The sequence below is a fragment of the Curtobacterium pomorum genome, assembly GCF_044497295.1.
GTDB lineage: Bacteria > Actinomycetota > Actinomycetes > Actinomycetales > Microbacteriaceae > Curtobacterium.
This window is the reverse complement of sequence record NZ_CP172409.1, coordinates 335,628-448,337: the sequence shown is the minus strand read 5'-3', so window position 1 is coordinate 448,337 and position 112,710 is coordinate 335,628. Positions and strand designations below refer to the sequence as shown.

At 71.5% G+C, this 112,710-nt stretch carries 111 protein-coding genes and 1 tRNA gene (2 of these 112 running past the window's edge); 50 read left to right on the top strand and 62 right to left on the bottom strand.

Annotated features, from left to right (window positions below; translation table 11 throughout):
* The 5 genes from ACGH48_RS02240 to ACGH48_RS02220 form a co-directional block, all read left to right on the top strand.
* A protein-coding gene (locus ACGH48_RS02240; protein WP_396290023.1) for a CshA/CshB family fibrillar adhesin-related protein crosses the window boundary here: on the top strand, positions 1–1,662 show its 3' portion. It extends 324 nt beyond the left edge of the window; 1,662 of the gene's 1,986 nt are visible here — the last part of the coding sequence; its start codon lies beyond the left edge, outside the window; its stop codon occupies positions 1,660–1,662.
* A 160-nt stretch (positions 1,663–1,822) separates the two neighbouring features.
* Entirely contained in the window at positions 1,823–2,842 is a 1,020-nt protein-coding gene (locus ACGH48_RS02235; RefSeq protein ID WP_396290022.1) for a LacI family DNA-binding transcriptional regulator, read from the top strand.
* 367 nt (positions 2,843–3,209) lie between these two features.
* Entirely contained in the window at positions 3,210–4,733 is a 1,524-nt protein-coding gene (gene mmsA, locus ACGH48_RS02230) for a multiple monosaccharide ABC transporter ATP-binding protein (RefSeq protein WP_396291149.1), read from the top strand.
* A complete protein-coding gene (gene mmsB, locus ACGH48_RS02225; protein ID WP_123310575.1) occupies positions 4,730–6,022 on the top strand; it encodes a multiple monosaccharide ABC transporter permease in 1,293 nt (430 codons plus the stop codon). Before mmsA ends, mmsB begins: the two co-directional genes overlap by 4 nt.
* Before the next feature lie 52 nt (positions 6,023–6,074).
* Complete coding sequence (locus ACGH48_RS02220; protein ID WP_123310577.1) at positions 6,075–7,178, top strand: sugar-binding protein; 1,104 nt, start codon at positions 6,075–6,077, stop codon at positions 7,176–7,178.
* Between the two features lie 162 nt (positions 7,179–7,340).
* On the opposite strand, the gene ACGH48_RS02215 is transcribed toward ACGH48_RS02220, so the two are convergent.
* The 3 genes from ACGH48_RS02215 to dcd form a co-directional block, all read right to left on the bottom strand.
* Positions 7,341–7,688, bottom strand: coding sequence for a DUF86 domain-containing protein (locus ACGH48_RS02215; protein WP_123310579.1), 348 nt, complete (start codon positions 7,686–7,688; stop codon positions 7,341–7,343).
* Positions 7,685–8,200 (bottom strand): helix-turn-helix domain-containing protein, encoded by a 516-nt coding sequence (locus ACGH48_RS02210; protein WP_185021238.1) that lies wholly within the window; start codon positions 8,198–8,200, stop codon positions 7,685–7,687. Before ACGH48_RS02210 ends, ACGH48_RS02215 begins: the two co-directional genes overlap by 4 nt.
* Before the next feature lie 121 nt (positions 8,201–8,321).
* The gene (gene dcd / locus ACGH48_RS02205) at positions 8,322–8,909 is read right to left on the bottom strand and encodes a dCTP deaminase (protein ID WP_111085408.1); all 588 of its coding nucleotides are present in this window, start codon (positions 8,907–8,909) and stop codon (positions 8,322–8,324) included.
* An 89-nt stretch (positions 8,910–8,998) separates the two neighbouring features.
* Here dcd and ACGH48_RS02200 point away from each other — a divergent pair, with 89 nt between their 5' ends.
* From ACGH48_RS02200 to ACGH48_RS02190, 3 genes are all read left to right on the top strand, one after another.
* Positions 8,999–10,093, top strand: a complete 1,095-nt coding sequence (locus ACGH48_RS02200) for a GNAT family N-acetyltransferase (protein WP_396290021.1) — start codon at positions 8,999–9,001, stop codon at positions 10,091–10,093.
* Positions 10,094–10,102: 9 nt separating this feature from the next.
* Positions 10,103–10,801, top strand: coding sequence for a DUF6882 domain-containing protein (locus ACGH48_RS02195; protein WP_396290020.1), 699 nt, complete (start codon positions 10,103–10,105; stop codon positions 10,799–10,801).
* A gap of 107 nt (positions 10,802–10,908) precedes the next feature.
* Positions 10,909–12,969 carry a cytochrome c oxidase assembly protein gene (locus tag ACGH48_RS02190; RefSeq protein ID WP_123310586.1) on the top strand — a complete coding sequence of 687 codons (2,061 nt, stop codon included), beginning with the start codon at positions 10,909–10,911 and terminating at the stop codon, positions 12,967–12,969.
* A gap of 80 nt (positions 12,970–13,049) precedes the next feature.
* Here the strand turns inward: ACGH48_RS02190 and ACGH48_RS02185 are convergent, their stop codons facing one another.
* The 3 genes from ACGH48_RS02185 to ACGH48_RS02175 all read right to left on the bottom strand — a co-directional run bounded on the left by ACGH48_RS02185 (position 13,050) and on the right by ACGH48_RS02175 (position 17,658).
* Positions 13,050–16,034, bottom strand: a complete 2,985-nt coding sequence (locus ACGH48_RS02185) for an Ig-like domain repeat protein (protein WP_396290019.1) — start codon at positions 16,032–16,034, stop codon at positions 13,050–13,052.
* Between the two features lie 168 nt (positions 16,035–16,202).
* The gene (locus ACGH48_RS02180; protein ID WP_396290018.1) at positions 16,203–16,550 is read right to left on the bottom strand and encodes a hypothetical protein; all 348 of its coding nucleotides are present in this window, start codon (positions 16,548–16,550) and stop codon (positions 16,203–16,205) included.
* A complete protein-coding gene (locus tag ACGH48_RS02175; protein ID WP_123310592.1) occupies positions 16,540–17,658 on the bottom strand; it encodes a DUF6177 family protein in 1,119 nt (372 codons plus the stop codon). Before ACGH48_RS02175 ends, ACGH48_RS02180 begins: the two co-directional genes overlap by 11 nt.
* 198 nt (positions 17,659–17,856) lie before the next feature.
* Here ACGH48_RS02175 and ACGH48_RS02170 point away from each other — a divergent pair.
* From ACGH48_RS02170 to ACGH48_RS02125, 10 genes are all read left to right on the top strand, one after another.
* Positions 17,857–17,930: transfer RNA gene (locus ACGH48_RS02170), tRNA-Gly, on the top strand.
* Positions 17,931–17,944: 14 nt separating this feature from the next.
* Positions 17,945–18,562 carry a GntR family transcriptional regulator gene (locus tag ACGH48_RS02165; RefSeq protein ID WP_123310594.1) on the top strand — a complete coding sequence of 206 codons (618 nt, stop codon included), beginning with the start codon at positions 17,945–17,947 and terminating at the stop codon, positions 18,560–18,562.
* Positions 18,563–18,678: 116 nt separating this feature from the next.
* Positions 18,679–20,127, top strand: a complete 1,449-nt coding sequence (locus ACGH48_RS02160) for an MFS transporter (protein ID WP_396290017.1) — start codon at positions 18,679–18,681, stop codon at positions 20,125–20,127.
* Between the two features lie 80 nt (positions 20,128–20,207).
* Positions 20,208–21,110, top strand: a complete 903-nt coding sequence (locus ACGH48_RS02155) for an ABC transporter substrate-binding protein (protein ID WP_396290016.1) — start codon at positions 20,208–20,210, stop codon at positions 21,108–21,110.
* The gene (locus tag ACGH48_RS02150; RefSeq protein ID WP_396290014.1) at positions 21,107–22,117 is read left to right on the top strand and encodes an ornithine cyclodeaminase family protein; all 1,011 of its coding nucleotides are present in this window, start codon (positions 21,107–21,109) and stop codon (positions 22,115–22,117) included. The genes ACGH48_RS02155 and ACGH48_RS02150 overlap by 4 nt, the downstream gene beginning before the upstream one ends.
* A gap of 26 nt (positions 22,118–22,143) precedes the next feature.
* Entirely contained in the window at positions 22,144–23,115 is a 972-nt protein-coding gene (bla, locus tag ACGH48_RS02145; RefSeq protein WP_396290013.1) for a class A beta-lactamase, read from the top strand.
* A 90-nt stretch (positions 23,116–23,205) separates the two neighbouring features.
* Positions 23,206–24,474, top strand: a complete 1,269-nt coding sequence (locus ACGH48_RS02140; RefSeq protein ID WP_396290012.1) for an NAD(P)/FAD-dependent oxidoreductase — start codon at positions 23,206–23,208, stop codon at positions 24,472–24,474.
* Entirely contained in the window at positions 24,471–25,607 is a 1,137-nt protein-coding gene (locus ACGH48_RS02135; RefSeq protein ID WP_396290011.1) for an FAD-dependent oxidoreductase, read from the top strand. The genes ACGH48_RS02140 and ACGH48_RS02135 overlap by 4 nt, the downstream gene beginning before the upstream one ends.
* Complete coding sequence (locus tag ACGH48_RS02130; protein ID WP_396290010.1) at positions 25,604–27,163, top strand: ABC transporter substrate-binding protein; 1,560 nt, start codon at positions 25,604–25,606, stop codon at positions 27,161–27,163. Before ACGH48_RS02135 ends, ACGH48_RS02130 begins: the two co-directional genes overlap by 4 nt.
* On the top strand, positions 27,160–28,554 hold the full coding sequence (locus ACGH48_RS02125; protein WP_396290009.1) for a M20/M25/M40 family metallo-hydrolase: 1,395 nt from the start codon (positions 27,160–27,162) through the stop codon (positions 28,552–28,554). Before ACGH48_RS02130 ends, ACGH48_RS02125 begins: the two co-directional genes overlap by 4 nt.
* A gap of 28 nt (positions 28,555–28,582) precedes the next feature.
* Here ACGH48_RS02125 and ACGH48_RS02120 read toward each other — a convergent pair whose 3' ends face one another.
* The 6 genes from ACGH48_RS02120 to ACGH48_RS02095 form a co-directional block, all read right to left on the bottom strand.
* Complete coding sequence (locus tag ACGH48_RS02120; protein ID WP_396290008.1) at positions 28,583–32,137, bottom strand: HtaA domain-containing protein; 3,555 nt, start codon at positions 32,135–32,137, stop codon at positions 28,583–28,585.
* A 70-nt stretch (positions 32,138–32,207) separates the two neighbouring features.
* Positions 32,208–32,783 carry a hypothetical protein gene (locus ACGH48_RS02115; RefSeq protein WP_396290007.1) on the bottom strand — a complete coding sequence of 192 codons (576 nt, stop codon included), beginning with the start codon at positions 32,781–32,783 and terminating at the stop codon, positions 32,208–32,210.
* A gap of 55 nt (positions 32,784–32,838) precedes the next feature.
* The gene (locus ACGH48_RS02110) at positions 32,839–33,843 is read right to left on the bottom strand and encodes a hypothetical protein (RefSeq protein ID WP_396290006.1); all 1,005 of its coding nucleotides are present in this window, start codon (positions 33,841–33,843) and stop codon (positions 32,839–32,841) included.
* Positions 33,840–34,643 carry a heme ABC transporter ATP-binding protein gene (locus ACGH48_RS02105; protein ID WP_396290005.1) on the bottom strand — a complete coding sequence of 268 codons (804 nt, stop codon included), beginning with the start codon at positions 34,641–34,643 and terminating at the stop codon, positions 33,840–33,842. Before ACGH48_RS02105 ends, ACGH48_RS02110 begins: the two co-directional genes overlap by 4 nt.
* Positions 34,640–35,743, bottom strand: coding sequence for a FecCD family ABC transporter permease (locus tag ACGH48_RS02100; RefSeq protein WP_396290003.1), 1,104 nt, complete (start codon positions 35,741–35,743; stop codon positions 34,640–34,642). Before ACGH48_RS02100 ends, ACGH48_RS02105 begins: the two co-directional genes overlap by 4 nt.
* Positions 35,740–36,867 (bottom strand): hemin ABC transporter substrate-binding protein, encoded by a 1,128-nt coding sequence (locus ACGH48_RS02095; protein WP_396290002.1) that lies wholly within the window; start codon positions 36,865–36,867, stop codon positions 35,740–35,742. Before ACGH48_RS02095 ends, ACGH48_RS02100 begins: the two co-directional genes overlap by 4 nt.
* Before the next feature lie 126 nt (positions 36,868–36,993).
* Here ACGH48_RS02095 and ACGH48_RS02090 point away from each other — a divergent pair, with 126 nt between their 5' ends.
* Together ACGH48_RS02090 and ACGH48_RS02085 are read left to right on the top strand one after the other, a co-directional pair.
* Complete coding sequence (locus ACGH48_RS02090; RefSeq protein WP_396290001.1) at positions 36,994–38,031, top strand: glycerate kinase; 1,038 nt, start codon at positions 36,994–36,996, stop codon at positions 38,029–38,031.
* A 117-nt stretch (positions 38,032–38,148) separates the two neighbouring features.
* Positions 38,149–39,195: an NAD(P)-dependent alcohol dehydrogenase gene (locus ACGH48_RS02085; protein ID WP_123310619.1), complete on the top strand. Its 1,047-nt coding sequence runs from the start codon at positions 38,149–38,151 to the stop codon at positions 39,193–39,195.
* Between the two features lie 86 nt (positions 39,196–39,281).
* Here ACGH48_RS02085 and ACGH48_RS02080 read toward each other — a convergent pair whose 3' ends face one another.
* The 4 genes from ACGH48_RS02080 to ACGH48_RS02065 form a co-directional block, all read right to left on the bottom strand.
* The gene (locus ACGH48_RS02080; protein WP_396290000.1) at positions 39,282–40,691 is read right to left on the bottom strand and encodes a hypothetical protein; all 1,410 of its coding nucleotides are present in this window, start codon (positions 40,689–40,691) and stop codon (positions 39,282–39,284) included.
* A complete protein-coding gene (locus tag ACGH48_RS02075; protein WP_396289999.1) occupies positions 40,681–41,508 on the bottom strand; it encodes a TIGR03943 family putative permease subunit in 828 nt (275 codons plus the stop codon). The genes ACGH48_RS02080 and ACGH48_RS02075 overlap by 11 nt, the downstream gene beginning before the upstream one ends.
* Positions 41,495–42,514 (bottom strand): permease, encoded by a 1,020-nt coding sequence (locus ACGH48_RS02070; protein ID WP_123310625.1) that lies wholly within the window; start codon positions 42,512–42,514, stop codon positions 41,495–41,497. The genes ACGH48_RS02075 and ACGH48_RS02070 overlap by 14 nt, the downstream gene beginning before the upstream one ends.
* Before the next feature lie 227 nt (positions 42,515–42,741).
* Positions 42,742–43,320, bottom strand: a complete 579-nt coding sequence (locus tag ACGH48_RS02065) for a TetR/AcrR family transcriptional regulator (RefSeq protein ID WP_396289998.1) — start codon at positions 43,318–43,320, stop codon at positions 42,742–42,744.
* Between the two features lie 97 nt (positions 43,321–43,417).
* Here ACGH48_RS02065 and ACGH48_RS02060 point away from each other — a divergent pair, with 97 nt between their 5' ends.
* Entirely contained in the window at positions 43,418–43,732 is a 315-nt protein-coding gene (locus ACGH48_RS02060) for a multidrug efflux SMR transporter (RefSeq protein ID WP_123310629.1), read from the top strand.
* A gap of 1 nt (position 43,733) precedes the next feature.
* Positions 43,734–44,105 (top strand): multidrug efflux SMR transporter, encoded by a 372-nt coding sequence (locus ACGH48_RS02055; protein WP_123310631.1) that lies wholly within the window; start codon positions 43,734–43,736, stop codon positions 44,103–44,105.
* A gap of 215 nt (positions 44,106–44,320) precedes the next feature.
* Here the strand turns inward: ACGH48_RS02055 and ACGH48_RS02050 are convergent, their stop codons facing one another.
* Positions 44,321–45,460, bottom strand: coding sequence for a CE1758 family FMN-dependent luciferase-like monooxygenase (locus ACGH48_RS02050; RefSeq protein ID WP_123310633.1), 1,140 nt, complete (start codon positions 45,458–45,460; stop codon positions 44,321–44,323).
* Between the two features lie 98 nt (positions 45,461–45,558).
* Entirely contained in the window at positions 45,559–46,458 is a 900-nt protein-coding gene (locus ACGH48_RS02045) for a phosphatase PAP2 family protein (RefSeq protein WP_148061693.1), read from the bottom strand.
* Between the two features lie 151 nt (positions 46,459–46,609).
* Between ACGH48_RS02045 and ACGH48_RS02040 the strand changes: the two genes are divergently transcribed.
* Complete coding sequence (locus tag ACGH48_RS02040; RefSeq protein WP_396289997.1) at positions 46,610–47,146, top strand: DUF4383 domain-containing protein; 537 nt, start codon at positions 46,610–46,612, stop codon at positions 47,144–47,146.
* A gap of 102 nt (positions 47,147–47,248) precedes the next feature.
* Here the strand turns inward: ACGH48_RS02040 and ACGH48_RS02035 are convergent, their stop codons facing one another.
* The 12 genes from ACGH48_RS02035 to ACGH48_RS01980 form a co-directional block, all read right to left on the bottom strand.
* Positions 47,249–48,580 (bottom strand): ATP-dependent RecD-like DNA helicase, encoded by a 1,332-nt coding sequence (locus tag ACGH48_RS02035; RefSeq protein WP_123310641.1) that lies wholly within the window; start codon positions 48,578–48,580, stop codon positions 47,249–47,251.
* A complete protein-coding gene (locus ACGH48_RS02030) occupies positions 48,577–50,535 on the bottom strand; it encodes a cytochrome c oxidase assembly protein (protein WP_396289996.1) in 1,959 nt (652 codons plus the stop codon). Before ACGH48_RS02030 ends, ACGH48_RS02035 begins: the two co-directional genes overlap by 4 nt.
* A gap of 231 nt (positions 50,536–50,766) precedes the next feature.
* Positions 50,767–51,054, bottom strand: coding sequence for an HU family DNA-binding protein (locus ACGH48_RS02025; RefSeq protein WP_111085379.1), 288 nt, complete (start codon positions 51,052–51,054; stop codon positions 50,767–50,769).
* A gap of 290 nt (positions 51,055–51,344) precedes the next feature.
* Positions 51,345–51,650: a 30S ribosomal protein S14 gene (rpsN, locus tag ACGH48_RS02020; protein WP_017886455.1), complete on the bottom strand. Its 306-nt coding sequence runs from the start codon at positions 51,648–51,650 to the stop codon at positions 51,345–51,347.
* A 2-nt stretch (positions 51,651–51,652) separates the two neighbouring features.
* The gene (rpmG, locus tag ACGH48_RS02015; protein ID WP_017886456.1) at positions 51,653–51,823 is read right to left on the bottom strand and encodes a 50S ribosomal protein L33; all 171 of its coding nucleotides are present in this window, start codon (positions 51,821–51,823) and stop codon (positions 51,653–51,655) included.
* Complete coding sequence (gene rpmB, locus ACGH48_RS02010; protein WP_111085377.1) at positions 51,823–52,059, bottom strand: 50S ribosomal protein L28; 237 nt, start codon at positions 52,057–52,059, stop codon at positions 51,823–51,825. Before rpmB ends, rpmG begins: the two co-directional genes overlap by 1 nt.
* A gap of 230 nt (positions 52,060–52,289) precedes the next feature.
* Positions 52,290–52,982 (bottom strand): alpha/beta fold hydrolase, encoded by a 693-nt coding sequence (locus tag ACGH48_RS02005; protein ID WP_123310645.1) that lies wholly within the window; start codon positions 52,980–52,982, stop codon positions 52,290–52,292.
* 10 nt (positions 52,983–52,992) lie between these two features.
* Positions 52,993–53,448, bottom strand: a complete 456-nt coding sequence (locus tag ACGH48_RS02000; protein ID WP_123310648.1) for a Fur family transcriptional regulator — start codon at positions 53,446–53,448, stop codon at positions 52,993–52,995.
* On the bottom strand, positions 53,445–54,437 hold the full coding sequence (locus tag ACGH48_RS01995) for a metal ABC transporter permease (protein WP_340197239.1): 993 nt from the start codon (positions 54,435–54,437) through the stop codon (positions 53,445–53,447). The genes ACGH48_RS02000 and ACGH48_RS01995 overlap by 4 nt, the downstream gene beginning before the upstream one ends.
* Positions 54,437–55,282, bottom strand: coding sequence for an ATP-binding cassette domain-containing protein (locus ACGH48_RS01990; protein ID WP_340197272.1), 846 nt, complete (start codon positions 55,280–55,282; stop codon positions 54,437–54,439). The genes ACGH48_RS01995 and ACGH48_RS01990 overlap by 1 nt, the downstream gene beginning before the upstream one ends.
* A gap of 50 nt (positions 55,283–55,332) precedes the next feature.
* On the bottom strand, positions 55,333–56,244 hold the full coding sequence (locus ACGH48_RS01985) for a metal ABC transporter solute-binding protein, Zn/Mn family (RefSeq protein WP_340197238.1): 912 nt from the start codon (positions 56,242–56,244) through the stop codon (positions 55,333–55,335).
* Between the two features lie 127 nt (positions 56,245–56,371).
* On the bottom strand, positions 56,372–57,640 hold the full coding sequence (locus ACGH48_RS01980; RefSeq protein WP_340197237.1) for a PTS transporter subunit EIIC: 1,269 nt from the start codon (positions 57,638–57,640) through the stop codon (positions 56,372–56,374).
* Positions 57,641–57,818: 178 nt separating this feature from the next.
* On the opposite strand from ACGH48_RS01980, the gene ACGH48_RS01975 reads away from it, so the two are divergent.
* Together ACGH48_RS01975 and ACGH48_RS01970 are read left to right on the top strand one after the other, a co-directional pair.
* The gene (locus ACGH48_RS01975) at positions 57,819–58,055 is read left to right on the top strand and encodes a PTS transporter subunit EIIB (RefSeq protein WP_071253138.1); all 237 of its coding nucleotides are present in this window, start codon (positions 57,819–57,821) and stop codon (positions 58,053–58,055) included.
* Positions 58,052–58,504 carry a glucose PTS transporter subunit IIA gene (locus ACGH48_RS01970; protein WP_123310654.1) on the top strand — a complete coding sequence of 151 codons (453 nt, stop codon included), beginning with the start codon at positions 58,052–58,054 and terminating at the stop codon, positions 58,502–58,504. The genes ACGH48_RS01975 and ACGH48_RS01970 overlap by 4 nt, the downstream gene beginning before the upstream one ends.
* 101 nt (positions 58,505–58,605) lie before the next feature.
* Here the strand turns inward: ACGH48_RS01970 and ACGH48_RS01965 are convergent, their stop codons facing one another.
* Positions 58,606–59,340, bottom strand: coding sequence for a GntR family transcriptional regulator (locus tag ACGH48_RS01965; RefSeq protein ID WP_123293453.1), 735 nt, complete (start codon positions 59,338–59,340; stop codon positions 58,606–58,608).
* Positions 59,341–59,559: 219 nt separating this feature from the next.
* Between ACGH48_RS01965 and ACGH48_RS01960 the strand changes: the two genes are divergently transcribed.
* Genes ACGH48_RS01960 through ACGH48_RS01950 form a run of 3 tightly spaced genes read left to right on the top strand, consistent with a single transcriptional unit; the run spans position 59,560 to position 62,664 of the window.
* Positions 59,560–59,952, top strand: a complete 393-nt coding sequence (locus ACGH48_RS01960) for a lactococcin 972 family bacteriocin (protein ID WP_340197236.1) — start codon at positions 59,560–59,562, stop codon at positions 59,950–59,952.
* Between the two features lie 55 nt (positions 59,953–60,007).
* Entirely contained in the window at positions 60,008–62,035 is a 2,028-nt protein-coding gene (locus tag ACGH48_RS01955; RefSeq protein ID WP_123310658.1) for a hypothetical protein, read from the top strand.
* Positions 62,032–62,664, top strand: coding sequence for an ATP-binding cassette domain-containing protein (locus tag ACGH48_RS01950; RefSeq protein WP_340197234.1), 633 nt, complete (start codon positions 62,032–62,034; stop codon positions 62,662–62,664). Before ACGH48_RS01955 ends, ACGH48_RS01950 begins: the two co-directional genes overlap by 4 nt.
* 6 nt (positions 62,665–62,670) lie before the next feature.
* Here ACGH48_RS01950 and ACGH48_RS01945 read toward each other — a convergent pair whose 3' ends face one another.
* The 5 genes from ACGH48_RS01945 to ACGH48_RS01925 all read right to left on the bottom strand — a co-directional run bounded on the left by ACGH48_RS01945 (position 62,671) and on the right by ACGH48_RS01925 (position 68,344).
* Positions 62,671–63,252, bottom strand: coding sequence for a GNAT family N-acetyltransferase (locus ACGH48_RS01945; protein WP_396289994.1), 582 nt, complete (start codon positions 63,250–63,252; stop codon positions 62,671–62,673).
* A gap of 158 nt (positions 63,253–63,410) precedes the next feature.
* A complete protein-coding gene (locus ACGH48_RS01940) occupies positions 63,411–65,012 on the bottom strand; it encodes a dihydrolipoamide acetyltransferase family protein (protein WP_396289993.1) in 1,602 nt (533 codons plus the stop codon).
* A gap of 46 nt (positions 65,013–65,058) precedes the next feature.
* Positions 65,059–66,018 carry an alpha-ketoacid dehydrogenase subunit beta gene (locus ACGH48_RS01935; protein ID WP_123312162.1) on the bottom strand — a complete coding sequence of 320 codons (960 nt, stop codon included), beginning with the start codon at positions 66,016–66,018 and terminating at the stop codon, positions 65,059–65,061.
* An 86-nt stretch (positions 66,019–66,104) separates the two neighbouring features.
* Positions 66,105–67,241, bottom strand: a complete 1,137-nt coding sequence (locus ACGH48_RS01930; protein WP_123310666.1) for a thiamine pyrophosphate-dependent dehydrogenase E1 component subunit alpha — start codon at positions 67,239–67,241, stop codon at positions 66,105–66,107.
* 23 nt (positions 67,242–67,264) lie between these two features.
* Positions 67,265–68,344 carry a histidinol-phosphate transaminase gene (locus ACGH48_RS01925; protein WP_396289992.1) on the bottom strand — a complete coding sequence of 360 codons (1,080 nt, stop codon included), beginning with the start codon at positions 68,342–68,344 and terminating at the stop codon, positions 67,265–67,267.
* Positions 68,345–68,394: 50 nt separating this feature from the next.
* Here ACGH48_RS01925 and ACGH48_RS01920 point away from each other — a divergent pair, with 50 nt between their 5' ends.
* The 5 genes from ACGH48_RS01920 to ACGH48_RS01900 all read left to right on the top strand — a co-directional run bounded on the left by ACGH48_RS01920 (position 68,395) and on the right by ACGH48_RS01900 (position 72,966).
* Entirely contained in the window at positions 68,395–68,793 is a 399-nt protein-coding gene (locus ACGH48_RS01920; protein ID WP_396289991.1) for a phage holin family protein, read from the top strand.
* A 47-nt stretch (positions 68,794–68,840) separates the two neighbouring features.
* On the top strand, positions 68,841–69,353 hold the full coding sequence (locus ACGH48_RS01915) for a low molecular weight protein-tyrosine-phosphatase (protein ID WP_123312163.1): 513 nt from the start codon (positions 68,841–68,843) through the stop codon (positions 69,351–69,353).
* The gene (gene purB / locus ACGH48_RS01910; protein ID WP_396289990.1) at positions 69,350–70,735 is read left to right on the top strand and encodes an adenylosuccinate lyase; all 1,386 of its coding nucleotides are present in this window, start codon (positions 69,350–69,352) and stop codon (positions 70,733–70,735) included. The genes ACGH48_RS01915 and purB overlap by 4 nt, the downstream gene beginning before the upstream one ends.
* A gap of 150 nt (positions 70,736–70,885) precedes the next feature.
* Positions 70,886–72,157 carry a hypothetical protein gene (locus tag ACGH48_RS01905; protein ID WP_396289989.1) on the top strand — a complete coding sequence of 424 codons (1,272 nt, stop codon included), beginning with the start codon at positions 70,886–70,888 and terminating at the stop codon, positions 72,155–72,157.
* Positions 72,158–72,159: 2 nt separating this feature from the next.
* Entirely contained in the window at positions 72,160–72,966 is an 807-nt protein-coding gene (locus ACGH48_RS01900; protein ID WP_396289988.1) for a L,D-transpeptidase family protein, read from the top strand.
* Between the two features lie 86 nt (positions 72,967–73,052).
* On the opposite strand, the gene ACGH48_RS01895 is transcribed toward ACGH48_RS01900, so the two are convergent.
* On the bottom strand, positions 73,053–73,967 hold the full coding sequence (locus ACGH48_RS01895) for a LysR family transcriptional regulator (protein WP_123310680.1): 915 nt from the start codon (positions 73,965–73,967) through the stop codon (positions 73,053–73,055).
* Positions 73,968–74,038: 71 nt separating this feature from the next.
* On the opposite strand from ACGH48_RS01895, the gene ACGH48_RS01890 reads away from it, so the two are divergent.
* A complete protein-coding gene (locus ACGH48_RS01890; protein ID WP_396289986.1) occupies positions 74,039–75,028 on the top strand; it encodes an EamA family transporter in 990 nt (329 codons plus the stop codon).
* Here the strand turns inward: ACGH48_RS01890 and ACGH48_RS01885 are convergent.
* From ACGH48_RS01885 to ACGH48_RS01875, 3 genes are read right to left on the bottom strand one after another with little or no spacing between them, the layout of a single operon-like run.
* Complete coding sequence (locus ACGH48_RS01885) at positions 74,997–75,974, bottom strand: epimerase (RefSeq protein ID WP_396289985.1); 978 nt, start codon at positions 75,972–75,974, stop codon at positions 74,997–74,999. The two genes, ACGH48_RS01890 and ACGH48_RS01885, sit on opposite strands and share 32 nt — an antisense overlap.
* Before the next feature lies 1 nt (position 75,975).
* Positions 75,976–76,158 carry a DUF4166 domain-containing protein gene (locus ACGH48_RS01880; RefSeq protein ID WP_396289984.1) on the bottom strand — a complete coding sequence of 61 codons (183 nt, stop codon included), beginning with the start codon at positions 76,156–76,158 and terminating at the stop codon, positions 75,976–75,978.
* Complete coding sequence (locus tag ACGH48_RS01875; RefSeq protein ID WP_396289983.1) at positions 76,149–76,706, bottom strand: DUF4166 domain-containing protein; 558 nt, start codon at positions 76,704–76,706, stop codon at positions 76,149–76,151. The genes ACGH48_RS01880 and ACGH48_RS01875 overlap by 10 nt, the downstream gene beginning before the upstream one ends.
* A gap of 47 nt (positions 76,707–76,753) precedes the next feature.
* Between ACGH48_RS01875 and ACGH48_RS01870 the strand changes: the two genes are divergently transcribed.
* Positions 76,754–77,668, top strand: a complete 915-nt coding sequence (locus ACGH48_RS01870) for a cation diffusion facilitator family transporter (protein ID WP_123310688.1) — start codon at positions 76,754–76,756, stop codon at positions 77,666–77,668.
* 174 nt (positions 77,669–77,842) lie between these two features.
* Here ACGH48_RS01870 and ACGH48_RS01865 read toward each other — a convergent pair whose 3' ends face one another.
* Both ACGH48_RS01865 and ACGH48_RS01860 read right to left on the bottom strand, forming a co-directional pair.
* Positions 77,843–78,448 (bottom strand): hypothetical protein, encoded by a 606-nt coding sequence (locus tag ACGH48_RS01865; protein WP_396289982.1) that lies wholly within the window; start codon positions 78,446–78,448, stop codon positions 77,843–77,845.
* A 132-nt stretch (positions 78,449–78,580) separates the two neighbouring features.
* Positions 78,581–79,870: an MFS transporter gene (locus ACGH48_RS01860; protein ID WP_396289981.1), complete on the bottom strand. Its 1,290-nt coding sequence runs from the start codon at positions 79,868–79,870 to the stop codon at positions 78,581–78,583.
* Between the two features lie 81 nt (positions 79,871–79,951).
* Between ACGH48_RS01860 and ACGH48_RS01855 the strand changes: the two genes are divergently transcribed.
* Positions 79,952–80,830, top strand: a complete 879-nt coding sequence (locus ACGH48_RS01855; protein WP_396289980.1) for a LysR family transcriptional regulator — start codon at positions 79,952–79,954, stop codon at positions 80,828–80,830.
* A 72-nt stretch (positions 80,831–80,902) separates the two neighbouring features.
* Here the strand turns inward: ACGH48_RS01855 and ACGH48_RS01850 are convergent, their stop codons facing one another.
* The 6 genes from ACGH48_RS01850 to ACGH48_RS01825 all read right to left on the bottom strand — a co-directional run bounded on the left by ACGH48_RS01850 (position 80,903) and on the right by ACGH48_RS01825 (position 87,110).
* A complete protein-coding gene (locus tag ACGH48_RS01850) occupies positions 80,903–81,670 on the bottom strand; it encodes a hypothetical protein (protein ID WP_396289979.1) in 768 nt (255 codons plus the stop codon).
* On the bottom strand, positions 81,660–82,199 hold the full coding sequence (locus ACGH48_RS01845) for an RNA polymerase sigma factor (protein WP_340195964.1): 540 nt from the start codon (positions 82,197–82,199) through the stop codon (positions 81,660–81,662). Before ACGH48_RS01845 ends, ACGH48_RS01850 begins: the two co-directional genes overlap by 11 nt.
* Positions 82,200–82,322: 123 nt before the next feature.
* Entirely contained in the window at positions 82,323–82,586 is a 264-nt protein-coding gene (locus ACGH48_RS01840; RefSeq protein ID WP_123310696.1) for a hypothetical protein, read from the bottom strand.
* On the bottom strand, positions 82,583–83,242 hold the full coding sequence (locus ACGH48_RS01835) for a DUF308 domain-containing protein (protein WP_396289978.1): 660 nt from the start codon (positions 83,240–83,242) through the stop codon (positions 82,583–82,585). The genes ACGH48_RS01840 and ACGH48_RS01835 overlap by 4 nt, the downstream gene beginning before the upstream one ends.
* A 146-nt stretch (positions 83,243–83,388) precedes the next feature.
* Positions 83,389–85,344 carry a hypothetical protein gene (locus ACGH48_RS01830; protein ID WP_396289977.1) on the bottom strand — a complete coding sequence of 652 codons (1,956 nt, stop codon included), beginning with the start codon at positions 85,342–85,344 and terminating at the stop codon, positions 83,389–83,391.
* A gap of 110 nt (positions 85,345–85,454) precedes the next feature.
* Complete coding sequence (locus tag ACGH48_RS01825; RefSeq protein ID WP_396289976.1) at positions 85,455–87,110, bottom strand: glycoside hydrolase family 13 protein; 1,656 nt, start codon at positions 87,108–87,110, stop codon at positions 85,455–85,457.
* A 124-nt stretch (positions 87,111–87,234) separates the two neighbouring features.
* On the opposite strand from ACGH48_RS01825, the gene ACGH48_RS01820 reads away from it, so the two are divergent.
* From ACGH48_RS01820 to ACGH48_RS01800, 5 genes are all read left to right on the top strand, one after another.
* Complete coding sequence (locus tag ACGH48_RS01820; protein WP_123310704.1) at positions 87,235–87,792, top strand: NADPH-dependent FMN reductase; 558 nt, start codon at positions 87,235–87,237, stop codon at positions 87,790–87,792.
* An 88-nt stretch (positions 87,793–87,880) separates the two neighbouring features.
* Positions 87,881–88,393 carry a MarR family winged helix-turn-helix transcriptional regulator gene (locus ACGH48_RS01815; RefSeq protein WP_340195968.1) on the top strand — a complete coding sequence of 171 codons (513 nt, stop codon included), beginning with the start codon at positions 87,881–87,883 and terminating at the stop codon, positions 88,391–88,393.
* A 102-nt stretch (positions 88,394–88,495) separates the two neighbouring features.
* Entirely contained in the window at positions 88,496–89,002 is a 507-nt protein-coding gene (locus tag ACGH48_RS01810) for a Dps family protein (protein WP_111086918.1), read from the top strand.
* A gap of 8 nt (positions 89,003–89,010) precedes the next feature.
* Complete coding sequence (locus ACGH48_RS01805) at positions 89,011–89,811, top strand: SDR family oxidoreductase (RefSeq protein WP_340195969.1); 801 nt, start codon at positions 89,011–89,013, stop codon at positions 89,809–89,811.
* A 13-nt stretch (positions 89,812–89,824) separates the two neighbouring features.
* Positions 89,825–91,018 carry an NAD(P)/FAD-dependent oxidoreductase gene (locus tag ACGH48_RS01800; protein ID WP_396289975.1) on the top strand — a complete coding sequence of 398 codons (1,194 nt, stop codon included), beginning with the start codon at positions 89,825–89,827 and terminating at the stop codon, positions 91,016–91,018.
* Positions 91,019–91,117: 99 nt separating this feature from the next.
* On the opposite strand, the gene ACGH48_RS01795 is transcribed toward ACGH48_RS01800, so the two are convergent.
* The 5 genes from ACGH48_RS01795 to ACGH48_RS01775 form a co-directional block, all read right to left on the bottom strand.
* Complete coding sequence (locus ACGH48_RS01795; RefSeq protein ID WP_185021245.1) at positions 91,118–92,197, bottom strand: alpha/beta fold hydrolase; 1,080 nt, start codon at positions 92,195–92,197, stop codon at positions 91,118–91,120.
* Between the two features lie 71 nt (positions 92,198–92,268).
* On the bottom strand, positions 92,269–93,144 hold the full coding sequence (locus ACGH48_RS01790; protein ID WP_396289973.1) for an SMP-30/gluconolactonase/LRE family protein: 876 nt from the start codon (positions 93,142–93,144) through the stop codon (positions 92,269–92,271).
* Positions 93,145–93,205: 61 nt separating this feature from the next.
* Positions 93,206–94,039: a DUF1206 domain-containing protein gene (locus tag ACGH48_RS01785; protein WP_123310716.1), complete on the bottom strand. Its 834-nt coding sequence runs from the start codon at positions 94,037–94,039 to the stop codon at positions 93,206–93,208.
* Positions 94,040–94,169: 130 nt separating this feature from the next.
* The gene (locus ACGH48_RS01780; protein WP_396291147.1) at positions 94,170–94,784 is read right to left on the bottom strand and encodes a DUF6226 family protein; all 615 of its coding nucleotides are present in this window, start codon (positions 94,782–94,784) and stop codon (positions 94,170–94,172) included.
* Positions 94,785–94,788: 4 nt separating this feature from the next.
* Positions 94,789–95,955, bottom strand: coding sequence for an RtcB family protein (locus ACGH48_RS01775; RefSeq protein ID WP_396289972.1), 1,167 nt, complete (start codon positions 95,953–95,955; stop codon positions 94,789–94,791).
* Positions 95,956–96,416: 461 nt separating this feature from the next.
* On the opposite strand from ACGH48_RS01775, the gene ACGH48_RS01770 reads away from it, so the two are divergent.
* Together ACGH48_RS01770 and ACGH48_RS01765 are read left to right on the top strand one after the other, a co-directional pair.
* The gene (locus ACGH48_RS01770; protein ID WP_123310720.1) at positions 96,417–98,246 is read left to right on the top strand and encodes a glycoside hydrolase family 15 protein; all 1,830 of its coding nucleotides are present in this window, start codon (positions 96,417–96,419) and stop codon (positions 98,244–98,246) included.
* 13 nt (positions 98,247–98,259) lie between these two features.
* The gene (locus tag ACGH48_RS01765) at positions 98,260–98,868 is read left to right on the top strand and encodes a DUF1992 domain-containing protein (RefSeq protein WP_396289971.1); all 609 of its coding nucleotides are present in this window, start codon (positions 98,260–98,262) and stop codon (positions 98,866–98,868) included.
* A gap of 59 nt (positions 98,869–98,927) precedes the next feature.
* On the opposite strand, the gene ACGH48_RS01760 is transcribed toward ACGH48_RS01765, so the two are convergent.
* Complete coding sequence (locus ACGH48_RS01760; protein WP_123310723.1) at positions 98,928–99,608, bottom strand: hypothetical protein; 681 nt, start codon at positions 99,606–99,608, stop codon at positions 98,928–98,930.
* 161 nt (positions 99,609–99,769) lie between these two features.
* Here ACGH48_RS01760 and ACGH48_RS01755 point away from each other — a divergent pair, with 161 nt between their 5' ends.
* The 5 genes from ACGH48_RS01755 (at position 99,770) to ACGH48_RS01735 (ending at position 104,736) form a co-directional block, all read left to right on the top strand.
* Positions 99,770–102,166 carry a phosphoketolase gene (locus tag ACGH48_RS01755; RefSeq protein WP_396289970.1) on the top strand — a complete coding sequence of 799 codons (2,397 nt, stop codon included), beginning with the start codon at positions 99,770–99,772 and terminating at the stop codon, positions 102,164–102,166.
* A 303-nt stretch (positions 102,167–102,469) separates the two neighbouring features.
* Positions 102,470–102,685 carry a hypothetical protein gene (locus ACGH48_RS01750; protein WP_111085822.1) on the top strand — a complete coding sequence of 72 codons (216 nt, stop codon included), beginning with the start codon at positions 102,470–102,472 and terminating at the stop codon, positions 102,683–102,685.
* 33 nt (positions 102,686–102,718) lie between these two features.
* On the top strand, positions 102,719–103,402 hold the full coding sequence (locus ACGH48_RS01745) for a fumarylacetoacetate hydrolase family protein (RefSeq protein WP_396289969.1): 684 nt from the start codon (positions 102,719–102,721) through the stop codon (positions 103,400–103,402).
* Positions 103,403–103,561: 159 nt separating this feature from the next.
* A complete protein-coding gene (locus ACGH48_RS01740) occupies positions 103,562–104,548 on the top strand; it encodes a sugar phosphate isomerase/epimerase (RefSeq protein WP_123310727.1) in 987 nt (328 codons plus the stop codon).
* 11 nt (positions 104,549–104,559) lie between these two features.
* Complete coding sequence (locus ACGH48_RS01735; protein ID WP_185021246.1) at positions 104,560–104,736, top strand: hypothetical protein; 177 nt, start codon at positions 104,560–104,562, stop codon at positions 104,734–104,736.
* A gap of 3 nt (positions 104,737–104,739) precedes the next feature.
* Here ACGH48_RS01735 and ACGH48_RS01730 read toward each other — a convergent pair whose 3' ends face one another.
* The 6 genes from ACGH48_RS01730 to ACGH48_RS01705 form a co-directional block, all read right to left on the bottom strand.
* Positions 104,740–105,069 (bottom strand): hypothetical protein, encoded by a 330-nt coding sequence (locus tag ACGH48_RS01730; protein WP_396289968.1) that lies wholly within the window; start codon positions 105,067–105,069, stop codon positions 104,740–104,742.
* A complete protein-coding gene (locus ACGH48_RS01725; RefSeq protein WP_148061695.1) occupies positions 105,066–105,635 on the bottom strand; it encodes a hypothetical protein in 570 nt (189 codons plus the stop codon). Before ACGH48_RS01725 ends, ACGH48_RS01730 begins: the two co-directional genes overlap by 4 nt.
* Complete coding sequence (locus ACGH48_RS01720) at positions 105,632–106,162, bottom strand: sigma-70 family RNA polymerase sigma factor (protein WP_340195976.1); 531 nt, start codon at positions 106,160–106,162, stop codon at positions 105,632–105,634. The genes ACGH48_RS01725 and ACGH48_RS01720 overlap by 4 nt, the downstream gene beginning before the upstream one ends.
* Positions 106,163–106,429: 267 nt before the next feature.
* The gene (locus tag ACGH48_RS01715; RefSeq protein ID WP_396289967.1) at positions 106,430–106,585 is read right to left on the bottom strand and encodes a hypothetical protein; all 156 of its coding nucleotides are present in this window, start codon (positions 106,583–106,585) and stop codon (positions 106,430–106,432) included.
* Positions 106,586–106,794: 209 nt separating this feature from the next.
* Positions 106,795–109,311 carry an ATP-dependent DNA ligase gene (locus ACGH48_RS01710; protein WP_396289966.1) on the bottom strand — a complete coding sequence of 839 codons (2,517 nt, stop codon included), beginning with the start codon at positions 109,309–109,311 and terminating at the stop codon, positions 106,795–106,797.
* Positions 109,308–110,198 carry an SDR family oxidoreductase gene (locus ACGH48_RS01705; protein ID WP_396289965.1) on the bottom strand — a complete coding sequence of 297 codons (891 nt, stop codon included), beginning with the start codon at positions 110,196–110,198 and terminating at the stop codon, positions 109,308–109,310. The genes ACGH48_RS01710 and ACGH48_RS01705 overlap by 4 nt, the downstream gene beginning before the upstream one ends.
* Before the next feature lie 106 nt (positions 110,199–110,304).
* Between ACGH48_RS01705 and ACGH48_RS01700 the strand changes: the two genes are divergently transcribed.
* Positions 110,305–111,312, top strand: a complete 1,008-nt coding sequence (locus tag ACGH48_RS01700; RefSeq protein WP_396289964.1) for a Ku protein — start codon at positions 110,305–110,307, stop codon at positions 111,310–111,312.
* 46 nt (positions 111,313–111,358) lie between these two features.
* A complete protein-coding gene (locus ACGH48_RS01695; protein WP_340195979.1) occupies positions 111,359–111,979 on the top strand; it encodes an antibiotic biosynthesis monooxygenase in 621 nt (206 codons plus the stop codon).
* Here the strand turns inward: ACGH48_RS01695 and ACGH48_RS01690 are convergent.
* The gene (locus tag ACGH48_RS01690) at positions 111,976–112,584 is read right to left on the bottom strand and encodes a TetR/AcrR family transcriptional regulator (protein WP_396289963.1); all 609 of its coding nucleotides are present in this window, start codon (positions 112,582–112,584) and stop codon (positions 111,976–111,978) included. The genes ACGH48_RS01695 and ACGH48_RS01690 overlap by 4 nt on opposite strands.
* Positions 112,581–112,710, bottom strand: the end of a protein-coding gene (locus ACGH48_RS01685; RefSeq protein ID WP_396289962.1) for a DUF998 domain-containing protein. Its footprint extends 581 nt past the window's final position; only the last 130 of its 711 coding nucleotides appear in the window; its start codon lies off the right edge, out of view — the gene reads right to left on this strand; its stop codon occupies positions 112,581–112,583. Before ACGH48_RS01685 ends, ACGH48_RS01690 begins: the two co-directional genes overlap by 4 nt.

Here is a 112,710-nt window from a genome sequence, read left to right as displayed (position 1 = left end):
AACCGCGGGCACTACACGGGCATCGACCCCGCCGTCCGGCCGGCGCTGTACCAGCAGGCCGCCGCCACCACCACCACGGCGACCCTGGCCGACGTCCGGGTGACCGACGCCACCGGCACCCCGGTCACCGGGTGGTCGCTCGTCGGCGCCGACGCCGAGGAGACGGCCGCACGCGAGTCGATCACGTGGACGTCGGATGCGCCGATCACGTCGTTGACGATGCGCCCGGACGGCGTCGACGAGCGCGGGACCGCGTGCGGCGGCGGCTTCACCGGCATCGGCACCACGACCGTGACCTGCACGGGGAACGGCGGAACCCCGACCGGCACGGCGATCGTGGCGACCCGCGAGCCGTCGACCTTCAGCCAGACGATGGCGAGCCGCGGCGGCCGCGAGGGCGTCGCCTTCGGCGTGCTCGTGTCCCGGGTCTCCCTGACGAAGCAGATCGTCGACGGGTTCGGCGGCGACGCCTTCCGCGCAGCGGTCGTCGACGCGGCCGGCCGGCCGGTCGCCGCAGCCGACACGACGGGCTCGAGCAGCGTCTCCACGGGCGAGGTCACGCTGCTCGTCCCCGCGGACGGCACGCCCCTGACCTTCTCCGAGACACCGCTCGGCACGACCGACGTCGCCCGCTACGGCGACCCGTCGTGGTCCTGCACCCGGAACGGTGCGGCGGCGGCGGACCTGCCGGCCGGCACCGGGGTCGGGGCATCCGTCTCCGTCGCGGTCGGCGTCGGCGACGCGGTGGCCTGCACGATCACGAACACGGCCCTGCCCACGGGGCTCACCCTGACGAAGCAGGGCACCGCCACGGACGTGGACGGCGACCGCCTCGTCGACGCCGGCGACCGGGTCGCGTGGATCCTCACGGCGGAGAACACCGGCCGCGTCCCGCTCTCCGACCTGTCCGTCGACGACCCGACCCTCGGCCCGATCACCTGTGCGGCCACCGCCCTGGCCCCCGGCGAGCGGACCACGTGCCGGAGCGGCGCGACGACCATCCTCACGGACGACGACGTCACCGCCGGGGTCGTCACGAACACCGCGACCGCCGATGCCGTGGTGACCGGCACGAGCACGACCGTCCCGTCCGTCACTGCGACCGCCGAGGTCGGCGTCGACCGACCGCAGGTCGCCGTCGTGGTCACGGACACGACCGTCGACGGCCCGGACGCACACGTCGTCGTCGAGGTCGACAACCCCGGGACCGTGCCCTTGACCGACGTCACGGTGACGGTCCCAGGTGCCGAGCCGGTCGCCGCGCCCGACCTCGAGCCGGGCGCCGACGCGGAGGTCACCGTCGACGTCCCCCTGCCGGACGCCGCCGGGACCGTTCCCGTGTCGGTCGTCGCGACGCCGACCACGGCGCTCGGCGAGGCACCGTCGGTCCGGGCCGCGGCCGAGGTGGCGCTGCCCGCAGCCGCACCGACACCGACTCCCGTGCCGAGCGCGTCTCCCACGGCGTCGCCGACCGCGCAACCCGCACCGCCCGCCGGTGCGGCCGTCCCGCCGGGGTCGGCCCCGTCGGACCCGGCCGGGCCGATCAGGTCGCTCGCCTTCACCGGGGCGTCCGGGGCGCTCCTGCCGCTCGGTGGCCTCGCCGTCCTGGCGGTCCTGCTCGGCGGTGCCCTGGTGGTCCGGCGCCGCACGGCTCGGGGCTGAGGCAACTGCTGCCGCTCCCCCGGCGCGCAGTCTGCACGCACCGGAGGCCACGGCCGACGGCGTCGGGCTGGCGTGCAGCGCACGGCAGTGCATAATGATCTGGCCCGGAATGTGAACGTGCACATCGATGTGCCACGGACCCGGGCGGAAACGAGCAGCAATGGCGTCATCGCGGGCACAGCAACCGCGTTCGCCCAGCATCCGTGACGTCGCACGGATCGCGGGCGTCTCCCACCAGACCGTCTCGCGGGTGCTGAACAACTCCGACGCCATCCGCGACGCCACGCGCGACAAGGTCCTGGCGGCGATGGAGCAGCTGCAGTACCGGCCGAACCGTGCGGCGCGGGCCCTGGTGACGAGCCGGACCCACACGATCGGCGTCCTCACCGCTCGCCGCGCCCACTACGGCCCGGCGGTCGCGCTGCAGGCGATCGAGGACGCGGCCATGCTCCGCGGGTACTCGGTGACGACGGCGAACATCGCCGAGGCGACCGACACCGCCGTGCGCGAGGGGCTCGGGCACCTGCTCGACCTCGACGTCGAGGGCATCGTCGTCATCGCACCCCAGCAGCGGGTGTTCGACCTGATCGAGGAACTCGGCATCCGCACGCCGTACGTCACGATGCGGGCCAGTGTCGGCGAGGACCCGACGGCCCTGTGGGTCGACCAGATGGAGGGCGCGCGACTCGCGACCGAGCACCTGCTCGACCTGGGCCACGAGTACATCCGGCACATCGCAGGCCCACAGGACTGGATCGAGGCCGACGCCCGCATGCAGGGCTTCCTGCGCGCCATGTCCGACCGCGACATGTCCGTCGTCCCGCCGATCCTGGGCGACTGGACGGCGGACTTCGGTTACCACGCCGGCCGTGAACTCCTGCGGTGGCGGGACTGCACCGCGGTCTTCTGCTCGAACGACCAGATGGCCCTGGGCGTCATGCACGCAGCGCGCTCCTACGGGCTCGACGTGCCGGGCGACCTGTCGGTGGTCGGCTACGACGACATCCCCGAGGCGAAGCACTACTGGCCGCCGCTCACCACGGTGCAGGTCGACTTCGCGGAGCTCGGACGCCGGTGCGTGGACCTGCTCCTGCCGGGCGACGACGAGCTGCTCCGCCCCATCGACATCGTCCCGCAGCTCGTCGTGCGTGCGTCCACGGGAGCCCCGCGCAGCCGCTGACCCGACGGGTGGAACGTGCGGGACTCCGCACGATCACCCCAACGCGGGGGACGTGATCGGCCTGCTTCCGCCAGATCACGCAGGCCGTTACGGAAACGCGACCAATCCGAATTGACAGCCGCACCGGGGCTGTGCGTAAATTACCTCCGTCCAGCCGATGTGACCGTTCACATGAGCGTCACACGAGCAGGACACCGGACGCGACAACGAAGTCCACGCAGGCCACCTGCGCCCATTCGCTGCCGCAGCAGAACCACCCGAAGAACTGCCGCATCGCAGCGGCAGAAGGAGATGCACTGTGGCGTCACACCCGATCGACACCGGACTCGAGACCCGGTCGATCACCGCACCCGAGACCATCCTCGAGATGCGCTCGATCACCAAGGAGTTCCCTGGTGTGAAGGCGCTCTCCGAGGTCTCCCTCAGCGTCCGCGCCGGCGAGATCCACGCGATCTGCGGCGAGAACGGCGCCGGCAAGTCGACCCTGATGAAGGTCCTCTCGGGCGTCTACCCCTACGGCACCTACAGCGGCGAGATCGTCTACGAGGGCGAAGAAGTCCGCTTCTCGAACATCAAGCAGTCCGAGCAGGCCGGCATCGTCATCATCCACCAGGAGCTGGCGCTCATCCCGGAGCTCTCGATCACCGAGAACCTGTTCCTCGGCAACGAGCCCGGCCGCTTCGGGCGCATCGACTGGACCGCCGCACAGCTCCGTGCGCAGGACCTGCTCGCCCGCGTCGGCCTGGCCGACGACCCGGACACGCAGATCAAGAACCTCGGTGTCGGCAAGCAGCAGCTCGTCGAGATCGCGAAGGCCCTGCACAAGGACGTCAAGCTCCTCATCCTCGACGAGCCGACCGCCGCGCTCAACGAGAACGACTCGCAGCACCTGCTCGACCTGATCGTCGGGCTGAAGGCCAAGGGCATCGCGAGCATCATCATCAGCCACAAGCTCAACGAGATCGAGCAGATCGCCGACGAGATCACGATCATCCGCGACGGCAAGGCCATCGAGACGCTCAACGTCAAGGCGGACGGCGTCAACGAGGACCGCATCATCCGCGGCATGGTCGGCCGCTCGCTCGAGAGCCGGTTCCCGGACCGCACTCCGAAGATCGGCGAGACCTTCTTCGAGGTCCGCAACTGGACCGTGCAGCACCCGCTCGACTCGTCACGTCTGGTCTGCAAGGGCTCGAACTTCCACGTCCGCCGCGGTGAGATCGTCGGCTTCGCCGGCCTGATGGGCGCCGGACGCACCGAGCTCGCGATGAGCCTGTTCGGTCGCTCGTACGGCACCTGGCTCGACGGCCAGATCATCAAGGACGGCCGTGAGATCAAGGTCACGAACGTCCAGCAGGCGATCGAGAACGGCCTCGGCTACGTCTCCGAGGACCGCAAGGCGCTCGGCCTGAACCTGCTCGACACGGTGAAGCGTTCGACGGTCGCCGCCGACCTGAAGAAGATCTCGAAGGTCGGCGTCGTCGACTCGCTCGAGGAGTACTCCGTCGCCGAGAAGTACCGCAAGATGCTCCGCACCAAGGTGCCGAGCGTCGAGGACAACGTCGGCAAGCTGTCCGGTGGCAACCAGCAGAAGGTCGTCCTGTCCAAGTGGATGTTCACCGACCCGGACATCCTGATCCTCGACGAACCCACCCGCGGCATCGACGTGGGCGCGAAGTTCGAGATCTACGGCATCATCCAGCAGCTCGCGGCCGAGGGGAAGGGCATCATCCTCATCTCGTCCGAGCTCCCCGAACTCCTCGGTCTCTCCGACCGGATCTACACCATCTTCGAGGGTCAGATCACCGCTGACCTCCCGGCCGACCAGGCCGATCCCGAATCGCTCATGCGCAGCATGACCTCCGCGCGGAAGGGCGCCACCGCCTCATGAACAACCTGAAACTGCTCTTCGGCAAGGGCAACAGCATCGGCCAGTACGGCATGATCATCGCCCTCATCGTGCTGTTGGTCTTCTTCTCGGTCACGACGAACGGGCTCATCCTCGAGCCGACCAACGTCATCAACCTGTTCCTGCAGTACTCGTACATCCTGATCCTGGCGCTCGGCATGGTCATGGTCATCATCGCGGGGCACATCGACCTGTCGGTGGGTTCGGTCGCAGCGGTCGTCGGCATCGTCGTGGCGCAGTCCATGGCCGTGTGGGACTTCCCGGTGTGGGCCGCCATCATCCTGGGTCTCGCGTGCGGTGCCCTGATCGGTGCGTGGCAGGGCTTCTGGGTCGCGTTCGTGAAGGTCCCGGCCTTCATCGTGACGCTGGCCGGTCAGCTCATCTTCCGTGGTGTGAACCAGATCATCGGCAACTCGACGTCGGTCCCCGTCCCGGACGCCTTCACCCCGATCGGTGCCGGCTTCCTCGGTGACTTCGGCCCCGACTTCGGCTTCAGCAACGGCACGCTCCTCATCGGCCTCGTCACGATCCTCGCGCTCATCATCATCGAGGCCCGAGGCCGTGCCCGCCGCCGGAAGATGCAGGCCGAGGTCCCGCCGCTGTGGGTCTCGATCGTCCGCACCGGCATCCTGGTCGCCGTCACGCTCGTCGCCACGTACCTGTTCGGCGCCGGCCCGGTCGGCACCTCGGTCCCGATCGTCGCGATCATCCTCGGTGTCCTGACCATCATCTACGGCTTCGTCACGAAGAACACGATCTTCGGTCGCCAGGTCTACGCCGTCGGTGGCAACGCCAACGCCGCCGTCCTGTCCGGTGTCTCGGCGCGACGGGTCAACTTCTTCGTCATGATGAACATGTCGATCCTCGCCGCGATCGCGGGCATGGTGTTCGTCGCCTACTCCGGCGCCTCGGGCCCCGCGGACGGCACCGGCTGGGAGCTCGACGCGATCGCCGCCGTGTTCGTCGGTGGTGCTGCGGTCGCCGGTGGCGTCGGCACGATCTCGGGCTCGATCATCGGTGGTCTCGTCATGGCGCTGCTGTCGAACGGTCTGCAGCTCATGGGCCTCGAGTCCAACCAGGTGCAGATCATCCGCGGTCTGGTCCTCCTCGTGGCCGTCGCCTTCGACGTCTACTCGAAGTCGCAGGGTCGTCCGTCCCTGATCGGCGGCATGCTGCGGCAGTTCCAGCGGAAGGACACCGAGCAGAACACGGTGGCCGCCCAGCAGCCGCGGTCCATCGAGGACCAGCCGGACAAGATCACCCTCCCCTAGTCCAACCCTTCCCCTCACAGCACCACCACCTCAACGAAGAGAAAGCAATCTCATGCGCAAGAAGCTCATCGCTGGCATCGGTCTGGCACTCGTCGCGGGCCTGGCCCTCAGCGGCTGCTCGGCACGCGGCTCGTCCGACGACGCCGGCAGCACCAGCAGCATCAAGAAGGGCGACCTCATCGGCGTCGCCCTGCCGGCCAAGACCTCGCAGAACTGGGTCCTCGCGGGTGCCGCGTTCAAGAAGTCCATCGAGGACGCCGGCTTCAAGGCCGACATCCAGTACGCCAACGCCGGCAACCCCGTTCCGGACCAGCAGTCGCAGATCTCGGGCATGATCACCAAGGGCGCCAAGGCCGTCATCATCGGTGCCGCCGATGGTTCGCAGCTGACCGCGCAGGTCAAGTCCGCCAAGGACCGCGGCGCCGTCGTCATCGCCTGGGACCGCAACATCCTGAACACGAAGAACGTCGACTACTACGTGGCGTTCAACAACTTCAAGGTCGGCCAGCTCCAGGCCGAGGCGCTGCTCAAGGGCCTCGAGGAGAAGAAGGGCGACAAGCCGTACAACGTCGAGCTCTTCGCCGGTTCGCCGGACGACGCCAACGCGACCGTGTTCTTCAACGGTGCGATGGACGTCCTGCAGCCGAAGATCGACGACGGCACGATCAAGGTCGTCTCCGGCCAGACCACGTTCCAGAAGGTCGTCACGCAGGGCTGGCTCGCGCAGAAGGCCCAGTCGCGCATGACCGACCTGCTCTCGCAGTACTACACGGGTGACACCGAGCTCGACGGCGTCCTGTCGCCGAACGACACCCTTGCCCGTGCGATCCTCACCGCGACCAAGGCCGCCGGCAAGGACAACCCCGTCGTGACGGGCCAGGACTCGGAGACCGCGTCCATCCCGCTCATCATGAAGGGCACGCAGTACTCGACGATCTTCAAGGACACGTCGAAGGAGGCCCAGGCGGCCGTCGACCTCGTCTCCACGCTGTCGAAGGGCGACAAGCCGGACACGAAGATGGACAAGACGAACAACTACAACGGCAAGAAGACGGTCCCCGCGATCGAGCTCACGCCGGTCCTGGTCACCAAGGACAACGCCGTCGAGGCCTACAAGGGCAACGACACCCTCGAGGAGCTCGCCAAGAAGGGCTGATCTCCCCAGCACCACGGACGGCCCCGTCTCGCTTCGGCGAGACGGGGCCGTCCTGCGTCGTCCTGGGGCCGGCCACGGTCGGACGGGAGGCCCGGGGCACGTCGGGATCCGTGCCTCCCGTCCGCCGTGCACGCACGTCCGGTGCCCGCGCGACCCGCCGGGTCAGGACCGGGTCGCGCGCAACCGACGCGCCGCCTCCGCCAGGTGCGGCACGTCGGTGTGGGCGGTGCCGAACACCACCGCGCGGGTGGTGTCGAAGTAGCGCCGGGTCAGGCGTTCGCCGAGGTCGGACACCCGCGACCACGGGATGTCCGGCTCGCTCGCGGTGACGGTGCTCGGCAGGACGCGGACCGCCTCGCCGATCTCGACCAGGCGCATCCGGACCGCGTCGTGCACCAGGTCCTCCGGCAGGCGCGCGTCCCCCACGTAGCGCCGGATCGCCTCGCACGCACCGATGACGTCGTCGAGTCGGTCCCGGACCAGGCGGTGCGTCGTCGGGTCCTGGCTCACAGCGGCACCGCGCGGCGGACGACCTCGGGGCTCATGCCGGCGGCGTCCACGACGTCGACGCGCACGCCGAGCAGCCGTTCGGCGGCGTCCTGGATCCGCATCAGCGCGAAGATGCCGAGCCCCGCGTCGACGTCGATCATCAGGTCGACATCGCTGCCCGGGCCGTCCTCACCACGGGCGACGCTGCCGAACAAGCGCGGGTTCCGACCGCCGAACCGCTCGACGACGGTGATCAGGTCCTGCCGTGCGGCGGCGACGCGTTCGCGCAGGGGTGGCGGGTCCTCGACCGGCAGCAGGTCGATCGACGTGGTGAAGCCCGCGGCCCGGAGCATGCGCTGGAGCGCGGCGAGCGAGGGTTCGCGCCGGCCGTTCTCGTACGTGCTGATGACGCTCTGCGTGACACCGGCCCGCCGGGCGAGCTGCACCTGCGTGAGTTCGGCGCGTTCTCGGGCATCGCGGATGAGCGCGGCCGCCGACACCGTCGGCGCCGAACGTGGAGGGACTGCGGACATGCTGCAACGATACACAGAATGCGACATTTCGTCCGCTGGATGACGCGAGTCCTCGACCCGGTTCGACGACATCGATGTCGTGCGACGTCCGTGGAGTCGTTCCGGGTCGGGCGAACCGCGGTCAGGGGCGCGCTGAGACGTCCGCGCGGTGGAAGTTCTGCGCCGAACGCGACGGCGTCGGGCCGCGCTGGCCCTGGTACCGCGACTGGTACTCGGCCGAGCCGTACGGCTTGTCGGCGGGACTGGACAGCTGGAAGAAGCAGAGCTGCCCGATCTTCATGCCGGGCCAGAGCTTGATCGGCAGCGTCGCGACGTTCGAGAGCTCGAGCGTGACGTGGCCGGAGAACCCGGGGTCGATGAACCCGGCGGTCGAGTGTGTCAGCAGCCCGAGGCGGCCGAGCGAGCTCTTGCCCTCGAGCCGCGCGGCGATGTCGTCGGGCAGCGTGACGACCTCGTACGTCGAGCCGAGCACGAACTCGCCGGGGTGCAGCACGAACGCTTCGTCCGGGTCGGTCTCGACCAGCCGGGTCAGGTCGGGCTGGTCGACCGCCGGGTCGATGTGCGGGTACTTGTGGTTGTCGAACAGCCGGAAGAACTTGTCGAGCCGGACGTCGATGCTCGACGGCTGGACGAGCGAGGCGTCGTGGGGGTCGAGACCGATCCGGCCCTCGGCGAGCTGGGCGGTGATGTCGCGATCGGAGAGCAGCACGCCGTGCAGCCTAGCGGCAGCGGACCCCCGCCGATATGCTGCGAGGCTGTCCGGGGCCGGGCGGCGTCGCACCGCCGGGAGGAACCGACATGACCGCGTACACCGTCCACGAACTCGTGGTCCCCGCCACGATGGACGACGACCCGGGGACCGTGCAGGCGTTCCGCGAGTGGGTCGACGTGCAGAACCGCGCCGAGGTGTCGATCACCGGACTACCGGAGCTGCTCTGGACCCCCGAGGAACAACTGCCGTACCTGATCGACCCCGACGCGCCCAGCCGACTGTTCCTGGTCCGTGACGACGAGGGAACCGCGGTCGGGGCCGGCTCGTACGACTCGAAGGCCACCGCGGACGCCCCGAACTGCTGGCTCGCGGTCAGCGTCGCGCCCGAGCACCGACGCCGGGGGATCGGCACGCTCCTGGCCGGGTACGTCGAGGACGTCGCCCGGCAGCAGGGTCGCACGCAGTGGAAGACGTACGCCGTCTCCCGGCACGTCGGGGCGGCATCCGGCCCCGGCTTCCTCCGTGCACCCACCGGGTACGGCGCCGTGCCCGAGGACGAGCCGGGAGTCCGGTTCCTGGCGGGCCGGGGTTGGCGGTTCGGCCAGGTGAACCGGATCAGCCGGCTGGAGCTGCCCGCCGACCCGGATGCCCTCGCCGGCATCCGCGCCGCGGCGACCCGGGCAGCGGGCGACCGGTACCGCGTGCACACGTGGGCCGGACCGACTCCGCTCCGGTGGCAGACCGACGTCGCGATCCTCCTGACCCGGATGAGCACCGACGCCCCGTCCGGTGACATGGCCGAGCCCGAGGACGCCTGGACGGTCGATCGGCTCCGGACGCACGAGCAGCACCTCGACGACGGCCCGCGCACGATGCGCACCGTCGCCGTGGAGGACATGCCGTCCGGATCGCTGGTCGGCTTCACCCAGCTCGCCGTCCCCGGGCCCGTGGTCCAGCCCGTGATGCAGGGCGACACTCTGGTGCTGCGCGAGCACCGGGGGCACCGGCTCGGTTGGCTGCTCAAGGTCGTCGGGATCGAGACGATCGAGCGCGACCACCCGGGGCACCCCTCGATCATCACGTTCAACGCGGAGGAGAACCGCCCGATGCTCGACGTGAACGAGGCCGTCGGGTTCGTCGGCGTCGGCAGCGAGGGGATCTGGGAACACCGCCCGGCGTAGGGTTCCCCCATGGCACGCTCACGGGGGTTGGACGATCTGGTCAGCGACGGGGTCTTCCTGGCCTGGGAGGCGCAGCTGCAGCTCGCCGACCGGTACGACGACCACGAACGCTGGAACGTCGACCTCGCCGCCGGCACCCTGCAGTTCGTCGGGCCGCACCCAGGTGAGTTCCGCATCCAGCTCCTGGGGTCGGCCGCACCGGGGCCGCGCACCTGGCTCTGGGGCTGGGCGAACCCGTCGCAGTACCCCGCGTCGGTGCTCGCCGCCGCGAACGCCACCCGCGCGCTGGGCGAACGGCTCGGTGTCCCGGAACTCGTGCAGGGCGAGGTCCCGTTCGGCGAGCACCGGCAGGCCGACGCCGCAGACGCCGGGTACGAGTTCGCGTGGGACATGTCGATCGCGGCACGGCTGGCGACCGGTTCGTGGTTCGGCTTCGGCGGCCACGTCGGTGGGGGTTCCCGGCTGTGGGTCCTGTTCGAGGACGTCCTGTTCGTGCCGCCGACGGTCCCCCGGATGGTGCGGGTCTTCAGTGAGGGCCTGCAGACGACCGAGGTGCGCGACCACCGCCGCGCCGTGGGGAGCTGGGCGTCGCTCCGCGGTGTCCCCTGGGACGGGCGCACGCTGACGTTGGCGGACGGGACCATCACGGTCGACTTCGACGAGCTGGGCCGGATCCGCGACCTGCAGGGGTCGTCGGCGAGAGCCTGAGGCGGGCCGCAGCGCGCGCTGCGGACTGACACCGCTCCTCCAGACCGACCCGCCTACCATGGAGGGTCCGCGGTCTCGCGGACGCACGCGTCCCTGGAACAAGGTTGATGACCGTCACGTCCCCCGCAACCCAGCCCGGAGGCCCGGCGCCGGAATCCGCGCCCGTCACCGCACGCACGTCCACCGTCGCGACCGTGCTGGTCGTCGCGATCCCGCTCGCCGTCGCGTGCTCGCTCCTCGGGCTGACGATCACCGGAGCGTTCACCGCGAACCAGCAGCTGGTGTCCGCCGGTGACGTCGTCGAGTACGGCCTGCCGATCGCCCGCGTGGTGCACGACACCATGGCGGCCCTGACGGTCGGCCTGCTCATCGTCGCCGCGTTCGCGCTGCCGGCGCAGAAGAAGGACCACCGGGCACTCTCGAGCGTGCAGCACCGCGCCACGCGCTGGGCGGCGGCGACGGGATCGGTCTGGTTCCTCGCGGCTGCCGTCACCGTCGTGCTGACCGGCGCCAACACCCTCGGCGTCCCGCTCACCAGTCCGGTGTTCGCCCGCAACTTCATGCTGTTCGCGTTCCAGGTCGAGATCGGTCAGGCGCTCGTGGTCTCGGCGGCGGCGATCCTCATCGCGACCGTGATCGCCGCGTTCGCCACCCGGGTCACGACGCTCGCCGTCGCCACGGTGTTCGGTCTCTTCGCACTGCTCCCCCTGGCGCTGTCCGGCCACGCCGCCGGCTCGCTCGAGCACGCCAACGCGGTGAACTCGCTCGCGATCCACCTGATCGGGGTGTGCGTCTGGGCCGGTGGGCTCGTCGCCGTGGTGCTGCTGCGCACCCGCACGAAGGGCGCGACCGGACGGGTGGTCTCCCGCTACTCGACGTTGGCCGGCTGGTCGTTCGGTGCCGTCGCGTTCTCCGGCATCGTCAACGCCTCGCTGCGGCTGACCGGTCCGCTCGACCTCGTCACCACCCCCTACGGCGCGCTCATCACGGTCAAGGCGACCATCCTCGTGCTGCTCGGGATCGCCGGCGTCGTGCAGCGCCGCAAGCTCGTGCCCGGGCTGCTCCGCGCGCCGCTCGACCGTCGCCGGTTCACCCGGTTCGCGCTGGCCGAGATCGTCTTCATGGCCGTCGCGATCGGCGTCTCGGTCGCCGTGTCCCGCTCGCAGCCGCCGATCCCCCAGACGCCCGAGACCGGTGAGGACACCCGCTCCGGACTGATCGGGTTCCCGTTCCCGCCGGCGCAGACGATGCAGACCTACCTGACGCAGTGGCACATCGACTGGGTGTGGCTCGGGCTCGCCGTCGTCGGGGCCGTCTGGTACCTGCTCGCCGTGCGGAAGCTCCGGAAGCGCGGCGACAAGTGGCCCGTCGGGCGCACCATCGCGTGGGTCATCGGCTGCGCCCTGTTCATCTGGACCACCTCGGCCGGCCCAGCCGTGTACGGCATGATCCACTTCTCGTCGCACATGGTCCAGCACATGCTGCTCATGATGTTCGTGCCGCTGCCGCTCGTGCTCGGTGGTCCGGTGCTCCTGGCCATGCGCACCCTGCCGGTCCGGAACGACGGCTCCCGCGGGGCCCGCGAGTGGCTCATGCTCTTCGTGCACTCGCGGTACATGCAGTTCATGGGCAAGCCCGCCGTCGCCGGTGTCATCTTCGCCGGGTCGCTCGTGGTGTTCTACTTCACGCCGGCGTACCAGGCGGCGATGCAGTCGCACGAGTGGCACGTGGCGATGGTCGTCCACTTCGTGTTGAGCGGCTACCTGTTCTTCTGGGTGTTCGTCGGCGTCGACCCGGGGCCGAAGCGTCCGCCGTACCCGATCCTGATCATCGCGCTGCTCGCGACGCTGGCCTTCCACGCGTTCTTCGGGGTCGCCGTGATGACCTCGCAGTCGGTGTTCGCGATCGACTGGTTCCACGCCCTCGGCCAGACGAACGACGCGGCGCTGCTCGACGACCAGCACACCGGCGGCGGCATCGCCTGGGGCGCCTCCGAGCTGCCCATGGTCTTCGTGGCGTTGCTCGTGGTGCGGAACTGGATCCGGACGGACAAGCGTGACGCGAAGCGGCTCGACCGCAAGGCCGAGCGCGACGGTGACGCCGACCTGAAGGCGTACAACGAACGCCTGGCGGCGATCAACGCGTCGGACAGCGCGCGCCGCGACTGACGGTCGCGCGACGCACCTTCCTCGAACGCGGACGGCGCCCCGGGCAGTTGCCCGGGGCGCCGTCCGCGTCGTGCAGTCCGTTACTCCGCGGTGGTGTCGGCGATCGCGCCGCGAGCGGTACGGGTGCGACGGACCATCAGAAGTGCCAGGCCCGCGATGAGCAGTGCCGCCGCCAGTGCCACGGCGGTGCCGACGGCGACCGGCGAGCCCGTGAACGCGAGCGCACCGGTGGTGGTCGGTGCGGGCGTGGCGGACGCGGTGGCCGATGCCGACGGGACGACCGGTGCCGCCGTCGCCGACGGATCAGCCGAGGCGGACGGTGCCGGAGCGGGCGCCGAGGACGACGGCGCGGTCGGCTCGTCCGTGGGCCCCGGCGTCGGCTCGACGACGGGGAGCGCCGCGACGACGATCACGAGCGCGCTGCTCGACGCCGCGAACGACGCGTCACCGCTGTAGGCGGCAGTGACCGTGTTCGTGCCGACCGACAGGGCGTCGGTCTCGCAGCTCGTGTCGGGCAGGGCGACGGAGCACAGGACGGTCCCGTCCGCGGCCGTGAAGGTCACGGTGCCGGTCGCGCCGGTGGGCAGGCCGGACGCGGTCAGGCGGACCTTCGAGCCGACGACCGGAGCCGTCGCGTCGGTGCTCGCCACGAGCTCCGTCGACTGCGCGGTCACGACCAGCTCGAACGGCGCACCGTCGGCGGCCTCGTAGTTGTCGTCGCCGTTGTAGCGGGGGTGCACGGTGTACGTGCCACCCGGCAGGTCGGACGGGATCGCGCACGTGGTGTCGGGCAGCGTCGCGGTGCACAGGACGGTGCCGTCGTCGGTGACGTACTCGATGGTGCCGGTGGCGTCCTCGGGCACGTTCGGGGTGTCGAGCGTGGTGGTCTCGCCGTGCGTGACCGTCACCGTGGTGTCGGGTGCGGTCGGCTCGCCGCCGTCGCTCGGGTCACCGCCGTCGCTCGGGTCGCCACCACCGGTACCGGGCTGGGTGCCGATGGTCGTCGATGCCTTGCGGACCGTCAGGTCCACTGCGACCGAGGTCGAGTCGGCGTGCAGCGCGTCGCCGGAGTAGACGGCGGTCACCGTGTGCGCGCCGGCGCCGAGACCCTCGGCCACGCAGCTCGTGTCGGGGAGCGTCGCCGTGCACAGGACGGTGGAGCCCTCGCGGTACTCGACCGTGCCGGTCGGCGCGGCGACCGTCTCCGAACCGGAGCCCAGGCCGGTCACGTCGAGCGTGATCCGTTCGCCGTAGGCGGCGGACGTCGGGGTCGACTGGACCGTGACCTCGGTGGGGACCTTGGTCACGGTGAGCGCCGCGGTGCCGGTGGCACCGGTGTGGTCGGCGTCTCCCCGGTACGAGGCGGTGACCCCGGTCGTACCGACCTTCGAGGTCGGGACGTCGCACGAGGCAGCGCCGTCGACGATCTTCGCCGTGCAGAGCTCGGCGCCGGACTCGGTGTCGGTGAAGACCACGGAGCCCGTGGGTGCGGTGGCGCCGGACTCCACGGAGGAGCCGACCTTCGCGGTCAGCGTGGCGGTGTCACCGACGGTCGCGGTGGCGTCGGCGACCGTGAGCGTCGTGCCCTGCTGCTCGACGGTCAGGGCGCGGGTCACGGTGACCGCCTCGGCGTCGGTCGACGCCAGGACGGTGGAGATCGTCGCGGTGCGCGCTGCGCCGGTGACCGAGTACGGGATGGAGAGGGTCGGCAGCTCGGTGCCAGCGGCCAGGGGGGACGCGGCGTCGACGGCCTGGTCGCACGTGACGACCTGCCCGACGGGCGGCTGGCAGGTCCAGCCCGCACCGGTCACGCCGGAGACGTCGGGCGTGACGCCCGCCGGGAACGTGGTGGTGGTACGCACGAGCTGCGACTCGGAGCCACCGTCGGCCGAGACGGTGGGGGTGACCGTGTACGCGCCGGAACCGGCGTGCGCGACGGTGGCCGTGCCTCCCGTGCTGGCGGTCAGCACCGGCACCGGACCGGCGGCCGTCGTGGTGCGGAGGTAGTTGACCTCGTGGATGTCGTTCTGTCCGCCGGTGCCCGCGACCCAGCCGTAGGTGAGCTTGTAGGGGTAGCCGGTGGCGGGGTCGACCCACGACGGATCGACGTTCGCGGCGTTGCCGGCGGTCAGCTTCGGCAGAGCGCCCCGGACGATCTGCTGCGTGCCGCCGATGGACGTGAAGACGACCGCGTACTGGCCGGCGGGGACGGACACCGCGGTGTTCTCCTGCGCCGCGAGCGTCGATGCCGTCGGGTTGATCACGATCTCGACGGGGACCTTGGCCTGGTCGCGGTTCGTGACGCCGGTCTTGTTGAGCGAGCCGTTGACCACGGTGCGGGACTGCACGCAGTAGCCGGTGCCGCCGTCGCCGGGGCCACGGACCGTGACGGCGTTCGGCGTGAGGGTGCCGTTCGTCGCCTGGTCGGACGCGCACCCCGTGCCGCCGAACTGGCGGTTGCCGAAGTTGCCGTAGCGGTCGAGGCCGATGCCGAGGTACGCGTGGGACAGGCCCTGCGCGGTGTTCGTGGTGCTCGCGCTGTACCCGAGCGAACCACCCAGGTAGCCGATCTTCGCCGGCACGGTCGGGTTGTACGGATCGGTGGCGGCGAGGTAGAAGACGATGCCGTCGGCCGAGGAGCCGTTGTACTGGTAGCTGTCGAAGACCGCGTCGATGCCCTTGGTGATCGGCACGGACTGCTTCGCGCCCAGGCCACCGGCCTGGTTGTTCACCGCACCGGTCAGGCGGAGCGCTCCGCTGCCGTCGGCGTCCGTGGCACCCGCGCAGGTCGGGACCGAGCCGGTGTTCGAGGAGCCGGCGGACGGCTTCGCCGTCAGGCACGCGACGTTCGCGGCACCGGACTGCGTCGACGGCAGGATGTAGGCGTTGCCGGCGCTCGCGCCGGTGAACCCCTCGTTCACGAAGGTGGTCTGCGCGGGGGCCGCGGCGGATGCGGTGGTCGCGCCGACCCCGACGAGCGCGATGCCCGCGAGTCCGGCGACGACGACGCCGGTGAGGATCTTGCGAGCGCGCGCGACGGCGCGCCCCTGGTGGTGTGTACGCACTGGAGCCCTGTTCAGTGAGAAGGGTGCCGACGAGGAGCGTGCTCGCCCGGCTCGTCGGCTCGGGTCCTCACACCGTAGAGCGGCCTTGGGTACCCGCGGGTCTCGAAACCTGAGTTCTCACCACAACTGGGGGCACGGCCTGGCCGATCCCCGCGACGACCCGCTCCGTCAGTCGCCGTGGACGATGCAGACCGCGTCGAGGTCCAGTGCGGCCTCGAGCGCCGCAGAGATCCCGGACTCGCCGTCGGAGCCAGCGGGGGTGACGGTGTCCACCCACCACAGCGGCGTCGCGAGCGTGGGGGCGTCCGGCAGGATCCGCTCGACCTCGTCGAACGAGTCGACCCGCCGCACCCCGAGCACCGTGATCACCGGGTGGGTGGCGTCGCGGCAGACCTGCAGCATCGGGCCGTCGTCGAGGGCGCGGACGCCCCAGGACTCGTCGTGCAGGAGCAGCGCCTCGGCGACCTCCCGTGTCTCGACCGGTCGACGGCAGAGGATGGTGACGTCACGGGGCACCGTGACCGCCCGTCACCCGGGCGTCCCGCACGTGCCCGTCGAGCGTGCCCTCGTCGTGGGCGGGATCGAGCGGTGCTCCGCCGACGAGCTGCAGGAAGCGGTCCTCGTCGATGCGGTCGAGGAAGGACTCGAGGGCCTCCCAGCCGTCCTCGAACCGGACGATCATGCCGCCGTCGGCGCTGTCCGTGTCGCCGTCCTCGCTCCGGTCGCCGTCGGCCCCGGACCGGGTGCCGAACGTCGCCGTCGTTGTGCGCGGCGGCGGCCAGACCCCGTCGCGGTCGAGGAACTCGGATGCTTCGGGCCCGACGACGACGGCGAGCGGCGACGGCTCGCCGTGCGACACCGCGCGGACCAGGTGGTCGGCGTCTCCGCGGCGCTGCATGACCACACCGAAGACCGGCACCACCTGGTCAGCGACCTGCTGGACGGCGTCGAACAGGCGGTTCGCGAGCTCCGGGTCGGTGTTCTCCTCGGGCACGGTGAGCACGGCGGACATCGTCTCGACGACGACGCCACCGACCAGGTGAGCGGTCATGGTGGCGGAGAAGCCCTCGCCCACGGCGTACGACGTCGACACCCCGGGCGCCTCGTGCTTGGCGTACTGCGTGACGACCCAGCGGTCCCACGGCACGGTGAGTGGTTCGGCGGTGCCCCAGCGGGTGGGGCAGGTCCCCACGGTGTGGCACAGGGCCTCGATCGCGGATCCCATGTCCACGGCGCGCTCGGCGTGGTGGCGGAGGGTCAGGTCGATGCTGATCTGGCGGACGGAGTCCGCCGAGACGGGGTGCTCGGGCGACGGTGTGCCGACGAGTTCGGGACCGCGGTGCACGAAGTCCTCGATGCCCGAGGCGGCGACGCCCGTCCGGCCGTCCCGGAGCGTGCCGTCGAAGTCCGCGACGGCCCACGCGGCTCCGTACGCCCCGAGCGCGTGCCGGAGGGCCGGGGTGATCGCGGATTCCCGTCCGGTCCGCAGCACGACCGTGCGGCCGGCGTCCGCCGATCGGCGGAGCAGTGAGGCGAGCGCGTCGGTCAGCCACACGACCGGCGAGGCGGACTCGACCACGATGGCGGGACCGACCACGTCGTCGATGAGGGGATGCCTGACCATCCGGTCCTCCTCGGGTTCTTCGGCGCTGGAACTCCCTGGACGGTACACACGAGGACGACACCTGTCCGTCAGGCTGGCGTGCTCACAGCGGAGACTCGGGAGGCACGACACACGCCCGGCAGGAGGCGTACGGTGCGCGGTCGGCTGGCTTCCAGGCGAGAATCCGCTAGGCTTGCCGAGTCCCGTTCTGCGGGGCGCGCGAGTGTAGTTCAATGGTAGAACTCCAGCTTCCCAAGCTGGTAGCGCGGGTTCGATTCCCGTCACTCGCTCCAACTAGCATCGTGCTGTGGAGTCCAAGCCGGCATCTGTCCTCAAGGCGATCAGGGCCGAGATCATCGCCGGCACGCTCGCACGTGGCTCCCGGTTGAAGGAAGACGTCCTCGCCGAGCGCTTCGGCGTCTCGCGGGTCCCGGTGCGCGAGGCCCTCCGGCAGCTGGAGACCGAGGGCTTCGTCGAGTCCGAGAAGTTCAAGGGCGTCCGGGTCGCCGACTCCTCGACCGAGGTGGTCATCGAGCTCATGCAGATCCGCCGCGGGCTCGAGGTACTGGCTGCCGAGCTCGCCGCTCGTCGCCAGGGTGGCGAGTGCGCCGACCTGCTCCGCGCCGTCGGCCACGAGGAACGGTCCGACCAAGAGGTCGAGGCCGCGCAGTCGCCGCGGTTCGCGTTCCACGGGCTGGTGGCGCGGGCCTCGGGGAACGGCCGGCTCGAGACGATGATCGACCACCTCATCCACCAGACGGCCTGGGCCTTCGAGCGCGTCACACAGGAGGAGGTCGCGTCGAGCAGCGACGACCACACCGCCGTCGCCGGTGCGATCCTCCGCGGCGCCTCGGTGCAAGCGGGACTGCTGATGGACGAGCACCTGCGCCGCGACGAGGCGATCTACCGGGCCCTGAACCCGTAGGAACGTATACAAAACGAGAACGTAGTCCGCCGGAAACCAGCCCGAAACAGCTTTTCGTATACAAAAGAGTGACCACACGGTGCACCCACCGCACTCTTCCCCCGCTGGAGTTACGAATGTCCGCTGTAACCCGCTCCACCGCACCAACCAGAACCGCGTCCATTGCCCGGCCCGAGGGCGGCATCGGATCCGCCCTCGACTCGATCGGCTTCACCCGGGCCCAGTTCTGGGTCCTCATGCTCATCCTCGCCGGGGAGTTCTTCGACACGCTCGAACAGAACTCCATCGGCGCGATGGCCACCAACATCAAGGCCTCGCTCGCCATCGGCGACGTCCAGCTCTCCACGATCAACACCGCCACCGTCCTGGGTGGCCTGGTCGGCCGGTTCCTGGCCGGCTGGCTCGCCGACAAGTACGGTCGGCGGTTCTCGCTCGGGCTCAACCTGCTCGTCTACACGCTCGGCGGCCTCCTCAGCGCCGTCTCCTTCAACTTCGACATGCTGCTCGTCAGCCGGTTCATCGTCGGGATCGGCGTCGGCGGCGAGTTCATGATCGGCATCGCGATGCTGTCCGAGATGGTGGCCACCAAGTACCGCGGCGGCCTCATCGCCACCATCAACGTCGGCGCCGGCGGCATCGGCAACTTCATCTCCTACGGCCTGTTCCTGCTGCTGCTCGGGCCACTTGCCGTCCCGCTCGGCGGCGACGACCACGTCTGGCGCTGGACGTTCGTGATCCTGGCGATCCCCGCCCTGTTCGTCGTCCTGTACCGCCGCAAGCTGCCCGAGACGCCTCGCTGGCTGCTGTCGAAGGGCCGGGTCGACGAAGCGAACCGTTCGCTCGCGATCCTCGCCTCGAACACGCTCACCCCGCCCGCCGACGCCGCTCCCCCGGTGCGCCTGACGCCGGCCGACCTGCCCCCGGTCGCCCTGCACTCGTCACCAGCAGCGGTGTTCCACAAGCTCGTGCTCCGCCGGACGATCGCGATCGGCGTCGCCTCGTGGATGGCCTTCGGCGTGCAGGTCACGCTGAACTTCCTGATGCCGACCCTGCTCGTCGAGCGCGGCTACACGGTGTCGCAGAGCCTGCTCTACACGATGATCATGAACATCGGATCGCTCCTCGGGTGCACGGCGGCGGCGCTCCTCGCCAACCGCGTCGGACGACGGCCCCTCATCGCCGTCGCGGGCATCCTCGGCTGCCTCACCGCCCTGGCGTTCGCGGCGTTCGGCAACGACACCGCCGCGATCCTGGCGCTCGGCGCCCTGTTCCAGTTCTTCACGATGTTGACGAACACCACCCTCGCGGCGTGGACCGCCGAGGTCTACCCGACCGCGATCCGTGCCTCCGGCGCCTCGATCGTCAACGGCATCGGCAACATCGCCGGAGCGGTCATGCCGTTCGCCGCGATCGCGCTGTACGGGTCGTGGGCCTTCGCCGGCGTCTTCGGACTCGCCGCCGTGATGTACGCGGTCCTGGTGATCGCCTCCCGCTTCGCCCCGGAGACCCGCGGCCGCTCGCTCGAGGACGTCAACGAGAACGCCCTGTCGACCACCACCGCCTGACCCACCTGACCACCCGTACCAACCGCACCACCCCGGTGGGCCGGACACCCCGGCCCACCACCCCACGATCGGAGCACACCATGGACACCCTGAAGATCTCGGCGACCGCGAACGGCCTCAACTACCTGCCCGAGTACGTCGCCGACGTCGGCGGTCTGTTCGCCGAGCGCGGCCTGTCCGTCACCGCGAAGGCCTGCGACCCGTGGACCGGCGTCCTCGACGACATCGACTCGCACGAGGCCGACCTCGCGCTCGGCGGTCTGTGGGTCCCCGCGATGTACGCCGGGACCCCGCGGAAGCTGTCCGTCGTGGGACAACTCAACCACGGGTTCCCGATGACCATCGTCGCCCGCGACGAGACGGCCCCGATCACGCTGGACTGGCTCGCCGGCAAGGTCGTCCTGGCGCCCGGCGCCGGCGGCAGCGCCCCGTACGAGTTCACGGCCGGACTCATCCGCGAGGCCGGGTTCGACGTCGCGGCGACCCGCTTCGTCCGCGACCTGTCGACCGCCATGCTCATCGAGCTGTACCAGGGCGGGCTCGGTGACGCGATCATCCTCGACCTCGTCTCCGCCCAGGAACTCGTCGCCGCCGGCGGGGGCACGATCGTCTTCCGGCACCTCGACGCCGGTGGCGTGATGCCGAACAGCGTCTACTACACGCGTACGGACCGCATCGACGAACTCGGCGACCGGGTCGACCGGTTCATGGACGGCATCGCCGCCGCGATGGCCAAGATCACCGCGGGCGACGCCGACGCCGAGATCGCGGCCGTGCTCGCCGCGCGGTGGCCGGAGAAGGACGCCGCCCTGCTGCGACGGGCCGCCGACGAGATGGCTGCCGGGGGCGTCTGGGACTCCGCGGTCGTCGACCGCGATGCCTCCGACCGCTGGATGCGCATCCTGTTCGACGGTGGCCTCACGACCCACACCCCGTCGCTCGAGGAACTGCTCGGCGCACCGACCGCCGTCCGCGCGTCGTGACCGTCGTCCTCGGCGCCGCCGACGTCGCCGGCCTCATCGATGCCGTCGACGTCGTCGGGGCCGTGGAGGCGATCCACGCCGACCTCGGGACCGGCGCGGTGCAGCAGCCGGCGCCGGTCGCACTGACCGGCGCCGACGACGCGCTCTTCCTGCCGATGGCCGTGCGCTCCGACCGGCTCGGCCTCGTCGCCGTCAAGCTGATGGCCGACGTCCCCGACAACGCTGCGCGGGGACTGCCGACGCAGCGGTCCACGATCCTGGTCTCCTCGTCGGTCACCGGCGAGTGCGTCGCCGTGCTCGACGGCATGACGATCACCCGGGCACGGACCGCGGCGACCACCGTCGTCGCGACGAAGCACCTCGCCCGCCCGGGCAGCCGGACCCTCGGGATCCTCGGCGCGGGCAACCTCGCCGTGGAGCACGTCCGTGCCTTCGAGGCGACGCGACCGTTCGAGCGGATCGTCCTGTGGTCCCGCTCGTCGGGCACGGTCACGCGGTTCCTCGAAGCCGTCGGACCGGACGTCGCCCGGCGGTGCGTGATCGTGCCGGAGGCCCGACGCGTGGTCGAGGAGGCCGACGTGCTCTGCACCCTGACGCCCTCGGTCGACCCCGTCGTCCGCGGTGCCTGGTTGCACGCCGGCCAGCACGTGAACGCGGTCGGGGCCCGTCCCCGCCCGACGCACCGGGAGCTCGACGGTGCGGCGATGGCACGCGGCACGGTCGTCGTCGACAGCCGGGCGACCGCCTGGACGAAGTCCGGGGACCTGCTCGAGGCCGTCGTCGAGGGGGCGCTCCCGCCGGACCTCCACCCCGCCGAACTCGGCGAGGTGGTCGCCGGGCGTGCACCCGGCCGGACCGCGGACGACGAGATCACCGTGTTCGACTCGGTCGGTCTCGGCGCGCAGGACCTCGCCGTCGCGGCCCGGCTGATCGACCTCGCACGCGAACGGGGCGTCGGCACTCCGGTCGCCGTGGCGAGGGCCGGGACGGTGGTTCCCGGCCGCTGACCAGGGTCGCGCGGCAGGGTGCTCCCATGCGCCGTGCTCTCCCCCTGGTCGTCGGCGGCACCGTCGCCGTGCTCGTCCTCGCCGGGTGCTCCGGTGGCGGCCCCGGTGCACCGACCGCCTCGGCCACGTCGACCGGACGGGCCACGAGCACGCCGACGAGCACCCCGGCGACGGGGACGGCGGCGCCCCGGGTGGACGCCGCGACCACCGCCGCGGTCCGCCGAGCACTGGCGGCCCTCGAGCGGGAGTACGACGCCACGGTCGGCGTCGTCGCGACCGACACCGTCACGGGTGCGACCGTCGCGTACAACGGCGACCGTCGGTTCGGCTACGCCTCCACGATCAAGGTGTTCGCCGCGGCACAGTTCCTGCGCTCCGTCCCCACGGACGCCCGCGACGAGGTCGTGCACTGGACGGCAGCGGACGTCGCGGCCGCGGGGTACTCGCCCGTCACCGAGCAGCACGTCGCCGACGGGCTGTCGTACGAGCAGCTCGCCGAGGCGGCCGTCCGGATGAGCGACAACACGGCCCTGAACCTCGTGCTCACGCGCATCGGCGGTCCGAGCGGCCTCGACGCCGCGCTGGCGGAGCTCGGCGACACCACGACCGAGGTGGTCCACGGCGAGCCGGACCTCAACACCATCGAGCCGGGCAGCACCGAGGACACCACCACCCCGGCGGCGTTCGCCGCGGCCCTGGCGACCGTGCTCGACGGCCGCACCCTGAGCAGTGCCGACACCGCGCTGCTGGTCGACTGGATGGGCGGCAACGCGACCGGCGACGCCCTGATCCGCGCCGGTGCGCCCGACGGCTGGGTCGTCGTGGACAAGTCCGGTGGCGCGGGCGGGATCCGGAACGACGTCGCACGGGTCACGCCGCCCGACGGCGACCCGATCGTGCTCTCCGTGTTGACCACGCGGAACGACCGCGACGCCGCCTACGACGACGCCCTGGTGGCGCGGTCGGCCGCAGCGGTGCTCGACGCGTTCGACCGCTGATCGACCGGGGCGACGGCCGCCGTTCTGCACCGCGTCACACGGCGTCATGAACGACACCTGTCGGCGACCTCGGGACACTACGCTCGCTCCATGTCCTCCCCCGAGTCCCCCGTGGTCGTCGTCGGCGCCGGCGTCATCGGGCTGAGCGCCGCATGGCACCTCGCCGGGCTCGGGCAGCGCGTCCTGCTCCTCGACAGCGGGACGGTCGCCGGCGGCACCACCACCGCGGGTGCCGGGTTCGTGGGCCAGTGGGCAGCCGGCTACGCCTGGTACTGGAACGAGTCCGAACGCGACGTCGAGCAGTACGGCATCGACTTCTACCGCGACCTCGCCGGCGCCGGTCACGGCCCGACCGGGTACCGGCAGAACGGCAACGTGTGGCTGACCGTCACCGAGCAGGGCCGGGCCGACCACCTGCCGCCGTTCGAGCAGCACCCGCTCCGACCGGCCGGGGCGCGCACCCTCACCCCCGCCGAGGCGGCCGACCTCGTGCCCGGGCTCGACCCGGCCGCGGTCACCGCCGGCTTCCTGCACCCCGACGGCATCCAGATCAGCGCGCCGGACACCGCGCGTGCCCTGACGGCATCGGCACGCGCACGCGGTGTCGAGATCCGCGAGCACACGCCGGTGGCCGGACTGGAGGCCCGTGACGGCTCCGTCACGGGCGTCCGGACCGCCGGTGGCGAGGTCATCAGCGCCGATCGGGTCGTGCTCGCCGCCGGCAGCTGGACGAACGCGCTGCTCGCACCCTTCGGGCGCGAGCTGCCGACGGTCCGGGTGGTCGCCAGCCGCCTCGTGACGACGCCGTTCGGGCTGCCGGGGTCCCTGCCGACCCTGATGCTGCCAGAGCTGCACGGCCTGTGGATCCGCGAGCACCGCGGCGGCCTGACGTACGGTGCCGGCCCCGGGTACGAGCCGCTGCACGTCGGTGGCGCGGACCGGCGCGACGAGCCCGCGCGCCGCCCCGTGCGCACGGACCTGCTCGACGCCATGCGCACGTACCTGCACCCGATCGTCGCCCGGCTGCTCCCCGCTGCCGCGAGCGTGCTCGGGGTGGACGAGACCCCCACGCAGGGCGTCGTCTCGATGACCGCCGACCGGAACTTCATCGTCGGCGCGGTCCCCGAGCTGCGCGGGCTCGTGGTGGCGGGCGGCGACAACGAGTCCGGCGTCACGCACGGTCCGGGGCTCGGGCGGATCGCGGCGGAACTGAGCGTCACGGGTACGACCACCCTCGGCGATGCGAGCCGCTACGCCCCGGCGCGGTTCCCGGCGGCGGCCCCGACCGAGGCCGAGGTGGTCGCGATGATGCCGGCGCGGCGCGAAGCCGACGCCCGACGTGCAGGAGCAGTGTCGTGAGCGACGCGCTGAGCGACCGGGCCCCGACGCACGTCGTGATCGGCGGCGGGGTCGTCGGTGCCGCCACCGCGTACGCCCTCACACTCCGCGGCGAGCGCGTCCTGCTCGTCGAACAGCACGAGCGCGGACACCACAACGGCTCGTCGCACGGCGCCACCCGGATCTTCCGGCAGGGCTACGCCGACCCCGAGTACGTCGACCTGACCTCCCGCGCCCTGGTGCTGTGGGAAGCGCTCGAGGGCGCTGCGGGCGAGGAGCTCATCGTCCGCACCGGAGCCGTCGACCACGGCCGCGCCGAGGTCGTCGACGCCATCGCCGCCGCGCTGACGGACGCCGGCATCCCCCACGAGACCCTGAGCCCGGACGACGCCGCCGCGCGCTGGCCGGGGATCGCCTTCGAGGGGCGCGTGCTCGCGCACGCCACGGCCGGTCGCATCCGGTCCGACCGCGCGATCGAGGCCTTCCTGACCCTGGCCGAGCGGACCGGGCTCGCCGACCTGCGCTTCGACACCCGGGTCACCGGGCTCGACGACCACGGCGACGACGTGACGGTGACGCTGTCCGACGGGTCCACCCACCGCAGCTCGTCCGTGGTGGCGGCCTTGGGGTCGTGGGCTCCCACGTTGGTCGGCGACCTGCTCGCCGGACGCGGGGCGGGCCTCCCGGCCCTCCGCGTCACCCAGGAACAGCCCGCGCACTTCCCCAGCCACCTGCCGGACCAGGCGTGGCCGAGCTTCGTGCACTGGGCCGCCGACGACGACGTGTACGGGCTGCTCACCCCGGGCGAGGGCGTCAAGGTCGGGTTCCACGGCACCGGCCCCGTCGTCGATCCGGACCACCGCGACTTCACGCCCGTGCCGGCCGAGGCCGAGCGGCTGCAGGCCTACGTCGCGCGGTACGTGCCCGGTGTCGACGCGTCGAAGCCGACCTTCATCAGCTGCCTGTACGACAACTCCCCCGACGACGACTTCGTGATCGACCGACGTGGTCCCGTCACCGTCGCGACCGGGTTCTCCGGCCACGGCTTCAAGTTCGCACCGCTGCTCGGCGACATGATCGCCGACCTCGCGACCGGCGGGGCCGCACATCCCCGTTTCTCCCTCTCGAAACCATCCCCCTCAGGAACCCCGTGACGACCCGACTCCTCTCCGCGCTCGCGCTCTCCGCTGCCGTCGCCGCCGTGCTCACCGGCTGCGTCTCGACCGGGGCGTCCACCGACGTCTCCGACGGCCTGGTGATCGGCACGACCGATCCCGTCACGTCCCTCGACCCGGCCGGCGCCTGGGACCGCGGCAGCTACACGGTGCAGACGCAGCTGTACCAGCACCTGCTCACCTACCCGGCCGGCGGGACGACGCCGAGTCCCGAGGTCGCCGAGTCCTGCGACTTCACCGACGGCACCCACTACGTGTGCCGGATCCGCGACGGGCTCACGTTCTCGAACGGTGACGCCCTGACGGCGGAGGACGTCGTGTTCTCGTTCGAGCGCCAGGTCGGCATCGGCTCCGAGAACGGTCCGGGGTCGCTGCTCGCCAACATGGCGTCCGTGGCGGCCGACGGCGACGAGGTCACGTTCACCCTGGAGCAGGCGAACGACCAGACGTTCCCGTACGTCCTGGCGAGCATGGCCGGCGCGATCGTCGACAGCAGTGTGTTCTCGAAGACGAAGGTCCACGCGGACGACGGGGTCGTCGGATCCGGTCCGTACGCGCTGCAGCAGTCCGCCGACGGCGGGGCGACCATCGCCCTGACGGCGAACGAGGAGTACGACGGCACCGCGCCGGAGTCGTCGAGCGTGACGATCAAGCAGTACACGAAGTCCGCCGACCTCAAGCTCGCGGTGCAGGAGGGCGACGCCGACGTGGCGTACCGCCAGCTCACGCCGACCGAGGTCACCTCGTTGTCCGAGGACGACGGCCTGCAGCGGGTCCAGGGCTCGTCGGGCGAGGTCCGGTTCCTCGGCTTCAACCTCGACACGATGCCCGGTGACGACACCGCGCAGAAGACCGCGATCCGCCAGGCCGTCGCCGCGACGGTCGACCGCGCGGCGATCGCGAAGGACGTCTACCAGGGCACCTACGCTCCGGCGTACTCGATCGTGCCGTCCGACTTCACCGGCGCGACCGATGCGTTCCAGACGGAGTACGACGGCGCCGACCCCGCGGCCATCCTCGAGGAGGCCGGCGTGCACACGCCCGTCGCGCTGCCGATCGAGTACACGACCGACCACTACGGCTCCGGGTCGGACGACGAGTACGCACTGATCGAGCAGCAGCTCGAGGACACCGGCCTGTTCACCGTCGACCTGCAGTCGGCGAGCTGGGACACCTACGTCGGGAACGTCGGCAAGGGCGAGTACCCGGTCTTCCAGCTCGGGTTCTTCCAGGACTACCCCGACGCCTCGTCGTACCTGACGCCGGCCTACGGTTCCGAGGACGTCAACCTGCTCGCGAACCACTTCGACGACCAGGCCGTGCAGCAGCTGGTCGCATCGCAGGCGGTCGAGGCCGACGCGACCGAGCGGACCAAGCAGATCGAGGAGATCCAGCAGGACACCGCCGAGTCCGTGCCGCTCATCCCGTTGCTCGCCGGGCAGGAGAACGTCATCGGGCAGAAGTCGCTCACCGGGCTGACGAAGTCGGTCGACGCCTCGGGGGAGTTCCGCATCTGGGAGATCGGGCGCTCGTGAGCACCGGCGACGCCGCGCTGCCGGGGGCCGCGTCCGCTGACCTGCTCCGCGACGCGGTCCGGAGCGGGATGCCCGCGGGGCTCGACGAGCTCGCGGCGCTCGTCGCCATCCCGTCCGTGCACGACGCGGCCGTGCAGTCGCTCGACGACTGCGACCGGGTCGCCGAACGCGTGCGGGCCGCCTTCGACGGCCTCGGCCTGGCGTCGCGCCTCGTCACGACGTCGGACGGCTCACAGGCGGTCCTCGCCACCCACCCGGCCCCGCCCGGCGCCCCGACGGTGCTGCTCTACGCCCACCACGACGTCCAACCCGCCGGCGACCTCGCGGCGTGGACGAGCGACCCGTGGACCCTGACCGAGCGCCAGGGTCGCCTGTACGGTCGCGGTGCCGCGGACTGCAAGGGCGGGGTCGTCACCCACCTCGTGGCCCTGCGGGCGCTGCTCGACGTGCACGGCGCGTTCCCGGTCGGGCTCGTCGTGGTCGTCGAGGGATCCGAGGAACAGGGCACCGACGGTCTCGAGCAGTACGTGTCCACCCACGCAGCGGACTTCGCCGACGTCGACGCCGCCGTCGTGATGGACGCCGGCAACGCCGCCGTCGGGGGCCCAGCGCTCGTGACCACCCTGCGCGGCACCGCGTTCGTCGAACTGCGCATCCGGGCGCTGCACGGCACCGTGCACTCGGGGATGTTCGGCGGTGCGGCGCCCGATGCCATCGCGACCCTGGTGGCCCTGCTCGCCACGCTGCGCGACGACGCCGGCGACACCACCGTCGACGGACTCGACGGGTCCCAGACCTGGGACGGCCTGCCCTACGACGCCGACCGGTTCGCCGCCGACGCCGGGCTGCTCGACGGCGCGGTGCCGATCGGGTCCGGGGACCCGGCATCCCAGGTCTGGGCACGACCGGCGCTGACCGTCGTCGGCATCGATGCGCCGGCCGTCGCCGGGTCGTCGCCGTCCGTGCAGGCGACCGCCGGTGCCGCGCTGAACCTCCGGGTGCCGCCGGGCGTCGACCCCGCTGCCGCCGGCGAACTGCTGGTGGCGCACCTGCTGCGGCGAGCGCCCGCCGGGGTCGAGGTCACCGCGCGCGTGACGGGGACCGGCGACGGGTTCCGCGCGACGGCCGGGCGGTACTCGTCGGCGTTCCGGAGCGCACTGGCGTCGTCGTACCGGGTGTCGTCGGTGGGCTCCCTCGGTGGCGGCGGATCGATCCCGCTCTGCGCGACGCTCGAACGGGCGATCCCCGGGGTCGAGGTCGTCCTGGCGGGGGTGTCCGAGCCCGCTGCGAACGTGCACGCACCGGACGAGAGCGTGGACCCGTCCGAGATCGAGCACATGGCCCTGGCCGAGGCACTGTTCCTCGTCGGGCTCGGCCCCGTCGGCGCCTGACGCAGCACGCACGCGCACGACGCCGTCGTCAGACGACCCCTGCAGCCGGAGCCACCACCGGCTTCCGCCGGGTCCGGACCTGCAGCACTCCGGTCAGCAGCAGCACCACGAGCCCGATCGCCAGCACCACGAGCCCGGCGAGGAACCCGATCACGACGAGCAGCAGCGTCTCGGTGGACATCCCGTCGCCGCCCGGGTCGGCGGCAGGCGCGGCGGCGATCGACCCGTCGGCCGGCTGCGCGACCGCCTCGACGCCGTCGGTCACCGCGAACGGCACCGCCACGACCGTGCCCGCGTCGCCGACGAGCACGACGTGGTGGTCGCCGACCTCCAGGCCGGTGGTGTCGACCGTGGCGGTGGCGACGTCGTCGTCCACGGCGAAGTCGTCGCCCTGCACCGGTTCGGAGTAGGTCCACACGCTCCCGCCCGCGTCCTCGCCCGTCCACGCCAGACGGAGCTCGAGCTGGTCGCCCGCGCTGACCTCGTCGGGGATCCCGGCGTCGGCGGCTGCGACGGTCCTGATGTCCCCGGCGCGGATCCGGCGCAGCAGCTCGTCCGAGTCCGCGGCCGGAGCGGTGGGCGGCTCAGCGGCCGACGGGGCCTTCGCCGAGTTCCGGGGCGCCGTGTTCCGGGGCGCGGCGGCCCCGGCACTGTTCTCCGGCACGGTGTCCGCTGCGGTGGTGATCGTCGGCGGCCCCGCCGTCGGGGGCAGCTGCACGACGGGCGGTTGGATGACCGTGCCGCCGGCGCCGGTACCACCGCCACCCGAGGTCGGACCGGTCGGCAGCGAGCCGGGGACCGTCTGCCCGGCGAAGTACACCGGGGTGAAGGTCTCGACCGCGGCATCGGCGGCGCCGTGCGCACCGATCGTCAGGACACCGCACTGCACGGCACCGGACAGGCAGTCGACGCGCTTCGTCGACTGGCCCGTGAACGAGGAACGCGCGACGATGCCGCCCTGCGTGAAGCCCGCGTTCTTCGTGCCGCTGAGCTCCGCGGTCGCTGCTGCTCCGGTACCGGTGTTGTCGGGCCAGGCGACGAAGCCCTGGCCGTCCTGCCCGGTGCCGCCGGACCCGGGGACGTAGTCGTAGCCCGCGCCGGCCGCTCCCCCGGCGCTGGGGTGCTTCGTGACGTACCCGAACAGCACGTACAGCCCGGAGCCGTTCGTGTTCTTCGTGAAGCCGGAGCCCGTCACGGTGAGCTTCGTGCCCGCCGCGGCGGTCGAGAGGCCGGTGGCCGGCCGCACGTTCGTGGAGGCTCCGCGGGCGTTCGCCGCCCCGGTGATCGAACCGTCCGCACCGACCACGGTTACCCCGCCACCGGTGTCGCCGCCGCCCGTTCCCCCGCCGCCGTCCCCACCACCGGGGTTCGTCGGCGCCTGCACGGTGACACGCAGGGTCGCGGTGTCGGACGCGACCCGCCCGATGACGGTGGACCCGACGACGTTGGTGGCGACCGCACGGTACCGGTCGCCGTCCAGGCCCTCGGTGGCGGTGATGCGGAGCGTGCTGGTCGTCGCGCCGGACACCGACGGGCCGTCCTGCAGGTCGGCCCAGCCGGACGGGGTCTGCTGCTGCCACTGCACGGTGGGCGTCGGGGTCCCGGTCGTGGCGACGGTGAACGACACCGGCTTCGGAGTCGCCGGGGTCGTGCCGCCGTCCGTGCCGGTGGTCGCGCCGGTCAACGTGACGGAGACGTCCGCCGGCTGCTTGGTGACGGACGGCGTGGTCGCGACGGTGAAGGTGCGGAGGCCCTGGGCGCGGGCCTCGGACGCGGCGTTCGTGATCCCGACGACCACACGCCCGTCGTCGGTGAGCACGAACGGATCACCGGTGTAGGTGGAGCCGGGCGTGTACTCGGCACCGATCGTCGCCGCGGTCCGACCGTCGATCGCGTACGCGCGCAGGACGTTGCCCGCGTCGGTGGAGCCGGCAGCGGACACCCAGAGGCGCTTCGCGGACTCGTCGACGGCCAGGTACGCGGCGCCGCCGACCCGGTCGATCGAGGTCGTCACGGCCGGGGTCCCCCGGAGCGAGACGGCGCGGAGCGTGCCGTCACCGTCGTTGCTCCACCAGGCCCGGCCCTGCGAGTCGACGACGGTCCCGCCGGTGGCCCCGGACGTCGCTGCGGCGCCGATCGACACGTCGGCGACCGAGGCTCCGGTGCCGAGGTCGAGCACGCGTGCGAGTGCGGCTGCCTGGTCGAACACGACGGCGCGCTTCCCCGTCCAGTCGATGCCGACCGACGAGATCGTCCCGGTGACCGAGCCGATCAGGGTGGCCGTGCGGGTCACGGCTCGGACGGTCCCGCCGGCAGGGCTGGTGCCGACCTCGGCCACCGCAGCAGAACCGGAACCAGAACCAGAACCAGAACCCGAGCCCGCTCCACTGCCGGCGGCCACCCGCAGCAGCCCCGCGGACCCGCCGTTCGCAGCCGGGGCGACCTGCGCGACGATCGAGCCGTCCGCGGGGTCGACCGCGAACGCCTTCGCAGCGGGCACCGCGACGGACGGCTTCACGTGCACGACGTTCCGGTACGCGGCGTCCGCGCCTCGCTCGATGACGACCCAGCCCTGGACGTTCGCGCCGGTGCCGCCGAACTCCGCGGCGGGCAGCGACGCGGTCGCGACGATGTCGCCCGTGGACGGGTCGACGCTCGGCTTCGAGGTGGCGATCCCGGGGTCGATCGGCCCGGCGATGCGCTTGCCGTCGTCGTCCACGACGAAGTAACTGGCCTTGGCGGTTCCGGCAGCGGGGACCTGCACCACGATCGCGGCACGCGGGGCGTCCCGCACCACCGTGGTGACCCGGCCGATGGTCGTGTCACCGACCGCGGTCTGCACCCCCGTGCTGATGACGCCGGCGACACCCGGGTCGCTGAACTCCTGGTCACCGCCCGCCCCCTCGGCTGCCCAGTCACCCGTGACCGAGACCGACAGCGGGTCGAGCGCGGTGCCCGCCGCGTAGAACTGCGTCGGGTTGCTGCCACCGGTGACGTCCGCGGCGAAGGCCGCTGCCCCCGCCGCGGTGATCGTCGTCGGCAGACCGGTCCACGAGTACTTCCCGTCGGTGACCGAGCGGGTGCCCTTGGTGACGTCGATCGTCGCGAACGCGATGCGCTTCGTCCCCGGGTCGGACGTCGTGGCACCGGTGGTCGGGTCCACCAGCCGCACGTCGACCCCGGCGGTCAGGGTGCCGGTGGTCGGCGTGAGCTCGATCGCCGGGTCGCGCAGCGAGATGACGAACGTGTGCGCCCGGTAGTCGAACACCGCGGCGCCGGAACCCGTGACGCTGAGCTTCCGCGTGCCGGGGTCGTAGCTGCCGCCCGATGCGGCGAACCGGAACGTGCCGTCGGCGTTCTTCGACGCACCGCCGGACACCGACTGCCCCGCGGCCGGCACGTAGTTCCGGAACGACTGCTTGAACCCCCAGTCGAGCGTCCCACCCGACACGGTCGCGGCGGGACCCGCGGCTTCGGCTGCCGTGGGCGCGGTGCCGACGACGGTCGCCGTCAGGCCGATGATCGCGGCGACGGTGGCGCTGAGCGCCCGGAGACGACGGGCGGGTCTGGTCTGGGTGTGCATCGGTTCCTCGGGTCGGGTGGTGCGGGTGTGGGGAGACGGTGCCCCGGGCGGACCCGGGGCACCGCGGGGGTCACCAGGTGACGGGGACCTGGACCTCGTCGAGGTCGGCCGGGTCGTTGGCGACGCCGTGGGCCGAGAACGTCTGCACGAAGCACTCGTACTGCCCGAGCGCCGCGTTGGCGGTCGCGGTCTTCGTGGTGTCGTAGTCGCAGCTCACGGTCGACGCCGCGTCACCGGTGTGGTGCGGGTCGGCCGTGTAGGACTTCGCGATGTCGATCGTCGTGGTGAACCCGCCACCGGCCGTGAACGCGCTCTTCGACACCCACTGCGCGGACGCGAACCAGCCGGAGTTGGTGGCGTAGTCCGCCTGCTTGGGCCCGTAGACGACGTAGACGCCGAAGCCGCGCCCCTGGGCGTTCCCGTCGAAGCCGTCGCCGGTCACCGTGACCGTGCCGTTCGAGACGCCGTGGACGGACCCCGAGCCGTCCGTGACGACCGAGGCCGGTCCGCTGACCGACAGGCTGGCGCCGTAGTCGTTCGTGACGGCGGTCGCGGCGGACGCGCTGACGGCGGGCAGGACGGCGATGCCGACCGCTGCGACCCCTGCCGCGAGCGTGATCCCGAAGGAGCGTGCGATTCGTGCCATGTCGGTGTTCCCTTTCGATGAGGGCGCCCCCTGTGGGCGCCCGGGTCTGGTGGTCCTACGGGGCGTCGGGGGCGACGTCCGAGACGTCGGTCGCAACGCGCCGTGCGGTGCGCCGGGAGTGCACGATCGCGACGGCGACGAGTGCGGCGACGGCCACGACGAGCGCGGACAGCCCGCCGAGCACGATCCGCAGGACGCCCGGGTCGATCCCGCCCGTGGAACCGTCCGCAGCGGCGGCCACGGTCGACGGGGTCGCCCCCGGTGCAGTGGGCGCCGCCGATGCAGTGGGGCGCGCGGTCGTGGTGGGCTTCGCGATCGCGGTCGGCCGCGTGGTCGCCTTCGCGGTCGCGCTCGCCCCGGACGACGGCTCGGCGACCGGACGGGAGGCACTGCCCGCGTCCGCCGGGTCGGCCTGCGGCTGCCCGGTGGTCGGCCTGGTCCCCCCACCGGCCAACGTGCCGCCGCTGCCGTACAGGTTCTGGACGGCGACCGGGGTGAACGACTCGTTGTTCGCGTTCGCGACGCCGTGCGCACCGATCGTGATGATCCCGCACTGCACCACCGTGCAGTCGACGGTCGTCACCGTGCCGTTCCGGTCGAGCGCCTGGAACGTCGAACCGGGGACCTTGAGGGTTGCCGACCAGGTACCCGTGGCCGAGTCGACCGTGCCGCCGTTCGCCGCCGACGCGGTGGAGCTGCCCTCGAAGGCGACGAAGTCGAGGTACCCGGTGGGGTTCAACTCGTCGTCGGGCACGTAGCTGTAGTCCGCGCCCGTTACTCCGCCCTTGCTCGGCTGCCAGGTGCCGGTCACGGTGCCGAACGCCACGTAGACGCCGCCGTACCCGTTCTTGATGCCCTGGAAGCCGGAACCGTTCAGGCGCAGGGTCGTCAGGTAGGTCGAGTCGACCTGGTTCGTGACCTCGGGGTGCCCCTCGATCGCGACGCTGACCCGGCCGGCTGCCGAGGCGGGGGCGACCCCGGCCAGGGCGGCTCCCCCGGCGCTCAGCGCGACGAGCAGTCCGGCGAGCGCGAGCCGGAGTGGGCGGGTACGGGTGGTCACGAGGAGGCCTCCTGGACGGTTCGGGACGGCACGACGACGGGCGTGCCGGTGTTCGGGTCCGGCACGACCGTGACCGGGTGCCGGTAGACCGCGCCGATGCGGTCGGCGGTCAGGACGTCGGTGGGGGTGCCGTCTGCGACGATCCGGCCACCGGCGAGCATGGCGACGCGGTCGGCGTACGCCCCGGCGAGGCTCAGGTCGTGGAGCACGACGACGACCGCGCCACCGGCCCGGGCGTGCGCGCGAGCGACGGCCAGCACGGCCTCCTGGTGCCGCAGGTCGAGGGCGGCGGTCGGCTCGTCGAGCAGCAGCACCGGCGTCGACTGCGCCAGGACCCGGGCGAACGAGGCCCGGGCGCGTTCGCCGCCGGACAGCGAGGGGAACGCCTGGTCGATCCGGTCGGCGAGTTCGACCTGGTCGAGCACGCGCGCGACCACGGTGTCGTCGTCGACCGCTCGCCGGGTCCCCCGCCACGGTGCCCGGCCCATCCGGACGACCTCCCCGACACGGAATCCGAAGGCCACCGCGGTGTCCTGCTCGAGCACGGCGCGCCGACGAGCGGTGGCGAGCGGTGCTTCGCCGCCGGTGCGGACCCCGTCGATCGCGATCGTGCCGCTGTGGGCGAGGTCACCGGCGATCGCCCGGAGCAGGGTCGACTTGCCGGCACCGTTCGGACCGACGAGCGCCAGGACCTCGCCCGCGCGCACCGTCAGGTCGACGTCGGCGAGCAGCGGTCGCCCGTCGATGACGACGCCGATCCCGGAGACCACGACCGCGCCGGCGGTGCTCGCCCCGATCATGCCCAGCCACCCGACCGACGGCGCGCACGACGCAGGAGCCAGAAGAAGAAGGGACCGCCGACGAGCGAGGTCAGCATGCCGATCGGCAGGTCCGCGTACGGCACCAGGGTGCGCGCGAGCAGGTCGGCGATCGTCAGCAGCAGGGCGCCGCCGAGCGTCGAGACGAGCAGGAGCGGACCGTGCGCCGGGCCGATGACCATCCGCATCAGGTGTGGGACGACGAGCCCGACGAAGGCGATGATGCCGGCGAACGCGACCGCTGCGCCGACGAGCAGGGCGACCACGACGATCGCGACGACCCGGACGGCCTCGACCCGCACCCCGACGTGCCGCGCGGCCCGGTCGCCGAGCGCGAGCAGGTCGAGCGAGCGCGTCAGCACCACGGCGCCGACGAGCCCCGCACCGACGACGGGGGCGATCGCCGCGGCCTGGTCCCACATCGAACCGTTCAGGGACCCGAGCTGCCAGAACACGATCTGCTCACGCGCCTGCTGATCGCCGAGGAAGGTCAGGAAGGCGAGCCCCGCCCCGGTGAACGCGTTGACCGCGATGCCGGTGAGCAGGAGCGTGACGACCTCGGTCCGGCCGCCGGCACGGGACAACCCGTAGACGAGCAGCGTCGCGACCAGGCCCGCGGCGAAGGCCATCAGCGGCGTCGTCCAGTACCCGGCGAACTGCAGTCCGAAGACGATCGAGGCGCACGCCCCGAAGGCGGCTCCGCCGGACACCCCGACGACACCGGGGTCGGCCAGGGGGTTCGCGAACACGGCCTGCATGAGCACACCGGCTGCGGCCAGCACGGCACCGATCAGCAGCGCCATCACCACGCGGGGGAACCGGATCGTCCACAGCGCCTGGGTGACGAGGTCGTCGGCGGGGCCGTCCACCGGCAGCCCGGCCGACCGGGCCACCGTCCGGAGCACCTCGGCCGGCGAGGTGCCGAGCTGTCCGACGCTCGCCGACACCAGCGTCGCGACGACGAGCGCCACCACGAGCCCGGTGGTGAGGAGCGCGATGCGGCCGACCCGCGACCTGGACGTGACCGCCTGCGCGGCGGGGACGCGCGTTGCGGGCGTGATCCGTTCCTCCCGGACGGTCACGAGGCGTCCGCCGGACCGTAGATCGCCGTGGCCAAGGCGGCCACGATCTCGGGCGTGCGCGGCCCGAAGCTCATCACCGTGGTGTCGGCCATGTCCACGATGCGGCGGTGCTCACCCGCGGGCGTCTTCGCGATCGCGGGGACCCGCTGGAGCAGGCCGTCGACCCCGTCGACGGACTCGAGCCCCTTCGTCATCATGATGACCAGGTCCGGCTGCATCGCGACGAGCGCCTCGGCGTTGACCGGCCGCATGCCCGTCCAGTCCTGTTCCGTCGCGACGTCCCGCCCGCCGACGGCGTCGATGAGCGAGTCGGCGCCGGATTCTCGGCCGAACAGGTAGTAGATCCCGGCGATCCCCCGCACGTACAGGAACACCATCTTCAGCTTGTCGGCGCGATCCGACGGCGCGATGCGGGCCACCTGCGCGGCCACGGCCTGCTCCTGCGCGTGCACCTCGGCGGCCAGACGGTCGCCGGTCGCCGGGACGCCGAGCGCCGTGGCGACCTGGTCGATGATCGCGTCGGTGTTCGTGGTGTCCCGGTGCGGGTCCACGACGACGACGGGGACGCCGGCCTTCCGGATCTGCAGGACGACGTCCCACGGTCCGAGCGAGGTGTCGGTGAGCAGGACCGTCGGCCGGAGCGCGAGGATCGCCTCCGCGGAGAGTTCGTGGCCGTTCTGGGTGACGAGCGGCAGGTCCTCGGTGCCCGAGAAGCCGGTCGACACGTCCCGCCCGATCAGGTGGTCCCCCAGACCGAGGCCGTACACGGTGGACGACAGCGTGCCGGAGATGTCGAGCGCGAGGATGCGGTCCGCGCTCGTGACGGTCACCTCGGTGTCCTGGTTGTCGGTGACGGTGACGGGCAGCTCGGGCTCGTCGACCTCGCTCGCCGTCGGCGGCAGGTCCGTCGCCAGGGTCGCGGTCCGCGGGCCGGTCACGCCCTTCGCGTCGGTCACCGGGGCGATGGCCTGGAGGCCCGCGGCCGGGTCCGTCGCGTTCGTCCCGCGACCCGCCGCGTGCGTCGCACCCGCGGTGCCGGCACCGACGCCGGTGCAGCCGGTCACCACGGCGAGGACGACGAGGGCGGACGCTGCGGCCGTGCAGGCGCGACGGAGTGACGACATGGAGATGATCCCGAGTGCTGGTTCGTGAAGTTAGGTGAGCCTCACCTAACTGTTAACTTAGGACACCCTTACCTGCCGTGTCCAGCACGTGTGGGGTGTCACTCGGCGCCCGCTACGGTGGTCCTCGTGCGCATCGTGGTGGCTCCGGACTCGTTCAAGGGCACCGCGACCGCGGCGTCCGTCGCCCAGGCAGTCCGCGACGGCTGGCTGTCCGAGCGACCCGACGACGACGTCGTGCTCGTGCCGATGGCCGACGGCGGCGAGGGCACCCTCGACGCCTTCGCGACCGCGGTCCCCGGCGCGGTCCGCGTGCCCGTCACGGTCACGGGGCCAGCTGGCGAACCCGTCGACACCCACTGGCTGCGGCTGCCCGACGGCCGCGCGGTGGTCGAGCTCGCGGCGACGAGCGGGCTCCCCCTGCTCACCGAACTGCTGCCGGACACCGCCACGAGCCGGGGGTTCGGCGAGGCGATCGCCGCCGCGCTCGACGCCGGCGCCACGGGGCTCGTGCTCGGCATAGGCGGCAGCGCCTCGACCGACGGCGGACGGCCCGTGCTCGAGGCGCTCGGGTTCGACGGCGACCGCGGCTCGCTGCGTGCCCTGCCGCCGCTCGGCGTGACCGTGCTGACCGACGTGACGTCGCCCCTGCTCGGCCCGACCGGCGCCGCCGCGGTCTTCGGGCCGCAGAAGGGGATCGCGCCCTCGCGCGTCGCCGCGTTCGACGAGCAGCTGGCCGCCTGGGCCGCGCGCTTCCCTTCGGTGGACCCCGCGACCCCGGGCGCCGGCGCCGCGGGTGGCGTCGGCTTCGGCCTGCTCGTCTGGGGTGCGACCCTGGCCCGCGGCGCGGACGGTGTCGCCGAGGTGCTCGGGCTGGCCGACCGACTCGACGGCGCCGACGTCGTGATCAGCGGCGAGGGCCGGTACGACGGCCAGTCCGCCGCCGGCAAGGTCCCGTCGGTGGTGCGGTCGCTCACGGCGACGCACGCACCCGGGGCCCGGTCGATGCTCGTCGCCGGCGCGATCGAGGCGTCGCTCGACGACTACGCCGCCGCTGCCTCGCTCACCGTGCTCGCGACGCAGACCACCGGCGAACCGGACGACGCCCTCGCCGATCCGCTGCGCTTCGCCGCCATCGCGGGCCAGCGGCTCGCACGGTTGGCCTGAGCACCCCGATTCCCGCTCTGGGGAGCCCCATCGGAACCTCCCACGCCGTGGCGCGCTCCATCAGACTGGTTCCGGGCCGGAACCGGCCCGCAACGAACCACCCCCACGAGGAGATCATTGCGCACCGTCAACGCGTACGCGGCACCGTCAGCGACCGAGCCGCTCGTCAAGACCACCATCACCCGTCGGGACGTCGGCCCGGACGACGTCGCGATCGACATCGCCTACGCCGGCATCTGCCACTCGGACATCCACACCGTCCGCGGTGAGTGGGGCCCCATCCAGTACCCGCAGGTCGTCGGCCACGAGATCGTCGGCCACGTCACCGCAGTCGGCGAGAACGTCACCAAGCACCAGGTCGGCGACCGCGTCGGCGTCGGCTGCATGGTGAACTCGTGCGGCGAGTGCGAGAACTGCGTCGCCGGCCAGGAGCAGTACTGCCTCAAGGGCAACATCGGCACCTACGCCAGCGTCGACCCCGCCGACGGCTCGATCACCCAGGGCGGCTACTCGCAGGCCGTCGTCGTGAACGAGGACTTCGTGCTCCGCGTCCCCGAGTCGCTCGACATCGAGAAGGTCGCGCCGCTGCTCTGCGCCGGCATCACCACCTACTCCCCGCTGCACCACTGGAAGGCCGGCCCCGGCACGAAGGTCGCCGTCGTCGGCATGGGCGGGCTCGGCCACATGGCCGTCAAGATCGCCGTCGCGCTCGGCGCCGAGGTCACCGTCCTGTCGCAGACCACCTCGAAGCAGGAGGACTCGCTCCGCTACGGCGCGAAGGCCCACTACGCGACGAAGGACCCGGAGACGTTCGAGAAGCTCGCGAACTCCTTCGAGCTCATCATCAACACCGTCTCGGCGAAGATCCCGATGGGTTCGTACCTCGGCCTGCTCAAGGTCGACGGCACGCTCGTCAACGTCGGTGCACCGTCCGAGCCGCTCGAGGTCCCGGCCTTCGCGCTCATCCCGCGTCGGCTCAGCTGGGCCGGTTCCGCCATCGGCGGCATCCAGGAGACCCAGGAGATGCTCGACTTCTGCGCCGAGCACGACATCCTGCCGGAGACCGAGCTCATCAGCGCCGACCAGATCAACGAGGCCTACGAGCGCGTCCTGTCCTCGGACGTCCGCTACCGCTTCGTGATCGACGCCGCCACGCTGGCGTAGTCGTCACTAATTGACACACGGGAGGCCCGGTACCAGCTGGTACCGGGCCTCCTGTCCGTCCGCCTGTCCGCCTGTCCGTCGGACCGTCAGCCGACCTCGTCGCCCGACGGCAGGGCACCGCACCAGTCGACCGAGCCGGCGTCGATGCTCGCCTCGAGCGCGCCGGAGGTCGCGTCGACGATGCTCACGAGCTCGTCGGTCGCCGACTTCGTCGCGACCGCGGCGAACTGGCCGTTCGGCGACGGGCAGACCGCGGTGACGCTCGCGTCGTCGGGGATGCTCACCGGCAGCCGGGAGGCCCGTCCCCCGTCCACACGGACGATCCGAGCCGAGACGGTCCCGTCCGACCGCACGTCCCCCAGCACCCGCAGGTACGTGTCGTCCGTCAGCGGAGCGATGCGGCCGAGGACCGCCGCATCGGTGCTGGCGGCAGGGGCCCGCAGCGCCGTCTTCGCACCGTCGGTCAGGTCGAGCCGCTCGATGCCGGTGCCGGTCTCGACCACGGCCGTGGTGCCGGTGCCGACGAACCCGTGCAGGTACGTGGCACTGCCGAGCCGGACCGGATCGGCGCGGCCGCTCATGTCGACGAGCACCAGGTCGTCGCTGCCCGTCCGGACCAGGGCACTCTCGGTGCGCGGGACGTAGGCCCACTGCCCGACCGTCATCGGCACGGCACCGGTCTTCGGTTTGCCGTTCGCGGCGATCGCGGTGGGCAGGTGCGTGCCCGTCATGTCGACCACGTACAGGCCGGTGTTCCGGGACTGCCCGGTCGAGGTGTCGGCGTACTCGAACCCGAACGACGCGCCGTCGTCGGCGACGTGCAGCGCGGTGACCCGACCCTGCGACGACGGCAGGGTGAGGTGCTCGACGGGGGCGTCGTCGTCCTGCACCCCGCCGCTCAGCGCCACGACGTCGACGGACGAACTGGCGTCCGTGCCGCTCACGACCACCAGGGAGCGGCCGAGCCGGGCGTACTCGCTGATCGCCGTGCCCTCGTAGACCGTGGTCGCACCGCCTGCGTCGAGGGACCGCCGGACGATGCGGTCCTTCGCCCCGGCCGGCCCGGGGACGAGGGCGAGGACGTCGGTGCTGCCGGTGCGGATCGCCGCGGTGAGGTCCGACGTGGCGCGCTGCCCCGGCGCCCGGACGTTCGCGACCGTCACGGTGTAGTCGCGGTCGTAGGCCAGGGGTCCGGCGAACTCGACCGCGATCGTGTTACCGCTCGAGGTCACCGTGTGGGCCGCTGCCGGGCTGACCCGGACGTCGTCGGCGGACACCTGCTGCAGGGCCTGGTTCGCCGTCAGGATCACCCGCTGCGCCGGTCGGGACACCAGGCCGCTGGCGTCGTACGACACGTCACGCAGGCGCGGCCCCTGCTGCGACCCGACGACGGCCGCGAGCGCCGCCACCACGGCCAGGACCACCACGACGGCGAGGTACCGGCGGTGGAACCGGTGCGCGACCGGGCGGCGACCACGGCGCCCCTCAGTACTCATACGGGTCCTTCGGCTGCGCGATCTCGGTGACCTTCGCGGCCTTGATGACGATGCGGGCGTCGGCGGACTGGTCCGGGTTGGCTGCAAGGGCGCCGGTCACCGTGACCCACTGTCCCTCGTCGGGCACCGCGTCGGGACGGTCGCCGGCGTCCGTCACGACACCGAGACCGACGGGCTGGGCATCGACGGCGCAGCAGCTGATCACGAACCGGGTGAGCGTGAACGAGTCGTCCTGGCCGGGGACCACGAAGCCGGACAGCCGCACCTGCTTGCCGACGAGCGCAGTGGTGTCGGTGGTCTGCCGGATGAGCGCCGCCCAGTCCTTGACGCCGTACTGCGAGGTGTCGACGCCCTCGCTGCCGAGCAGGGACACCGCTGCCTCGGAGCCCGTGGCGTTCGACAGGGTGGCCGAGTCGACGCTCCGCTGCTGCGCGGTGCGGGCGGAGAGCGTCGTCGGGGGCAGGACGAGCATCGCGACGGTGACGCCGATCGTGACGATCGCGGCTGCCCCGCCGAGCACGATGCGCGTGCGGCGACCCGCGCCTCCCGGTCGCCCACCGAGTTCGTGTTCGTGTTCGTGCTCGTCGGCGTCGTCGCCGTGCGTGTGGCCGTGCCCCCGGGCGATGACGACCAGGCCGGCGATCGACGCGGGGACCCCGACGGCGGCGAGGACGATCGTGAACACCGAGTAGCGCGGGTTGATGTACAGGTCGAGGTGCCCGACCAGTGCCAGCCACAGCGTGCAGAGCGCCACGGCCAGCACCGACCCGAGACCCAGGTACGCGGGCGCGTTGCCGCGTGCATCAGACGAGGACATTCATCACCAATCCCACGGCGCCGGCGAACAGGACGCACACGACGGCGAGCAGCACCAGGAACCGGACCCGGAACGTCGTGCGCAGCAGCGCGATCATCTTCACGTCGATGATCGGCCCGATGATCAGGAAGGCCGTGATCGACCCGGGCAGGAACGTCGAGGCGAACGACAGCGCGAAGAAGGCGTCGACGTTCGAGCAGAGCGACACCGTCATCGCCAGCAGCATCATCGCCGCGACGGACAGCACCGGGTTCGAGCCGATCGCGACCAGGGTCGAGCGGGGCACGGCGACCTGGATCGCGGCGGCCAGGCCGGCACCGACGAACAGCGCCGGCATCATCGTCGCCGTCTCGCCGCCGAACTGTGCGGCGCTCTGTCGCCAGCGGTGCACACCCCGGGGTGCTCCGACGGCCGCGCGGCACCGGGCCTCGAAGGCGGGGAGCAGCAGGTCGGCCGGACGGCGGTGCGCGGCGACGATCCAGCCGACCAGGTTCGCGATCACGAACCCGCCGACGATCCGGACCGGCAGGATCCAGCCGGACCAGCCGAACGCCTGCGCGGTGCTGATGATGACGAGCGGGTTGAGGATCGGGGCGGCGACCAGGAACGTCACTGCCTCGGCGGGGGTGAACCCGCGCATCATCAGGCCGCGGGCGAGGGGCACGTTGCCGCACTCGCACACCGGGAAGAGCATGCCGATCAGGGAGATCACGGCGCGGCGGCCGAAGGCGTTCTGCGGCAGGACCTTCTCGAGCGCGCCGACCGGCACCCAGACCTCGACGACGATCGACAGCACGATGCCGAGCACCACGAACGGCAGCGACTCGACGACGACGCTGATCGCCAGCGTCAGGAAGTCCTGCACGACGTCCGGCAGCCCGGCGGTCCCGATGCTCGGGGACAGCAGCCGGATCCCCAGGAGCACGACGACGGTGAGCAGCACGAGGCCCGGGCCCGTCAGGGAACGGGAGCGGGAGCGCTGCTGCGGCGGCGTGGTCGTCGTCACCCGGAAAGGATAGGCGACGCGTGCTGCGTGGCGGTCCGTGCGCGGCCGCCTGCGCACCGTGCGAGTTCGTTCACCCCGTGCAGGGTTGCTCGCTCGGTGCAGGCCTGAAGCGCCGCACGGAGCAACCAACGACGCACGGGTTCGCGAACCCGGCACCGTGCACGTGCTCCACCGCCAGCAACAACACCGCACCGGCCCGCGAACCCGGCACCGTGCGAGGGCCGCGGTCAGCCCCGGGCGATGCCCGCCACGTGCCGGTCGAGGGTGTCGATCGCCCACGAGGCGTCACCCCCTGGGTCGAGCCGCACGATGTGCATCGCGAGCCCGTCCACCAGGGCGTGCAGGCGGCGGGTCTCGTAGGCGGCGTCGGCGTCCGGCACTCCGAGCGCCCGCAGGATCCGCCCGCACCACTCGCGCATCTCGTCGACGACCCGGTCGTGGAACGGCCGGAGTTCGGCGTCGGTCAGCGCCGCGGTGCCGAGGCCCAGGTAGACGTCGAGCTCGATGCGTCGTTCCTCGTCGAGGGGCAGCAGCTCGAGCAGCACCGCGTGCGCGTAGGCCGTCCCCTCCATGTCCGTGGGCACGGCGTCGATCCGGGCTGCGGTCGCGTCGAACACGAGCTCGAGCGCGTGGGACCGGACGCTCGCCTGGGTCGGGAAGGTGTAGCGGACGGTGCTCGGCGGCAGCCCCGCCTCTGCCGCCACGTTCCGGACGCTCAGCGCCCCCAGTCCGTCGCGGGCGAGCACCCGGCACGCCGCCTCGGACACGGTCCGACGCCGCTGCTCCACGTCCATGCTCCTGGCCACGACGCCATACTCGCACAGTCGTACGAACTCGTGCTAGCGTCGGCATGGTTGTCGCACAGTCGTGCGAGTACTCGATCGGAACGAAGGGAACATCGTCATGGCATGGGTCATCCTCGTGCTGAGCGGCGTGCTCGAGGCCGTCTGGGCCACCGCGCTGAGCGCGTCGAACGGATTCAAGAAGGTCGTCCCGACGATCGTGTTCGTCGCCGGCATGGCCCTCAGCATGGTCGGCCTGGCGTTTGCGATGAAGTCGATCCCGGTCGGCACCGCCTACGCCGTCTGGGTGGGCATCGGCGCCTCGCTCACGGTCGTCGTGTCGATCCTGCGCCGGCAGGAATCGGCGTCGCTCGCCCGCCTCGGCCTGGTGTTCGGCCTGGTCGCCTGCGTCGTCGGCCTCAAGGTGGTGAGCTGAGGTGGCCTGGATCGTCCTGTTCGTGAGCGCCGCACTCGAGACCGTGTGGGCGACCGCCCTCGGCGAGAGCGACGGCTTCACGCGCCCCGGCCCCACGCTCGTGTTCGCGGTCACGATCGTGATCAGCCTCGTCGCGTTCGGCTACGTCCTCAAGCACATCCCGATCAGCACGGCGTACGCGGTGTGGACCGGCACCGGTGCAGCCCTGACCGTCCTGTGGGGCATGGCGACCGGCGCCGAGCCCGTCACGGTGCTGCGCGTGCTGTTCATCGCCGGGATCGTCGGCTGCGTCGTCGGCCTGAAGCTCGTCCCCGCGCGTCCGGTCGCGGAGCCCGCCGCTCCTCCCGCGAAAGCGACAGATCTCCGCGGATGATCGGCGGGCAACTGTCGCTCTTGCGAAGGTGACGGCAGCGCCATCCGCAGGACTGCGCGTTCGCGACGCAGCGCACTGGGCGCGCGCCGAGACGGACGGGAGGCCCGGTGCCAGCTGGCACCGTCCCTCCCGGCACGGCCGTCGTGCCGCTGGCGCGTCACGCCGGAACCGGCGGATGGGGCCCACCTCCCGTCCGTCAGGTGGTCACGTGACGATCAGACGGACGCGCCCGTCCACTCGTCCTCGGCGGCGACGTGGTCGCTGCCGACCGTGCCGGCGGCGAGCGCCGCGGCGGCGCGTTCCGTGTGGCTCGGCGGGTTCGACGGCACGTCGGCCGGACGACCCTCGTCGTTCAGCTTGCGGAGTTCGGGCACGATGTCCGTCGCCAGGATGTCGATCTGCTCGAGCACCGTCTTGAGCGGCAGCCCCGCGTGGTCGACCAGGAACAGCTGTCGCTGGTAGTGGCCGACGTGGTCCTTCATCGCGGCGTACCGGTCGATGACCTGCTGCGGCGAACCGACCGTGAGCGGGGTCTGGGCGGCGAAGTCCTCCATCGAGGGACCGTGGCCGTAGACCGGGGCGTTGTCGAAGTAGGGCCGGAACTCGTCGACCGCGTCCTGCGAGTTCTTCCGGGCGAAGAACTGCCCGCCCAGACCGACGATCGCCTGGTCGGCGCGGCCGTGACCGTAGTGCTCGAAGCGCTGGCGGTACAGCCCGACCATCTGCTCGGTGTGCTGGATCGGCCAGAAGATGTTGTTGTGGAAGAAGCCGTCACCGTAGTAGGCGGCCTGCTCCGCGATCTCGGGCGTGCGGATCGAGCCGTGCCAGACGAACGGGGGCACGCCGTCGAGGGGGCGCGGCGTCGACGTGAAGCCCTGCAGCGGCGTACGGAACTTGCCCTGCCAGTTGACGACGTCGTTCTCCCAGAGCTGGCGGACGAGCGCGTAGTTCTCGATCGCCAGGTTGACGCCCTGGCGGATGTCCTGCCCGAACCACGGGTACACGGGTCCGGTGTTGCCGCGACCCATCATGAGGTCCATGCGGCCGTCGGAGATCACCTGGAGCATCGCGTACTCCTCGGCGATGCGCACCGGGTCGTTCGTGGTGATGAGTGTGGTGCTCGTCGAGAGCGTGATGTCCTTCGTCTTCGCCGCGAGGTAGGCCAGCAGGGTGGTCGGCGACGAGGCGACGAACGGCGGATTGTGGTGCTCACCGGTGGCGAAGACGTCGAGTCCGGCCTGGTCGGCGTGCTGCGCGATGGTGAGGATGTCACGGACGCGCTGGGTGTCGTCCGGCGTGGTGCCGGTCGTGGGATCGGTCGTGACGTCACTGACCGTGAAGATGCCGAACTGCATGATGCGCCGCCTTTCGCGATATCGATGCGTTTGCATCGACTTGCTGGGTACAACGTAGCGCACGCCGGCACATTCCCGCCAGGTGTGGACCGGTCGCGTCAGCGGGCGTCGGGCAGTGCGGCCGGGTCCGTCCGGGCCGCGTGGTGCATGCCGTCGAGGAACCACACCGCGGTCACCACCGCCAGGACGCTCGCGCTCGAGGCCAGGCGTCCGGCCATCAGGATCGCGGCACGGTCGTGGGCCCCGTCCCCGGTCAGGCCGACGACGAGCGCCGCGACACCGACGGCCAGCGTGACCCCGGTCGCGACGAGCAGGACGACACTGACCACCCGGCGTGGCCCCCGACGGCCGTCCCGGTCACCGCGCAGCCCCCGGTCGACCCTCGGCCCGAACGCCCGGACGACGCCGAGCCAGAACATCGCGATCGCGCACGCGCCGATGATGTCGCTCACCCGGTGCCAGCCGTACACGACCGTCTGGTTGGCCACGAAGACCGCGTAGACCGCCCCGAGCAAGGTGACGATCGGCCGGAAGCGACGGGGCGTGACCATCAGCACGGCGAACAGCGCGGCGAGCGCGATCGTCGCGTGCCCCGAGGGGAACGAGTTCGGCGTCGTCGACTGGGCGATCTCCGGGCGCTCGGCGATACGCTTGACGAGCGTCGAGGTGGCCGCCGACGCGAGCACCACTGCACCCGCGCCGAGCCCCACCGAGAGCCGTCGCCTGGCGAACGCCACCGCGACGATCACGACAACGAGCAACAGGATCACCGGCACCGAGATGACGTTGAGCGCAGTGTCCGAGCTGAACAGGTCGGACTCCCGGACCCCGCCGAGCGCGGCGTCCTCCATGCGCTGCCCCACCGGCGTCAGCACCGCGGCCGCGTAGACGGAAGGCACGATCACGAACCCCAGAGCCGCCAGCACACCCCACCGCAACCGCCGCGAGACGCTCGGTCCACGCGACTCCGGTGCATTGCGCTCGGGTGTCAAGGTCACCGGGCTGGTCCTCCTCGGAGTGGTCGTCGTCGGTCTCGTCGCACGCCTGGTGGCGGCGCTGCGATTCGGACGGTCGGGGTCGGACACGATACCGTTGGCACACCGGCCGGAGGCTGGGAACCGTGCGGCCGTCGCCCGCGGATCCCGCGCCGTGCCCATCAGTGCCACGCCGCGCAGTCCGGCGGGCACCGCCGGACTGACGCACGTCGCGTCGGCAGTGTACGAGGAGGAGACCGAAGTGGCCATCAAGGAACCGGGCATCACCGCCTCACCGAACCGCGGGCTCGCGCTCACGGTCGGTGGCGTCCTCGCACTCTGGGGCATCCTGGGCTTCTTCTTCGCCGCCGACGGCGACCCGGGCTTCTTCAGCCGCCAGGGTGGGATGCTGTGGAACGCCTTCGGGGTGAACCCGCCGCTCGCCCTCATCTGGGTGCTGCTCGCCGCCGTCCTCCTCATCACCGGCCTCGGCAACACCATCGGTTCACGGAACGGCAACCTGCTCGTCGGTGCCGTGCTCGTCGTGCTGGCGGTCTACGGCTTCGTGTTCGTGAACACCTCGGCGAACATCTTCGCGCTGAACACCACCGACAACGTGTTCCACGCGATCGTCGGGGTCGTCCTGCTGCTGACGGCGTTCGGCGCCGACAAGGAGAACCTCCGCGCGCTGCGTGCGGCGGCTCGCGCCTGACGCACCGACCCGCTCCCCGACGCCCGTCTGCCGCTCCGGCAGGCGGGCGTCGTCGTGTGCGCGGAGCGTGGGTGCAGTGCGCGGGTGCAGTGCGCGGGTGTGTCAGGCGTCGTCGTCGGAGTCGGGGTCCGACGCGGGCTCCGGCTTCGGGGCTTCGAGTGCCGTTGCGACGATGCGTGGCGCCTCGGACATGAAGCGTCGGACGTCCGTGTCGACGATGATGTCCTGCGGCCGCAGCGGCCGGGTCAGGTACAGCCCCTCGAGCGAGGTCAGCCGTGACAGCGCGACGTACGTCTGTCCGGCGCTGAACACCCGGTTGCCCAGGTCGACCACCGCTCGGTCGTAGGTGCTGCCCTGGGACTTGTGGATCGTGACCGCCCAGGCGAGCCGCAACGGGAACTGCTGGAACTCGCCGACGGTGTCCTTCTTGAGTTCCTTCTTGTCGGCGTCGTAGGAGTACTTGAACTTCTCCCAGACCGACGGCTGGACCTCGAACGACTCCCCGTCCACGTCGACCCACACCGTGTCGCGGATCGCCGTGACGATGCCGAGCGTGCCGTTCACCCACCGCTGGTCGGCGTCGTTGCGCAGGAACATCACGTGCGCGCCGGGCTTCAGCTCGAGTGCTTCGTCGGCCGGGAAGTTCCGCCCGCCGAAGTCGCCGTTGACGTCGGCCTTCGCGGTCTTGACCTTGCCGGGCAACCGATCGAGCGCCGCCTTGTTGATGCGCGCGACGGTGTCGTTCCGGGTGGCGAGGGTGATGGCGTCGTCGGGCGAGGGCCGCGCGCCCGCGGTGTTCAACTGGTCCGCGATCTCGGCGGTGACCCGGCCGTGCCGCACCGCCGTGAGCATGGCGGCGAACGCGTCGTCGCGCTGGCGGTGCACGGTGGCGAGCTCGATGATGTTCAGCTTCGCCTCGAGCCACACCTTGGCGTCGAAGAACCACATCGACCGGTAGTGGTCGGTGAAGTACGCGCGCTCGTCGGCGCCGCCCGGCACCGGCGGCAACTGGTACGGGTCACCGAACATCACGACCTGCACGCCGCCGAACGCCTCGAACTGCCGGCCACGGGCCTTCCGCAGCGAGCGGTCCATCCCGTCGAGCAGGTCGGCGTTCACCATGGAGACCTCGTCGATGACCAGGGTGTCGATGGTGTTCAGGAGCTTCCGGGTGTCCGGCCCCTGGCGCAGCTCGGCGTCGGCGATCAGGCCGATCGGCAAGCGGAACAAGGAGTGGATCGTCTGACCGCCGACGTTCAGGGCCGCGACCCCGGTCGGTGCGCAGATCACGACCTGCTTCTCGGTGTTCCACGACAGGTGGTTGAGCAGGGTGGACTTGCCCGTCCCCGCCCGACCGGTGATGAAGACGTGGTCGCGGGTGTGCTCGATGTACTCGAAGACGGCCCGCTGCTCGTCGCTGAGTTCAATGCTCATCGTGCGTCCTGCTCGAGGGCGCGCGTGTCCGCCGCGGCCGTGCGAGCGTCCGCCGCGGGCGTGCGACCCGACGTTCCGGCACGCCGCAGCTGCGCGAGCACCACGACGACGACCGCCACCAGGAGCAGCACGCCGGCGGCCACGAGCACGAGCCCGCCGCGGGCCTGGTCGACGAGCGGGTCGGGCCCCCACGTGCGTCCCATCGCGCCGAACCACGAGGCCTGCAGCAGCCCGAGCGGCCCGCGCATCGCGATGCCGAGTGACACCGCCCCTGCCGCGACGACCACGGCGCCGACGATCCGGATGACCGCAGCCCCCCGGGTCGGGTGAGTCCGGCCCGCCGCGACGGGGGTGAACAGCGTCGGCATCGCGAGGAGCCCGACGAGCAGGAAGCCCACGTCGATGACGGTGCGTCCCGTGGAGTCGCTCACCGACCACCGGACGGCGTCGGTGGCGAAGTACGCCCACCACACCGCTGCGGCGAGCAGGAACGCGGGGAAGGGCTGCACCAGGTAGCGGACCGCGGCGTTGTCGACCAGCACACCGGTCCACTCGCGCACCCCGGTGCTGTCGTCGTCGCGCGGGTGCACCGCGGCCCGGATGAGCACGACCGGAGCCGCCGCCCACACCAACGCTGGCACCACGAGTCCGAGCAGCACGTGCGCGCCGACGTTCGCCGACACCAGGAACCGGTCGTACTGGTGCAGCGAACCGGACGTCGCGACGACGAGCGACACGATCGCCAGGGCCGCCGCGACCGAACGGCGCACCGGCCAGGGGATCCCGGCACGGCGCAGGCGGACGACGCCGGCGACGTAGGTCGCGGCGAGCAGCACGGCGGCCATCAGCCAGAACAGGTCGATGTTCCACTGCGTCAGCCAACCCCAGGCCCCGGGCGCGTGCGGCAGCAGGTCGTCGGTGAGCAGCTCGGCCGGGCTCGGGTCGGTCGTCTTGCTCAGCGCGATCTGGTCGACCGGGGTCGCCGTGCGTCCGAGCGCCGCGGCGAAGCCGGACGCGACGCCCATCACGGCGAGTTCGACCACGATCAGGGTCCAGAACGGGCGGTGCCGTGCCGGGGCCTCGGCCAGGGAGCGGATCGCACGCCGACGCTGCACGGCACCGAGGACCCCGATGGCCACGATGGCGCCGATCTTCACCAGCACGAGGGTGCCGTACGGCGTGAACAGGTTCGACAGGGCGCCGACACGGATCTGGGCCGAGGCGACACCCGACACCGCCACGAGCACGAAGCACCCGAGCGCGATGCTCGAGTACCGCGCGACGACCACGGCCAGACGGTCACCGGGCAGCACGCCGCGCAGGAGCACGAGCATGGTCAATCCACCGACCCAGAGCGCGGCACCGACCAGGTGCAGCCCGAGCGCGGTGACCGCGGCGTCGTGGCTGGCGGTACCGGCGGCGTGGCCCTGCTGCGCGAGCGGGATGAGGCCGATCATCGAGACGCCGGCGGTCAGGGCGACCATCCCCCGCGAGCGCACGGCGAAGCAGAGCACCGTCACCGCGGCGGCGACGAGCACCGTGACGAGCCAGGCGAGGCCGAGGTCCGTGCCCGTCAGGAACACGCCCATCGACTGGCCGAACTGCTCGTCGATGCTGATCTTCGAGCCGGCGACGCTCAGGAAGGTGAAGAAGGTGGTGACCGCGGACGACACCGTCCAGATGCCGCTGGCGGCGGCCGCGACGTCGATGGCGCGGTTCCACTCGGGGCCGGACCGCGAGAGCCCGACGGTGGCGAGCGCCAGACCGCCGATCGTCGCGGCGGCGGACAGGTCCACGACCAGCCGGGAGATCGGCAGCCCGAAACGGACCAGGGGGCCGGGGTCGGCGATCAGCGCTGCGTTCGCACCACCGCCGATGACGAGTGCCGTGAGCAGCGCCACGAACCCGACGAGCAGGAGCACGGCGGGACCGGCGATGCGCGCGATCCGATTCACCCGTCAAGCCTAGGCGGTGCCCACCCGGCCGCAGAACCGGCCGAGCCGACCTGTGGGAACCGGCACGGGCCTCCCGGTCGCCGCAGCGCGACGAACGCGACCCAACGCGATGCAACGCGACCCGACGCGATGCGACGCGCCGCGAAGCGCCGCGACCCAACCCGACGAACGCGCCCCCGGGAACGACGAAAGGGACGGCCGAAGCCGTCCCTCCCGATGTGCGGAACAGTCTTACTTGACCGCAGCCTTGAGCTTCGAGCCGGCGCTGACCTTGACCGAGTCGCTCGCGGCGATCTCGATGGCCTCACCCGTCTGCGGGTTGCGGCCGGTGCGGGCGGCGCGGTGCGTCTTCTCGAAGGCGATCCAACCGGGGATCGTGACCTTCGTGCCGTCCGCGACGGACGACGAGACGACGCTGAAGAGCGCGTCGACGACGCCGTTGACGGTGGCCTGGCTCTGGCCGGACTCGGCGGCGACGGCAGCGACGAGCTCGGTGCGGTTCAGTGACTTGTCAGCCATGGATGTCCTCCTCGGACTTCTTGCAGTATCGGTCGGACGAGCGTGCCGTCCGGCGCCCGGAGCGGTTGCCCCGTGCCACGGTGCCAGTGGGCCGAGGGCCCGGCGGAACCGGAGTTGAACCTACCAGCCGCAGGGGGTGAAAACAGCCGACTCGCCCGGATTTCCGGGCTTGTCGGGCTCGGAGACGGGTGCTGGAGGGGCAGATGTGACGAATGACGGGTCGCATGTACCCCGTACACAGCGAACGCCCCGCCACCAGGAGGTGACGGGGCGTCGGGTACTGCGAGTGCTTACCAGGAGCTCTTCGTGATGCCGGGGAGCTCTCCACGGTGGGCCATGTCGCGGAAGCGGACACGGCTGATGCCGAACTCACCCAGGTGGCCACGGGGGCGGCCGTCGATCGCGTCGCGGTTGCGGTAGCGGATCGGGGATGCGTCGCGGGGCAGCTTCTGCAGGCCCACGCGAGCGGCCTCACGCGACTCGTCGGTGCCGTTCGGGTCCACGAGGGCCTTCTTCAGCTCGAGACGACGCTCGGCGTAGCGCGCGATGATGACGGCACGCTGGTTGTTCTTCGCGATCTTGCTCTTCTTCGCCATGCTTAGCGCTCCTCACGGAAGTCGACGTGCTTGCGGATCACCGGGTCGTACTTCTTCAGCACGAGACGGTCGGGGTTGTTCCGACGGTTCTTCTTGGTCACGTACGTGAACCCGGTGCCCGCCGTCGAGCGGAGCTTGATGATCGGACGGATGTCCTGACCCTTTTTCGCCATCAGATCTTCTCCCCACGGGCGAGGACGTCCTTGACGACGGACTCGATGCCGCGTGCGTCGATGACCTTGATGCCCTTAGCGCTGACGTTGAGCGTCACGTTGCGACGCAGCGACGGCACGTAGTACGTCTTCTTCTGCACGTTCGGGTCGAAGCGGCGCTTCGTCCGGCGGTGCGAGTGCGAGATGTTGTGACCGAAGCCGGGAACGGCGCCGGTCACCTGGCACACTGCTGCCATGATTTCCTCCTGAGGTACCGTGCGACCGGACGGCCGCACCCAAGTTCACTTGCCTGGTGCGCACGCGCAGGACCACCGGAGTGGTGCATGCGAGGGGGTTGTGCACACCGCCCAGGCCCGCAGCCCCTGTCGAAGGGGGAACGAACACCACGCGACCGCGGCGTTCGCGACGGTCGGAGGGCTTGGAACAACGAGTCCACCACGCGGACGTGGAGAACCAAGGGGAGAGCCTACGCGAGGTCCGGGCGTGTCGCAAGCGCACGCACCATGAGCTCCCCGAGCTCGAGCGGTGCCGTGAACATCGGCCAGTGTCCGGTCTCGAGTCCGACGATGCTGAGTTCCTCGGTGGCGACGAGTTCCTCGGCCCAGGTCTGGTGGTCGGCCACCATCGTCGCGAGCTCGGTCGCCGGGATCTCGCAGGTGATCACCGTCGCCGGGATCGTGTGCCGGGCGGCGTCGGCGTAGTGGAAGCGATCCGACGGCACCGCGGCGGGCTCCGGGATCGCCCGGTGCTCGAACGCTTCGCGCAAGGACGGCGTCATCCCGCGCACCGTGGCCGGCTCCCAGACGTCCCACGACGGCAGCGGGACCACTCCGTCGACCACGGGCAGTTCGTCGTTGACGCAGCCACCGGCGGGGCCGGGGAACGTGTCGACGTACAGCAGGTGCGCGACGAGCGAGGGCCGCTGGTCGGCGGCCATGTACGCGATCGGTCCGGCACCGGAGTGTCCGGCGAGCACGACGGGCTCGTCGGGGCTGGCGACGTCGTCCAGGCGCTCCACGAGCGCCGCGACCTGCTCGTCGAGCGTGTCACCGTCGCGGGTGATCGCCTCGACCGTGTGGCCCGCCTGCAGCAGCACCGGGGCGACGTCGTCCCACGCGCTCGCGTCGAGCCAGAACCCGGGGACGAGGATGACGTGCATGGCGGGGACCCTACTCGCCGGCGGCGTCGCCGGTCCGCGATCCGGTTCCGGTTCCGGTTCCGGCAGCCGCCGCCGTGCACACCGCGCACTCGCCGAAGATGTCGACGACGTGGCTGGCGTTCGTGAACCCGTTCGCCGCGGCGACGTCCTGCGCCCACTGCTCGACGGGGTCCGCCTCGATCTCGACGGTCCGGCCGCAGTTCCGGCAGATCAGGTGGTGGTGGTGCGCGTCCGTCGTGCAGGCCCGGTACAGCGATTCGCCGTCCTGCTGCAACGAGTCGGCGTCGCCCTCGGTCGCCAGGTCGGCGAGCGCCCGGTAGACGGTGGCGAGACCGATCGTCGAGCCCTCGTCACGCAGGTGCTGGTGCAGCGCCTGCGCACTGACGAACCCCTCGGTGGAGTCGAGGGCCCCGCGCACCGCTTCGCGCTGCCACGTGTTCCGCTTGACCTTCTGCACGGCGTTCATGCTGGCACCTCTTCCTTCTGGCCGGCTGCCGGCTTCGTCCCGGTGGTTCCGGTTCCGGTGGTTCCGGTTCCGTTCGTTCCGGTTCCGTTCGTTCCGGACGGGAGGCCCGGTGCGCCCCCGCCACGCTGGTCGCGGCGGACGACCCGGTCGCGTCCACGGCGGTCGCGCCTGGCCCCGACGATCCGGCAGACCACCCAGATCGCGAACGAGATGGTCGTCACGTAGGGGCTGATCGGCAGACCGCCGCCGAGTGCGAGCAGGATGCCACCGACGACCGACACCACGGCGAACACCGTGGACAGCACCGGCACGACGACCGGGTGCGAGCTGAGCCGCAGGGCCGCGGCCGCCGGGGTGACGAGCAGCGACAGCACGAGCAGCGCGCCGACGATCTGCACCGACACCGCGGTGGCCAGGCCGAGGACGAGCATGAACACGATCGCGAGGGTCCGTACCGGGATGCCGGCGGCCGCGGCCACGTCGGGGTCCACCGACGCGAACATCAGCGGGCGCCAGATGACGAGCAGGGTCGCGACGACGATGGCGGCGATGACGATCAGGAACGTCAGCTGCGGGTTGTCCACCGACACGATCTGGCCGGTGAGCAGCCCGAACTTGTTGGCCGCACGCCCCTTGTAGAGCGCCAGGCACAGGATGCCGAGCCCGAGGCCGAACGGCATGAGCACCGCGATGATCGAGTTGCGGTCGCGCGCCCGCGAGCCGAGCACCCCGATGAGCAGCGCTGCGATCACCGACCCGACGAGCGAGCCCGTGACGACGTTGACGCCGAGCAGCAGGGATGCGCTCGCGCCGGCGAAGGACAGCTCCGAGATGCCGTGCACCGCGAACGGCATGTTCCGGGCGACGACGAACGGGCCGATGAGCCCGCCGACGATGCCGAGCACCGCGCCGGCCCAGATCGAGTTCTGCACCAGGGCCACGAGCTCGCCGTAGTCCTGGAACGAGAAGACCGTCGACAGGACGTCCATCAGATCCGCCCTTCGTCCGACGCCGGGGCGTGCGGGTCGACCTCGCCGTGGTGGTGGTCGTGCGCGTCGTTCGCGCCGACGATGACGATGCGGCCCATCGTGCGGACGACGTCGACGGGGGTGCCGTACAGGTCGCTCAGGACGTCGGCACGCAGGACCTCGTCCGGGGAACCGATCCGGAACCGGCCGCCGGCGATGTACAGGACCCGGTCGACGACGTCGAGGATCGGGTTCACGTCGTGCGTCACGAACAGCACGGCGGCCTCGCGCTGCCGACGCTGCCGGTCGATGAGCTCGGTGACGCCGCGTTGGTGCCGGAGGTCGAGCGAGATGAGGGGTTCGTCGCAGAGCAGCAGCGCCGGGTCGGCGGCGATGGCCTGACCGACGCGGGTGCGCTGCTGCTCACCGCCGGACAGCTCGGCGACCGGGGCGTCCGCGAACGCGGTGGCACCGACCTCGTCGAGGATCCGGTCGATGCGGGCCCGGTCGGCCTTCGACGTCGGCAGGACGCCCCAGCGGTGTCCCGTCACGCCCTGCGCGATCATGTCGCGCGCGCGCAGCGGGGTGCCGGCCTCCATGAGCCGCTGCTGCGGGATGTAGCCGATCTTCCGGTGCCCGCGACGGACGGTCTGGCCGAGGAACGACATCGTGCCGCTCGTCAGGCGCTGCTGCCCGAGCACCGTGCGCAGGAGTGAGGTCTTGCCGGCACCGTTGGGCCCGAGGACGGCGACGAACTCCCCCGGCGCGATGTCCAGGTCGAGGTGGCCCCAGAGCTTCCGCTCGCCGAAGGACAACCCGGCGTCGCGCAGCGCCAGGACCGGACGGGCCGCAGCCCGGTCGTCCACCGAGGTGGTCGCCGGGCTGTCGGTCGTCGCTGCTGCTGCGGTCGAGGTCGTCACTTCTGGAGCGCCGCCTGCACCGCGTCGATGTTCGCCTGCTGCCACGAGACGTAATCCTGCCCCTCGGGGAGCGTCTCCGTGACACCGACCACCGGGACGTCGTTGTCCTCCGCCGCCTTCTTGACCTGTTCGGTCTCGGGGCTGGAGGTCTGGTCGTTGTAGGCCAGGAGCTTCACGTCGCCGCTCGTGAACAGCGCGAGGGTGTCCTTGAGGGCGGCCGGCGGCACGTCGTCGTCCTCCTCGATCGCCTCGGAGAAGGCGTCGGGGGTCTCGTTGTCCAGGCCGATCGCGTCGAACAGGTAGCCCGGCACCGGCTCGGTGTACGCCACCGCGTCGCCGTCGTACGTCTTCTTCAGGTCGGCGGTCTGGGACTCGAGGTCCTCGAGCTTCGTGGTCAGCGCGTCGGCGTTCTGCTCGAACGTGGCCTTCTCGCCTTGGTCGAGCGCGGACAGGCGCTTCGTGACGTCGTCGACCAGCTTCACCATCGCCGGGTAGCTGTAGAACACGTGCTCGTTGAACTCGGCGTCGCCACCCTTGTCCAAGCCGGACAGCTTCACGACGTTGATGGTGTCGGCCGTGGTGTCCGAGGCGTCGGCGAGCGTGGTCATGAAGTCGTCGTACCCGCCGCCGTTCTCGATGAGCAGGTCGGCCTTCGACACCGCGAGCTGGGTGCGGGCGCTCGACTCGAACGAGTGCGGGTCCTGCGACGGGTCGTCGAGGATGCTCGTGACCGACACGTGGTCGCCACCGATCGACTCGACGATCGAGCCGTAGACGTTGGTCGAGGCCACGACGGCGATCTTCCCGTCGCTGTCGGCGTCGCCCGAGCTCGAAGACGTCGCGCAGCCCGTCAGGGCGAGCGCGGCGGCGCCGGCGACGAGCGGGAGGACGAGGAGTCGGTTGTGCATGCTCCGACGGTAGCGCTTGCTGATAACGATTGTCAAAACCGGTACCAGCGCTCTGGTGGTGACGACAGACGGACGGGAGGCGCGGTGCCAGCTGGCACCGGGCCTCCCGCCATGGAGACGCTCGCGTCTACGGCTTGGTGGCCGCGTCGATCGTGTTCTCGGCGATCGTGTCCTCTTCCCGCCCGGGCGTGCGGAGGTTCCACTTCTTGATCACGAAACTGAACAGGAAGTAGTAGATGACGGCGTAACCGAGACCGATCGGGATGAGCCAGATCGCCCCGTCCGCCTTGCCGAAGTTGAGCACGAAGTCGATCGCACCGGCCGAGAACGAGAACCCGTCGTGGATCCCGAGCGCGTTGACGAGGGCCAGCGAGGTGCCGGTGAGCACCGCGTGGATGACGTACAGCGGGAACGCCACGAACATGAAGGAGTACTCGAGCGGCTCGGTGATGCCGGTCACGAACGAGGTGAGTGCTGCCGAGAGCATGATGCCGCCGACGAGCTTGCGGTTCTGCGGCTTGGCGTTGCGCCAGATCGCCAGGGCACCGGCGGGCAGGGCGAACATCATGATCGGGAAGAAGCCGGTCATGAACGTGCCGGCCGTCGGGTCGCCCGCGAGGAACCGGTTCACGTCACCGTGCGCGATGACGCCGTCCGCACCGGTGAAGCTGCCGAGCTGGAACCACGGGAAGAAGTTGAGCAGCTGGTGCAGCCCGATCGGGATCAGCATGCGGTTCGCGAACCCGAAGATGCCGCCACCGATGACCGCGTTGTCGGCGACGGCCTGACCGGCGGCCGTGAGCGCGATGTCGAAGTAGCGGTACACGAAGGACATGGCGACCGCGATGACCAGACCGGCGGCAGCGGTGAGGATCGGGACGAGGCGACGACCCGAGAAGAACCCGAGGAAGTCGGGCATCTTCGTCCGGTGGAACTTCTCCCACAGCACGGCGGCCACGAGGCCCATCACGATGCCGCCGAGGACACCGAAGTTGATGGTCGCGGGGTTGCCGTTCGCGTCCTTCACCCCGTCGAGCACGATCGGCGACATGGCCGCGAAGACCTGGTACATGACCATGTAGCCGACGACGGCGGCCAGTGCGGTGGTGCCGTCCGACTTCTTCGCCCACCCGATCGCGATGCCGACCGCGAAGAGCAGCGGCAGCCAGGTGAACACGGCCTGACCGGCCGCGGCGATGATGGTCGCGCCCTGCTCGAAGCCGGGGATCGCACCGAGCATGTCGGACTGCCCCAGGCGGAGCAGGATGCCCGCGGCGGGCATGACCGCGATCGGCAGGAGCAGGCTCCGTCCGAGGCGCTGCGCTTGCGCGAACAGCCGGGACTGCTTCTTCGGCTTCTTCTTCTCCGGCACGTCCGTGGCAGTGGTGGCGCTCATCGGAGGTCCTCTCGTCATTGGGTGGAGCTGTCGGGGTGAGTTGAGTCGTGCAGCCAGCGCAGGTAACCTCGGCGGTGTCGCCAGGTCCGGTCCTGTCCGGTCATGACCAGTTCCGTAGTCTGAACCGAGACCGGTCCCGTGTCAACCTGGTACGCAAACCCTTAACGAGGAGGAAACGATGGCCGACATCAAGGCAGCCGACATCATCGCCGCGCTCGGCGGTGCCGACAACATCGAAGAGGTCGAGGGCTGCATCACGCGCCTCCGCGTCGAGGTCGAGGACGGCGACCTCGTCGACAAGGCCGCGCTGCAGGCCGCGGGCGCCCAGGCCGTCGTCGGTGGCGGCACCGGCTGGCAGGTCATCGTCGGCACGGTCGCCGACAACCTCGCGCAGGACATCCAGGACGAACTGTGACGGCGGTCCGCACGCCGTTCGCCGGTCCGGTCGTCGCCCTCGCTGACGTGCCGGACCCGGTGTTCGCCGGCCAGCTCGTCGGTGCTGGCGTGGCCGTCGACCCGACGGGCGTCGAGGGCGCGGTCACCGCGGTGGCCCCGGTCGACGGCACCATCGTGAAGCTGCACCCGCACGCCTTCGCGCTGCAGGGCTCGGCGGGCACGGACGTCCTCGTGCACGTCGGCATCGACACCGTGAAGCTGTCGGGCGAGGGCTTCGAGCTCCTCGCGACCGAGGGCGCGACGGTCACGGCCGGCGACCCCGTCGTCCGGTTCACCCCGTCGGTGATCTCGGCCGCCGGCTACTCGCCGATCTGCCCCGTCGTGGTGCTCGGCTCCGCGCCGGACACCGTCGACCAGGGCACGGTGGGCACCTCGGTGCTCGACGGCGACACCCTGTTCGAGGTCTGACCCGGATCCACCCCGGCCCTTCCTGGTCCTTCCCGCCGAAGCGACTGTGCACCGCGAACCGTTCGCGGCACACAGTCGCTTTCGCGTTCCCGGCTGGAGACTCAGGCGACCGCAGGGGTCGCCGTGACCTCCATCTGCACGCGGTAGCGGTCCGAGCGGTACCAGCTGCGGGTGTGCTCGACGGGGCGCTCCCCCGCGTACGACACCCGGTCGAACTCGAGCACCGGGGCACCGGTCTTCGTGCCGAGCAGGGTCGCGACGTCGTCGGCGGCCGGGTTCGCGGCCACCGTCTGCTGCGCCCGGTCGATCGGGGTGCCGTACTCGTTGGCGATGATCGAGTACACCGACCCGGACAGGTCGTGGTCGAGCAGGCCCGGGAACGCGTCGGCCACGAGCCAGGCGTCGTCGATCGACACCGGAGCGCCGTCCGCCATCCGCAGCCGCTTCACGTGGAAGGCCGACACCTCGGCGTCGAGCCGCAGGGCCGCCACGGTGTCGCTCGGCGGCACGCGCTCCTCGCGCACCAGGACGACCGTCGTCGGCACGTGGCCCATCGCCCGCATCTCCTCGGTGAACGACGCCAGGTGCAACGTCGACTGCACGGGCCGGTGCGCCACGAACGTGCCCTTGCCGCGCACGCGCTCCAGGTAGCCCTCGTTGACGAGCTGCCCGAGGGCTTCGCGCACGGTGATCCGCGAGACGCCGTACTCGGCGATGAGCTGGCGTTCGGACGGGATCGCGGCGCCGGGAGCCAGGCGCGCGGTGGCGAGGTCGAGCAGGATGCGCCGCAACTGCTGGTGCTTCGGTTCGGCACCCTCGGTGATGCGGCTCGTCATGCGTCCCTCGTGCTCCGTTGCTGGTCCTGGGTGGTGGTCATGCGCGGACATGACCAGTTCCCATCACAGTAGCGAGTCGACCTCGGAACGCCAACGTGCGTGACGTTCCGCCTGGGCAGGGCGGCGGGGATTGTTGAAGTTTCACCGGCTTGACATCACATTCTCGGCTCTGTCAGTGTGACGCTCGAGTCCCACTGGGGGGCGTCCGAAAGGGGAACCATGCAGAACAGCAAGGCGAAGGCATTGATCGGGATCGGTCTGGCAGTGGGCCTGATCGCCGGGCCGGCCACGGTCGCATCCGCGTCAGCGCTCGAGGTCCTCGGGTCCGGCGCGGAAACCGGCGGCGTCACGATCATCGACCCGGGTGCGGGCGTGAGCGGTGAAACCCGCGACTACTCGACGCATGGCGACGGTGGGGGTGGGAGCTTCTGGCAGTGGGGTGTGGGTCGAGACGACACGTGGTCGAACTACTTCCGCGAGAAGCGGTGCCACGGCGCGACCGCCGTCGGCAAGAAGTCGAAGCGCGTGTCGAACGTGCCCGGTGGGAAGTACGCGATGGCGATGACTCCGAAGGCGAGCAGCGGCAACAAGGCGTACTACCACAACTGCTGAGGCGAGGAGCGGGCGCTCCGAGGGAGAGCCCGCTCCTCCGATCGCAAGGGGGAGCATGAACATCCGCTCGGTGACACTCGCGTACGTCGTCCCGCCGCTCCTCGCGTCCGTTCTCGGGTTCATCGGCCTCGTGCAGGTCAGTGAGGCCGGGCTCGTCGGTGCATCGTCGGTGGTGACCGCTGCAGCGGGCGCCGACACCGCGTCGAACCAGCGGGTCGCGAAGTCTCTCGAACAGGTCGCCGAGACCGAGGGCGCGACGATCGTCCGTGTCGTGGCCGATCGCGCGGCACCGACGACGCTCCGCCAGGCGCTGGTCACCGGTGCGCCGTCGAGTCTGGGTGCCGGCTGGCTCAGCGACGGGTACGGCGACTTCACCAGGTCGATGAGCACCACCGTCCTCCCGATGTCGGACCTCGACCACTTCGATCCCGTCGGCTCCTACGCGGTCTTCGGCGACGACGCTGCTCGGCGCGCGGTACTCGATGCCCTCTCCGGCCTCGGCTACGACGTCAGCTCGGAACAAGTGCCGTTCCTGCGCCGCATCGGAGTCAGCGACGGGTTCAGCGGGACGTCCGGCCTCGTCGGCGCCCTCACGTTGGGATGCGTCACGCTGTGCCTGATGGGGACGCTCGGCGCCCCTCGCCGGAGTGCGGTTCGACGACTGCACGGACAGAGCACCGCCTCCATCGTGGTCAGTGAGCTGGCCGAGGTCCGCGGCACCCTGCTCGCCACTGTCGTCGGCACCCCCGTGGTCGCCTTCGGTCTGTTCTTGTACAACGGGCTCGCGTCAGCGGCGACCTTCGCCACAGCAGTCGTCGTGATCGGCACAGCGTTGCTGGCACCGGTCATCGCCGCCCACACGATCGGCACCGTGCTCGCCTGTCGACAGCCGCTAGCCACCGCACTCCGAGGTGCTCGACCCGTCGGAGCGCTCGTGCTCGTCGCGCAGGTCGCCCGCGCGCCCGCGCTCCTCTTGCTCGTCACCGCCGTGTTCGACCTGTCGGGTGCCGTTGCGACCGTCCGTTCCGGGACAGCAGAACGCGACCTCCGAGCCGCAGGTGAGACCGTCCAGCTCTGGGTCACCCCGGACCCCCGTCCGATCGACTCGCAGCAGTACTGGAACCGCATCGGAGCCTTCGCCGGCAGAGCGCTCGAGCAGCGTGATGCGCTGCTCGCCGCGACCGTCGAGGTGTCCAGTGGGCAGGGGAAGTCCACGGTTCCGGCGCTCTTCGTCGACGCTGGCTACCTCGGTCTGCAGGACGTCCGCACCGAGGACGGCAGCCGCATCACCGCCGACGACGCGGACATCTCCGTGTGGATCCCAGCCGACAGTCGACTCGATCGGCGTCGGCTCGTCGCCGCGCTCGCCGACTGGCAGCTGCGCGAAGCGCCCGCCGCCGCGCGGGAGCAGATCACCGGTGGTCGACTTGCACGCCAGCAGGTCTACTCGTACCCGGACGATTCGTCGACGCGCTCCTGGCTCGCTGACGCGGTCATCGTGGTCGTCCCGGAACCCGCGGAGGTCTTCTCCGCCGATCAGCTCGGTTCGTGGCTGTCCACTGGAGACGTGGTGTTCAAGAACCGCACCGTCGCGGAACGGTCGATCAACACGTCAGACGTCCGCAGGGAGTTCAGCGCGGTGGTCGCAGTGGGACAGGTCGCCGCCGAGCAAGCACGGCTCGCGGCCACGATGACCGTGATCGCCACGGCCACGGTGGTCAGCACCCTGATCGTCAGCATCATGCTGGGGCTGCTCGGGACCGTCGCCCACCGGCGTCGCCACGGCCGCGCGCTGTTCGCGAAGCTCGCCAGCGGCACCTCAGCCGTCCGGGCCGACGCCGGGCTCCTGTTCGTCGAGACCGCCCTGGTCTCGATCGCCGTCGTCGCCACCGTCAACTCCTGGTGGGGCGCTCGCCCGGACGGGACCGGGCGCAGCTCGGTACTCGATCCCGTCGCGCAGTCGGCGGGGACCGCCGGAGCACTGGCGCTGCTCGCCATCGCAGTGGTGAGTGCGGTCAACGGCGCCGTCCTGGCCGCCACCGCGCGCAACACCCTCCGGGATCGAGGAAACGGAGCACGATGATCGAGGTACGACACGCATCGAAACACCACGGACGACGGACACTGTGGAACGATCTGTCGTTCGACGTCGCGCGCGGCGAGATCGTCTGCTTGGTCGGGCCGAGTGGCTCTGGGAAGTCCACACTCCTCGACTGCGTGGGACACCTCGATGCGCTCGACTCGGGGACGATCCGCATCGCCGGCGAACCGGTGTGTCGGAACAGGCGGCAGGCTCGGCTCCTGCGCCAGCGCTACCTGGGCTACCTGTTCCAGGACTTCGGATTGGTCGCCGACATGACCGCCCAGGCGAACATCGACATCGCTCGGGCATCCCGCGGACCGAACCGTGGGGTCCGGACGAGCGACGCGCTCGACCGCGTCGGTCTGACCGGACGGGCAACCGACCGGGTCCACGAGCTCAGCGGCGGCGAGCAGCAGCGGGTGGCGATGGCGAGGCTCCTGGTGAAGCGCCCGTCGGTCATCCTCGCCGACGAGCCGACCAGCGCTCTCGACGACGGGAACGCTGCGATGGTGCTCGACCTGCTGGCCGAACTCGCCGGCGACGGGGCGGCTGTGCTCATCGCGACCCATTCGCCGGCCGTCGAGGCGCTCGCCACGCGGAGCGTCTCGCTGAACGCACCGAAGACGTGACCGCGCTCAGGCGTTGCGGACGAGCCAGGCGAACTGTTCGTCGGAGAGCAGCCGGTCGGTCCAGACCTGCCCCTCGACCCCCGCGGCGGAGGACGTCTGCACCCCGGGAGCCCCCTGCCACACCAGCGACAGCCCGGCACGACGGAGCACCGCTGCGGAGGCCGGGTTGTTCGTGAGCACGCGCCCCGTGACGGGAACGTCCGGCGCGGTGTCGGCAGCCGCACGCACGGCAGCGAGGGCGATCTCGGAGGCGAAGCCCTGCCCCCAGGCGGAGGGTGCCAACCGGTACCCGAGGTTCCAGACCCCGCCGGCGGTCATGTCCACGCCGCCGACTCCGACGAACGCGTGATCGGCAGCGGTGCGGACGGCCCATGAGCCGAGTCCGTGTCGAGCCCGACCACCGATCTTCCGCTGCACCATGTCCACGCTCGAGCTCCGGGCGACGTGCCGACCGCTCGGCAGGTGCTGCCACGTTCGGGCGTCGGAGAACACCGCGTGCGCGTCGTCGATGTCGGCCGGCGTGAGCGGGGTGAGCAGGAGGCGATCCGTTCGGATCTCCTGCGAGGGGGTCAGGAGCTGGTGGACCATGTCCCGATCATGCCCCGCACCACCGACATCCGTGTGAACACCACGCGACGTTTGCGGAACCCCGCAGATGGTGAGCAGAAATGGTCGAGTGGCTCGAAGCCACCCGACCATTACTGCTCACGAAGCGGAACGACCGACGCGTCGGTCCCTGAACGCACTCAGTCGAGCAGGAGCGCGGGCTCCTCGAGCACCGAGGCGACGTCGTGCACGAAGCGGGACGCCACGTCACCGTCGACGACCCGGTGGTCGAACGAGGCACCGATGGTCGTGACCATGCGCGACCGGACCTCGCCGTCGACGACCCACGGCTTCGGCTTGATCGTGCCCATGGCGACGATCGCGACCTCGCCCGGGTTGAGGATCGGGGTCCCGGTGTCCATGCCGAACACACCGATGTTCGTGATGGAGACGGTGCCGTTCGCCATCTGCTTCGGCGTCGTCTTGCCGTCGCGGGCGGTGAGGGTGAGTTCCTCGAGCGCCTGCGCCAGCTCGAGCAGCGACATGTCCTGCGCGTCCTTGATGTTCGGCACGATGAGCCCGCGTGGGGTCGCCGCGGCGATGCCGAGGTTCACGAAGTGGTGGACGATGATCTCGCGGTCGGTCCAGGTCGAGTTCACCGAACGGTTGCGGCGGACGGCCCAGATGACGGCCTTCGCGACGATGAGCAGCGGCGAGACCTTGACGCCGGCGAACGTCGGCGAGGCCTTGAGCCGCTTGACGAACTCCATCGTGTGGGTCGCGTCGACGTCGACGAACAGCGACACGTGCGGTGCGGTGAACGCGGAGGTGGTCATCGCGGTCGCGATGGCCTTGCGGACGCCCTTGACCGGGATCGTCTCGCTGCGCACCTCGCCCCACTCGGGCGTCTCGATGTTGCGGAAGACGCTGGCCTGCTTCGCGTGCCGGATGACGTCGTCGCGGGTGACCTCGCCGGCGAGGCCGGTCGCCACGATCTCGACGAGCTCGACGCCGAGGTCCTTCGCGAGCTTCCGGATCGGCGGCTTCGCGAGCACGTTGGTCGCGACGGTCTGCTTGCGTGCGGGCGCGGACGCCAGACCGGCGATGGCCTCGGCGGTGGTGTCCTCACCGGGATCACTGGCCGCTTCGGCCGCTGCTGCGGCATCCACACTGGAGGCACGGCTCGCCTCGGCCGCGAGTGCTGCGGCCCGGCGGGCACCCGGCTTGCGACGCGACGGCGACGAGGTCGCCGAACCGTAGCCGACGAGGACGGCGCCGGAGGACTCGTCCGTCCCGACGACGGAGGCGCCGTCGGCGACGGGCTGCACCGGTGCAGCCGACGGGGCCACGGGCGCTGCGGCGGCCGGGGCCGGGGCCGGGCTGACGGGAGCTGCGGCGGGAGCCGGAGCCGGCGGGGTCTGCACGACCGGAGCAGCCGGGGCGGGCGCCACAGGCGGGGTAGGGGCGACCGCGGGCGAGGTCGGGACGCTGTCGGCGACCGGTGCCGGGCCTCCCGACTGAGCGGGCGGAGCCGTCACCGGCGCACCGGACGCGACCGACGCGTCGGACTCGACTCGGATGATCGGCTTGCCGACCTCGACCGTGTCGCCCTCGGACACGAGCAGCCCGGTGACGGTGCCGGCGAACGGCGACGGCAGCTCGACGAGCGACTTCGCGGTCTCGATCTCGACCAGGACCTGGTCGACGGTGATCTCGTCCCCGATCGCGACGCGCCACTGCACGATCTCGGCCTCGGTGAGGCCTTCGCCCACGTCGGGCAGGGGGAATTCGGCGACGGCCACTTACGGCTCCTTCGGCGTTCGGACGAGTTGGGTCAGTCGAGCTGGATCAGTACGCGAGGGCGCGGTCGACGGCCTCGAGGACGCGGTCGGCGTCCGGCAGGTGCAGGTGCTCCAACTTCGAGACCGGGAACGGGACGTCGAACCCGGACACCCGCAGCGGCGGCGCCTGCATCGTGTAGAACGCCTTCTCGGCGACCGTGGCGGCGATCTCGCTGCCGACGCTGACGAAGCCGGAGGCTTCCTGCGCGATGACGAGGCGACCGGTCTTGCGGACCGAGGTGAGGATCGGCTCCCAGTCGATGGGCGAGATCGAGCGGAGGTCGATGACCTCGCAGCTCGTGCCCTCGGACTCGGCGAGCTCGGCGGCCTGCATCAGGGTGGCGACCATCGCACCGTGGCCGACGAGGGTGACCTCGGTGCCGGTGCGCGCCACCCGGGTGGTGTGCATCGGGACGTGCCCGTCGACGAGGTCGACCTGACCCTTCGGCCAGTAGCGCGACTTCGGCTCGAGGAAGACGACCGGGTCCTTCGAGGCGATGGCCTCCTGGATCATCCAGTAGGCGTCGTTCGGCGTGCTCGGGCTGACGACGCGCAGACCGGGGGTGTGCGCGAAGTACGCCTCGGGCGACTCCTGGTGGTGCTCCACGGCACCGATGTGGCCGCCGTAGGGGATGCGGATGACGACCGGGAGCGACATGTGCGCCGGCAGCCGGTTCGCCATCTTCGCGAGCTGTGAGGTGATCTGGTCGAAGCCGGGCCACACGAAGCCGTCGAACTGGATCTCGACCACGGGGCGGTAGCCACGCAGGGCGAGGCCGATCGCGGTGCCGATGATGCCGGCCTCGGCGAGCGGGGTGTCCCGCACGCGCTCCGGGCCGAACCGGTCCTGCAGGCCCTCGGTGATGCGGAAGACACCGCCGAGCTGGCCGATGTCCTCGCCCATCAGCAGGACCTTGTCGTCCGCCTGCATCGCCGCGGCGAGCCCGGCGTTGAGGGCCTTCGCCATCGGCAGGGTCGGGGTGGGGTCGCTCGGGACCTCGCCGGCGCCCGGGTGGGAGCGCAGCGTGTAGTCGAAGAGCTGCTCGGTGGTGCTCATGCGTGGGCGCCCCCTTCGAAGCCGGCCTCGTACTGTTCGAGCCAGGCCTTCTGCTCGGCGACCAGCGGGTGCGGCTCGCGGTAGACGTTGTCGAACATGACGTCGACGGACGGCGGGGTGAGTGCCACGGTGCGGCGGCGGACGTCGGCGGCGATGTCCTCGCCCTCTTCGTCGAACGCGGCGAACTGTGCGTCGGTGGCACCCTTCGAGCGCAGGTACGCCTCGGAGCGGACGATCGGGTCGCGGCGGACCCAGTCCTCGAGCTCGCCGTCGGCGCGGTACCGGCTCGGGTCGTCCGAGCTGGTGTGCGCGCCGATGCGGTAGGTGTCCGCCTCGATGAACGCGGGGCCCTGACCGCTGCGGGCGTGGTCCGTGGCGACGACCGAGGCCGTGTACGAGGCGAGGATGTCGTTGCCGTCGATGAGCACGCTCGGGATCCCGAAGCCGCGCGGGCGGTCGACGAGCGGCGTCGGGGACTGCACCGACACCGGCACCGAGATCGCCCAGTGGTTGTTCTGCAGGAAGAAGACCACGGGCGCCTTGGTCGACGCCGAGAACACGTACGCCTCGTTCACGTCGCCCTGGCTCGTCGCGCCGTCGCCGAAGTAGACGATGGAGCAGGCGTCGCGGTCGGGGTCGCCCGTGCCGACGTCGCCGTCGAGCTTCTGACCGAGCGCGTAGCCCGTGGCGTGCAGGGTCTGCGAGCCGATCACCAGGGTGGAGATGTGCGTGTTGCCGCGCTGGTCCGGGTCCCACCCGCCGTGGGTCTGCCCGCGGTACATCGCGATGATCTCCATCGGCTCGACGCCGCGCTGCATCGTGACGGCGTGCTCGCGGTACGAGGGGAAGACGTGGTCCTGGGCGCGCAGGGCGAAGGCGGAGCCGGTCTGTGCGGCTTCCTGCCCGTGGCTCGGCACCCAGAGGCCGAGCTGGCCGGTGCGCTGCAGGTTGTGGCCGGCGTGGTCGAACCGTCGGGTGAGGACCATGCGGCGGTGCATCGCCAGCAGGGTCTCGTCGGGGATCGCCCGCGCGGCGGCGGCGAACTCGGCGTTCTCGTCGGTCTCCACGAACCGACCCTCGGGGTCGAGGAGCCGGACGGTGGTCGTCGCGGGAGCCGCGGCGCGGAATGACATGCGGGCCAGCGTAGCGGCAGCCATCAGTCGGCCACCTGGAGGTCCCCCACAAGCGAGCGGGCCGTTTCGAGGAGCGTTTCCACAGCCTCGTGCTCGCCGATCGAGATGCGGAGGCCCTCCGGCGGGAAGGGCCGCACGATGATGCCGGCGTCCTCGAAGGCGGCGGCCGCGGCGACCGTGCCGTCCCCCGAGGGCAGCCAGACGAAGTTGCCCTGGGCGTCCGGCACGGCCCACCCCTGCTCGCGGAGCTCGGTGACGATGTGGTCGCGGAGCGTGGCGATCTCGGACACCCGCTCGAGCAGTTCGTCCTCGCGTTCCAGGCTGGCCAGTGCGGCCGCCTGGCCCTGGGCCGTGACGGAGAGGGGGATCGCGCACGCACGGACCGCGTCGAGCACGTACACCGGGCCGAGGGCGTAGCCGACGCGCAGACCCGCGAGACCGTACGCCTTCGAGAAGGTCCGGAGGACGACCAGGTTCGGGTACTGCGCGAGGAGCGGGTGCCCGTGCACGGCGGTCTCGTCGGTGGCGAACTCGGCGTATGCCTCGTCGAGCACGACCAGGACGGACTGCGGCACCGCGGCCATGAAGGACGCGAACTCGGACTCGGTCACGATCGGGCCGGTCGGGTTGTTCGGGGTGCAGACGATCACCATGCGGGTGCGCTCGGTGACGGCGGCGGCCATCGCGTCGAGGTCGTGGCCGCCGTCCGGCCGGTTCGGCACCTGCACGCTCGTGGCCCCCGCGACGGTGACGACGCCGGGGTAGGCCTCGAAGGACCGCCAGGCGTAGACGATCTCGTCACCCGGGCCGGAGGTCGCGCGGGCGAGCTCGTGCAGGATCGCGACGCTGCCGGGGGCGACGTGCACCTCGTCGGCGGTCAGCCCGAAGCGGTTCGCGAGCGCGGCGCGGACGGCGAGGGCGGTGGCGTCGGGGTAGCGGTTGAACGCGGTCTGCGCCTGCACGGCCTGGACGACGCCGGGGAGGGGCGGGAACGGGTTCTCGTTGCTCGACAGCTTGAAGGCGTCGTCGGCGGCCTGGCGTCCCTGCTTGTAGGCGGGGAGCACAGCGATCTCCGGCCGGATGTGCACACGCTCGTCAGTCACCGGATCAGGTTACCGGCCCGTGCGCGGGTGTCGGAGGGCATCATGGGTGCATGCGATTCCTCGTCCGCCTCGTCGTCAACGCCGTGGCCCTCTGGCTCACCACGCTCATCGTCAGCGGCGTCTCCGTCACCGCGTTCGGCGACGGTGGGACCACGGCCACCGTGCTCACCTACCTGCTCGTGGCCTTCGTGTTCGGGCTCGTCAACGCCGTGATCGGCACGCTGATCCGGATCGTCGCGTTCCCGATCTACATCCTGACCCTCGGGCTCATCTCCTTCATCGTGAACGCGATCCTGCTGCTCATCGTTGCGGGCATCTCGGACGCGTTCCGCTTCGGGCTCGAGGTCGAGTCCTTCGGCTGGGGCATCGTGGGCGCCTTCGTGCTCGCCGTCTTCGCCTGGCTGATCGGGCTGTTCGTCCGTCCGGTGCTGAACCGCCAGCGGGCGTGACGCGGACGGACCTCGCGGAGGACACCTCCCTGGGCCATGATGTGACCATGGCCCCGGACGTCGACGCCCCGTTCCGCGTCTCGTTCGTCTGCAGTGGCAACATCTGCCGGTCCCCCATGGCGGGCGTCGTCTTCGCGCAGATCGCCGCGGACGCCGGGCTCGCCGACCGCTTCCAGGTCGAGTCCGCCGGCACCGGCGACTGGCACGTCGGCGAACCGGCCGACGAGCGCACGATCGCCGCCCTCGCGGCGCGCGGATACGATGGCAGCAGGCATCGCGCCCGTCAGTTCGACCCGGACCGGTTCCCGGACCTCGATCTGGTGGTCGCACTCGACCGCTCCCACGAACGCGTCCTGCGATCGTGGGCCCCGACCATGGACGACTCCGCCAAGGTGACGCTCCTGCTGCGGTACGACGACGCCTGGCCCCAGCAGACCGACGTGCCGGACCCGTACTACGCGGACCGGCACGAGTTCGACCGAGTGCTCTCGACCGTCGAACGGGCCTGCCGGGCGCTCTTCCACCAGCTCGAGCCGGCCGTCCGTCAGGGAGCCCCATGACCCCCCTTCCCCCGCAGCCGATCAGCCCGCTCGACGGGCGCTACTACCCGATCGTGCACACGGTGGGCGAGCACCTCTCCGAGGCCGGGCTCAACCGCGCACGCATCGTGGTCGAGGTCGAGTGGCTGGTCTTCCTGACCGACCACGCGATGTTCACCACCTCGCCGCTCAGCGTCGACGACAAGGCCGCGCTCCGGCGCATCGCGGAGACCTTCGGGCACGACCAGATCGCCGAACTCGCCGAGATCGAGGCCACCACGCGCCACGACGTCAAGGCCGTCGAGTACTTCGTCCGCCGACGGCTGTCGGAGCTCGGGCTCGACTCGATCGCGGAGCTCACGCACTTCGCCGCCACGAGCGAGGACGTCAACAACCTGTCCTACGCCCTGACCGTGCGGGACACCGTCGACCAGGTCTGGCTGCCGGCGTTCCGTGCCGTGCTCGAGAAGCTGCGGACGCTCGCCGTCGAGCTGCGCGCCGTCCCGATGCTCTCCCACACGCACGGGCAGCCGGCGACCCCCTCGACGCTCGGCAAGGAGCTCGCGGTCGTCGTCTACCGGCTCGAGCGCGTCCTGGCCCAGATCGAGGGCGGCGAGTACCTCGGCAAGTTCTCCGGTGCGACCGGCACCTTCTCGGCCCACCTCGCCGCCGACCCCGAGGCCGACTGGCCCACGCTGTCCCACGAGTTCGTCGAGGGCCTCGGGCTGACCTGGAACCCGCTCACCACGCAGATCGAGTCGCACGACTGGCAGGCCGAGCTGTACGACCGGGTCCGGCACGCCAACCGCATCCTGCACAACCTGGCGACCGACGTGTGGACCTACATCTCGATGGGGTACTTCACGCAGATCCCGGTCGCCGGTGCCACGGGGTCGTCGACGATGCCGCACAAGATCAACCCGATCAAGTTCGAGAACGCCGAGGCGAACCTCGAGATCTCGTCGGCGCTGTTCTCCACGCTGTCCGAGACCCTGGTGACGAGCCGTCTGCAGCGCGACCTGACCGACTCGACCACGCAGCGGAACATCGGCGTCGCGTTCGGGCACTCGCTGCTCGCGCTCGACAACCTGCGCCGGGGCCTGGGCGAGATCGCGGTGAACGAGGCCAAGCTCGCCGACGACCTCGACCACAACTGGGAGGTCCTCGCCGAGGCCATCCAGACGGTCATCCGCGCCGAGGTCACCGCCGGGCAGTCGAACATCGAGGACCCCTACGCGATGCTCAAGGACCTCACCCGCGGCAAGCGCGTGACCCAGCAGGACCTCATCGTCTTCGTGAACGGCCTGGACATCTCGGACGGCGCGAAGGCCCGCCTGACGAACCTGACGCCGGCGACGTACACGGGTCTGGCGGACGAGCTGGTCGACCACCTCGACGTCTGACGCTGTTCACCTGCGCGATGTGAACACTGTGCCGCAAAGGGGTGCGGAATCCTCATGAAGTCGGTAGGTTCGTGGTGCTGAGCATCGTCTCAGCACCGGGGGCGTCACAGAGGACGATCCCTGCCCTCTGACCGGATGGATCTCCACACCGTGCTTCGTTCCCGCATCACCGCGGCCGCCGTCGGCGCCACCGTGCTCGGCGTCACCGCTGCGCTCGTCCCCACCGTCTCCACCGCGAACCAGACGACCACCGCCGCATCGGCGATCGTGACCTGGACCGACTCGTCCTCCGACTTCACGGCGGCTCCCGAAGGCACCGTCCCGCTGAACGACAAGTGGTACTGGGCGGCGCTGTCCGACCCGACCGCGGGCGGGAAGATCACCGACTTCGCCACGCTGGACGAGGACGGGCTGTCCGTCTCCGAGGGCGAGGCCGTCGGCCTGGTCCGCGGCCTGACGAAGCCGGTGCCCGGCGGCGAGGTCGGGGCGCTCGCCTCCGGCCTCAGCACCACCACGACCGGGGCGACGAGCTTCGGCCTCGCGATCCAGGAGGGCGGCGACACCAGCGCGCAGACCGTCGTCTTCGCCACCGACGCCGGCAACAGCGACGGTGTCAGCGACGGCCTCACCCGGTGGATCGACCCTGCCACCGGTGAGGTCGAGTCGACCTCGAAGCTCGCCAGCGACCTGAAGGCAGCGGACGCCGAGGTCGTCGGCTACGTCGTCTACGTCGGTATCGACATCACCGCCGAGGTCCCCGCACCGCCCGCCACCGACGAGCCGACCGAGACGCCCGCCCCGACCGAGACGCCCGCCCCGACGGACGAGCCCACGGTCGCGCCGACCGACGAGCCGACCGACGAGCCGACCACGGCGCCGACGGACGAGCCGACGACGGCCCCGACCGACGAGCCCACGGAGCCGACCGCCCCGGTCTCCGTCGGTGGCGAGCTGAAGAGCCTCGCCTCGCCGCTCGAGTCCGACGCCCAGGCCCTCGCCGCCGACGCCAGCGGTTCGATCTCGGCCCTGCGCATCGACGACACCACGACGTACTTCACGCCGCAGCCCACCGCGGCGGCACGTCTGCTCACCACCTCCGCCACGCTGACCGAGGCCACCACCACCGGTGTCCGCGTGCAGGGTTCGGGCTTCGCCCCGAACGAGGTCGTCACCGCTGCGGTCGGCGACGCAGCCGACGCCGTCGCGATCCCCGGCGTCCAGTTCCGTGCCGACGCCGACGGCAACGTCTCCGGGACCATCGTCCTGCCCGCTGACCTCGTCGACTCGGCCGGCACCTACGTGCTCGGTCTCGTCGGCCTGTCGTCGGGGCAGACGGCCACCACGACGCTCACCGTGACGGCCGACGCGGCCACGGCGCCGGTCGCCGTGCCGGTGCCCGGAACGGCGACCTTCACGGGCTGATCTTGCCGATCCTCCCGACCGAGCCACGGCGGCGCGCGACACTGATCGCCGCCGCCGTGGCCGTCGTCTGCGCCGGGGCGGTGGCGTTCGTCGCCCTCGGCCCGCTGTCGGCGGCGCCCACGCCGACCCCGACACGGTCCGTCGCCGCGAGCGCGACCCCGACCCCCACGGCGACACCGGGCCCGACGCGCTCCGCGGGCCCGACCGACGCGGTCGACGCGCCCGTGAGCACCACCGTCGCGGCCGTCCGCGGCGACTCAGTGCCGGTCAGCCGGACGCCCGGCGGTGCCGCCACGACCACCCTGTCGAACCCGCAGCAGTCCGGCGCACCACTCGTCTTCCGTGTGGTCGACCAGCAGGACGGCTGGGCGCAGGTGCAGCTCGCACAGCGCCCGAACGGCAGCACCGGATGGGTCCCGACGAGCGCGGTCACCCTCTCCGAGGACCCGTACGCCATCGTGGTCACCCGCGCGGACAACACGCACCTGTACAAGGACGGCAAGGTCGTCGACAGCTACCCGGTGGCCACCGGCACCGGTGGTACCCCGTCACCGACCGGCCGGTTCGCCCTGACCGAGCTGCTCGCCCCGACGAACAGCGGCTACGGCCCGTACGCGTACGGCACGACGGCATTCTCGGACGTCCTCAACTCGTTCGGCGGCGGCCCGGGCCAGATCGGCCTGCACGGCACCGACGACACCTCGAGCATCGGGACCGCCGCCTCGCACGGGTGCATCCGCATGCACAACGCCGACATCACCGCGTTGGCCGAGCTCCTGCCGCTCGGCACCCCGTTCCAGGTGCGCTGAGCGCGTTTCCGCGCACGGAACGGGTCTGCCGCGGCCCACGTCCGGACGGGAGGCGCGGTGTGCGCCCGGCAGTGGGCGCGACCGTCTCAGGTGGTGACGTCCAGGGCCTCGGCGACCAGTGCCTCCAGGACGGTGCGCACCACGGGGCGGACCGCACGGTCGGGGCGGACCAGCGCCTCGATCCGGCGCCCCGCGCGCACGTCGGCCAGCTCGGCCAGGTGGAACCGGCCGGACGCCCGGGTGCCCGAGGTGTACCGCGGCACGAGTGCGACGCCGTGGCCTGCGGCGACCAGGTTCTCGATGACGGGCAGGTGGATCGTCCGGAAGGCGACGCTCGGTGGGGCGTCCGACGCCGCCGCCATCGCCTGCAGGACCCGGTCGATCGGGTAGCCCTCGGGCACGCCGATCCAGGTCTCGCCGACGACCTCGTCGATCCCGACCCGCTCGCGACCGGCGAGCCGGTGCCCCGGCGGCACCGCGACGTCGAGCGGTTCGCGCAGGAGCGGCACGGTCTCCACCGATCCCTGGTCCGCTGGCCGCACGCCGTCGGACCGGTGCCCGACGGCGATGTCGTGGTCGGCGGCGAGGGGTGCGAACTCACCCTCGCTGACGTCCACGTCGACCAGCGTCAGCTCGATGCCGGGGTGCGCGCGCATCCGGGTGAGGACCCCGGGCAGCAGCAGTTCGGCCGCCGACGGGAAGATCGCGAGGTCGACGCGTCCCGTCGCCCCGCCCAGGTGCTCCTGCCAGGCGGCGTCGACCCGGGCGATCGCCGTGGCGACGCCGGTGGACAGGCCGGCGAGCACCTCGCCGTGGGCGGTGAGCCGGACGCCGCGACCCACCCGCTCGACGAGCGGGACGCCCACCTGCCGCTGCAGCGTCTGCAACTGCTGCGACACCGCGCTGGGCGTCCGGTGGGTGGCCTCGGCGACCGCCGTGACGCTGCCACGCTCGGCGAGTTCGCGGAGGACGGCGAGCAGCTGCACGTCGAAGTCGACCATGCAGGGAGGCTACAACGTCGGTTGCGAACAATTCGCTGGTCCTACACGTTCGGAGCCGTCACGATCGGAGCATGACCACTCGTGACCGCCTCCTCGCCCTGGTCGTCGCCGTCGTCTGGGGCCTCAACTTCCCCGCGACCGCGCTCGCGCTCGAGCACTTCCCGCCGTTCCTGCTGGCGGCCCTGCGGTTCACGATCCTGGCGGTCCCGACGCTGCTGTTCGTGCCGCGGCCGAGGATCCCGTTCGGGCGGCTGCTGCTCGTCGGGTTCGGGCTCGGGGTGCTGCAGTTCTCGTTCCTGTACCTGAGCATGGCGTCGGGGATGCCGTCCGGGCTCGCGTCGCTCGTGCTGCAGGCCTCGGCACCGTTCACCGTGGTGCTCGCCGGCGTGTTCCTGCGCGAACGGCTCACCGGACGCCAGGTCGTCGGCGTGACGATCGCGGTCGCCGCCCTCGGCTTGATCGCCCTGCACCGGTCGCAGACGGCGGCGCTGCTGCCGGTGGTGCTGGCGCTCTGCGGCGCGCTCGGGTGGGCGATCGGCAACGTGGCGACCCGACGAGCAGGAGCCGCGAACCCGCTGCACCTGACGCTCTGGTGGTCGGTCGTGCCGCCGATCCCGATGGCCGTGCTGTCCTTCGTGGTCGAGGGGCCGGACCGCATCGGCGCCGCACTCGGCACGGCCTTCACCGCCGAGGCACTGCCAGCCGACCTCGGCCTGCTCTACATCGTGCTGGTCGCGACCCTGGTCGGCTACGGCATCTGGTCGCGACTGATGGCGACCTACCCGTCGAGCACCGTCGCGCCGTTCTCGATGCTCGTGCCGGTCGTCGGCGTGCTGGCGTCGTGGGCAGCCTTCGGCGAGGTGCCCGACCTGGTGGAGGTGCTCGCCGGCGCCGTCGTGGTCGGAGCGGTGCTGTGGTCGTCGCGACCGGCACGCGCGTCGGGTCCGTCGCACTCGTCGGGTCCGTCGCACTCGTCGCCTTCCGCGGTCCCCGTGCCGACGCCGATCGACGGAGTCCCGGTGCCGGTGCTCAGCCCCGGTGCTGGCGACGCTCCGCGATGATCCCGGCGAGCGCACCGCGCAGGTGCGGGTAGCGGAACTCGTAACCCGCCTGGGTCAACCGCGTCGGCACCACCCACCGGCTCTTGAGCACCAGTTCGGTCTCGGTGCGGATCGCGAAGGACCCGACCTCGAGCATCCACCGCGGCGTCGGCAGTCCGAACCGGCGGCCCACGGCGTCGCGGATCGTCGCCATCACGGTCCGGTTGTCGGACGGGTTCGGGCTCGACACGTTCACCGGACCCTCGATCTCCGGGTGGTCGCGGACGAACCGGATCGAGCCGAGGACGTCGGCGATGTGCACCCAGCTGAACCGCTGCCGGCCGTGGGTCGGCCGGTGGTGGTGGTAGGTGCCCGCCCGCAGCCGGGAACGCGTCGGCACCCACGGGCCGTCGTACTGCGGGCCGCCGAGCCCCGTCTGCGCCAGCCGGATGAGCGGCACGAGGGCGCTGCCGTCACCGAAGACGATCGCCATCCGGAGTGCCACCCGACGGGTCGACGGCAGGTCGGCGCCGAAGAAGGCGTCCTCCCACGCGCGCGCCACCGAGACCGAGAACCCCTCGCCGAGCTCGCCGGTCAGTTCGTCCTGCGGTCGGTCGTCGGCGTGCCGGTAGATCGTCGCGGTCGAGGCGTTCAGCCACAGCGGCGGCGGGTGCTCGGCGGTGCGGATGGCCTCGGCGAGCTCGAGCGTGGTGTCCACCCGGGAGCGCATGATCTCGGCGCGGTTGCGTCGTCCGTAGCGGCAGTTGACGCTCTTGCCTGCCATGTTCACGACCATGGCGGCACCGTCGACGAGCTCGCGGATGCGCAGGGTGTTGCCCCACACCGCATCGCCGGTCCGGCCGACCGTGACGACCTGGTAGCCCTCCTCGGTGAAGGCCTCCCGCAGGTACTGCCCCACGAACCCGCTCGCTCCCGCGATCACGACGCGGCCCTTCTGGTCGCTCATCTCATCCCCGTCCTGTGTCCGGCGCGATCTCGTACCGGAACGCCCCCTCGTACCGGTACAGCGTGCCGAGCACCGGCGCCGTGAGCACCAGGGACACGCGCTGGAGGTCGGCTTCGTCATCGAATCGTTCCTTCAGCGTCACACGCGGTGCGATGCGGGCCGGGCGCGGGCCGCTCAACGGCAACGCGCCAGCGTTGCGCGGGCCGCGCCGGGCGAGCCTGCGAGCCCGGTCACCTCGCGTCCCAGCGCGCGGAACGTCACGCGCGTGGAGACCAGGCGCAGGGCGCCCGCGTCCGGCCCGTGCGCGTCGACCTCCGCCCGGAGCCGGGCGCTGACGCGCCCGTGGCGACCGAGGTGGTCGACCAGGCCGTCCGGTTCGGCGGTGATGGCGTCCACCATCGTGCGGCTGCCGGAGCGGAACCGGAAGGTGCGGTGCGCGCGGACCGCGGGGCGGGCCTCCAGACCGTTCCCGGGTCCACGACGGACGCGAGCCGGCCGGTTCTCGATCGTGAACGGGACGTCCCGTTCCCAGACCGGGAACATGACGGAGTCGCGGGCGAACCAGGCGAGCAGCGGCCAGAGCCACCGGCGAGGCGTGCCGACGACGTCGAACACCCCTTCACCGCGGCCGACGTGACCGGGCGGGATCGCTCCGAAGTACGTCGACAGCCGCGGGTGCAACCGGGCCAGCACCTCGGACGGTGTGGACAGCTCGTAGGGCGACCGGGTCACGTGCCGATCCTGGCATGTCGTCGGTGCGGATCCCTACGATGTCGGACATGGGACACGACCACGGGCACGGCGTCGGGCACGCGTCCGAGCGCGCACTGCTCATCGCGTTCTGCATCTCGGCGACGATCCTGCTGGCCGAGGTCGTCGGTGCCGTCGTCACGGGCTCCCTCGCGCTGCTGGTCGATGCCGGGCACATGGTCGTCGACACCGGTGGGCTCGGGATCGGACTCGTCGCGACGCGGCTCGCCCGCCGCAGTCCGACGACGCAGCGCACGTGGGGCTTCCAACGTGCCGAGGTGCTCGGTGCCACGGCCCAGGCGGCGATCCTGCTCGCGGTCGGCGTCTTCGTGATCATCTCGGCGGTCCAGCGGCTGTTCGTCCCCGCCGAGATCCACTCGGGGCCGCTGCTCGTGTTCGGGATCATCGGACTCGTCGGCAACCTGGTGGCCTACGGCGTGCTGCTGCGGGCCTCGGGCGAGGGCTTCACCTCGCGCGCCGCCCGGCTCGAGGTCCTCAACGACACCCTCGGCTCGGTCGCCGTCATCGCCGCCGCGGTCGTCCTCATGCTGACCGGGTGGGAGCGTGCCGACTCGGTCGCCGCCATCCTCATCGGCCTGCTCATCCTGCCGCGGGCGATCCGGCTGTTGCGCGAGACCGCGAACGTGCTGCTCGAGTCCACGCCGCCGGGGCTGGACCTCGACGACGTGCGGGGCCACATCCTCGAGCTCGAGCACGTCATCGCGGTGCACGACCTGCACGCGACCCTGGTGGCGACAGGGGTCCCGAACCTGACCGCCCACGTGGTGGTGGACGACGAGTGCTTCTCGACGGCGCACGCTCCGCGGATCCTCGACGAGCTGCAGCAGTGCGTGGCGGAGCACTTCGACGTCCCCGTGGAGCACTCGACCTTCCAGCTGGAGCCCGCGTCGCACCGGCGGCACGAGCACGAGGTGCACGCGTAGGGTCGCGGCGCGGCCGTTCTGCTTGTCGACGTGGAACGACATCGTCGACGTCGTACGACATCGACTTCGTCGTTCGTTGCACGCGCGGGCGATTGCCGACGCACGGTTGCGACATGCTCGACGTCGTACGACATCGAGCATGTCGTTCGGGATCGATGCCCGCCCGCGCCCGCGTCAGCAGTCGTCGGTGCGCGTCGGGTACGCCGTGATGACGCGGTCGGTGGTGGCCGAGACGATGACCTTCACGAACGGGTCCTCGTCGGGGCGCGAGCCGTCGTCGAACCGCACCGGCGCCGCGTAGCAGACCTTCCCGTCGCCGGCGTCGACCGGGAACCCGTCGCGCGACGAGACCAGCGCCGTCTGCACCGCCGTGAGCATCGCGTCGTCCCAGTCGCGCGAGCCGTGGCCCGCGACGACCCCCTGCCAGTCGGCGGTGTGCCGCTGCCGGATGTGCTCGTAGCCCTGCGCCGACGTGCCGCACTGCAGGGTGACCCGGCCGAGCGCCGCGGTGTCGTACTGGGCGACGGCCGCCTGGGTCGTGGAGTCGCACCGTGCGAGGGCGGCGTCACCAGGGAGGTCCGGCCCGGTGCGGGTGATCGTGACGGTGCCGTCACCGGAGGCGGTCGCAGCGTCGGTCGGCATCCCGGAGCTCGATCCGGCGCCGATGGTCGGGTCGTCCGCACCCTGCCGCGCCGTCAGGAACAGCCCGCCGGCGAGGAGACCGGCAGCCACCACGGCCGCGATCCCCGTGATGACGGGACGGTTGTGGTTCTGGGGCACGCGCCCAGTATGCCGGGAGTGCGTCGAGGACGACGGAACCTGGTTCCGGACACGACACCGCGCGATCGCGTGGTGCGGTGTCCGGAACCAGGTTCCGGGGACAGGACGGTCGGACGGGAGGCCCGCCCCGCGTCAGGCGCGCGCGGCCAGTCGGGTGCCGGCGATGACGGCCAGGACGGCGACGAGCACCACGTACCCGATCAGGACGGGCAGCGTCGGGATCACCAGGAGCGCCGCCCCGACGGCCACGACCGGCACCGTCAGCCCGGCGTAGGCGATGAGGAAGGTCGCTGCGAGCACCCCGCCCCGACGCTCGGGTCCGACCAGGGCTCCGGCACTCGCGATGCTGGCCCGGAAGAGCAGCCCGACCCCGGCGCCCGCCACCACGCCACCGCCGATGAACCCGGCGACCTGCAGCAGGACCGCGGCGACCGCCAGCACCGCCAAGCCGCCGACGAGGAGCACCATGCCGAGCCGGATCTGCGCGCGCTGCGACAGACGGGCGAAGACGATCTGCGACACGGCGCTCGCGGCGAACACCCCGAAGGTCGTCGCACCGGCCGCCAGTCGGTCGGTGACGTGGAACGTGGTGCCGAGGAACGTCGGGGCGACCGAGGTGAAGAGCCCCTGGACCGCGAGGGCCGCGAACGCCGCGGCACCGGACGCCCAGAACGCCGCGGCCTTGCCCTCCGGCGCCTGCATGCGCTGCGGGTGGTAGGCCACGCGGGTCTCGGGCCGGGCGACGGTCTCCGGGACGACGAGGACGAGCACGAAGGCCACGGCCAGGGCGACGACGAACACGACGTACGGCACCATGAGCGGCGCTCCGACGAACTCGGCCAGTGCACCACCGACGAGGGCGCCGAGCGACAGCCCGCCGAGGTTGACGGCGCCCGCTGCCACGCTCGCGCCCTTCGCCGAGTCGGACGAACCGGTCGCACGGACCCGCAGCTCCCCGAGGTGGGCGGTCGCCGTGGCGGTGAGCGTGCCGACGCCGAGACCGGTCACGAGACGCGCGACGATCAGGCCGGTGACGTCGTTCCAGACCAGGAACAGCACGGCGGCGACGAGTTCGAGCGCGATCGACACCAGGATGAGCGGCTTCCGCCCGTGCACGTCGCTGAGGTGTCCTGCCAGGTAGAGGGACCCGACGACCCCGACGCCGTACGCGGCGAAGATGATCGTGGTGGTGAACGTCGGGAAGCCGTCGCGTGCCTGGTAGATGACGTACAGCGGTGCGGGGACGGTCGCGAAGGCCATCACCGACAGGAACGCGAAGGCGACGGCCCAGAAGCCGAAGCCGTGGCGCCGACGGGTGTGCGCGCGACGGCCGCGCGGGGCCGGGACACGCTCGCTCGCGGGAGCGGTGGCGGTGTCGGTGGCGGGGAGAGCGCCCGTCGGGGTGTCGGTCACGGTTGACATGCTCCGATGATCGCGCGGCTGGACCATCGAGTCCAACGGATGCTCTTGATGTCAGCAATCGATCGGATCGATGATGAGTGCATGGAGACCCGCCTGCTCGAACAGTTCGTGACCGTCGCCGCCGAGGGCAGTGTGACCCGTGCGGCCGAGCGGCTCTGGGCGGCGCAGTCCACTGTGTCGGCGGGGATCGCGTCGCTCGAGCGGACGTTCGGCGTCCGGCTGTTCGACCGCGCCGGGCGGCACCTCGTGCTGACGACCGCCGGCGAGGACCTGCTCCCCCACGCCCGCGCCGTGCTGGAGTCGCTCGACCGGATGCGTGACCTGGCGACCGTGGACGACGCCGACCTGCGCGGACGGGTGCGACTGGGCATCTTCACGAGCATGGACATCGTCGACCTGACCGGCGTGCTGCAGCGGTTCCGGCGGCGGCACCCGCTCGTCACCGTGGAGCTCATGACCTCGCCGTCCGGGACGACCGGGCTCGTGCAGGACCTCGTCGCCGGGCGGCTCGACCTCGCGTACACGGGCCTGCCGACGGTGCCCGCCGGGGTGGTGGTCGAACCGCTGCGTGAGATGCCGTTCCGGGTCTTCACGGCGTCGGACCACCCGCTGGCCGGGCGGCACTCGGTGTCGCTCGCCGAACTCGCGGACGAACCGTTCGTCGACACCGCGCACGGGTTCGGAAACCGGATCATCCTGGACGGCGCACTCGAACGACTCGGGATCCGTCGGCGGATCGTCGCCGAGATGAACGACATGCCCGCGGTGATCCGGTTCGCCTCGGCGGGGCTGGGCGTCGGGGTCGTGCCGGACTCCGGGGTGCGGCACGACGGAGCGGTCCTGGAACTCGAGGACCCGGTCGAACCGCTCCGCATCGGCCTGGCGATCCGCACGAGTCCGGAGCCGAACCGCGCGGTGCGCACGCTGGCGCGCGACCTCGTCGCTGCGCGCGTCGTGTGACGCGGCGCCGGCGGGTGAGACCCACCGACGGACTGGAGGCACGGCGCGGGTCCGCCGCGTCCCTCCAGGCCGTCAGTCCCCCCAGATCGTCGCGATGAGCGCGGGCAGGAGCCCGTCGGTCGGGACGTTGGTCTGCTCGATGGTGATCCAGGTGTCCCCTCGGGCGAAGTACGTGTACGCCTTCTCCGCGCCGTAGGGCTCCACGATCCCGCGGGACTGGCAGAACGTCCCGCCGTCGCGTTCGGTGCACGTCCCCCCGCCGTCGTGCGCCGGGAACTCGTCGATCTCCTGCTGGATGGCGGCCTCGGTGGCGGTCCCGGCCCGGACCTCGATCCCCGAGACGTCCGCGCGCGGATCACGCCACGTGCAGGAGACCTTCGACTCGACGCCTGCCGGGTCCTGGCCGTCGGGGACCCGATCGGTTCCCGACGGCGGGTCGGCCTGCGTCAACGGACTGTCGCCGAAGAACCGGCGGTAGTCCTCTGCCGAGACGAGCGCGCGACAGTCCGTCGGGATCGTCGCCACGGCCACCGGGGCGCTCGGGGTGGACGTCGGGGTCGGTGCGCCGGTGATCGGCGCGGAGGACGGGGTCGTCGCGGTGGGTGACGGCTCGGGCGCATGCGTCTGGGTGGGCGCAGCGACCGGAGTGTCCTGCTGCGAGAGCGTCAGGGCGACGGCTCCGGTCGCGGTGCCCACGGCCAGGAGCGCGACGACACCGATGACGATGCCGGATCGGCCACGACCCCGCCTCGCCCGCGGGGTGGCGCGCTCGAGGACGTTCTGCTTCATCGAGACGAGCATGCGCTGCAGGTCGTCTCCCTCGGGAGGTTCAGTGTTCATCGTGCGTCACCACCTTCTTGAGTCGGCGCCGGCTGCGGGAGACCCGCTGCGTGACCGCCCCGACGCTGAGGCCGAGCATCTCGGCGGCCTCGGCGTAGGAGTAGCCCTCGAGCAGGCAGAGCTCGCAGATACGACGGTCGGTCTCGGGGAGTGCGGCGATCTCGTCACGCACCCACCGCAGGAGCTCCCGCGCTTCGTCCTGGTCGGTCGGTGCGGCGAGGTGCTCGGGCAGCTCGTCCGCCCGCCGCCGGGCCTGCTTGCGGCCGGTGTTGAACGCGTGGTTGCGGCAGACGACGAGCAGCCACGGCAGCACGGTGTCCGCGGGGAGTTCGAGCGTCGCCGCGCGCTGCCAGAGGGTCAGGAACGAGTCCTGCACGATCTCCTCGACGTCCGACCGGTCGTCGACGAGTGCCCAGGCGTACCGGGTGAGCGTGGCCGCGTAGCGGTCGAACACCCGTGCGAGCGCACCGGTGTCCCCCTGCGCGATCGCACGGACGAGTCCTTCGTCCGTGTCGGTGCCGGTCGTCACGTCCACATCCCACCTCCTTCACTCAGAGGTGTCGGCGGGACGCGCGATCCTGACAGGACCGTGGCGGAAACGGGATCTCGGGCGTGTCCGGACAGCGATCCGCGTGACGGCGCCCGCCGTGGATCAGTGGAAGTCGTCGCCCTCGCCCTCGCCGGGCGCCTTGTGCCCGCCGAGCATGTCGTTGTCGTCCTGGTCGCTCGTCGAAGCGAGCTGGAGCATCGCGAGCACGACGACCACCACGATGAACGCGACGCCGAGGAAGATCACGGCCAGCTGCAGTTCCCGCGTCGAGAACAGCACGACGAGCCCGGTGAACACCGCGATGATCGCGGAGATCCCGAGGAGCTCGACCGGGCGCAGACGGTCACGACGGCTGGGGGTGGTCATGCGTGTGGTGCTCCGTCCGGGGCGACGGCCGGCGTGGCCGTGCCCCACTTGTGCGAGAGGCCGGCGATCACGTGGAAGACCGCCGTGATGGCGAGGTAGGCGCCGAGCAGGCCGACCAGGACGATCGAGGCGTCGAGGGTGCCGGTGACCTGTTCCACGCCACCGAGCTGCTGCGAGTAGTCCGGCGGGGTGACGAGGAACGCGATGGCGAGCAGCAGGGTGAGCGCACCGATCGTGGTCCAGTCGCGCGCGAAGGGGGAACGTCGACGGGCACGCAGCCCCTGTGCCAGCTCGAGCGCCCCGGTCAGCACGGCGAAGGCCACGATGATCGAGATGAACGCCGGCAGCCCGAGGCCGTTGCCGGCGAAGCCCGCCACCGCGGCGAGCAGGGTGATGACCGCCTGCAGCAGCGTCGTGCGGCGTGACCGTCCGTCCAGCGGGAGACGCGCGACGCCGGCCCACAGGAGCACGAGACCCTCGACCAGCGCGAAGCCGGCGAACAGCAGGAGGCCGTAGCCGGCGGCGTGGTTCGTCGAGAAGGTGATGACGAGCGCGACGACCGCGGCGGGGACGGCCCGGAGGATCGGGATCGGCCAGTACCGCGCGCGTTGGGTCGCCTCGTTCACGGTGGTGGCGTCGTCCACGGTGTCGGACACGGGACCTCTTTCAGGCATGCGGATCGTGAGATCGATCCTACCGCCGCGGTGAGAGCCGACCGACCGCCGTGGGTCCGGCAGCACTGAGGATGCTCGAATGCCCGGTCGGGGCGGCGTCGGCCGAGCGACGCCACCCCACCGCCGCGTCAGGCCCGCCGCTGGTCGTCCGACACCGCCGACCGCCGTGCGCGCCGACGAGCGAGCCACCAGCAGGTCGACCCGGCCGCGACGACCACCCCGGCGAGCGCGGCGAGCAGCCCGAGGTCCTCGACGCCGGTGTAGGCGAGGGCACCCTGCACGGCCCGCGGCCCGGCGTCGGGAGCGGGTCCGCGGGCGTCCCGGTCGCCGTCGTCACCGGCGTCATCGTCGGGCGCATCCGGCACCGACGCCTCGACGTCGTCCGGACCGGGAGCCGGAGACGGGGACGGGCTCGGTACCGGGCCCTCGTCCTCCTGCTCCACGACGATCGCGACCTCCGTCGACGGGTCGCCGCCGTCCGGGTCCGTCGGGGAGGTCGCCGTGGCCACGTTCACCACGTCGGACCCGTCCCCCTGGTAGTCCGGATCGAGCACGGCACGGAGCCGGAAGTCGTGGGTCTCCCCCACCGCGAGTGCGACCTCGGACCGGCAGGTCACCCGCTGCCCCTCGGCGGTGCAGCCGTCGTCGGACCCGACGAACCGCATCGCCGCGGGCAGGTCGTCCACCGCTCCGACCTGCTGGGCGACCGAGGGGCCACGGTTCCGTGCGGTCACGGTGTACTCGACCTCGTCACCGGGCGCGACGGTGGACGGCGACACCGTCTTGTCCGTCTCGACGTCGGCGGCCGCGGCGACCGTGGTGCTCGCTCGCGAGGTGTTGTCGGACTCGTCCGTGTCGGACAGCGACGTCGGTGGCGCGATGGTCGCGACGCTCTCGAGCGGCCCCTCGACCCCGTCCGCGATCCGTCCCTCGATCGTCACCACCGCGGACCCGCCGCGGGGCAGGTCCAGGTCGGTCGCCACGTCGCCCTGCCCGGATGCGGTGGCGCAACCGGAGCCCGACGCCGGTTCGCAGGTCCACGTGGCGTCCTGGATGCCGTCGGGGACGTCCACCTGCAGTGGGCTGGGGTCGGCGGCGTTCGGACCGGGGTTCCGCGCCGTGACGGTGTAGCGGACGGGTGCCCCGGCGACCGCGGTGGCGGGCAGGTCGTGCTCGACGGACAGGTCGGCGGGCTTCCACACCCTGAGGGCGTCGACCTCGTGGTTGTCCACGTGACTGCCCGTCGCGCCGGCGAATCCGAGGCGGAGGGTGCTCGGCAGCGGCGTCTGGTCGTCCCCGTGCAGGGAGACGGAGTCGAGCACGGCGCGCATCGTCGAGCCCACCTGCAGCCGGACGGTCATCGAGAGTTCGCCGGCGTCGCCCGGCAGCAGCGTGATGCGGACCCTCCGCGGCGTCGATCCGTTCGTCACCGTGCCGCCGGGAGCGGGAGCTCCGGCGACGTACCGGTAGCCCTCGATCCCGTTGCCGGACCCGCGCACGACGACGTGGTCCGGCTGGGCTCCCGGCCCGGACGCGTTGATGCGCGACGAGAAGTTGCCGTAGTGGTCGATCGCGATCCCGGCGAACCCACCGGGGACACCGGGCAGGTCGCACAGTCGCCCACCGCCCTCGGTGGACTCCTTGCGGCAGGCGTACCCGAGCCCGGCGCCGAACGACCCCACGCCCTGCGCAGCCGCGCCGTCGGCGAGGTACAGGAGCAGGCCGTCGGCCCCGGGGTCGTCCTTCGCGGTGTGCATCGCGTAGGTGAACTCGATCTCGAGTCCGGTGTCGGAGGGGAAGGTGTCGTTCGTCGACCAGGCACCGGCCTGGTTGCGGACGTCCTCGGTCAGGCGCAGCCGTCCGCCGGCGACGGTGGCGTCACCGTGCAGGGCTCCGCCGGACGCGCTGGAGAACTGGTTGACGTACGGGAAGTCGAGTGCCGCCGCGCTCGACCCCGCGGGCAGGATCGTCGGGGCCGCGAGGACGGCGAGCGCGGTCAGTGCGGTGCACGCCGCTGCGAGGCGGCGGGCCACCCGCGGCCGGGACGGACGTGGGACGGGTGCTGGAGCAGTGGGTTCTGTCATGCCCCGATCGTCGCGATCCGGACGTCACCGGACGGCGGACCGGAGCCGATCTGTGGAACGCCGCCCCGGGCCTCCTGGCTGTGGAGGAAGGACCACCGGAGCCGGACTGCTCAGGCCAGCCACACCGTCGTCTCGCCCGGCAGGACGCTCGGCAGGACACCCGCCGCGTCACCGAGCGGACCGGACGCGACCACGACCTCCCCCGACGGCATCGGCACCGGTGTCGACCCGAGGTTCGTGACCGACCGCCACCCGTCGTGCCGGGCGAAGGCCACGACGCCGTCGCCGGACTCCAGCCAGGTGAGCTCCTCGCCCCGCTGCAACCGTCGCCGGGCCGCGAGCGCTGCGCGGTACAGGGTCAGGGTCGACGATGGGTCGCCGTCCTCCGCCTCGACCGACGACGCTCCGAAGTCGGCGGGCTGCGGCAGCAGCGGCGCGACGTCGCCGAAGCCGAACGACGGCCCGGAGGTCGTCCACGGGATCGGCACACGGCACCCGTCCCGGCCCTTCACGGTGTGTCCGGAGCGCAGCCACTTCGGGTCCTGCAGTCGGTCACGCGGGATGGCGGCGGCTTCGTGCAGGCCGAGCTCCTCACCCTGGTAGACGTACGACGACCCGGGGAGGGCGAGCATCAGCAGGGTCGCGGCGCGGGCTCGGCGCAGTCCCCGCTCCCGGTCGAGCTCCGGCGTGGTCCCGTCCGTCAGCAGCCACGCATCGGTGTCGGTGCCGTCCGGCAGGCCGTAGCGGCTGGCGTGCCGCACGACGTCGTGGTTCGACAGCACCCAGGTGCTCGAGGCGCCGGACTGCTCGGACGCCGCCAGGTTCCGCTCGATGATGCTCCGGAAGGCGGGTGCCTCGAACGGCGCCTCGAGCAGGTCGAAGTTGAACGCCTGTCCGAGTTCGGTGGGACGGGCGTACAGGACGCGTCGCGGTGCGGGCGCCCAGGCCTCGGCGACCGCGGCCCGGGGCGGGTCGTACTCGTCGAGCACGGTGCGCCAGGACGCGAAGACCTCGTGCACCTCGTCGCGGTCGTACAGCGGGTCGGAACCGTCGAGCGGCAGCGCGTGCTCGTTCGATGCGCGGTACGGCGTCGACAGGTCCTTCGCCAGGCCGTGTGCGACGTCGACCCGGAACCCGTCGACCCCGCGGTCCGACCAGAAGCGCAGCGTGTCCTCGAAGTCGGCGCGGACCTCGGGGTTCGACCAGTCCAGGTCGGGTTGCTCGGGCGCGAAGAGGTGCAGGTACCACTGGCCGTCGGGGACCCTCGTCCAGGCGCTCCCGCCGAAGTTCGACACCCAGTCGCTCGGCGGCAGCGCTCCGGAGGGACCGCTCCCGTCGCGGAACACGTACCGCGCCCGTTCCGCCGACCCCGGCGCGGAGGCGAGTGCCGCCCGGAACCACTCGTGCTCGTCCGAGGTGTGGTTCGGCACGATGTCCACGATCACCCGGAGGTCGTGCTCGTGCGCGGCCCGGAGCAGGGCGTCCAGGTCGTCGAGCGAACCGAGTCGTGGATCGACCGCCCGGTAGTCGGCCACGTCGTACCCGCCGTCGGCGAGGGGCGACGGGAAGAACGGGGAGAGCCAGAGGGCATCGACGCCGAGGGACGCCAGGTACGGCACACGGCTCGTGATGCCCGCGACGTCACCCAGGCCGTCGGCGTTCGAGTCCGCGAAGCTGCGTGGGTAGACCTGGTAGACGACGGCGTCGCGCCACCAGTCCGGGTTCGTCGTGCGGGGCGTGCTGGCCGGCGTCCGAAGCGTGCTCACGTCGCCACCGTACCCAGCGGAGCGGACACCGGGCACGGATCGGGAATGGCTGACGACGTGACAGCATTGGTTGTCGCTGACACCTTTCCGCCCCAGTACAACGTCCAGAACGAGAAGGATCACCATGACGAACGTCCTCGCACTCGTCGGCAGCCTGCGCGCCGACTCCATCAACCGCAAGCTCGCCGAGGCCGCGGCCCACCACGCGCCGGAGGGCATCGAGGTCACCACGTTCGACGGCATCGTCGACCTGCCGTTCTACAACGAGGACATCGACGGCGACACCCCGCCCGCCGCGGCCGTCGCCTTCCGTGACGCGATCGCCGCCGCGGACGCCGTCCTGCTCGTCACCCCCGAGTACAACGGCACGATCCCGGCCGTGCTGAAGAACGCCCTCGACTGGGCATCGCGTCCGTTCGGCGCCTCGCCGCTGTCCGGCAAGCCGCTCGCCGCCATCGGTTCGGCGTTCGGCCAGTACGGCGGCGTGTGGGCCCACGACGACGCCCGCAAGGTCGCCGGCATCGCCGGTGCGAAGGTCCTGGAGGACGTCAAGGTCGCGATCCCGCAGTCGGTCGTCCGCTTCGCGGAGACCCACCCGCGCGAGGACGCCGAGGTCACCACGCTCGTCCAGGGCGCACTGACCGCGCTCGCCGACGCGTCGACGGAGCAGGCCGCCGCGTAGTCGACCAGGGTGCGGTCGGCCGTGCGGTCGACCGCACCCACAGGAAGTCGCTAGACAGCCTCCATACGAGACGGACTAGCCTGTGCCAATGGCAACGCAGGAGATCACCGAGCCGTCCGGGTACTGGTTCCCCGACGACGACGCGACCCAGCGCGGGGTCGCCGTGCTCAACGCGCTGCGCCGCTACCGGGCCGCCGAGACCGCGATGCGCCGTCGCACCCGTGACTCGATGGGCATGGGCGAGACCGACCTGCTCGCCGTGCGCTTCCTGCTGCAGTCGCAGCGCTCGGGCCGCAGCGTGAGCCCGAAGGACCTCGCCGCCTACCTCAAGATCTCGTCGGCCTCGACCACGATCCTGATCGACCGGCTGGTGAAGTCGAACCACGTGCGCCGCGATCCGCACCCCACCGACCGTCGTGCACTCGTGATCACCCCGACGACCGAGACCGACGACGAGGTCCGCGCGACCCTCGGCATCATGCACCGCCGCATGATGTCCATCGCCGAGGGGCTCCCAGCGTCCGAGGCCCGCATCGTCGCGTCGTTCCTCGAGCAGATGCGCGGCGCCGTCGACCAGGTCGACCCGGCCCCCGCGCACTGAGCCGCCACCCCCGGGGGACAGCGCGGTTCCGTGCGCACTGAGAGTGGACTCGGCCGCGGCGCGTAGACCGGAGTGGTCACCGACGCGAAAGGAGCCACCACCATGCACGCTTCGGACAAGATGGCCAAGAACCTCCAGGCGGTCCTCGTGGACCTCATCGACCTGCACCTCCAGGGCAAGCAGGCCCACTGGAACATCCTCGGCACGAACTTCCGCGACCTGCACCTGCAGCTCGACGAGATCGTCGACGCCGCACGCGAGTTCGCCGACGACACCGCCGAGCGCATGCGCGCCCTGTACGCCGTGCCGGACGGACGTTCGAGCACGGTCGCGGCGTCGAGCCACCTCGACCAGTTCCCCGACGGCGAGATCACGACCCACGACGCCATCGACCAGGTGACGCTCCGCCTCTACCAGGCGACCGGCACCATGCGCGACGTCCACGACGAGGTCGACGAGGAGGATCCGACGACCGCGGACCTGCTCCACGGCTTCATCGAGCGCCTCGAGCAGCTCGCGTGGATGGTCTCCGCCGAGAACCGCGCGCCGAGCACGCCGCTGGCCTCCGCCACGACGCCTGCCGTCGCCGACGCCTCGGCGCACGCCTAGGGGACCGAGTGGACCTCGGCATCCAGGGCAAGACCGCGCTCGTCTTCGGTGCCGACTCCGGCATCGGCTGGAACACGGCTCGCATCCTCCTGGCGGAGGGTGCGACCGTGGTCGTGAGCGACATCGACCAGGCGCAGCTCGACAACAGCGCCGACCAGCTCGAAGCGCCGCTCGGCAAACTGCACGCGTTCGCGGCCGACGTCACGAGCGCTGCGAGCCTGGCGGACCTGCACGGCAAGGTGCGGGACGCCGTGGGTGCGATCGACATCCTCGTGCAGTCCTCGGGCGTCACCGGCGCCCAGGGACTGTTCCACGAGATCGACGAGCAGGGCTGGGCCGACACCATCGACGTCGACCTGATGGGCCCCGTCCGCATCACGCGCGAGTTCATCGGCGACCTGCGGCAGGGCGGTTGGGGCCGGATCGTGTACCTGGTGTCCGAGGACGCCTCGCAGCCCTACGACGACGAACTGCCCTACTGCGCCTCGAAGGCCGGGGTCCTGTCGTTCGCGAAGGGCCTGTCGCGCACCTACGCGCGGGAGGGCGTGCTCGTGAACACCGTCAGCCCCGCGTTCATCCACACGCCCATGACGGACGCGATGATGAACAAGCGCGCCAAGGAGACGAACCAGAGCTTCGACGACGCGATCACCAGCTTCCTCGACGAGGAGCGCCCCTACATGGAGCTGAAGCGCCGCGGCGAGCCGGAAGAGGTCGCGAACGTCATCGCGTTCCTCTGCTCCGACCTCGCGAGCTTCGTGAACGGCTCCAACTACCGGGTCGACTCCGGCTCGGTCGCCACGATCTGACCCGGGAGGCACCGTGACCGACTACCGATACCTCATCATCGGCGGCGGGATGGTCGCCGACGCCGCCGCCCGCGGTGTCCGCGAGCTCGACGCCGACGGCACGATCGGCATCCTCAGCGAGGACGTCGACCGGCCCTACGCCCGCCCGGCCCTGTCGAAGAAGCTGTGGACCGATCCGGACTTCAGCTGGGACGAGAAGGTCGACCTGCACACCGAGGAGACGGGGGCGTCCTTCGTCCTCGGCACCGCGGTGACGGGGATCGACCGTGCCGCGAAGACCGTGACCACGGCCGACGGTCAGACCCACGGGTACGAGCGTCTGCTCATCGCCACGGGCGGCAAGCCCCGTGGGCTGCCCGGTCTTGCACCCTCGGACCGTGTGCTCGACTACCGCAGCGCCGACGACTACCGGAAGCTCCGCGAGCTCGCCGACGCCGGGGCGCACGTGGTCGTGGTGGGCGGCGGCTACATCGGCCAGGAGATCACCGCCGGGGTCGTGCAGAACGGCGCCCGCGTCTCCCTGGTCGACCCGGACGAGGTCGTGGGCGGACGGATGTTCCCGGACGACCTCGCGCGCGCTTTCCAGCAGCGCTTCGTCGACGCCGGCGTCGACCTGCGACTCGGCCGCCGGGTCGAGTCCGGCACCCAGACGCCGGACGGTGTGCGTCTCACCCTCGACGACGGTTCCGTCCTCGAGGCGGATGCGGTCGTCGCCGGCCTCGGCATCGAGCCCGCCACGCAGCTCGCCGCCGACGCCGGCCTGACCGTGCGCGACGGCATCGTCGTCTCGTCGACGCTGCTGACCGACGACGACTCGGTCTTCGCGGCCGGTGACGTCGCCGAGTACCCGGACCGGATCCTCGGGACCCGACGGGTCGAGCACGTCGACAACGCGCAGCAGCAGGGTCGGCAAGCCGGCCGGAACCTCGCGGACGCCGACGAGACCTACGACCACACGCCGATGTTCTACTCCGACGTCTTCGACATGGGGTACGAGGCGGTGGGGCAGGTCTCCACCAAGCTCCGCACCGTCGAGGACTGGCAGGACCCCACGGTCACCGGCGTCGTCTACTACCTGGATGACGACGACCTGGTGCGCGGCGTGCTGCTGTGGAACGTGTGGGACAAGACCGACGAGGCCCGCAAGGTCCTCGCCGAGGCCCACGCGCTGACGCCCGACATGCTGCCGGGCCGCATCACGGCCTGACCGGCGCGCTGGTCGCCGTGGACGCGACCGACGGGAGGCCCGGTGCCGGTTCGCGGAACCGGCACCGGGCCTCCCGTGCGCCCCGTGCAGTGCCCGGCGTCAGCTGGTCGTGTCGGCTTCCGGCGCGACCGCGTCGACGACCGCCTTGCGGTCGGCGGGGTCGACCGGCAGGTCGTCGCCGTCGGCCATGGCGACCGCGTGGGCGGACTTGGCCGCCTCGAGCGTCTCGTCGTCGTTCTTCGCCATGCCGACCAGCTCGACGAAGCGCGACTTGACGAGCATCCACGCCTCGCTCGGGCTCAGCCGTGACAGGTCGGACGCCGTCGAGTCGTCGCGCACGCGCTGCAGCGAACCGACCCCGCGGTCCGGCAGGCGGTGGTCGACGTGCGCGACCGCCAGCCGGGCGACCGCGTCGGCCTGGGCGTGCATCACCGAGTGGGCGCCGTCGACGACCTCGCGCAGCACGGCGTAGGGGAACACCCGCGCGAGCCGCCGGATCCAGTCCCGCGGGACCATCGCGTCGTGCTCGCCACGGACGATGAGCGTGCGTGCCTGCACGTGGGCCGCGCGTTCCTCGATCGGGAACGCGATCATCCGGGGCAGCACCTTCGAGAACCAGTGCCACCCGCACAGCGCGTACGCGGTGATGCCGTGCCACCGGACCGCCGACGGCTCGTGCAGCGTCGACCGCAGGAACCGGAACGCGGACTGCCGGACCGTGCGCGCGTGCGAGTCGACGACGGGGCTGATGAGCACGAGGTCCGAGATCTCCGGGTGACGCGCCGCCACCTCGGTCACGACCTGGGTGCCCATCGAGTGGCCGACCAGGACCGGGTCGACCAGCCCGAGGTCGTCGATGACCTTCTCGACGGCGTCGGCGTACCGCTCGATCGACACCTTCCCCCGGAACCGCGGAACGCCCGCGAAGCCGGGCAGGTCGAGTGCGTGCACCGGGCCGTTCTCGTTGAGGTGCGGGGCGAGTCGCTCGTAGTAGGTGGCCGCGATGCCGAGGCCGGCGACGAGCAGGAACGCCCGCTCCCCCGGCTCCCCGATCGAACTCACGCGGACGTAGGTACCGTCCACCGCGACCCGGTCCACCTCGACGGTGACGTCGGCGTCCTCCGCCTTCGCGAGTTCGCCTCCCGGGTCCGGGGTCGCTGCCGTGCGCTCGTCGTCCACGTGGGTCTCCTCCGGTCGGGCGAGCGCCCACGATACCTGCGGACCCCGACGCTGCGTGCGCTCCCGGCCGGTCAGCCGCTGAAGGTGTTCGCGGGGAAGCCGTGCACCCGGGTCGGCACCGCGAGGATCGCCCCCGAGGACGGGTGCTGCTCGAGCTGCTCCTCGGTGAGGTTCTCCCGCGCCGAGGCGACGAACAGGGTCGACATGTCCGGGCCGCCGAAGGCCACCGACGTCACGTTCGGGGTCGGCAGCTCCACGGTCTCGAGGTGCGACCCGTCCGGGCCGTACCGCTCCACCCGGCCGCCGCCGTAGATCGCGCTCCAGGAGCAGCCCTCGTCGTCGCGGACCAGACCGTCGTGCGCGTTGCCGACGACGAACGGTTCGAGCTCGCCGAGTTCCCCGTCAGGACCGTAGGAACCACGGTAGATCGTCGACGCGCTCGTGTCGGTGACGTACATCACGGTGCCGTCGTCCGACCACTCGAAGCCGTTCGTCACGCCGAAGCCGCCACGGAGCAGCCGCGTCGTGCCGTCGGCCTCGACCGAGTAGAGCGCACCGTCGGGCTCCCCGGTCGTCAGGTTCATGCTGCCGACCAGGAACCGGCCGAACGGGTCGCACTTGCCCTCGTTGAAGCGGAGACCGGCGGTGGCGTGCTCGACGCGGGTGAGTTCACGCTCGATCGACCCGTGCTCGTCGGTCACGACGACGGTGTCGCCGAGGGCCGCGACGAACCCACCGGACGCCCGCGGCTGGAAGCTCGCGAGCGGCGGCGGGAGCGGGACGGTCGACACGACGGTGCCGTCGGCCCGCGCGGTGACGAGGGTGCCGAGGGTGATGTCGGTCCACCGGAGCAGCTGCGCCGACGGGTCCCACACGATGCTCTCGGCGAGGACCGCCCGGGCGTCGGAGAAGACGGTCGCGGGTCCGGTCGTCACGCTGGTGCTCATCGGACCGGTCTACCGGCGTCGGCTCCGTGCTCCCTCAGCCGGGGCCACCTCGCCCGGCACGTCAGAGGCGGGCGTACCGCGCGCGGAAGAAGCTGTAGACGCCGAAGGCGAGGAACCCGATGCCGATCGCGACCAGGACGAACACGCCGCCGGGCATCGAGCGCACCGCGTCGAACGCCGCGTCGAGGCCCGTCGCCTGGTCGGGGTCGCTCCGCAGTCCGGCCACGCCGATGAGCACGCCGACGATGACCACGGCGATGCCCTTGCCGACGTACCCGACGACCCCGAGCACGGTGACGACCCGGTCGAGCTGGCCCGACGGTCGCGTGATCTGCTTGCGGAACGACCGGCGGCAGCCGATCACCACGAGCCCGATGCCGACCGCGACCGCGATCGCGCCGGCGAGGAGCAGCACGAACACCCCGCCGGGCGTCGCGAGGGTCTTCGCCGCGGCACTCTGCGACGAGCTGCTGGAACTCGACCCGGCGCCGAGGGCGTACGAGGCCGACGAGTACGCGATGATCCCGTAGACCACGGCCTTCGCGACGTCCTTGAGCCGGGCGAGCCAGCCCCGGGTGGTGTCTGAACGACCGCCGACGATCGCCTCGACGACCAGACGCACGGTGAGTGCGGCCGTGCCGATCGCGATCAGCCAGAGCAGGAACACCCCACCGGGGACCGCGGCGATCTGCTGCAGTGCTCCGGACTGGTCGGTCTCACCGCCGGAGGACGCGTTGCCGATGCCCAGCAGGATCGCGAGGTAGCCGATCAGCAGGTGGACGATGCCGCTGCCGACGAAGCCGGCGCGAGCGGTCAGCTCGAACCAGCGGCTGTCCGCCGCTCGTCGGACCTGTCGTCCGGTCTCCTGTGCTGCGTGCTCTGCTGTGTCGCTCATCCGGTCAAGCGTGCCCGACGCGGGCCGGTCTGTCCGGGCCGCGCCGGGCAGTGGGGCCGACCCGCCGCCGGACGGGAGGCGCGGGGCGGGCCGCACCCGCGCCTCCCGTCGTCTCACCCCGTACGCGTCGTCAGCGATGCCACCAGGCCGCGCCGACCAGGGTGCGCCGACCCCGACGTCGCTCGCCGCGACGCGCTCCGGCGATCACTGCCTCCGTGTCGCCGGTGTCGCCCGACGCACTCCAACCGTCTGCCGTCGCGATGATCGTCGAGCGCTTCGAGTCGATGAGGACGAACCCGCCACCGAGGATCCCGACGAACATCTCGTCGACCGCCTCGAGCAGACTCTCGGAGCCGTCGTCGCAGGCATCGCACCCGCAATCCGGCTGTGATCCGACCACGACGGCTGGATCCCCGACGAGCAGGTCGACGACCGTGCCCGGCACCCCGTCCATCGACCGCACGTCGACGTCGAGCACCAGCGCGCCGTCGACGACCGGGACGAGCCGGAGGGCACCTTCGGGCCCCTCGGCCCGGCGGGCCAGTCCGAGGCCGGTGAGCGCCTCGACCCAGGCCTGGACGCGTGCACCGACCACGAGGTACCGCTCGGGGTCCGTGACGCGGGAGTACTCCTCGTCCAGCGGAGCGCGGTCCGGATGAGGGGCCGGCCACGAGACGCCACGCTCGGGCCGGGCCGCCCACGCGGACTCGACGGCACGAAGGACGTCGGACAGGGTCGCGACCATCACGTCAGTCCCCCTTCACGTTGACGACCTGCCGCAGCGTGTGCCGGATCGACACGAGCTCCGACGCGTCCGCCATGACCTGGTCGATCGGCTTGTACGCGCCGGGGATCTCGTCGAGGAACGCGTCGGTGTCGCGGTACTCGATGCCGACCATCGCCTCGCGCAGCTGCTCGTGGGTGAAGGTCCGCCGGGCCGCGCTCCGCGAGAACAGCCGACCCGCACCGTGCGGGGACGACTCGAGCGAGGGCTTGTTGCCGAGCCCCTCGACCACGTACGACGCGGTGCCCATCGACCCGGGGATCAGGCCGGGCTGACCGGCCTTCGCCTGGATCGCACCCTTCCGCGACACCCACACGGACTTGCCCCAGTGGGTCTCACGCTGCGTGAAGTTGTGGTGGCAGTTGATCCGCTCCTGCTCGTCGACCGGGGTGCCGACGGCCTCGGACAGCTGCCGGACGACGCGGTCCATCATCTCCTCGCGGTTGAGCAGGGCGAAGTGCTGGGCCCACCGCAGCTCGGCGATGTACCGGTCGAACTCCGGCGTGCCCTCGACCAGGTACGCCAGGTCGGGGTCGGCCAACTGGATCCACCACCGCTCCATCAGCCGCTTGGCGACCGTGATGTGGCGCTGCGCGATCTTGTTGCCGACTCCCCGCGACCCGGAGTGCAGGAAGAGCCAGACCCGGTCCTCCTCGTCGAGGGAGACCTCGATGAAGTGGTTCCCGGAGCCGAGCGTGCCGAGCTGGTTCCGCCAGCCACCGTGCACCTGCGTGGGGTCGAACCCGGCGGTCTCGGCCATGGCCTCGAGCTCGGCGATCCGCGGCGCGGCGGTCGCGACGATCTTCCGGTTCGACGCACCGGCCGACAGCGGGATCGCGCGCTCGATCTGCTCGCGCAGGCCCTGCAGGTCGGCGGGCAGGTCGGCGGCGGTGAACTGCGTGCGGACCGCGATCATGCCGCAGCCGATGTCCACGCCGACGGCTGCCGGCATGACCGCGCCGAGGGTCGGGATGACCGACCCGACGGTGGCCCCGAGGCCCAGGTGGGCGTCGGGCATGAGGGCCAGGTGCGGGAACACGAACGGCATGCGCGCGGTCGTGCGGGCCTGCTGCTCGGTGTTGTCCTCGAGCATCGAGGCCCAGCTGAGCAATCGGTCGTTGATCTTCTCCATGGTGTCGTCTCGCTTTCGTGACGGTCGAGGTGACGGTCCGAGACGGTCGAACGCCGCGCCTCCTGGTCGTCGCCGGACGTGGCGGACGGACGGGAGGAAGCGGTGATGACGAACGCCCCGGGCCGGGTGGGCACGGGGCGTCGTGGGACGTCGCGTGCCTACGCGGGATAGCGGAGGGACCGCTGCTGCTCGGGCAGCACGGCGGCCGCGGCGAGCTGGAGCTCGACGCGTTCCTCGTTGTGCTGCACGGCGCGCATGCGCGGTCCTTCCGGTGTGCCCGGGGCGGGCGGTCCTGCCGACGGCGTTGGTGCCGCGGGCGTTCCTGCCGATGGGCAGGAGAGCGACAGTAGTGCGACACGCCCGGGATGCGCAACTCACCCGGGCGTGTCGCGACTCGTGCACAGCCACAGCGGGGTACGTCCGCCTGATGGTCGCGCCTCGGGCGCGGGCAGGCTGGGTGCATGACGGAGCGCACCGAAGACACCCTCGACGCGGTCGACACCCACGCACGCACCGACGGGTACGCCCCGCTCCGCACCTACGGAGCGATCGGGGACGGCCGGACCGTCGCGCTCATCGCCCGCGACGGGCAGATCGACTGGCTGCCCATCCCCTCGATGGACTCACCGCCCGTGTTCGCGAGCATCCTCGACGCCGAGCACGGCGGCCACGTGGCGCTCCGCCCGGTGGACCGGTCGGCCGAGGTCTCCCGCGAGTACCTGCCGGGGACCAACGTCCTCGTCACCACGTGGACGACCTCGTCCGGGCAGGCCACCGTGACGGACGCTATGGTCACCGGCGTCGCCGGACGCCTGCCGTGGGCCGAGGTCGCGCGCTGTGTCCAGGGGGTCAGCGGCTCCGTGGAGTTCGAGTGGGCGGTGGTGCCCGGCACCCTGCTGGGCACCGCCGAGCCGAAGCGCCTCGACACCGCGAACGGCGCCGTCATCGGCATCGACGGCATCACGATCGCCATCGTCGAGCAGGGGTTCCACCCGGCGCACGACGACGGCCCGCGCTTCTCCGGCCGGTTCACCGCTGACGAGGGCTCGAAGCACATCCTGACCATCGTCGGCACGCACGACGAGCCGATCTTCATGCCGCGGCCGGAGAGCGCGCTCGCCGCGATGGACCGGACGATCGCCAACTGGGCGACCTGGTCCGAGGAGTTCTCCTACGACGGCCCCTGGGCCGAAGCGGTGCAGCGGAGCGCCCTCGCCCTGAAGCTGCTCATCTTCTCGCCGACCGGCGCGATCGCGGCGGCACCGACCACGAGCCTGCCCGAAGACCAGACGGGCGGCAAGAACTGGGACTACCGCTTCGCCTGGGTGCGCGACCTGTCGTACACCGTGCACGCCCTGACCCGGTTCGGCCTGCGCGAGGAGACCCACGCGGCGGTGTCGTGGGTGATGCGCACCATCGCCGAGCACGACGAGGACATGCCGATCTTCTACGAACTCGACGGCACGAAGAGCGACGACGTCGAGGAGCGCGACGTCCCCGGGTGGAACGGCATCGGTCCGGTCACGGTGGGCAACCGGGCCGGCGACCAGCTGCAGCTCGGGGTCTGGGGCGACGTCTTCGAGATCCTGCGCCAGTACGTGGCCGCCGGCAACGTCCTCGACCGGAAGACCGCCGCGGTCCTGCAGCAGCTCGCCGACGACGCCTGTCACCGGTGGGAGGAACCGGACTCCGGCATGTGGGAGCTCGAGGACACCCAGCACTACGTCACGAGCAAGATCGGCTGCTGGCAGGCACTCGACGCCGCCGTGGAACTCCACGACGCCGGCATGATCGACGGCCCCCGCGACAAGTGGATCGAGAACCGCGAACTCATCGAGCAGTGGGTCGCCGAGCACGGGTGGGACGAGGAACGCGGCCACTACGTGATGTACCCGGGCTCGGACGCGCTCGACACGTCGATCCTGCTGCACGCGATGAGCGCCTTCGACCGCGGCCCGCGCATGGCCTCGACCATCCGGGCGATCGAGGAGCACCTGCAGCGTGGTCCGCTGGTGTACCGCTACTCCGGCATCGAGGACGAGGAATCGCCGTTCGTCGCGTGTTCGTTCTGGCTCGCGGCCGCGATGGCCTGCACTGGCCGGATCGACGACGCGCGGACGCTGATGGACGACATGGTCGGCCAGGCGAACGACGTCGGGCTGTTCAGCGAGATGATCAGCGAGAACGGAGCGTTCATGGGGAACATCCCGCAGGGACTGTCCCACCTGGCGCTCATCCAGGCAGCGCTGACGATCGAGGAGCTGACTGGCGAGGACGACCACTCGGCGTGATCACGGAGGGGTCATGAACGACGTCGATGCGCGGATGGACCGGCTCAGGAGGGCCGCCCGGTACCGCTACCAGCAGCTGGTCGACAGCGAGATCGAGCGGGGGTCGCTCGATCCGGACGAGGTGCGCGAGGAACGCCGGCTGCTGAAGGCCGCCGACGTCGCAGCGCATGCGCGGGCACAGATCGAGGAGGCCGAGCGCCGAGGCGTCTTCGAGGGCAACCCGTACCACGGCAAGCCGCTGCCCGGGAACGACGGGCAGCACGACCCGGACTGGTGGATCCGCTCCAAGATCGAACGCGAGGACATCCGCGGCATCGCACCGCCCGCACTCGCGCTCCGCACCGAGGACGCGGAGCTCGACGATGCCCTCGACGCGCTGTCCACGGAGGCCGACGTGCGCGATGTCCTCGTGGACTTCAACGCCCGGGTGAAGGAAGCCCGACGCCAACTGCTCGGTGGGCCGCCGGTCGTGACGCCGCTGCGGGACGTCGACGACGAGGTGACCGCGTGGCGGGAGCGACGGGAGGCCCGTCTCGCCGCGGCCGCAGCGGCTGCGGCTGCGGCTGCACTGGTGGCCGGGTCTCACGACCGACCTCGCCGGTGGTGGCGCCGCCGTCGCTGAGCGTGACGAAGGGCCGTCCCGGTTGTCCGGGGCGGCCCTTCGCGTGGTGGTGCGGGGTGTTACTTGATCTGTGCGGTGATGGTGGCGGTGCCGACGAGGAGGCCGCGCTTGACGGCGTCGGTGCCGAAGGTCTTGTTCAGCAGGCCGGCGGCGTCTTCGGAGACGTGGACGGTGGTGCCGGTCAGGATGGCGTTGTCGCCCTCGAGCTGGAGGGGCTTGAGCGAACCGCCCCAGAGCTCGAACAGGTACGCGTTGGACGCGGCGACCTTGCCGTTGACCAGGACGTCACCGTAGAGCTTGGACGAGCCCGGGTTCACGACGAAGTTCTCGAGCGTGACGGTGGTGTCGCCGGCCTTCAACGTGAGGCCGGAGTCGTCGTGGTTGAGCATGCCCTGCACGTAGGGGCGGTAGTTGCCGTCCGGCGACCAGTACGTGACGGATCCGGCGGTGATCGGGAACGACACGGACCCGTCGGCGAGGGTCGCATCTCCCGAGACGCCGGGGGTGAGCTTCAGGGCGGTGAGGGCGTCGGTGAAGCCGGAGTCGAGCTTCACGGCGGTGGAGCCGCCGAGGACCTCGGGGACCGATGCGACCGGTGCGGGGATCTTCGACTCCGACGACGACACGGTGTGGATCGAGGGGGTGGCGGCCTGGGCGGAGGAGATGCCGAACGCGGCACCGCCGAGGACGAGGGCGCCGGTCGTGGCGAGGGTGATGGAGGTCTTCAGGCTCTTGCGCATGGTGATCGATTCCTTTGCTGTGTGGAAGCTGCGTGCCGGCCATGTCTGACCGGAGAGCGCCCTGGGCTTTTGCCCTGTGCAACTCATTCGGCGCACCCTCGCGATCGGTTTGGAACGTCTTTCCTGAGGTTTCCGGGGCCGGGGTTTCGTAGCGTGGGGACATGGCCCCTGCGCACATCTCCACGACCGACCGACTCCGGGCGGTCGACGCCTGGTGGCGAGCCGCCAACTACCTGACGGTCGGGCAGATCTACCTGCTGGACAACCCGCTGCTCGAACGGCCGATCGAGCCCGGCGACATCAAGCCCCGGCTCCTCGGACACTGGGGCACCTCCCCCGCCCTCAACCTCGTGTACGCACACTGCAACGCCCTGATCGCGGAGACCGGGCGCGAGTTCCTGTACATCTGCGGCCCGGGACACGGCGGGCCGGCGATGAACGCGAACGCGTGGCTCGACGGCACCTGGGGCGAGCTGTACGCCGACGACGACCTGCAGCGCTTCTTCCGGCAGTTCTCGTTCCCCGGCGGGATCCCCTCGCACGCGGCACCGGAGACGCCCGGGTCGATCAACGAGGGCGGCGAGCTCGGCTACTCCCTCGCGCACGCGTACGGGGCCGCCCTCGACAACCCCGACCTGGTGGTCGCGTGCGTCGTCGGTGACGGTGAGGCGGAGACCGGACCGCTCGCGGGGTCGTGGCAGGCGCACACCTTCCTCGACCCGGTGTCGGATGGTGCCGTGCTGCCGATCCTCAACCTCAACGGGTGGAAGATCGCGAACCCGACCGTCCTCGCCCGCATCCCCGGCGAGGACCTGACCGCGTACTTCCGCGGCCTCGGCTACGACCCGATCGTGGTCGACTCGCGGCGGGTCGACGACGACCCCTACGCCGTGCACGCCCTGTTCGACGGTGCGCTCCACCGGGCACTCGCCGCCATCGACGACATCCAGGCAGCAGCTCGAGCCCAGGCAGCACGCGCGGCGGCGGGACAGCCCGCGGGTGCCGCCGACCTGCGCCCGCGCTGGCCGATGATCATCCTCCGCACCCCGAAGGGGTGGACCGGGCCGAAGGAGGTCGACGGTCAGCAGGTGGAGGGGACGTTCCGCGCACACCAGGTGCCGCTGTCGAACGTCCGCGAGGACGACGGCCACCGGGCCCAGCTCGAGGAGTGGATGCGGTCCTACCGGCCCGAGGAGCTCTTCGACGAGGACGGGAACCCCCTCGGGATCATGACGACGATCCGTCCCACCGGCGACGAGCGGATGAGCGCGACGCCCCACGCCAACGGCGGGCGCATCCGGACGGCCCTCGACCGTCCCGCGCTCGACGGGTACGGGGTACCGGCCGGTTCGACCGCCTCGGCCACCGGCACGCTCGGACCGTGGCTCGCAGCGCTGATCACGCAGAACGCGTCGACGTTCCGGCTCTTCGGCCCCGACGAGACGATCTCGAACAAGCTCGACGCGGTCTTCGACGTCACCTCGCGGGTGTGGCGGGCGCAGCGCGCGGTCGGCGACGAACACCTCGGGGCTCGCGGACGCGTGACCGAGGTCCTGTCCGAGCACCTGTTGGAAGGCATGCTCGAGGGCTACGTCCTCTCCGGCCGGCACGGGCTCCTGAACACCTACGAGGCGTTCGCCCACATCATCGACTCGATGGTCGGGCAGTACGCCAAGTGGCTCGAGTCCGCGACCGACATCGACTGGCGTGCACCCGTGTCGAACCTGTCGATCCTGCTGTCGTCGCACGTCTGGCGGCAGGACCACAACGGGTTCTCCCACCAGGACCCCGGGTTCCTCGACGTCGTCGCGTCGAAGCAGCAGGACCTGGTCCGGATCAAGCTGCCGGCCGACGCCAACACCCTGCTCGCCGTCGCGGCGCACGCCTTCGAGACGACCGACCGCATCGAGGTGATCGTCGCCGGGAAGCACCCCGAGCCCGTCTTCCTGTCGCTCGAGGACGCCGTCGCCCACGTGGACGCGGGCCTCGGGGTCTGGGACTGGGCCGGCACCGAGCAGGAAGTCGGCCGCGTCGACGTGGTCCTCGCCTGCGCCGGCGACGTCCCCACCGTCGAGGCCGTCGCCGCCGCGGACATCATCCGGAAGCACGCGCCCGAGGTCGGCGTCCGGGTCGTCAACGTCGTCGACCTGCTCGCGCTCGGCGACCCGCGGAAGCACGAGCACCCGATCCCCGACGAGCGGTACGACGAGCTCTTCCTGCCCGGGACCCCGACGGTGTTCGCGTTCCACGGGTACCCGTCGCTCGTGCACCAGCTGACCTACCGCCGCAACGGCCACGACGATCTGCACGTGCACGGGTTCCTGGAGCGGGGCACGACGACGTCGCCGTTCGACATGCTCATGCGGAACGAGATGGACCGCTTCGCGCTGGCGCACGACGCCCTGACGCGGGTGGACGCCGACGCGCACGCCGATCTGCTCGCGACGCTGTCCGCAGCGCGGGACGCAGCGCGCACCTACGCGTACGACAAGGGCGAGGACCACGAGTCCGTCGACGGGTGGGAGTTCTCGGGGTGGCCGCAGGGCCCGTCCGCCTGATCGTTCCTGCACAGGCCGGGAGGCCCGGATCACCGTCCACAGGACCGGTCACGCCCGCCGCGTGGCCGGTCCTGTGGCGTCAGGCTGGTCTGCATGGATGTCGCGTTGACGAGTGCGGTCGTTTCGGTGGTCGGAGCCCTCGTGGCCGTCGGCGCGTTGGTCGTGTCGGTCGTCGACGGGCGCGCTGGGCGGCGAAATACCGAGTTCTTGGGGCACCGGGATCTCTGGTGGCAGCGTTGGTCGTGGGTCGCCGACCGCGCGACCTCGGACGATGCGAGGCAGCGAGGAACGAAGGGACGGACGATGATCTCGACGCTCACCGATGAGGCCTTCAAGCGCTTGCTCGACAACCGAGAGCTGACGACGCCACGGCTGCTTGCGAGCCCCCACTACGCGCCGCTCATGCGCGCGGAAGGCGCTGAAGAGGAACTCGCGCAACTGCGGATCGAGTGGCGCGAACGGCAGGAGCGCGCCCGTGCGCGGAAGCTCAAGTACGAGGCGTCCTTCGGTGAGAGCTGAACCGATGCCCTGCGAGCCTGCCACGCTGGGACCGTGACCGACCTCGTCATCCCGGCCCCGAGCCTCCCGACCGTCCCCACGACCACGGGCGCACGCTTCCCCGTCCGACGCGTCTTCTGCGTCGGCCGGAACTACGCGGCGCACGCACGCGAGATGGGACACGACCCGGACCGCGAGCCGCCGTTCTTCTTCACCAAACCGGCGGATGCCGTCGTCGTCGACGACGCGGACACCCCGTACCCGCCGCAGACGGCGCAGCTCGAGCACGAGGTCGAACTGGTCGTCGCGATCGGCACCGGCGGCGCGGACATCGGCGTCGACGACGCGCTCGCCCACGTCTGGGGGTACGCGGTCGGCATCGACCTCACCCGACGCGACCTCCAGGCCGAGGCCAAACGCCTCGGTCGTCCGTGGGACACGGCGAAGGGGTTCGACGCCTCGGCACCGATCGGCACGATCGCCCCGGCGCAGGGCATCGACCCCAGCGCGGGCAGCATCGAGCTCGTCGTCGACGGCGAACGCCGACAGGTCGGTGACCTGGCCGACCAGATCTGGTCCGTCGCGGAGACCATCGCGGCGCTGTCCCGGTCCGTGGCGCTCGCTCCCGGAGACCTGCTCATGACGGGGACGCCCGAGGGGGTCGGTGTCCTGGAGCCCGGGCAGCAGGTCGTCGGCACCATCGCCGGCGTCGGCACGGTCCGCACCCGCATCGTCTGACCGGCGTTTCCGTGGTGTGACGGGCCGCTGGGAGGGCTCGCAGGCGCGACGGGTATCCCTGGTGCGACGCCAGGTGGGGATCGCGGCGTCGCACACACGGGGCAGGACCATCGCGACGGGCGTCTGCAGCTGCTCCGGGATGACGGAGGTACGGCCGTGATGGAACACGATCTGCTGGCGACGTCGTGGACGTGGGCGGGCGACGAGACCATCCGTGAGCGCGTCCACGCGGTCGGTGCCGCAGGGTTCGCGGGACTCTCGTTGTCCCTCGACGACCTGCACGAGGTGCGCGCGACGACGGGCTTCGCCGAACTCCGCCGCGTGCTCGACGGCGCGGGCATCGTCTGGGTCCAGCTGGGGCCGCTCGACCGCTGGTGGACGTGCACGAGCCGGACGGACGACGACGACGCCGACCGCGGGGTGGTCCTCGAGGCGGCGGCGGCGCTCCGTGCCTGGCAGGTGATCGCTCGGGCCGACACGTCGTTGCCCGGAGCCTCGCCCATCACGATGGCCGACGACTGGACGGTGCTCGCCGACCAGGCCGCCACCGTCGGTGCGCAACTCGTCCTCGAACCCGAGCCGTGGTCGAACCTGCCGACGATCGAACGGGCTGCACGCTTCGTCGCAGCGGCCGGCCACCCGAACGGTGGGCTGCTGCTCGACGCGATGCACGCCCTGCGCGGTGGATCCACGTTGGCGTCGATCCGGCAGGGTGTCGCGCCCACGACGCTCGCGGCGGTCGAACTGAGCGACGGGCTCCTGCACACCCCGTCCGGCATGACCCTGTCCGAGGAGGCCCGCGAGGCGCGGTACCTGCCCGGAGCGGGCGCGTGGGACCTGCCGGGGCTCGTGCGGACGGTGCGGGAGCTCGGCTTCGACGAGCCGTGGGGCGTCGAGGTCCGGACGCCCGGCCACCGGGCGATGCCCATCGGGGACGCACTCCGGACGGCCGCGGCGGCGACCCGCGCCGTGCTCGACGCGGCCGACGCGTACGGCGCACCGGCCGCGCCCGCGATGCCCTCGTCGCCGGCGCCGACCTCGGCGGTCGACTTCGAGCCGCCGCACCCCGGCACGCGCGGCGTGACCCAGCCGGGATCGCGCCGCCCGGCCGGACGCCGTGACGCCGACACAGGCACGCCCGCGTAGCCTGCTGGAGCATGAGCGACCAGACAGCACACGACGACGATCTCCTCCGCCGCTCGCAGGAGTCCATCGACGAAGCCAAGGCCGCTGCGGCCGAGGTGTCCGAACCCGGCGAGGACGAGCTCGTCGACGAGGACCTGCCCGTCGCGGACGATGCCGAGCCGACGGACGGACCGGCACCGGCTCCCTGACGTTCAGTCGATCTCGACGACGCGGACCGTGACGTCGGAGGGCGCTGCACCGAGGGAGTGGTGCGCGGCCGCCACGACGGCGTCCCGCACCGACCGGAGGACCGCGATCGTCGGCACGGCCCGGTCGGTCGTGACGACCACACGGACACGTGCTCCGTCGGGCCGGTCCTGGACGAGCACGGCCCCTCCGTCCCGCGGGATCTCGAGCACGGAGCGGACGTCGCGGACGAGCGTGGCGAGCCCGGGTCCGGGCGGCAGCACCGATCGGACTCCGGACACCGCGAGGACGACCGCGGTGAGATCACGGGAGACGGCGCGGACGTCGGCGGTCACGGTGTCCCTCCGACCACGACGTCGGCGACGCGGACGACCACGCTGCGGATCCTGAACGGTGCGTGCGCACCGAGCACCGCGGTGACGTGCGCGCGGAGCGCCTCGGCACGGTCCGACACCGATGCCTCGAGCGTGGCCACGACGGTGATGTCGACGTCCACGGCACCGCCGGGGACCCCGACGTCGCCGCTGAAGCGGGTCCGACGGACGACGACGCCGGGGACGTCGTCGCCGAGGGTGCGGACGAGCCCGCGCAGTGCGCCCTCGGTGACGACCAGGTGCGCGGCGGGATCGTCGTCGGGGACCGGGATGTCCCGTCCGGCGTGGGCGGTCGTCCGGATGGACGCGAGCACCGAGCTGATCCAGCGCTCGTCGCCGTCAGCCGACGCCTCGGTGTCGAGCAGGTCCCGTGATGCCCGTCGCAGCACCTGCAGCCGCTCGAGGGCGGCGACGGCGTCGGGATCACCCTCGATGTCGGCCCGGACCGGGGTCCGGTCGGCGTCGAGGTAGTCGGAGAGTTCGTCCAGCGTGAAGGCACCGTGACGGTCGTCGACGTCGTCGCTCATCGCCACCCCTCCATCTGTTCGATCACGCGTCGCCGCGCACGGGCGAGCAACCCGCGGACGGTCGGTGCGGACAGCCCGGTCGCCTCGGCGATCTCGGCGTAGGGCGCCCCACCCACCTCGCGCATCACCCAGACGGCGCGCTGTGCATCCGGGAGTGCCTGCACGATACGCGCGAGTTCCCGCACCTGCATCCGGGCGGCGACCACCTCGTCGACGGGCCGTTCGTCCGGCGCGTCGACCATCGCTTCGAGGTCCGCGTGCGGGTGCCGACGGCGGAGCCGGTCGAGCGCCTTGTTCGCTGCGATGCGGAACAGCCAGTTGCGCACCCGCTCCGGGTCCTCGACCCGGTCGATGCGCTGCCAGGCCTGCAGGGCGGCTTCCTGGACGGCGTCGTCGGCCTCCCCGTCGCCGTACCCGAGGATCCGCGCCGCGTAGGCCCGCATGTGGGGTCCGTACCGGCGGATCAACACCCCGAACGCGGCCGTGTCGCCGTCGGCGCTGCGCTCGACGAGCGACGCGTCGGACAACGCCGCGAGGGCTTCGTCGCTGGACAGGAGCAGCTCCTCTGCGCGATCTCGGGTTCTCGTGTGACGAATCGGGCGTTCGTCACGTCCTTAGTACGTGCCTACCAGGTGCGCCTCCGCGCGTCTGGTGCCAGCGCGCCGTGGCCGGCCATCCCTGAAGGGTCGGTCACGGTGCCTCGACGGCGGCCCGTGCGCTCCCTGATCCGGTGCACGGGTCGCCTTCCCCCGCCCCCGGTGTCCACTCGCCGACGCGCCTACTCGTCTACTCGCCTACTCGTCGGTCTCGTCGGCGAGGAAGTCCGCGTAGGTCACCTCGGTGTCGGTCACCACGGTCCCCGGATCGACCGGGCTCCGTGCGGCACGATCCCCGTTGATCGCGACGCGCTCCTCGGCCGTGAACGGCGGCAGGTAGTTGCTCGAGCTCATCCCCAGGCCCTTTCGTCCCGGCGAACGTAACAGTCGGCGGCGGATCAGCGGTCGACCGGGTCGAAACGTCCCCCGCCGGGGCAACGGACGGGGGACGGAATTTCGCCACGGGCGGACCCCATGCGCACGCATCAGCGCGGGAGCCAGCCAGCGCGTGCGCGGCGGGGCGGCGCGGCGCGGCGCGGCGCGCGGGCGGGCGGGCGGGCGGCTCAGCGCTCGCGCACCACGTCCTCGGGGTCCTTGTCCGGCCGCCAGCCCCGCCAGGACGGCTGCCGCAGGCGTCCGTCGCCGGTCCACTCGGCGAACTCGACCTCGCCCACCCGCTTCGGGGTGACCCACTGCGCGTCCCGTGCGTCGACCCGTGGGACGTCGACGAACGGCGAGGTCTTCCGATCGAGCGGGCGCAACGCTGCGGCGATCTCGTCGAGGTCGCGATCGCGGAACCCCGTGCCGACCTTGCCGATGTACTCGAGTCCGTCCGGCCCGGGTACGCCCAGCAGCAGCGAGCCGACCCCGCCCGCACGACGACCGCTGCCCGGCTTCCACCCACCGACCACCACTTCCTGCGTGGCGTGGTGCTTCAGCTTCAGCCACGCCTCGGACCGCCTGCCCTCGGCGTACTTCGAGCTGCGCTTCTTCGCGACGACGCCCTCGAGGCCCTGCTCCCGCGACGACGCCATCACGCCGTCCAGGTCGCCCTGCGAGGCCGGCGGCACGTCGATCACCCCGCCGGGCTCCACGACGGTCTCGAGTGCCTGCCGACGAGCGTCGTACGCCAGGCGGGTGAGTTCGTGCCCGTCGGCCTCGAGCACGTCGAAGAGCAGGAACCGCACGGGGGTCGCCTGCTGCGCTGCCCGCACCTCGCGCGCCTTCGTCAGGCCCATCCGGTTCTGCAGGAGCTGGAAGCTCGGGCGGCCCCGGTCGTCGAACGCGACGATCTCACCGTCGAAGACCCCGTCGACCCCGGCACGGTCGCCGAGTTCCTGGAGTTCCGGATACTGCTCCGTCAGGTCGTTGTCGTTCCGGCTGCGAAGCGTGACCGAGCCGTCCCGGACGGTGGCGAGTGCACGGACGCCGTCCCACTTCATCTCGAACGCCCAGTCGGCTGGGTCCAGCCGGGGCGCGTCCTTCGCCAGTGTGGCCTGCATGGTCCGTCGGTCCGCCGGCGCGGTGTCCGCACGGCTGGCTCCGGTGATGCGCCGCTGCCCGTCGCGGTGTGCGGCGGTCGACCGGGAGGCGCGCCCCGCGTCTGCCGCGCCACCGCCGTCCGCCAGACGGTCGGGTTGCTCCTTCGTGCGGTGGATGAGCCAGTTCTTCTCGTCCCCGGCGCCACCCCGCCCGCGGGTGTGCAGGAGCGCCAGTCGGCGAGCGCCGCCGGTCCGGCCGTGCAGGGTGACGATGACCTCTTCGCCCTCGCGCCACTTCTCCAGCTCGTACGTGCCGTCGTCCCAGAGCGTCACCGTGCCGCCGCCGTACTCGTCCTTCGGGATCGTGCCCTCGAACTCGCCGTACTCGAGCGGGTGGTCCTCGGTCTGCACCGCCAGGTGGTTCTTGCCCGGGTCGGTCGGTTCGCCCTTCGGCAGGGCCCAGCTCACGAGCACGCCGTCGTGCTCGAGCCGGAAGTCGTAGTGGTCGCGGGTGGCGTGGTGTTCCTGGATCACGAAGGTCGGGGTGCCGTCCTTCCGGACCGTGGGCGCCCCCTTGGGCACCGGCTCCGGCGTCTTCGAGGCATCACGCTTCGCGCGGTAGGCGGCGAGCCGGTCGCGGGCCGGCTGCTCGGCCTCGTTCGCACGTTCGGTCCGGTCGCCATCCCAGTGCCCGTGGTCGTCGCGTCCGACGGCCAACGAGGCGGACGCGACCGGGTGCAGGTGGTCCCCACGGGCCTCCAGGCGCTCCAACACCTCGTCCAGCGTCAGCTGGGCGAGGCCGCGCTCCTCGAGCTCCTTCCAGGTGCGGGGAGCGGCGACCGTCGGGTGCTCGCGCCCGCGCAACGAGTAGGGCGCGATCGTCGTCTTGTTGCCGTTGTTCTGCGACCAGTCGACGAAGACCTTGCCCGTCCGCTCGGCCCGGCTCATCGACGACAGCACCAGGTCGGGCAGGTCGTGCTCGAGTGCCTTCGCCAGCTCGTGCGCGACGTCGGAGACGTTCGCCGTGGTCGACCGACCGTCGAGGGCGGCGTACAGGTGGATGCCCTTCGAACCGGAGGTCACCGGGTACGGGTCGAGGCCCATGCCGTGCAGGATCTCGCGCGCCGCGACGGCCACCTCGACGCACTCGGGCAGGCCGACTCCCTCGCCGGGGTCCAGGTCGAGCACGAGACGGTCCGGGTTCTGCTGCCCGCCACGGGGACCGAACCGCCACTGCGGCACGTGCAGCTCGAGTGCGGCCTGCTGCGCCATCCACACGAGGGTCGGCAGGTCGTCGACGATCGGGTACTCGTTGTCGTGCTCGGAGTGGTGGATGGTGTGGTGACGGACCCAGTCCGGGGCGGAGTCCGGCAGGTTCTTCTCGAAGAAGACCTTGCCGTCGACGCCGTTCGCCCACCGCTTCCGGGTGACCGGGCGGTCCTTGACGTGCGGGATCATCCACGGCGCCACGCGCTCGTAGTACTCGATCACCCGCCCCTTGGTCGTGCCGGTCTCCGGGTAGAGGACCTTGTCGGTGTTGGTGAGCGCCAGTCGCCGGTCGCCGACCAGGACGACGGTCTTGCGGGACGCCGGACTCACAGCGCCACCCCGGTCGCTCCCGCCACCGTCAGGGTCGTGCCCGAGGTGTACGACGACTCCGGACCCGCCAGGTACACGTAGGCGCTGCCGAGCTCGACGGGCTGCGCCGGCCGCCCGAACGGAGTGTCCTGGCCGTAGCGCGCGATCTCGTCGCCGGGGTAGCTGATCGGCTGCAGTGGCGTCCACACCGGCCCGGGCACCACCGTGTTCGCCCGGATGCCCTTGGCCGCGAGCTGCCGCGCGAGGCCGTTCGTGTACGTGATGATCGCGGCCTTCGTCGCCGCGTAGTCGATCATGCGGTCCTGCGGCTGGTAGGCGGACACCGAGCTCGTCGTCACGATGGCACTGCCCGGTGCCATGTGCGGCACGGCGGCCCGCACCAGCCAGAACAGCGAGTACAGGTTGACCTTCATCGTGCGGTCGAAGTCCTCGGTCGACTGCTCGGTGACGTCCTCGTGCACCAGCTGGTGGCCGGCGACCAGCACCAGGGCGTCCAGTCCCCCGAGGTCGCGCACCGCGGTCCGGACGAGCTCGTCGCAGAAGCCCTCGTCCGTCAGGTCGCCGGGCAGCATCACGGCGTTGCGGCCGAGGTCGGCGATGACGTCACGGACCTCGGTCAGGTCGTCGATCTCCTCGGGCAGGGCGTTCAGTGCGACGTCGGCCCCTTCCTTCGCCATCGCGATCGCCGCCGCTCGGCCGATGCCGGAGTCGGCACCCGTGACGAGCACGCGGTACCCGCGCATCCGCCCCGTGCCGAGGTACGAGACCTCGCCGTGGTCGGGCGGCGGGTCCATGGCACTCGCCAGCCCGGACCCCTGCTGCGTCTGCGCGGGGAAGGGCGGGCGCGGGAACTGCTCACGCGGGTCCTGCTTGTCGAGCTGGCTCATGCGCCCATCGTGCTCGCGTCGGCCGGTCGACGGTCCAGCGAACCCGGATCTGTGGAGATCCCGTCGGCTGCGGGCGCTCCAGTGCGGACACGGGCATCATGTGCGCATGAGGTCGATCTGGAAGGGCTCCATCGCGTTCGGGCTCGTCAACGTGCCCATCAAGGTCTACGCGGCCACCGAGACGCACGACGTGTCCCTGCACCAGGTCCACGACGAGGACAAGGGCCGCATCCGCTACAAGCGCGTCTGCGAGTTCGGGCACGAGGTCGAGTACGCCGACATCCAGCGCGCCTACGACGACGGCGACAAGACCGTGGTGCTCACCGCGGACGACTTCAAGCAGCTCCCCGAGGAGCAGTCGCACGAGGTCGAGGTGCTCGAGTTCGTGCCCGTCGACCAGGTCGACCCGATGATGTTCGAGAAGACGTACTACCTGGAGCCCGACTCGCGCTCGCCGAAGGCCTACGTGCTGCTGCGCGAGACCCTGGCGAAGACCGACCGGCTCGCGATCGTGCAGTTCACGCTGCGTCAGAAGACCCGGCTCGGTGTACTCCGTGTGCACGACGACGTCATCCTGCTGCAGGGACTGCTGTGGGGTGACGAGGTCCGTGCCGCCGACTTCACGGCGCTGGACTCGTCGGTGAAGGTCAGCGCGAACGAGCTGAAGATGTCGTCGTCGCTGGTCGAGAGCATGTCGACGGACTTCGACCCGGACCGGTACACCGACTCCTACCAAGAGGAACTGCAGCAGCTCATCGACGCCAAGCTCGACGCCGGTGACGACATCGACACCGAGAAGACGTTCGGCGCGAAGGAGGACGAGGACGACGAGGGCGAGGGCGGTGACGTCCTCGACCTGATGGCCGCCCTGCGTGCGTCCGTGGACAAGAAGCGGACAGGAGGCTCGGGGTCGCGTTCGGCGTCGAGCTCGCGTTCGTCGTCGGGTTCCGACTCCAGCACGTCCGGCTCGACGAAGAAGGCACCGGCTGCGAAGGCGCCGGCGAAGAAGACCGCGCCCGCGAAGGCCACCGAGAAGAAGGCGCCGGCAAAGAAAGCACCCGCGAAGAAGCCCGCGGCCAAGAAGGCGCCCGCCGAGAAGAAGCAGGCGAGCTAGCAGCACGCGACACGAGCCGGTAACACGCGTCCGCGAGACTGGACGCATGACTCCACAAGAGCCAGGGAGCCTGCAGTCGTCACCCGAGACCGCCGGCCCGCCCGTCACCGTGTCCATCACCCGCCTGGTCGAACCCGACCGCATCCCCGAGGTCACCCACTGGGTGCAGTCCGGGGTGAACCTCGCCAACCGCTACCCGGGCTTCCTCGGCTCCGGGTGGGTCCGGTCGAGGGCGCAGTCCCGCGAGTGGCACATGCTCTACCGCTTCGCCGACCACGACTCCCTGGCCACGTGGGAGAACTCCGACGACCGGCTCCGCTGGCTCGACCTCGGGCGCGACCTGGTCGTGGAGTCCCGCGTCGAGAAACGCACCGGCATCGAGGGCTGGTTCGACGTCCCGCAGGATGCCCCGGCCTCGAGCGCGCCCCCGCGGTGGAAGCAGGCGGTGAGCATCTGGCTCGGCTTCTTCCCGGTGAACCTCGTCTTCACGATCCTGGTCGGGCTGCTCGTGCCGTCGTTCGCGGGACTCGCAGCGCTGCCGCGGGTGCTCATCACGACACTCGTGCTCACGCCGATCATGACCTTCTGGGTGCTGCCGTTCGTGACGAAGCTGATCCGTCCGTGGCTGCTCGCGCCGCCGCGGTCCGAGCGGGCGACACGGACCTAGCCGACCATCCCGGGCACGTCGCCGCCGTACCCGAGCGCATCCCACGCCACCCGCAGCACGTACGGCCGGGCCTCGGTCGCCGAGGCGTCGTCCTCGTAGGTCAGCGCGAGCATCATGATCGCGCCGAAGGCACCGGACACCCGGGCTCGTCGGTCGAGCGACGCGGCCGCGCGGTCGCCGAGGTCCAGGCCGAAGAGTTCGAGCAGGATCGCGGCCACCGGGACCAGCCGCTCACCGACGTCGTCACCGCGTCGCAGCGTGAACGCGGCGAGGGCGAGCTCCGCCCACCCCGGCCGGGCCAGTGCGAGGTCGGTGATCCCGGCCAGCGCCGCGGCGTCGCGGTCCGGACCGAGCGGCATCTGCCGGACCGCCTCGCGCACCGTGTCGGTCTGCGCGGTGCACTGCGCGAGCGCGGCCTCGACGAGCTGCTCCTTGCTCGTGAACCGGGCGAGGATGCCCGCCTTCGAGTAGCCGGCCTGGTCGGCGACGGCCTGCACGGCGGTGTCCTTGACGCCGCGGCGGGCGACGAGACCGGCGGTGATGTCGAGGACGTCGGCGGTGATCTCCTCGGCGGAGGGCCGAGCACGGCGCGCGGGGCGGATCACGCGCGCACCGCCGAGGCGCGTGCCGCCCGCCGGCGTCGGGTCCCCGCGACCAGCAGGGTGATCCCGGTGACGAGCTCCCACGCGACGATCGTGTACACGGCAGCACGTTCCCACACGCCGTCGGGA

Bases quoted from the DNA above. Each gene is read 5' to 3' on its own strand.
- ACGH48_RS01740 (WP_123310727.1), top strand. From the start codon at position 103,562: ATGGAACACGATCTGCTGGCGACGTCGTGGACGTGGGCGGGCGACGAG.
- ACGH48_RS01980 (WP_340197237.1), bottom strand. From the start codon at position 57,640: ATGAGCGCCACCACTGCCACGGACGTGCCGGAGAAGAAGAAGCCGAAG.
- mmsA (WP_396291149.1), top strand. From the start codon at position 3,210: ATGCGCTCGATCACCAAGGAGTTCCCTGGTGTGAAGGCGCTCTCCGAG.
- ACGH48_RS02080 (WP_396290000.1), bottom strand. From the start codon at position 40,691: ATGAGTACTGAGGGGCGCCGTGGTCGCCGCCCGGTCGCGCACCGGTTC.
- ACGH48_RS02105 (WP_396290005.1), bottom strand. From the start codon at position 34,643: ATGATCGGGGCGAGCACCGCCGGCGCGGTCGTGGTCTCCGGGATCGGC.
- bla (WP_396290013.1), top strand. From the start codon at position 22,144: ATGCGCCGTGCTCTCCCCCTGGTCGTCGGCGGCACCGTCGCCGTGCTC.
- ACGH48_RS02000 (WP_123310648.1), bottom strand. From the start codon at position 53,448: ATGAACGCCGTGCAGAAGGTCAAGCGGAACACGTGGCAGCGCGAAGCG.
- ACGH48_RS02195 (WP_396290020.1), top strand. From the start codon at position 10,103: ATGGCACGCTCACGGGGGTTGGACGATCTGGTCAGCGACGGGGTCTTC.
- ACGH48_RS01885 (WP_396289985.1), bottom strand. From the start codon at position 75,974: ATGAGCGACCAGAAGGGCCGCGTCGTGATCGCGGGAGCGAGCGGGTTC.
- ACGH48_RS02200 (WP_396290021.1), top strand. From the start codon at position 8,999: ATGACCGCGTACACCGTCCACGAACTCGTGGTCCCCGCCACGATGGAC.
- ACGH48_RS01855 (WP_396289980.1), top strand. From the start codon at position 79,952: ATGGAGACCCGCCTGCTCGAACAGTTCGTGACCGTCGCCGCCGAGGGC.
- ACGH48_RS01950 (WP_340197234.1), top strand. From the start codon at position 62,032: ATGATCGAGGTACGACACGCATCGAAACACCACGGACGACGGACACTG.
- ACGH48_RS02155 (WP_396290016.1), top strand. From the start codon at position 20,208: ATGGACACCCTGAAGATCTCGGCGACCGCGAACGGCCTCAACTACCTG.
- ACGH48_RS01995 (WP_340197239.1), bottom strand. From the start codon at position 54,437: ATGGACGTCCTGTCGACGGTCTTCTCGTTCCAGGACTACGGCGAGCTC.
- ACGH48_RS01775 (WP_396289972.1), bottom strand. From the start codon at position 95,955: ATGGAGAAGATCAACGACCGATTGCTCAGCTGGGCCTCGATGCTCGAG.
- ACGH48_RS01750 (WP_111085822.1), top strand. From the start codon at position 102,470: ATGATCTCGACGCTCACCGATGAGGCCTTCAAGCGCTTGCTCGACAAC.
- ACGH48_RS01700 (WP_396289964.1), top strand. From the start codon at position 110,305: ATGAGGTCGATCTGGAAGGGCTCCATCGCGTTCGGGCTCGTCAACGTG.
- ACGH48_RS01840 (WP_123310696.1), bottom strand. From the start codon at position 82,586: ATGACCACCCCCAGCCGTCGTGACCGTCTGCGCCCGGTCGAGCTCCTC.
- ACGH48_RS02140 (WP_396290012.1), top strand. From the start codon at position 23,206: ATGTCCTCCCCCGAGTCCCCCGTGGTCGTCGTCGGCGCCGGCGTCATC.
- ACGH48_RS01860 (WP_396289981.1), bottom strand. From the start codon at position 79,870: ATGTCAACCGTGACCGACACCCCGACGGGCGCTCTCCCCGCCACCGAC.
- ACGH48_RS01770 (WP_123310720.1), top strand. From the start codon at position 96,417: ATGACGGAGCGCACCGAAGACACCCTCGACGCGGTCGACACCCACGCA.
- ACGH48_RS02075 (WP_396289999.1), bottom strand. From the start codon at position 41,508: ATGTCCTCGTCTGATGCACGCGGCAACGCGCCCGCGTACCTGGGTCTC.
- ACGH48_RS02160 (WP_396290017.1), top strand. From the start codon at position 18,679: ATGTCCGCTGTAACCCGCTCCACCGCACCAACCAGAACCGCGTCCATT.
- ACGH48_RS02025 (WP_111085379.1), bottom strand. From the start codon at position 51,054: ATGGCTGACAAGTCACTGAACCGCACCGAGCTCGTCGCTGCCGTCGCC.
- ACGH48_RS01920 (WP_396289991.1), top strand. From the start codon at position 68,395: ATGCGATTCCTCGTCCGCCTCGTCGTCAACGCCGTGGCCCTCTGGCTC.
- ACGH48_RS01985 (WP_340197238.1), bottom strand. From the start codon at position 56,244: ATGCACAACCGACTCCTCGTCCTCCCGCTCGTCGCCGGCGCCGCCGCG.
- ACGH48_RS01705 (WP_396289965.1), bottom strand. From the start codon at position 110,198: ATGAGCCAGCTCGACAAGCAGGACCCGCGTGAGCAGTTCCCGCGCCCG.
- ACGH48_RS02235 (WP_396290022.1), top strand. From the start codon at position 1,823: ATGGCGTCATCGCGGGCACAGCAACCGCGTTCGCCCAGCATCCGTGAC.
- ACGH48_RS01895 (WP_123310680.1), bottom strand. From the start codon at position 73,967: ATGGTCGACTTCGACGTGCAGCTGCTCGCCGTCCTCCGCGAACTCGCC.
- mmsB (WP_123310575.1), top strand. From the start codon at position 4,730: ATGAACAACCTGAAACTGCTCTTCGGCAAGGGCAACAGCATCGGCCAG.
- ACGH48_RS02115 (WP_396290007.1), bottom strand. From the start codon at position 32,783: ATGGCACGAATCGCACGCTCCTTCGGGATCACGCTCGCGGCAGGGGTC.
- rpsN (WP_017886455.1), bottom strand. From the start codon at position 51,650: ATGGCGAAGAAGAGCAAGATCGCGAAGAACAACCAGCGTGCCGTCATC.
- ACGH48_RS02190 (WP_123310586.1), top strand. From the start codon at position 10,909: ATGACCGTCACGTCCCCCGCAACCCAGCCCGGAGGCCCGGCGCCGGAA.
- ACGH48_RS02035 (WP_123310641.1), bottom strand. From the start codon at position 48,580: ATGAGCATTGAACTCAGCGACGAGCAGCGGGCCGTCTTCGAGTACATC.
- ACGH48_RS02050 (WP_123310633.1), bottom strand. From the start codon at position 45,460: ATGCAGTTCGGCATCTTCACGGTCAGTGACGTCACGACCGATCCCACG.
- ACGH48_RS01715 (WP_396289967.1), bottom strand. From the start codon at position 106,585: ATGAGCTCGAGCAACTACCTGCCGCCGTTCACGGCCGAGGAGCGCGTC.
- ACGH48_RS01760 (WP_123310723.1), bottom strand. From the start codon at position 99,608: ATGCGCAAGAGCCTGAAGACCTCCATCACCCTCGCCACGACCGGCGCC.
- ACGH48_RS01780 (WP_396291147.1), bottom strand. From the start codon at position 94,784: ATGGTCGCGACCCTGTCCGACGTCCTTCGTGCCGTCGAGTCCGCGTGG.
- ACGH48_RS01820 (WP_123310704.1), top strand. From the start codon at position 87,235: ATGACGAACGTCCTCGCACTCGTCGGCAGCCTGCGCGCCGACTCCATC.
- ACGH48_RS01815 (WP_340195968.1), top strand. From the start codon at position 87,881: ATGGCAACGCAGGAGATCACCGAGCCGTCCGGGTACTGGTTCCCCGAC.
- ACGH48_RS01960 (WP_340197236.1), top strand. From the start codon at position 59,560: ATGCAGAACAGCAAGGCGAAGGCATTGATCGGGATCGGTCTGGCAGTG.
- ACGH48_RS01945 (WP_396289994.1), bottom strand. From the start codon at position 63,252: ATGGTCCACCAGCTCCTGACCCCCTCGCAGGAGATCCGAACGGATCGC.
- ACGH48_RS02060 (WP_123310629.1), top strand. From the start codon at position 43,418: ATGGCATGGGTCATCCTCGTGCTGAGCGGCGTGCTCGAGGCCGTCTGG.
- ACGH48_RS01850 (WP_396289979.1), bottom strand. From the start codon at position 81,670: ATGAACACTGAACCTCCCGAGGGAGACGACCTGCAGCGCATGCTCGTC.
- ACGH48_RS01955 (WP_123310658.1), top strand. From the start codon at position 60,008: ATGAACATCCGCTCGGTGACACTCGCGTACGTCGTCCCGCCGCTCCTC.
- ACGH48_RS02175 (WP_123310592.1), bottom strand. From the start codon at position 17,658: ATGGTCAGGCATCCCCTCATCGACGACGTGGTCGGTCCCGCCATCGTG.
- ACGH48_RS02220 (WP_123310577.1), top strand. From the start codon at position 6,075: ATGCGCAAGAAGCTCATCGCTGGCATCGGTCTGGCACTCGTCGCGGGC.
- ACGH48_RS01870 (WP_123310688.1), top strand. From the start codon at position 76,754: ATGGGACACGACCACGGGCACGGCGTCGGGCACGCGTCCGAGCGCGCA.
- ACGH48_RS01810 (WP_111086918.1), top strand. From the start codon at position 88,496: ATGCACGCTTCGGACAAGATGGCCAAGAACCTCCAGGCGGTCCTCGTG.
- ACGH48_RS01935 (WP_123312162.1), bottom strand. From the start codon at position 66,018: ATGGCGAAGGCCCTCAACGCCGGGCTCGCCGCGGCGATGCAGGCGGAC.
- rpmB (WP_111085377.1), bottom strand. From the start codon at position 52,059: ATGGCAGCAGTGTGCCAGGTGACCGGCGCCGTTCCCGGCTTCGGTCAC.
- ACGH48_RS01975 (WP_071253138.1), top strand. From the start codon at position 57,819: ATGGCCGACATCAAGGCAGCCGACATCATCGCCGCGCTCGGCGGTGCC.
- rpmG (WP_017886456.1), bottom strand. From the start codon at position 51,823: ATGGCGAAAAAGGGTCAGGACATCCGTCCGATCATCAAGCTCCGCTCG.
- ACGH48_RS01755 (WP_396289970.1), top strand. From the start codon at position 99,770: ATGGCCCCTGCGCACATCTCCACGACCGACCGACTCCGGGCGGTCGAC.
- ACGH48_RS02005 (WP_123310645.1), bottom strand. From the start codon at position 52,982: ATGCACGTCATCCTCGTCCCCGGGTTCTGGCTCGACGCGAGCGCGTGG.
- ACGH48_RS01785 (WP_123310716.1), bottom strand. From the start codon at position 94,039: ATGAGCGACACAGCAGAGCACGCAGCACAGGAGACCGGACGACAGGTC.
- ACGH48_RS01735 (WP_185021246.1), top strand. From the start codon at position 104,560: ATGAGCGACCAGACAGCACACGACGACGATCTCCTCCGCCGCTCGCAG.
- ACGH48_RS01915 (WP_123312163.1), top strand. From the start codon at position 68,841: ATGGCCCCGGACGTCGACGCCCCGTTCCGCGTCTCGTTCGTCTGCAGT.
- ACGH48_RS02120 (WP_396290008.1), bottom strand. From the start codon at position 32,137: ATGCACACCCAGACCAGACCCGCCCGTCGTCTCCGGGCGCTCAGCGCC.
- ACGH48_RS01965 (WP_123293453.1), bottom strand. From the start codon at position 59,340: ATGACGAGCCGCATCACCGAGGGTGCCGAACCGAAGCACCAGCAGTTG.
- ACGH48_RS02095 (WP_396290002.1), bottom strand. From the start codon at position 36,867: ATGTCGTCACTCCGTCGCGCCTGCACGGCCGCAGCGTCCGCCCTCGTC.
- ACGH48_RS01695 (WP_340195979.1), top strand. From the start codon at position 111,359: ATGACTCCACAAGAGCCAGGGAGCCTGCAGTCGTCACCCGAGACCGCC.
- purB (WP_396289990.1), top strand. From the start codon at position 69,350: ATGACCCCCCTTCCCCCGCAGCCGATCAGCCCGCTCGACGGGCGCTAC.
- ACGH48_RS01930 (WP_123310666.1), bottom strand. From the start codon at position 67,241: ATGTCATTCCGCGCCGCGGCTCCCGCGACGACCACCGTCCGGCTCCTC.
- ACGH48_RS01790 (WP_396289973.1), bottom strand. From the start codon at position 93,144: ATGAGCACCAGCGTGACGACCGGACCCGCGACCGTCTTCTCCGACGCC.
- ACGH48_RS01890 (WP_396289986.1), top strand. From the start codon at position 74,039: ATGACCACTCGTGACCGCCTCCTCGCCCTGGTCGTCGCCGTCGTCTGG.
- ACGH48_RS01725 (WP_148061695.1), bottom strand. From the start codon at position 105,635: ATGAGCGACGACGTCGACGACCGTCACGGTGCCTTCACGCTGGACGAA.
- ACGH48_RS02210 (WP_185021238.1), bottom strand. From the start codon at position 8,200: ATGTCCGCAGTCCCTCCACGTTCGGCGCCGACGGTGTCGGCGGCCGCG.
- ACGH48_RS01765 (WP_396289971.1), top strand. From the start codon at position 98,260: ATGAACGACGTCGATGCGCGGATGGACCGGCTCAGGAGGGCCGCCCGG.
- ACGH48_RS01830 (WP_396289977.1), bottom strand. From the start codon at position 85,344: ATGACAGAACCCACTGCTCCAGCACCCGTCCCACGTCCGTCCCGGCCG.